68 protein-coding genes, 1 tRNA gene and 1 pseudogene (2 of these 70 running past the window's edge) are annotated in these 115,343 nt (G+C 32.7%); 57 read left to right on the forward strand and 13 right to left on the reverse strand.

Features of this window, described 5'->3' with window-relative positions:
• The 15 genes from QVZ41_RS10660 to QVZ41_RS10730 form a co-directional block, all read left to right on the forward strand.
• Positions 1-399, forward strand: the final stretch of a protein-coding gene (locus tag QVZ41_RS10660; RefSeq protein ID WP_302884559.1) for a glycoside hydrolase family 140 protein. It extends 1,014 nt beyond the left edge of the window; only the last 399 of its 1,413 coding nucleotides appear in the window; its start codon lies off the left edge, out of view; its stop codon occupies positions 397-399.
• Between the two features lie 9 nt (positions 400-408).
• Positions 409-1,980, forward strand: coding sequence for a glycoside hydrolase family 28 protein (locus QVZ41_RS10665; RefSeq protein WP_302884561.1), 1,572 nt, complete (start codon positions 409-411; stop codon positions 1,978-1,980).
• 4 nt (positions 1,981-1,984) lie between these two features.
• Entirely contained in the window at positions 1,985-2,905 is a 921-nt protein-coding gene (locus tag QVZ41_RS10670) for a glycoside hydrolase family 43 protein (RefSeq protein ID WP_302884562.1), read from the forward strand.
• Positions 2,905-4,767 (forward strand): exo-alpha-sialidase, encoded by a 1,863-nt coding sequence (locus QVZ41_RS10675; RefSeq protein WP_302884563.1) that lies wholly within the window; start codon positions 2,905-2,907, stop codon positions 4,765-4,767. Before QVZ41_RS10670 ends, QVZ41_RS10675 begins: the two co-directional genes overlap by 1 nt.
• A gap of 100 nt (positions 4,768-4,867) precedes the next feature.
• Positions 4,868-7,561: a glycoside hydrolase family 78 protein gene (locus QVZ41_RS10680; protein WP_302884564.1), complete on the forward strand. Its 2,694-nt coding sequence runs from the start codon at positions 4,868-4,870 to the stop codon at positions 7,559-7,561.
• Positions 7,562-7,577: 16 nt separating this feature from the next.
• Positions 7,578-8,990, forward strand: coding sequence for an acetylxylan esterase (locus tag QVZ41_RS10685; RefSeq protein ID WP_302884566.1), 1,413 nt, complete (start codon positions 7,578-7,580; stop codon positions 8,988-8,990).
• A gap of 237 nt (positions 8,991-9,227) precedes the next feature.
• A complete protein-coding gene (locus QVZ41_RS10690) occupies positions 9,228-11,684 on the forward strand; it encodes a glycoside hydrolase family 95 protein (protein WP_302884567.1) in 2,457 nt (818 codons plus the stop codon).
• Positions 11,685-11,760: 76 nt separating this feature from the next.
• A complete protein-coding gene (locus QVZ41_RS10695; RefSeq protein ID WP_302884568.1) occupies positions 11,761-13,329 on the forward strand; it encodes an MGH1-like glycoside hydrolase domain-containing protein in 1,569 nt (522 codons plus the stop codon).
• A gap of 56 nt (positions 13,330-13,385) precedes the next feature.
• Entirely contained in the window at positions 13,386-16,133 is a 2,748-nt protein-coding gene (locus QVZ41_RS10700) for a glycoside hydrolase family 78 protein (RefSeq protein ID WP_302884569.1), read from the forward strand.
• A gap of 64 nt (positions 16,134-16,197) precedes the next feature.
• Positions 16,198-18,120: an exo-alpha-sialidase gene (locus QVZ41_RS10705; protein ID WP_302884570.1), complete on the forward strand. Its 1,923-nt coding sequence runs from the start codon at positions 16,198-16,200 to the stop codon at positions 18,118-18,120.
• Between the two features lie 73 nt (positions 18,121-18,193).
• Positions 18,194-21,703, forward strand: coding sequence for a malectin domain-containing carbohydrate-binding protein (locus QVZ41_RS10710; RefSeq protein WP_302884571.1), 3,510 nt, complete (start codon positions 18,194-18,196; stop codon positions 21,701-21,703).
• Positions 21,704-21,720: 17 nt separating this feature from the next.
• Positions 21,721-24,150 (forward strand): glycoside hydrolase family 2 TIM barrel-domain containing protein, encoded by a 2,430-nt coding sequence (locus tag QVZ41_RS10715; protein WP_302884572.1) that lies wholly within the window; start codon positions 21,721-21,723, stop codon positions 24,148-24,150.
• 2 nt (positions 24,151-24,152) lie between these two features.
• Positions 24,153-24,965 (forward strand): sugar phosphate isomerase/epimerase family protein, encoded by an 813-nt coding sequence (locus tag QVZ41_RS10720; RefSeq protein WP_302884573.1) that lies wholly within the window; start codon positions 24,153-24,155, stop codon positions 24,963-24,965.
• A 15-nt stretch (positions 24,966-24,980) separates the two neighbouring features.
• Positions 24,981-27,242 (forward strand): NADH:ubiquinone reductase (Na(+)-transporting) subunit F, encoded by a 2,262-nt coding sequence (nqrF, locus tag QVZ41_RS10725; protein ID WP_302884574.1) that lies wholly within the window; start codon positions 24,981-24,983, stop codon positions 27,240-27,242.
• 19 nt (positions 27,243-27,261) lie between these two features.
• Positions 27,262-28,329, forward strand: coding sequence for an L-rhamnose/proton symporter RhaT (locus QVZ41_RS10730; protein WP_302884575.1), 1,068 nt, complete (start codon positions 27,262-27,264; stop codon positions 28,327-28,329).
• A gap of 12 nt (positions 28,330-28,341) precedes the next feature.
• On the opposite strand, the gene QVZ41_RS10735 is transcribed toward QVZ41_RS10730, so the two are convergent.
• On the reverse strand, positions 28,342-29,187 hold the full coding sequence (locus QVZ41_RS10735) for an AraC family transcriptional regulator (protein ID WP_302884576.1): 846 nt from the start codon (positions 29,185-29,187) through the stop codon (positions 28,342-28,344).
• A 138-nt stretch (positions 29,188-29,325) separates the two neighbouring features.
• On the opposite strand from QVZ41_RS10735, the gene QVZ41_RS10740 reads away from it, so the two are divergent.
• From QVZ41_RS10740 to QVZ41_RS10795, 12 genes are all read left to right on the forward strand, one after another.
• The gene (locus tag QVZ41_RS10740; protein WP_302884577.1) at positions 29,326-30,276 is read left to right on the forward strand and encodes a dihydrodipicolinate synthase family protein; all 951 of its coding nucleotides are present in this window, start codon (positions 29,326-29,328) and stop codon (positions 30,274-30,276) included.
• A 25-nt stretch (positions 30,277-30,301) separates the two neighbouring features.
• Positions 30,302-31,828, forward strand: coding sequence for an aldehyde dehydrogenase (NADP(+)) (locus QVZ41_RS10745; protein ID WP_302884578.1), 1,527 nt, complete (start codon positions 30,302-30,304; stop codon positions 31,826-31,828).
• An 18-nt stretch (positions 31,829-31,846) separates the two neighbouring features.
• Positions 31,847-32,854, forward strand: a complete 1,008-nt coding sequence (locus QVZ41_RS10750; protein ID WP_302884579.1) for a 4-hydroxyproline epimerase — start codon at positions 31,847-31,849, stop codon at positions 32,852-32,854.
• Positions 32,855-32,872: 18 nt separating this feature from the next.
• Positions 32,873-34,120, forward strand: a complete 1,248-nt coding sequence (locus QVZ41_RS10755) for an NAD(P)/FAD-dependent oxidoreductase (RefSeq protein ID WP_302884580.1) — start codon at positions 32,873-32,875, stop codon at positions 34,118-34,120.
• Positions 34,121-34,125: 5 nt separating this feature from the next.
• The gene (locus tag QVZ41_RS10760; RefSeq protein WP_302884581.1) at positions 34,126-35,418 is read left to right on the forward strand and encodes an aminopeptidase P family protein; all 1,293 of its coding nucleotides are present in this window, start codon (positions 34,126-34,128) and stop codon (positions 35,416-35,418) included.
• 9 nt (positions 35,419-35,427) lie between these two features.
• Positions 35,428-36,636, forward strand: coding sequence for a M24 family metallopeptidase (locus tag QVZ41_RS10765; protein WP_302884582.1), 1,209 nt, complete (start codon positions 35,428-35,430; stop codon positions 36,634-36,636).
• A gap of 108 nt (positions 36,637-36,744) precedes the next feature.
• Complete coding sequence (locus QVZ41_RS10770; protein ID WP_302884583.1) at positions 36,745-38,994, forward strand: S9 family peptidase; 2,250 nt, start codon at positions 36,745-36,747, stop codon at positions 38,992-38,994.
• Between the two features lie 46 nt (positions 38,995-39,040).
• Positions 39,041-42,097, forward strand: a complete 3,057-nt coding sequence (locus QVZ41_RS10775; RefSeq protein ID WP_338140800.1) for a beta-L-arabinofuranosidase domain-containing protein — start codon at positions 39,041-39,043, stop codon at positions 42,095-42,097.
• A 66-nt stretch (positions 42,098-42,163) separates the two neighbouring features.
• On the forward strand, positions 42,164-43,870 hold the full coding sequence (locus tag QVZ41_RS10780; protein WP_302884584.1) for a DUF885 family protein: 1,707 nt from the start codon (positions 42,164-42,166) through the stop codon (positions 43,868-43,870).
• Positions 43,871-43,883: 13 nt separating this feature from the next.
• Positions 43,884-46,586 carry a DUF5695 domain-containing protein gene (locus QVZ41_RS10785; RefSeq protein WP_302884585.1) on the forward strand — a complete coding sequence of 901 codons (2,703 nt, stop codon included), beginning with the start codon at positions 43,884-43,886 and terminating at the stop codon, positions 46,584-46,586.
• 92 nt (positions 46,587-46,678) lie between these two features.
• Positions 46,679-48,265, forward strand: coding sequence for a purple acid phosphatase family protein (locus QVZ41_RS10790; protein WP_302884587.1), 1,587 nt, complete (start codon positions 46,679-46,681; stop codon positions 48,263-48,265).
• 164 nt (positions 48,266-48,429) lie between these two features.
• Complete coding sequence (locus tag QVZ41_RS10795) at positions 48,430-49,761, forward strand: rhamnogalacturonidase (protein WP_302884588.1); 1,332 nt, start codon at positions 48,430-48,432, stop codon at positions 49,759-49,761.
• A gap of 81 nt (positions 49,762-49,842) precedes the next feature.
• Here QVZ41_RS10795 and QVZ41_RS10800 read toward each other — a convergent pair whose 3' ends face one another.
• From QVZ41_RS10800 to QVZ41_RS10825, 6 genes and pseudogenes are all read right to left on the reverse strand, one after another.
• Positions 49,843-51,756 (reverse strand): LamG-like jellyroll fold domain-containing protein, encoded by a 1,914-nt coding sequence (locus QVZ41_RS10800; RefSeq protein ID WP_302884589.1) that lies wholly within the window; start codon positions 51,754-51,756, stop codon positions 49,843-49,845.
• 261 nt (positions 51,757-52,017) lie between these two features.
• Positions 52,018-52,380: pseudogene (locus QVZ41_RS10805) on the reverse strand (glycosyl hydrolase); the annotation flags it as partial.
• Between the two features lie 332 nt (positions 52,381-52,712).
• A complete protein-coding gene (locus QVZ41_RS10810) occupies positions 52,713-52,925 on the reverse strand; it encodes a hypothetical protein (protein WP_302884590.1) in 213 nt (70 codons plus the stop codon).
• 245 nt (positions 52,926-53,170) lie between these two features.
• Positions 53,171-53,992 (reverse strand): hypothetical protein, encoded by an 822-nt coding sequence (locus QVZ41_RS10815; RefSeq protein ID WP_302884591.1) that lies wholly within the window; start codon positions 53,990-53,992, stop codon positions 53,171-53,173.
• 35 nt (positions 53,993-54,027) lie between these two features.
• On the reverse strand, positions 54,028-54,171 hold the full coding sequence (locus tag QVZ41_RS10820; RefSeq protein WP_302884593.1) for a hypothetical protein: 144 nt from the start codon (positions 54,169-54,171) through the stop codon (positions 54,028-54,030).
• 108 nt (positions 54,172-54,279) lie between these two features.
• Positions 54,280-58,341 (reverse strand): hybrid sensor histidine kinase/response regulator transcription factor, encoded by a 4,062-nt coding sequence (locus QVZ41_RS10825; RefSeq protein ID WP_302884594.1) that lies wholly within the window; start codon positions 58,339-58,341, stop codon positions 54,280-54,282.
• A gap of 206 nt (positions 58,342-58,547) precedes the next feature.
• On the opposite strand from QVZ41_RS10825, the gene QVZ41_RS10830 reads away from it, so the two are divergent.
• From QVZ41_RS10830 to QVZ41_RS10845, 4 genes are all read left to right on the forward strand, one after another.
• Positions 58,548-61,778, forward strand: coding sequence for a SusC/RagA family TonB-linked outer membrane protein (locus QVZ41_RS10830; protein ID WP_302884595.1), 3,231 nt, complete (start codon positions 58,548-58,550; stop codon positions 61,776-61,778).
• A gap of 12 nt (positions 61,779-61,790) precedes the next feature.
• A complete protein-coding gene (locus QVZ41_RS10835) occupies positions 61,791-63,785 on the forward strand; it encodes a RagB/SusD family nutrient uptake outer membrane protein (protein ID WP_302884596.1) in 1,995 nt (664 codons plus the stop codon).
• 71 nt (positions 63,786-63,856) lie between these two features.
• On the forward strand, positions 63,857-64,978 hold the full coding sequence (locus QVZ41_RS10840; RefSeq protein WP_302884597.1) for a glycoside hydrolase family 88/105 protein: 1,122 nt from the start codon (positions 63,857-63,859) through the stop codon (positions 64,976-64,978).
• Between the two features lie 115 nt (positions 64,979-65,093).
• Positions 65,094-66,926 (forward strand): BNR-4 repeat-containing protein, encoded by a 1,833-nt coding sequence (locus tag QVZ41_RS10845; RefSeq protein ID WP_302884598.1) that lies wholly within the window; start codon positions 65,094-65,096, stop codon positions 66,924-66,926.
• A 50-nt stretch (positions 66,927-66,976) separates the two neighbouring features.
• Here QVZ41_RS10845 and QVZ41_RS10850 read toward each other — a convergent pair whose 3' ends face one another.
• Positions 66,977-67,387 (reverse strand): c-type cytochrome, encoded by a 411-nt coding sequence (locus QVZ41_RS10850; RefSeq protein ID WP_302884599.1) that lies wholly within the window; start codon positions 67,385-67,387, stop codon positions 66,977-66,979.
• A gap of 4 nt (positions 67,388-67,391) precedes the next feature.
• Complete coding sequence (locus QVZ41_RS10855) at positions 67,392-68,516, reverse strand: PQQ-dependent sugar dehydrogenase (protein ID WP_302884600.1); 1,125 nt, start codon at positions 68,514-68,516, stop codon at positions 67,392-67,394.
• A gap of 296 nt (positions 68,517-68,812) precedes the next feature.
• On the opposite strand from QVZ41_RS10855, the gene fsa reads away from it, so the two are divergent.
• Positions 68,813-69,466, forward strand: a complete 654-nt coding sequence (fsa, locus tag QVZ41_RS10860; protein ID WP_302884601.1) for a fructose-6-phosphate aldolase — start codon at positions 68,813-68,815, stop codon at positions 69,464-69,466.
• Between the two features lie 31 nt (positions 69,467-69,497).
• On the opposite strand, the gene QVZ41_RS10865 is transcribed toward fsa, so the two are convergent.
• Positions 69,498-70,187, reverse strand: a complete 690-nt coding sequence (locus QVZ41_RS10865) for an NUDIX hydrolase (protein ID WP_302884602.1) — start codon at positions 70,185-70,187, stop codon at positions 69,498-69,500.
• Positions 70,188-70,545: 358 nt separating this feature from the next.
• Between QVZ41_RS10865 and QVZ41_RS10870 the strand changes: the two genes are divergently transcribed.
• The 25 genes from QVZ41_RS10870 to QVZ41_RS10990 all read left to right on the forward strand — a co-directional run bounded on the left by QVZ41_RS10870 (position 70,546) and on the right by QVZ41_RS10990 (position 111,620).
• Positions 70,546-72,057 (forward strand): alpha-N-arabinofuranosidase, encoded by a 1,512-nt coding sequence (locus QVZ41_RS10870; RefSeq protein ID WP_302884603.1) that lies wholly within the window; start codon positions 70,546-70,548, stop codon positions 72,055-72,057.
• Between the two features lie 84 nt (positions 72,058-72,141).
• Positions 72,142-73,128, forward strand: a complete 987-nt coding sequence (locus QVZ41_RS10875) for a glycoside hydrolase family 43 protein (protein WP_302884604.1) — start codon at positions 72,142-72,144, stop codon at positions 73,126-73,128.
• Between the two features lie 15 nt (positions 73,129-73,143).
• Positions 73,144-74,130 (forward strand): arabinan endo-1,5-alpha-L-arabinosidase, encoded by a 987-nt coding sequence (locus tag QVZ41_RS10880; protein WP_302884605.1) that lies wholly within the window; start codon positions 73,144-73,146, stop codon positions 74,128-74,130.
• Positions 74,131-74,135: 5 nt separating this feature from the next.
• Positions 74,136-75,248 (forward strand): glycoside hydrolase family 43 protein, encoded by a 1,113-nt coding sequence (locus tag QVZ41_RS10885; protein ID WP_302884606.1) that lies wholly within the window; start codon positions 74,136-74,138, stop codon positions 75,246-75,248.
• A 72-nt stretch (positions 75,249-75,320) separates the two neighbouring features.
• Entirely contained in the window at positions 75,321-76,988 is a 1,668-nt protein-coding gene (locus QVZ41_RS10890; RefSeq protein ID WP_302884607.1) for a ribulokinase, read from the forward strand.
• A 7-nt stretch (positions 76,989-76,995) separates the two neighbouring features.
• Positions 76,996-77,697 carry an L-ribulose-5-phosphate 4-epimerase gene (locus tag QVZ41_RS10895; protein WP_073122336.1) on the forward strand — a complete coding sequence of 234 codons (702 nt, stop codon included), beginning with the start codon at positions 76,996-76,998 and terminating at the stop codon, positions 77,695-77,697.
• Positions 77,698-77,808: 111 nt separating this feature from the next.
• Entirely contained in the window at positions 77,809-79,317 is a 1,509-nt protein-coding gene (gene araA / locus QVZ41_RS10900) for an L-arabinose isomerase (RefSeq protein ID WP_302884729.1), read from the forward strand.
• Between the two features lie 35 nt (positions 79,318-79,352).
• Positions 79,353-80,534: an aldose epimerase family protein gene (locus QVZ41_RS10905; protein ID WP_302884608.1), complete on the forward strand. Its 1,182-nt coding sequence runs from the start codon at positions 79,353-79,355 to the stop codon at positions 80,532-80,534.
• A gap of 73 nt (positions 80,535-80,607) precedes the next feature.
• Positions 80,608-82,197, forward strand: a complete 1,590-nt coding sequence (locus tag QVZ41_RS10910) for a solute:sodium symporter family transporter (protein ID WP_302884609.1) — start codon at positions 80,608-80,610, stop codon at positions 82,195-82,197.
• A gap of 216 nt (positions 82,198-82,413) precedes the next feature.
• Positions 82,414-82,487, forward strand: a tRNA-Arg gene (locus tag QVZ41_RS10915).
• A 151-nt stretch (positions 82,488-82,638) separates the two neighbouring features.
• Positions 82,639-86,619 carry a two-component regulator propeller domain-containing protein gene (locus QVZ41_RS10920; protein WP_302884610.1) on the forward strand — a complete coding sequence of 1,327 codons (3,981 nt, stop codon included), beginning with the start codon at positions 82,639-82,641 and terminating at the stop codon, positions 86,617-86,619.
• A 478-nt stretch (positions 86,620-87,097) separates the two neighbouring features.
• Entirely contained in the window at positions 87,098-90,214 is a 3,117-nt protein-coding gene (locus QVZ41_RS10925) for a SusC/RagA family TonB-linked outer membrane protein (RefSeq protein ID WP_302884611.1), read from the forward strand.
• 13 nt (positions 90,215-90,227) lie between these two features.
• The gene (locus tag QVZ41_RS10930; protein WP_302884612.1) at positions 90,228-91,808 is read left to right on the forward strand and encodes a RagB/SusD family nutrient uptake outer membrane protein; all 1,581 of its coding nucleotides are present in this window, start codon (positions 90,228-90,230) and stop codon (positions 91,806-91,808) included.
• 18 nt (positions 91,809-91,826) lie between these two features.
• Positions 91,827-92,696 carry a hypothetical protein gene (locus tag QVZ41_RS10935; protein ID WP_302884613.1) on the forward strand — a complete coding sequence of 290 codons (870 nt, stop codon included), beginning with the start codon at positions 91,827-91,829 and terminating at the stop codon, positions 92,694-92,696.
• Positions 92,697-92,786: 90 nt separating this feature from the next.
• Positions 92,787-95,279 carry a beta-galactosidase GalB gene (galB, locus tag QVZ41_RS10940; protein ID WP_302884614.1) on the forward strand — a complete coding sequence of 831 codons (2,493 nt, stop codon included), beginning with the start codon at positions 92,787-92,789 and terminating at the stop codon, positions 95,277-95,279.
• Between the two features lie 10 nt (positions 95,280-95,289).
• A complete protein-coding gene (locus tag QVZ41_RS10945) occupies positions 95,290-97,683 on the forward strand; it encodes a glycoside hydrolase family 31 protein (RefSeq protein ID WP_302884615.1) in 2,394 nt (797 codons plus the stop codon).
• Between the two features lie 71 nt (positions 97,684-97,754).
• Positions 97,755-99,761 (forward strand): glycoside hydrolase family 97 protein, encoded by a 2,007-nt coding sequence (locus QVZ41_RS10950; RefSeq protein ID WP_302884616.1) that lies wholly within the window; start codon positions 97,755-97,757, stop codon positions 99,759-99,761.
• A 12-nt stretch (positions 99,762-99,773) separates the two neighbouring features.
• Positions 99,774-102,011: a glycoside hydrolase family 3 C-terminal domain-containing protein gene (locus QVZ41_RS10955; RefSeq protein ID WP_302884617.1), complete on the forward strand. Its 2,238-nt coding sequence runs from the start codon at positions 99,774-99,776 to the stop codon at positions 102,009-102,011.
• A gap of 10 nt (positions 102,012-102,021) precedes the next feature.
• A complete protein-coding gene (locus QVZ41_RS10960; RefSeq protein WP_302884618.1) occupies positions 102,022-103,494 on the forward strand; it encodes a cellulase family glycosylhydrolase in 1,473 nt (490 codons plus the stop codon).
• Between the two features lie 66 nt (positions 103,495-103,560).
• Positions 103,561-105,057 carry an alpha-L-fucosidase gene (locus tag QVZ41_RS10965; protein WP_302884619.1) on the forward strand — a complete coding sequence of 499 codons (1,497 nt, stop codon included), beginning with the start codon at positions 103,561-103,563 and terminating at the stop codon, positions 105,055-105,057.
• Positions 105,058-105,250: 193 nt separating this feature from the next.
• Positions 105,251-106,249, forward strand: coding sequence for a glycoside hydrolase family 5 protein (locus QVZ41_RS10970; protein ID WP_302884620.1), 999 nt, complete (start codon positions 105,251-105,253; stop codon positions 106,247-106,249).
• Between the two features lie 124 nt (positions 106,250-106,373).
• Positions 106,374-107,471, forward strand: a complete 1,098-nt coding sequence (locus QVZ41_RS10975) for an SGNH/GDSL hydrolase family protein (protein ID WP_302884621.1) — start codon at positions 106,374-106,376, stop codon at positions 107,469-107,471.
• Positions 107,471-108,847: a sialate O-acetylesterase gene (locus QVZ41_RS10980; RefSeq protein ID WP_302884622.1), complete on the forward strand. Its 1,377-nt coding sequence runs from the start codon at positions 107,471-107,473 to the stop codon at positions 108,845-108,847. The genes QVZ41_RS10975 and QVZ41_RS10980 overlap by 1 nt, the downstream gene beginning before the upstream one ends.
• Before the next feature lie 11 nt (positions 108,848-108,858).
• Positions 108,859-111,147: a beta-glucosidase BglX gene (bglX, locus tag QVZ41_RS10985; protein ID WP_302884623.1), complete on the forward strand. Its 2,289-nt coding sequence runs from the start codon at positions 108,859-108,861 to the stop codon at positions 111,145-111,147.
• A 20-nt stretch (positions 111,148-111,167) separates the two neighbouring features.
• Positions 111,168-111,620: a VOC family protein gene (locus QVZ41_RS10990; RefSeq protein ID WP_302884624.1), complete on the forward strand. Its 453-nt coding sequence runs from the start codon at positions 111,168-111,170 to the stop codon at positions 111,618-111,620.
• Between the two features lie 59 nt (positions 111,621-111,679).
• Here the strand turns inward: QVZ41_RS10990 and QVZ41_RS10995 are convergent, their stop codons facing one another.
• The 3 genes in view from QVZ41_RS10995 to QVZ41_RS11005 are tightly spaced (at most 11 nt apart) and all read right to left on the reverse strand, a layout consistent with a single transcriptional unit that may run on beyond the window.
• On the reverse strand, positions 111,680-112,999 hold the full coding sequence (locus QVZ41_RS10995; RefSeq protein WP_302884625.1) for a glycoside hydrolase 5 family protein: 1,320 nt from the start codon (positions 112,997-112,999) through the stop codon (positions 111,680-111,682).
• An 11-nt stretch (positions 113,000-113,010) separates the two neighbouring features.
• Positions 113,011-114,237, reverse strand: a complete 1,227-nt coding sequence (locus QVZ41_RS11000; protein WP_302884626.1) for a glycoside hydrolase family 26 protein — start codon at positions 114,235-114,237, stop codon at positions 113,011-113,013.
• A gap of 6 nt (positions 114,238-114,243) precedes the next feature.
• Positions 114,244-115,343 carry the 3' portion of an AGE family epimerase/isomerase gene (locus QVZ41_RS11005; RefSeq protein WP_302884627.1) on the reverse strand. 79 nt of this gene lie beyond the right edge of the window, so 1,100 of the gene's 1,179 nt are visible here — the last part of the coding sequence; its start codon lies beyond the right edge, outside the window — the gene reads right to left on this strand; the stop codon is at positions 114,244-114,246.

Below are 115,343 nucleotides of genomic sequence, written 5' to 3' on the forward strand. Positions count from 1 at the left end.
AAAATACCAGAAGCTTATGGAAGTAAAACGTATTGGGTAGATGCTTTGAATGACCCTGGAGCAGGACAAATGAAATATTTAAAAGAATTGATCTTGTCTCATTCTTATTTTGATAGAGTTCCAGATACTTCTTTGGTGGCTAATCAAGGAGAAAAATACGATTATTTAGCAGCTACAAGAGGTGAAGATTTTGCTTTGATTTATACCTACAACGGTAGAGAAATGCAGATAAATATGCAAAAAATCAAAGGAGAAAAAGTAAAGGCAAATTGGTACAATCCTAAAAATGGAAAGCTTACGGTTATTGAAGAATTTTCTAATAAAGGAGTACATACTTTTAATCCACCAGGAGAACAAGCGGAGGGGAATGATTGGGTATTGGTATTAACATCAAAATAAGAAACTACAATGAAAAAAATAGGAATTATTATTTTATTAACCTTATGCACTGCTTTAAACGCAAATGCAAACAATGGTTGGTTTAATATATTAGACGAAGGGGGAAACAATAAAGGATCATTATGTACTACTGCTATTCAGGGAGCTATAGACAAAGCTGCTGAACAAGGTGGAGGAACTATTTATTTTCCTGCGGGGGACTATTTAACGGGAGCATTAGAATTAAAAAACAATATTGTACTATATGTAGATGCGGGAGCTATTATAAAGTTTTCTAAAAATTTTGATGATTATTTGCCTTTTGTTGAAGTACGATGGGAAGGAACGGTTATTAAAACATTTAAACCATTGTTATATGCTCGTGATGTAGAAAATATAACCATTACAGGTCGTGGAACTATAGATGGTCAAGGAGAAGCTTGGTGGAAAGAGATTTGGAGGATAGAATCTGCAAAAGAAAAATTAGAGCCTACTAAATATCAAAAAATGACTCAGGAAGCAAATAAAGATGTATTTACCGAGCCATATTATAAAAGAACCAGAAGCTATTTGTTTCACAGGCCTCCATTGTTTCAGGCATTTCAATGTAAAAATATTAGAATTGAGGGAGTAACTATTCAGAATTCTCCTTTTTGGACTATTAATCCAGCGTTCTGTGAGAATATTAAAATTGATGGTATTACCATTTTTAATCCATATTCTCCAAATACAGACGGAATCAATCCTACTTCTTGTAAAAATGTGCATATCTCTAATTGTCATATTAGTGTGGGTGATGATTGTATTACCATTAAATCGGGTCGTGATGCCGATGGTAGAAAATGGGCAACTCCTACAGAAAATGTAACCATTACCAATTGTACCATGTTAAGTGGTCACGGAGGAGTGGTTATTGGTAGTGAAATGTCTGGAGGTATAAAAAAAGTTGTGATTTCTAATTGTGTGTTTGATGGAACGGATAGAGGTATTCGCTTAAAAGCTGCTCGTGGTAGAGGTGGGGTGGTTGAAGACATTCGTGTGTCTAATATTGTAATGAACAATATTAAAAAAGAGGCTGTGATGATCAATTTGTTTTACGATAAAAATACGGTTGAAGGTCCTGTAACTGAAAAAACTCCTGTTTTTAGAAATATTCACATAAGCAATGTTAGAGGAACCAATATCAATACTGCCGGAAAAGTTATTGGAATTCCAGAAATGCCTGTAGATAATATTACGTTTTCGGACATCAACATGAGTGCTGAGCAAGGTTTTTCTATTGATACCGCTACCAATGTGGAGTTTCACGATGTAAAAGTGAATGCATCTATAGGAAGTGCTTTTAAAGTTCAAAATTCTAAAAACATTGTTTTAGATAATGTAAGCACCACAACGCCCATAAAAAATACGGCTGTAATTAAAGTGAATAATGCTTTAAATATGGTTATTCAGAATAATTTCCCAATGGAAAAAACAGATTTGTTTTTAGAAGTAGACGGACAAAAATCGAACGGGATTTATGTAAAAAACAATGTTTTTAAAAATGTTAAAACACCTTTAAAGAAAGGGAAATCAGTAAAAACAAAAATCAAGATTGATTAAGCTTATGAAAAAAATAATAGCTTTTTTAGGGTTTATCACTGTTTTTGGATGCGCAGCTAAAAAAGAGATGTATTTATTTACTTCTTTTAGAGAACCAGCTACAGACGGATTGTATTTGGCGACTAGTGAAGATGGTTATCATTGGCAAGATTTAAAAGGTCCTTATCTAAAACCTGAAGCGGGAGCTAGTAAAATAATGAGAGACCCTTCTATTGTAAAAGGGAAGGACGATATATATCACATGGTTTGGACGACTGATTGGAAAGGTGGCAATGGTTTTGGCTATGCAAATTCTAAAGATTTAATTAATTGGAGTGAGCAACAATACATTCCTGTAATGAAACATGAACCATCAGTGGTAAACGTTTGGGCACCCGAAATTTTTTATGATGATGAGGAAGATCAATATATTATTATTTGGGCATCAACCATTCCGTTTCGATTTGAAAAAGGAATTGAAGCGGAGGATAACAATCACAGAATGTATTACGTAACCACTAAAGATTTTAAAACATTTTCGGAAACCAAATTGTTTTTAGATCCAGGTTTTAGTGTAATTGATTGTGTAATTGTAAAACGAGCTAAAAACGATTATGCTTTAATTGTAAAAGACAATACCAGACCAAGACGAGATATACAAGTTGCTTTTGGAACATCACCAACCGGACCATTTACAAACATGATAGAGCCTTTTTCTGGACATTTATCGGAAGGGCCAACGGTCTTAAAAAAAGATGGAAAATGGTTGATTTATTATGACAATTACGGAAAGAAAAATTACAAAGCAGTAGAAACATCTGATTTTAAAAATTTTAAAGATGTGAGTAACCAAATCCAGTTGCCAGAAGGTCATAAACATGGAACCATTACAACCATATCTAAAAAAGTATACAAAGGATTAGTAGCAAAAGAAAAAGAATTATAATGATTTCATTTAGCATATTTAAAAACAAATTAACCGCTTTATCACTATTGATTTTAAGCAGTGCTACATTAGTGGCACAGCAAGATACGGTGTATTATAGCGGAACAACCTTATCAAATATAGATTATCATCACGGACAATTAAGTCCAGCAGTAGGGGTACATGCCACTCAAGTAATGAGAGCGAGTAGAGAACATCCAGAAAAGGCCGATGGTTTTGGTTGGACATACAATCATGCTCCAAATATGGCATATTGGAATGGAACTTTTTACCTGAATTATTTAAGTGATCCATCGGGGGAACACATTCCGCCAAGTCAAACTTTTTTAATGAGCTCTAAAGATGGAGAACATTGGGGTTTCCCTCAAGTAGCTTTTCCTATTTATAGTATCCCAGATGGTTATCAAAAAGAAGGAGTAGCAGGGGTGGCTAAAAACTTAACTGCAACTATGCATCAACGTATGGGTTTTTTTACGTCTTCAGACAATCGACTTTTTACGTTGGCTTTTTACGGAATTTCAATGGATGAAAAAGACAGCCCAAATGATGGAAATGGAATTGGTCGTGTAATTCGTGAAATTAAAGAAGATGGATCTTTAGGGCCTATTTATTTTATCAGATATAATCACGGGTGGAATGATAAGAATACCAATTTCCCGTTTTATAAAAAAAGTAAAGATAGAGGATTTAAAAAAGCTTGTGAAGAATTATTAGGGCAACCTCTATTAATGCAACAATGGGTGGAAGAAGCAGATAGAGATGATCCGTTAATTCCATTACAAAAACAATACAAAGCCTTTAGTTATTATCACCTACCAAACGGTAATGTGGTTGGTTTATGGAAACATGCATTGACTTCTATCAGTAAAGATAACGGGAAAACATGGGAATATACTCCCTTGAGAGCTCCTGGTTTTGTGAATAGCAATGCCAAAATTTGGGGACAAAAAACGACTGATGGACGTTATGCAACTGTTTATAATCCATCGGAATATCGTTGGCCTTTGGCAATTTCTACCAGTGATGATGGTTTGAATTATACCGATTTATTATTAGTACATGGAGAAATTACACCGATGCGTTATGGTGGAAATTACAAATCTTACGGACCTCAATATGTTCGTGGAATTACAGAAAATAACGGAACTCCAGACGATGGAAAACTATGGGTAAGCTATAGCGTAAACAAAGAAGATATTTGGGTAGCTTCAGTTCCAGTGCCTGTTAAAAGCACCGTAGAAAATGATGTTGATGAGGTTTTTGATAAAATGAAAAATGGACATGAATTAGATTTTTGGAATACCTATAATTTGTCTTGGGCTTCAGCAGAAATTGAAAAAATCAAGAATGAAAAAACATTAACACTTCGTGATCAAGATCCTTTTGATTATGCTCGTGTAGAACGTGTCATTCCTTTTGCTCAACAAATGGAAGCGGAGTTTACGGTTACTCCTGAGCAAAATAATCATGGTTTGTTACAAGTGGAGTTTCAAAACAAACAGGGCTTACCATCTATTCGTTTGGTCTTTGATGAGGATGGAGTTTTAAAAACCAAAGCAGGTTCTCGTTTTAGAAAAATATCAGATTACGAAGCAGGAAAAACATATACTGTTAAGGTAGTTTTAGACACTACCTCAAGATCGTATACTGTTAGTGTGAATGGAGGAAAAGAATCACGTCAAATATTTTATGCTCCAGCCGATGGTGTTGAGCGTATCATGTTTCGTACAGGAGAGCAACGTCATTTTCCAACACCAGATACTCCTGCAGATAAAGAAGATTATGATGATTTACCTTTTACGGGGGCAAAAATTCCAGAAGCGGTATTTCATATAAAATCATTAACTACAAAAAGGTTATAAATTGAAAATATTAAAAGTCATATTTATTTGCATAACTGTGTTAACAGCTTGTACATCTGTCAAGAATGTCAATTTTGAGGTAACAGAATTGACCTGCGAAATGAATAAGAATCCATTGGCTGTTACTGCAAATCATCCAAGGTTAAGTTGGCAGTTGTCTGCTACAGGTCTTAACGTATCACAATCTGCCTATCAAATTTTAGTAGCTTCTTCTCTAGAAAAGTTAGAAGAAAATACAGCAGATATTTGGGATAGTGAGAGAGTTACCTCAAATCAAAGTCAGTTGATTTCTATTGGGCAATCACTAAATGCTGAAACCAAATATTTTTGGAAAGTAAAAGTATGGAATCAAAAAGGCGAAGCTTCCGATTGGAGTAAAATAGCTTTTTTTAGAACAGTTCCATCAACAGAAAGTCTAAAACCAACATGGATTGGAGCCATTTCAAAAGAAGATAGTCATTTACCCGAAGGAAGACATTTTCATACGGCAACATTTAAAAGATCAAAAAGAGATTCTATCATCAATGCTTCCGATTCTTTGTCAAGAAGAAGCATTATGTTACGTAAACCTTTTAAGGTTGAAAAAGAAATTAAGGAAGCCGTGGTATATGTTTCTGGATTGGGACATTATGAATTAACCATCAACGGAGAAAAAATTGGGAATAGTGAATTTGCTCCCTTGTGGACAGATTATGATCAATCTGTAAATTACAATACGTACGAAGTTCCATCATCACTTTTAAAAAACGGAGACAATGCCATTGGTGTTTTGTTAGGAAATGGAATGTACAATATGTTAGCAGCACGTTATGCTAAGTTTTTTGTGAGTTTTGGTCCTCCAACCTTATTTTTAAAAATGAAAATAACTTATGCCGATGGTTCTGAAAACATTATTCATTCTGATAAAACTTGGAAGTATAGTAAAAGTCCAATCACATTTAATAGTATGTTTGGAGGAGAAGATTATGATGCCAATTTAGAACAAAACGGTTGGAATCAAGCAGGTTTTAATGATAAGACATGGAAGTCTGTTGTAGTTCAAAAAGCTCCCAAAGGAATTTTAAAAGCACAAACGGCTCCACCCGTAACCATTCAGAAACAATTTGATGTTAAAGAATTTAATCAAATTCAACCGAATACATATGTTTTTAACATGGGGCAAAATTTGTCTGGTTTTCCAACCATTAGAGTAAAAGGTAAAAAAGGACAAAAAGTTCGTGTTTGGGTTGGTGAAGGTTTAAAAGAAGATGGAAGTATAAGTCAAGGACGTTCTGGAAAACCCTATTATTTTGAATACACTTTAAAAGGAGATGATGTAGAAACTTGGCAGCCAAAGTTTAGTTATTACGGTTATCAATACATGCAAATTGAGAATATTAACTATAAAGAAACTATAGTAGATTCTTTACCAACTTTGATGGATTTAAAATCGAATTTTATCTATAATTCAGCAGGAGAAACAGGAACGTTCGAAAGTTCAAATGAAATATTTAACAAAGCCCATGAGCTGATAAATAATGCCATTAAAAGTAATTTTCAAGCAGTATTAACAGATTGTCCACATCGTGAAAAATTAGGTTGGTTAGAAGAAGCACATCTTAACGGACCAGGTTTGATGTTTAATTACAACATGAAAACTTTTTTTCCGAGCATAATGGAAAATATTAAAGATGCACAACGAGAAAATGGACTCATTCCAACCATTGCTCCAGAATACGTAGTGTTTGGTGGCGATTTTACCGATTCTCCAGAATGGGGTGTTTCGGGAGTTATTTTACCTTGGATGTATTACGAATATTATGGTGATGATTCTTTAATTCTTGAGTATTACGAGGTCATGAAAAGATATGTAGATTACTTGACCTTAAAATCAGATAATTACATTTTAGACTATGGTTTAGGCGATTGGTACGATTACGGAGAACATGCAGCAGGATATTCAAAAAATAGTCCAATTGCATTGTCTGCAACCAGTCATTATTACTATGCAGCACATTTGTTTGCCAAAGCAGCAAAGCATTTAAATAAAACTGAAGATATTGTTAAATATCAAGCCTTAGCAAACAATATCAAAAAAGCCTATAACAACAAGTTTTTTAACAAAGAAACCAAACAATACGGAACAGGGAGTCAGTTTAGCAATGCTGTTTCTATTTTTATGGATATAGTAGATCCAAAGTACAAACAAGCTGTGATGGATAATTTGCTAGCGGATATTAAAAACAGAGGATATAGGTTAACCACAGGTGATGTTGGTAACCGTTATTTATTTGAGACTTTGGCTAGAAATGGAGAAAATGAAGTGATGTATAAAATGAATAATCATTACGATACACCAGGGTATGGTTTTCAGATAAAATTTGGATTGACTACCTTAACAGAACAATGGGATCCAAGAAAAGGAAATTCATGGAACCACTTTATGATGGGACAAATTGAAGAGTGGTTTTATACCAGTTTGGCGGGAATACAACCAGATATGAAGCATCCAGGATTTAAACACTTTTTTATAAAACCTGAAATTGTAGGAGATATGACCTTTGTGAAATCGAGTTACAAATCGGTGTATGGAACCATTGTTTCAGAATGGGAAAAATCAGAAAATAGTACAATATTTAATATTGAAATTCCAGTAAATACATCAGCAACCATTGTGTTGCCTGTAAAATCTTCTGTAAAAATTTCTATCAATAATATTGCTTTAGATAAGGTTGAAGGATTGGAGAAATTAGATAATGTTGAGAAACCGTCATTCAAGTTAGGTTCTGGTGTGTACAACATTGTATGTGAATGAATATTAGAAGGAGAAAATGAAAAAAAATAAATACATATTAGCTTGTTTTTTGCTTTGGACTACGTTTTTTAAGGTTCAAGCACAAACTTCAGATAATAACTATAAACAGCCTTTAACAGAAACTATAAATAGAATAGCAGCTATTTTTAAAGTTGAAATTAAAGATGGTGATGGTTTGTTAAAAGACAAGGAGTTGGAATATGCACAGTGGAAAATAGATGCAGGTAACATAGAGGTATCTTTTGCCAATGTCTTAAGTCCTTTTAATTTATCGGCTGTGGAGCAAACAACAGGTGTTTATAAAATAAAAAAATTTCAATATCACAAAATATCAGAAATTAAAGGAGCAGAAAGATTGCAGTTTTTGGCAAATAGCTATCAGAATAAAGAAGATTGGGAAAAGAGAAAATCAGCCTTAAAAAGTTGTATGATTTCTGCTTTTGGCATAGATAAAGCTCCAAAAACGCCAGATTCTAAACCTGTTTTAACCAAAAAGAGAAAATATAAAGGGTATTCTGTAGAGAATATTGGTTTAGAAATTTTACCAGGGGTTTATGCTACAGGATCTATTTATAAACCTTATCCTTTACGAAAAAAAGCAGCTGTTATTTTAACACCAAATGGACATTTTGGAGGAGAGCGTTATAGAGATAGTGAACAGATTCGTTGTACTATGTTGGCAAAAATGGGAGCCATTGTAGTAAGTTATGATTTGTTTGCTTGGGGAGAATCTAAGTTACAGTTTCCCTCTACTTTGCATAGAAATAGCATTGCATCCACCATTCAAGTTTTAAATGGAATGAGATTGTTAGATTATGTTGCTACATTAAAATATGCAGATATGTCTAGAGTGGGAGTTACAGGTGGTTCTGGAGGTGGTTCTCAAACACTATTTTTAACGGCTTTGGATGACAGAATTAAAGTGTCTGTTCCTGTGGTAATGGTATCATCTTACCATTCTGGAGGATGTCCATGTGAAAGTGGTAGAGGAATTCATTTGTGTGGAAACGGAACAAACAATGTAGAAATTGCAGCTATGGCAGCACCAAGACCTCAGTTAATTGTTTCTGATGGAGGTGATTGGACACACAATACACCAGAAGTAGAATTTCCTTTTGTACAAAGAACGTATGAGTTTTACGGTAAAAAAGACTTGGTAAAGAACGCACATTTTCCAAAAGAAGGACATAATTATAAGGAGTCTAAAAGAATGGCTATGTATCCGTTTATGGCAAAATATTTAGACTTAGATATTCATAAAATAGAAGATAAAAATGGAAAAATAGACGAATCTACTTGTGAACTAGAGCCTGTAGAGAATTTATTAGTATTTGGAAAAAATGGAGAAGATTTACCTAAAAATGCATTAAAAGATATAGATAGCTTATATGAACTATTTGGAGAGGTAAATTTAAAGGATTACAAATAATTACCTTCATGTTTTTTTTAGAGTTTCAGAAAATAAAAAAGTTCCTCTTAAGCAGATTTTTATATACAAAAGGTGAGTAATACTTATTATATAGAATCAACCGCCGAACTTTTATATGAGTTGAAAGATTTTAATATGAATATATTCACGGTTAATTTTTCAAAAGAACTGAAAGTCAGAAGACGAAATGATATCAGAAATGATTAAGTAAAATTAAGAAAACATTAATAAGCAAGTATGAAATTAAAAAGTTGTAGAATTCTATTTTGCTGTTTTGTAGCACTTTTTGGAATTCAAAATTTATGTGCTCAAAATTTAAAATTATGGTACAATAAACCAGCAGAAATATGGAATGAAGCCTTGCCTTTAGGAAATGGAAGGTTAGGAGCTATGGTTTTTGGAGATCCAGCTATTGAGCGTTTACAATTAAATGAAGAAACTATTTGGGCAGGTTCTCCAAATAGTAATGCACACGGAAAAGCTTTGGTGGCTTTGCCAAAAGTACGTCAACTTATTTTTGATGGAAAATATGCAGAAGCACAGGCGTTAGCAACGTCAGATATTCGTTCGCAAACTAATAATGGGATGCCTTATCAGACGTTTGGAAGTGTGTATATTTCGTTTCCAGGACATCAAAATTATACCCATTATTATCGCGATTTAAATATAGAAAACGCCACAGCCAAGGTGCAATATACTGTTGATGGTGTGGAATATACCCGTGAAATTTTATCAGCTTTTCAAGACGATGTAATTGCAGTAAAATTATCAGCAAACAAGCCTGGAATGATTACTTGTAATGTGTTTATGAACAGTCCTTTTGATAAAACCAAAACAACTACAGAGGGCAATCAAGTTACTTTAGCAGGAGTTACCAGTACGGTAGAAGGACAAAAAGGAAAAGTAAAATTCCAAGGTAGAATGGCTCCAAAACACAAAGGAGGAACCGCTTCTGTAAAAAATGGGATCATCAGTTTTAATAAAGTTGATGAGGCTGTTATTTACATTTCTATCGCTACAAATTTTGTGAATTACAAAGATATTTCTGCTGATTATGTAGCAAAGAGTAAAGACTTTTTAGACAAGGCAATACCTAAAGATTTTGAAACCATTAAATCTGCACACACGCAATACTATCAAAAGTTTTTCAACCGAGTGTCTTTAGATTTAGGAAAGAGTAAAGTTGCCAACGATCCAACGGATGAACGTATTCAAAAATTCAGCAAGCAATTTGATCCAGAATTGGCTGCATTGTATTTTCAATTTGGACGTTACTTGTTAATTTCTTGTTCTCAGCCGGGTGGTCAACCAGCCAATTTACAAGGAATATGGAACGACATGTTGTTTCCGCCTTGGGAAAGTAAATACACCATGAATATCAATGCAGAAATGAATTATTGGCCATCAGAATTGACCAATCTTTCAGAAATGCACGAACCTTTTATTCAATTAGCAAGAGAGGTTGCCGAAACTGGAAAAGAAACCGCCAAAGTTATGTACAATGCAAGAGGTTGGGTGTTACACCACAATACAGATATTTGGCGAATTACAGGACCTATAGACATGGCAGCTTCTGGAATGTGGCCTACTGGGGGAGCATGGGTTTGTCAAGATTTATGGGAAAGATATTTATACACAGCGGATAAAAAATATTTAGAAGAAATTTATCCAATTATGAAAGGAGCTGCTCAGTTCTTTTTAGATTTTATGATCAAAGATCCTAATTCAGGGTATTTGGTAGTAGTGCCATCAAATTCACCAGAAAACACACATGGTGGAGAAGATGGAAAATCAACCATAACGGCTGGAACAACTATGGACAATCAATTAATTTTTGATTTGTTTACCAACATCATAAGAGCTACTAAAATTTTGGATGAGAAAACAGATTTTACCAAAGAATTGGAGACTGCTTTGGCTAAAATGGCTCCAATGCAAATTGGAAAATATGGACAATTACAAGAATGGTTAACAGATTGGGATGATCCAGAAGATCATCATAGGCACGTATCTCATTTGTATGGATTGTTCCCTAGCAATCAAATTTCTCCGTTTAGGACACCAGCATTATTTCAGGCTGCAAAAACATCTTTAAAGTATAGAGGAGACGAATCTACAGGTTGGTCTATGGGATGGAAAGTAAATTTATGGGCTCGTTTGTTAGACGGAAATCACGCTTATAAATTATTACAAGATCAATTACATTTGGTCACAGCCGATCAAAGAAAAGGAGGAGGAACGTATCCTAATATGTTAGATGCGCATCAACCTTTTCAAATTGATGGAAACTTTGGCTGTACTGCAGGATTTGCAGAAATGTTAATGCAAAGTCACGAAGAAGCCATTCATTTATTACCAGCGTTACCAGATGTCTGGAAAAGCGGAAGTATAAAAGGAATAAAATCTAGAGGAGGTTATGAAATTGATATGGAATGGAAGAACAACAAAGTATCTGTTTTAAAAATAACAGCTTCACAAGATGGAAATTGTAGATTGAGATTGGCATCTACTTTAAAAGGAAAAGGTTTGAAAAAAGCCAGAGGAAAAAATGACAATCCATTCTTTTATGCTGTAGAAGTGAAAAAACCAATCATTTCAAAAAAAGCAGAAATAGAAAAGTTAAAATTACCAAAATATAATGAGTACGATGTAGCAATGAAAGCAGGAAAAACATACACTTTTTATGGTAAATAAATTTGAATAATAAATGTCATTTCGAATGATTTTGAGGAATAAAAAAATCGTATCGAGAACAAAATAAAATAGACAGATGAAAATAAGTAAGATAAAATCTTTATTACTGTTCTTTCCTGTTTTAATCGCAGGGTGTAAATCTTCAGAAACGGTTTCAGAAGTAAAAGTATCAAATTCAAAAACCGTTTTACAGGCAGAAGATTTTAAACATTATGCCGATTACTTTAACCGAATGGAAGATGAAAATATTGCCAAAGCTGTTCCTAATGATAGTGCTTGGACTTGGATGGAAAGTAACATTCCATTGTTTGAATGTCCACAAGATAATTTTGAAGAAATGTACTATTTCCGTTGGTGGAGTTTGCGTAAACACATTACCGATACCCCTCAAGGCTATGCCATTACTGAGTTTTTAGTAGATAGATCGTATGCAGATAAGTATAATTTAATTGCTTGTGCTTTAGGGCATCATATTTATGAATTTCGTTGGGTGCACAATCCTAAATACATTGAACAAAATGTGAATATTTGGTACAGAGGAAACGATGGAAAACCCATGAAAAAATTACACAAATTTAGTAGTTGGACGGCTGATGCTTTGTATAACAGGTATTTGGTAAATAAAGATGAAAAATATCTATTAGATTTTTACCCAGATATGGTCTCTGACTATGCACGTTGGGAAGAAGAACGTCAACGACCAGATGGTTTGTTTTGGCAAAATGATGTGAAAGACGGTATGGAAGAATCGTTGAGTGGAGGTCGTCATGTACGTAATGCACGTCCAACCATTAACAGTTATATGTTTGCCAATGCCGAAGCTTTACAAACCATGGCAACCATGAATGGAGATACGGATAAAGCAGCTTACTTTAAAGCCAAATCAGAGAAGATAAAAAACTTAGTAGAACAAAAATTATGGAATAAAAACGATTTGTTTTTTGAGACTTTAACAGAAAAAGACACCTCTTCAAATGTTCGTGAAGCCATTGGGTTTATTCCATGGTATTTTAATTTACCGTCTAAAAACAAAGGATTTGAAAAAGCTTGGGAGCAAGTAAAAGATAAAGAAGGATTTGCAGCTCCTTTTGGTTTAACCACAGCAGAACGTAGAAGTCCGAGATTTAGAAGTCACGGTACAGGAACTTGCGAATGGGATGGAGCAGTTTGGCCTTTTGCAACATCGCAAACCTTAACAGCGATGGCAAATGTGTTGAATAACTATGATCAAAAAGTAGTAGGAAAAGAAGATTATTTTAAACAAATGAATTTGTATGTAGAGTCTCAATACTACCGTGGTCGTCCATATATAGGGGAGTATTTAGACGAAACTACAGGATATTGGTTGATGGGTGATAGAGAACGTAGTCGCTATTACAATCACTCAACGTTTAACGATTTAATGATTACTGGTTTGGTAGGATTACGTCCTCGTGCCGATGAAAAAATTGAAGTAAATCCTCTAATACCTCAAGACAAATGGGATTGGTTTTGTTTAGATAATGTACTATATCACGGAGATATTATTACAATTGTTTGGGACAAAACAGGAGAAAAATATCACAAAGGTCAAGGATTACGAGTGTTTAGAAATGGAAAAGAAGTGGCTGCTTCAAGTAAGTTGGAGAAGGTAATTTCTGAATAAAAAGTGCTTCTATAATCAATTTAGAATGACATTTTAAAATGACAAAAGCTAATAGCATGAATAAATTATTGTTACAAATTACGTTGCTTGTTTTTACGTGTAGTTTGTTTGCTCAAAAAAAAATTGAAGCCAATCAATTACAATGCGAAATGTTAACCAATCCTTTGGGAATTGATGTTTTGCAACCACGTTTGAGTTGGCTAATAAAAACATCAGAAACAGAGTTAGAGCAAACAGCTTATCAAATTTTAGTGGCTTCATCACCAGAAAACTTGGCAGAAAACAAGGCCGATTTGTGGGATAGTGGAAAAGTAAATAGCAATGTTTCTGTAAATATTACTTATGCAGGAAAAAAATTAGATAGCAAAGATGAAGCTTATTGGAAAGTAAAAATTTGGACCAATAAAGGAGAGAGTGACTGGAGTAAACCTGCTTTTTGGAGTATGGGAATTTTAACTTATGCGGAGTGGAAGTCTACTCGATGGATTGGATATAATCAATTGTTTTCAGGAGATACTGTTGGGCAGTTTTCAAAATTATCAGCTCGTTATGTTCGTAAGCAAATCAACCTAGAAAAAAAGATAAAAAAAGCTAAAGTCTTTATCATGGGAATGGGACTGTATGAATTTTATGTTAATGGAGAAAAAATAGGAAATCAAGTTTTAGCTCCTGTTCCAACAGATTATACAAAAAATGTAAAATACAATGTTTTTGATGTGACGAATCAACTTCAACAAGGTGATAATGTGTTAGGAACCATTTTGGGAAATGGACGTTTTTTTGCTATGAGACAAGAGTATAAGCCTTATAAAATAAAAAGTTTTGGGTTTCCTAAAATGGCGTTACAACTTGTTGTTGAGTACGAAGACGGAACCAAAGAAACTATAAAAACGGATGAAACTTGGAAGTTTACTCCAAATGGACCTATTAGAGCAAATAACGAATATGATGGAGAAACGTATGATGCTCGTAAAGAAATTAAAGATTGGAACAAAGTAGGATTTGATGATAGCCATTGGATGAATTTAATGTGGGTGCAAGAACCAGGAGGTTTTTACGAAGGGCAAATGACTCCAAATATGAAAGTAATGGATACAGTAAAACCTGTATCGATAAAAAAAACATCTAAAGGAACTTACATTCTAGACATGGGACAAAACATGGTAGGATGGTTACAGCTAAAAGTCAAAGGGAATAGTGGAGATAAAGTAATGATGAAATTTGCGGAATCTTTACAAGAAAATGGTTCGTTGTATATAGCCAATTTAAGAGATGCCAAAACAACAGATACTTATATTTTAAATGGAAACGGACAAGAAGCTTGGGAACCAAAATTTGTATATCATGGTTTTAGATTTGTAGAAATTACAGGGTTTCCAGGAAAACCAACCTTAGATAATTTCTTAGGAAAAGTGGTGTATGATGATATGAAAACTACAGGAACTTTTGAAAGTTCTGATGAAACCATGAATCAGATTTTTAAGAATGCCTATTGGGGAATTAGAGGAAATTACAAAGGGATGCCTATTGATTGTCCCCAACGTAACGAACGTCAGCCTTGGTTGGGAGATAGAACTACCGGAGCTTATGGAGAAAGTTTCATTTTTAACAACCAGACTTTATATGCAAAATGGTTAGATGATATTAAATATTCACAAACGTTGGATGGTGGAATTCCAGATGTAGCTCCAGCGTTTTGGCGTTATTACGGTGATGGTGTTACTTGGCAAGGAGCTTATATAAAAGTAGCGGATATGTTGCACATCCAGTTCGGAGATACCGAAAGTATTAAAAAACATTATCCATACATGAAAAAATGGTTGTTATACATGGAAGACAATTATTTAAAAAATGATTTGATGACCAAAGACAAGTATGGAGATTGGTGTGTACCGCCAGAATCTTTAGAAATTATTCGTTCTCAAGATCCTACGCGTTTAACAGATGGTGAATTATTATCAAGTGCTTTTTATTATCATCTACTGCAAATCATGAAAAAGTTTGCTCGTATTTCAGAAGCAAAACCAGAAGATATTATTTATTATGATGCTTTGGCAAATCGTGTTAAAAAAGCATTTAACGATAAATTTTTTCACAAAGAAAACTTTAGTTATGCCAACAATACCGTAACGGCTAATGTATTACCATTGGCTTTTGATATGGTGCCAGACAATTTAAAAGAGCAAGTTTTTCAAAATATGGTTCATGAAATTGAAGTCACCAAACAAGGACATATAAGCACCGGAGTAGTAGGAACACAATTTTTAATGAGAACCTTAACTGAATTTGGAAGAGGAGATTTGGCATACAAACTAGCCTCAAACAAAACATATCCTAGTTGGGGTTATATGGTAGAAAATGGAGCGACTACTATTTGGGAATTGTGGAATGGAAATACAGCTGACCCCAAAATGAACTCTCAAAATCATGTGATGTTATTGGGAGATTTAATGATTTGGTATTACGAAAATATGGCCGGAATTAAATCTAGCGAAGCACATCCTGGATTTAAGCAAATCATCATGAAACCAGACTTTAATGCAGGACTGAGTTACGTAAATGCATCTTACAATTCTATCCACGGATTGATAAAAAGTCATTGGAACATTAAAAGAAGTATGTTAACATGGCAAGTAACCATTCCAGCAAATACATCGGCATTGGTGTATTTACCAACTACAAAAGCTTCTGATGTAAAAGTGAATAGACAAAGGTTAGCATCCAGTAAAAAAGATTATCAAATAAAAGATGAAAAATTGGTGTTGACCTTAAAATCGGGGACTTATAAAATAGAAGTGAATTAAGCGTTTTAAAGAAACTATCAAAAAAGAAATAATTAAACAAATTGAAAACTGATAAAACAGAATCATGAAAAAAATAAAAACAGCAGTTATATTTTTAGGGTTAGCAGCTTTAGCAAGTTGTAAAAATACACCTGTAGAAAAAAAGATAGCTTTAGAAGATAAAACTTGGAAAGAAGGAATTGTTGCCGAAGAATTTCTTTATGAAGAAGCTGAATATCCGTCTTGTCATGCTGCTACTATTGTAGAAAACACAAAAGGAGAATTGGTGGCTTCTTGGTTTGGAGGAACCAAAGAGCGAAACCCAGATGTTTGTATTTATGTAAGCAAACGTAAAAATGGGAAATGGACAAAAGGGGTAGAAGTAGCCAATGGAATTCAAAATGATACATTACGTTACCCTACATGGAATCCTGTTTTATATCAAATTCCAAATGGAGATTTGATGTTGTTTTATAAAATTGGACCTAGTCCATCTGCGTGGTGGGGAATGTTAAAACGTTCTGCTGATGGAGGAGAAACTTGGTCTAAAGCCGAAAAATTACCAGAAGGATTTTTAGGGCCTATTAAAAACAAACCAGAATTGTTAAAAAATGGTAATTTATTGTTGCCGTCAAGTATAGAAGGGAATGGGTGGAATTTGCGAATGGAATCTACTCCAGATTTTGGAAAAACATGGGCAATGGGAGACACACTTCCTAAAGGAAAACAAGATATCAATGCTATTCAGCCAAGTATTTTGTTTCATGAAAACGGAAAACTTCAACAAATAGGTAGAACAAGAAACAGACACTTATTTACTACTTGGTCTGAAGATGATGGAAAAACTTGGTCTGATTTAGAATTATTAAACATGCCCAATAATAGCTCTGGAACAGATGCTGTAACTATGAAAAACGGAGAACATGCCCTAATATACAACCATGTTTGGCCAAATGAAGACATGAATAAAAGTTACCGAAGTCCTTTAAATATAGCTATTTCTAAAGACGGAATTAACTGGAACGCAGCTTTGGTTTTAGAAGATTCTAAAATTAGTCAATATTCCTATCCATCAATTATTCAGGGATCAGATGGAATGTTACACTGTATTTATACTTGGAGAAGACAAAGAATTAAATATGTAAAAATTGATCCTAGCAAACTGGTGACTTTTCCTATAAAAGACGGAGTGTGGCCAGGTCCTACCAAAGACAGGTATGAAGTGGCAGTGTGTGATTGGATGATTTTAAAACGTCAAAAACTAAGTGCTTTTCAGTTTGCCAAAGACATCAATGCTGATGGAATTGAAATGGATATGGGAGGTTTAGGGAACAGAGAAACTTTTGATAGCAAATTTGGAGATACTATAGAAGTAAATAAATTCAGAAAAAAATCAGATTCTTTGGGAGTTCAAATAAGTTCTATTGCCATGTCTGGTTTTTATGCACAATCTTTTGCAAAAAGACCAACAGTAAAAAGAATGGTATCAGACTGTATAGAAACTATGAAGAAATTTAATGTGCAAATAGCTTATTTACCATTGGGAACCCAAGGAGATTTGGTAAAAAATCCTGAATTAAGGCCTGCTATTGTAGAACGTTTGCGTTGGGCAGGAAAAGAAGTTGGTAAAATAGGAGGAGCTATTGCTATTGAAACTTCGTTAGATGCAACTGAAGAGAAAAAATTATTGGAAGAAATAGGAAGTAAGAATATTAAAATATCATTTAATTTTTCAAATGCCATTGAACATGGAAAAGATATTTCTAAAGAATTAAAAATTTTAGGACGTGATAATATTGGACAAATTCACGCTTCTAATACAGATGGGAATTGGATTGAAAATGATCCTGCCATTGACTTGCCAAAAATTAAAGAAACCTTAGATAAAATGCACTGGAAAGGTTGGTTAATTGTAGAGCGTTCTAGAGATACAACGAGAGTTCACGATAGAAAAGCAAACTACGGATCTAACGTGGCATACCTTAAAAAAGTTTTTAAAGGGGAATAATGTTTTTGCTTATTAAAGCAACAAATACAAGTAGCTAAATGAAGGTTGTAAATGTTTGTGAAATTTTATTTGAATGAGATACATACATCATATATTATTGTTAGTTTTTATATGTTCAGTTTCCTGTAAAAAGGAAACTGAACTTTCTTCTGTTAGAAAAACACAATCCTTAAATACTGATTGGACTACTGTTATGTTAGACAGTTTACCGGTTTTAGAAAGTGAGTTTGTAAAGAATCCAAGTGTAAATGCCAATTGGGAAAAAGTGTCTGTGCCTCATAATTGGGATCAATATTACGGATATAGAAGAACCAAACATGGAAATTTACATGGAACGGCTTGGTATCAAAAAACATTAAGATTAGATGAAAAACAAAAAGAGAAACAATACTTTTTGTTTTTTGAAGGAGTAGGTTCTTATGCAACTGTTTGGGTTAACGGAAAAAAAGTTGGAGAACACAAAGGAGGTAGAACTACTTTTACAATAGATATTACTGATGCTATTTCTTTTACAAAAGAAAACATCGTCATGGTTAAAGCTGAACATCCTGCATACATTACCGATTTACCTTGGGTTTGTGGTGGTTGTTCGGGAGAGTGGGGGTTTTCTGAAGGTTCTCAGCCTATGGGAATTTTTAGACCTGTTTCTTTAGTGATTACAGAACCGTTAAGAATTGAACCTTTTGGAGTTCATATTTGGAATGATGAAAGTACCAGTAAAGAAAAAGCAGTTTTACACACAACAACAGAACTTAAAAACTATAGAAGTTTTTCTAAAAACATCACTATAGAAAACAAGTTGTTAGATGCTAGTGGATATGAAGTTTCATCCATCAAAACGGAGGAGAAAAATTTGGTAGGAGTCAAAGAAATCAAACAAACTTTACCAGAAATTAAAGAACCAAAACTGTGGTCTTTAGAAAATCCATATTTGTATCAATTGGTAACAACTATTTATGAAAACAATAAGGTGATTGATCAGCTAATTACATCTTATGGAATTCGCTGGGTAAGTTGGCCTATCAATAGAGCGGGAAATGACAATCGTTTTTTCTTAAATGATGAGCCTGTTTTTATCAACGGAACTTGTGAGTATGAACATTTAATAGGAAAAAGTCACTCTTTTTTTGATACCGAAATTAAAGCTAGAATCAAGCAGGTTCTAGCAGCAGGATACAATGCTTTTAGAGAAGGACATCAACCACATAATTTAAAATATCAAGAACTTTTAGATCAGGAAGGAATTTTGTTTTGGAGTCAGTTTTCTGCTCATATTTGGTATGATACCCCTGAGTTTAAAGAAAATTTTAAAACATTATTAAAAGAATGGATTAAAGAAAGAAGAAATAATCCATCTGTGGTAATGTGGGGATTACAAAATGAAAGTACCATTCCTAAAGATTTTGCTGAAGAGTGCACGGAAATTATCAGACAAATGGATCCTATTGCAAGCAAACAACGTTTGGTTACTACTTGTAATGGGGGGCAAGGAACTGATTGGAATGTAATTCAGAACTGGTCCGGAACTTATGGGGGAGATCCATATAATTATGGAGAAGAAATGACAGAGTTGCTGCTAAACGGAGAATATGGGGCTTGGCGAACAGCAGATGTTCATACCGAAGGTGAGTTTGATCAAAAAGGAATCAATAGTGAAAATAGATTCTCTCAATTGATGGAAATTAAAGTAAGAGAGGCAGAGTCTGTAAAAGATAAAATTGTAGGTCAATATCATTGGTTGTTGTATTCTCATGAAAATCCGGGAAGAACACAGAATGGGGAAGGATATAGAGATATTGACAAAGTTGGACCAGTAAATTATAAAGGAATTTATACTATTTGGGGAGAGCCAACAGATGCTTTTTATATGTACAGAGCCAATTATGTATCTAAGAAAAAAAGCCCTATGATTTATATTGTTTCTCATTCTTGGCCAAATAGATGGACAAAACCAGGAGTTAAAAATAGTATAGATGTTTATTCCAATTGTGATGAGGTAGAGCTCTTTAATGATGTCAATCATGAGTCCTTAGGAAAATTAAAAAATCCTGGATTGGGAGAGCATTTCCAGTGGAAAAACATTAATATAAAATATAACATTCTGTATGCGGTAGGTTATGTAAATGGAAAAGCTGTTGCCAAAGATTATATTGTTTTAAGCAGTTTACCAAAGGCCAAACATTTTGATGAATTGATTGCTAAAACCAATGAAATTTTAAAACCAACCGAAGATTATCAATATATCTATAGAGTTAATAGTGGAGGAGATGATTATATAGATACATTTGGAAATACCTGGATGGCCGACGTTCATAAAACGGATGAGAATACTTGGGGTTCTAAATCGTGGACGGATGGGTTTAAAGATTTGCCAGCGTTTTACGCAAGTCAAAGAACCACTTATGATCCTATTGCAGAAACTCAAGATTGGAAATTGTTTCAAGATTTTAGGTATGGAGCCAATCAATTAAGATATGAGTTTCCCGTTCCCGATGGAGAGTATTTGGTGGAACTGTATTTTAACGAACCTTGGTATGGAACAGGAGGCGGAATGGACTGTACAGATTGGCGAGTTTTTGATGTGGCAATTGATGATAAAGTTGTTTTAGAAAATGTAGATATCTGGAAAGAAGCAGGGCACGATAAAGCTTTGAAAAAAACAATAAAAGCTTTTGTAGAGGGTGGGGTCTTAAAAATAACCTTTCCTAAAGCTGCTGCTGGAGAAGCTGTTATTTCTGCTATCGCGATTGCTAGTAAAGATTCTTCTGTAAGATCAGCAGAGGCATCTTCAAAAAATATTTTAAAAGATGAGGCGAATGTGCCTGTGCAAGTTAGATCATGGTTAAATATTACAGATCAGCAGTACATAAATTCAGAGATTCATTATACAAAATTACCTGCAGAGGTTTATGGAGCAGATTATTTACGTTTTTCTTCATCAACAAATCAAACCAATATTTCGGGAACATTTACATCCAAAGAAAATGCAACTATTTATGTGTTTATAAAAGATTCAGAAAGCATATCATCTTGGTTAAAAAGTTATGAAAAACTAGAAGAAATAGCTGAAAATAATAAAGAGACTGTTTTTAAGGTATTTAAAAAAGAAGTAAACAAAGGAGATAAAATCCATTATGAAAATAATGCGGGTATCGCTGTGGTACCTCTTTATAATATGGATGAAAAAGATGACAGGCCGATTATAAAATTAGAAGCTGAAGAAGCCGAAACTTCAGGAAAAGGAATTAAAAAAGATTTTTTTAAGAAAAGTGATTATATTGAGTTTACTGAAAACACCAACAATAAAATCACTTTTGTAGTAAAGCCAGGAGTTGCTAATATTTACTTGATGCGTTTTAGATTTATGAACATGAATTCACATCCTGTAAAAGTAAAATTAACCATTACCGATGCCAATGGAATTTTGGTAAGGAACGATGAAATAGAGTTTCCTGTAAAGGATGAAAAATGGAAAATATTAAATACAAGTACAGGGGGGTTCATTAATGCTGGAACGTATAAAATTCAGTTAGAAGCTGAGAGTATGAAAGGATTACGATTAGAATCTTTTGAGTTTCAATAAAAGAAATGAGATATAAAATGAAAAAAATACAAGTTTATAGCCTAATTGTTTGGGCATTGATTTTATGTAGTTGTCTTACTAGAGAACAAGATGTTAGAATTGTTAAAGATTTTAATTTTAATTGGAATTTTAAATTAGGAGCACATCCAGAAGCAGTGAAAACAACTTTTGATAGCTCGGATTGGAGAACTTTAAATTTACCTCACGATTGGAGTATTGAGGGAGCTTTTAGTAAAGATCATCCTACAAAACCAGAAGGAGGAGCTTTGCCTGCAGGAGAAGGTTGGTATAGAAAAAGCTTTCAAATTTCTGAAGAGTGGAAAGAGAAAACCATTGCTATTGAATTTGATGGTGTTTATAGAAATAGTGAAGTCTGGATAAATGGAAAACATTTAGGAAAACGTCCAAACGGATATATTTCTTTTTCTTATGACTTAACTCCGTATTTACACTATGGAACTCAAGAAAATATCATCACTGTTAAAGTAGACAATTCTTTACAGCCAAATTCTCGTTGGTACACAGGTTCTGGAATTTATAGAAAGGTACAATTGGTTGTAACCAATAAGTTACATATTGCTCATTGGGGAACTTACATTACAACTCCAAAAATAACAAAAGAATTAGGTGAGGTTGCCATAGAAATCACCTTACAAAATGATACTGATACAGAAAAATCAATAGAATTGGTTTCGTTGGTTTATGATGAAAATGAACAAGAAGTTGCAAAAATCATTACCAAAAAAAACATAAACTCAAAAGAAAGTGTAAAAGCGAATCAAACCTTAGAGGTAAAAAAACCGATTTTATGGGATACCAAAAATCCTTATTTATATACTGTTAAAACCAAGGTGTATGAAGGAGCAACTTTGGTTGATAATTTCGAAAATGTACTAGGGTTTAGGTCTTTTAATTTTGATGCTGAAAAAGGATTTTCTTTAAACGGAGTGCCGACTAAAATTCATGGAGTTTGTTTGCATCATGACAATGGAGCTTTAGGAGCAGTAGCCAGCTACGATGCTATTAAAAGAAAGTTGAGGTTAATGAAAGAGATGGGAGTAAATGCTATTAGAGTTTCTCATAATCCATCATCAGTAGAATTGTTAGACTTGTGTGATAAAATGGGATTTATTGTACAAGCAGAAGCTTTTGATGTTTGGAAAAAGAAAAAAGTAAAAGCAGATTATCATTTAGATTGGGATGAATGGCATAAGAAGGATTTACAAGATTTTGTAAAAAGAGATAGAAATCACCCATCGGTAATGATGTGGAGCATTGGGAATGAAATTCGTGAACAGTTTGATAGTACTGGTATTGCTATCACGAAAGAGTTGGTAAATATTGTTAAAAAATTAGATCAAACAAGACCAGTAACTTCTGCGTTGACAGAAAATATTCCAGAAAAAAATTACATCTATCAATCTGGAGCTTTAGATTTATTAGGGTTTAATTACAAGCATGAAGATTATACTAGTTTTCCAGAAAAATTTAAAGGACAAAAAATTATTGCCTCAGAAAGTGTATCGGCTTTAGAAACAAGAGGACATTACGATCATTTTGATGCTGATGAAATTAAAAGATGGCCACCTGCACACAACCAACCTTTTGACGGAAATGATGATTTTACCGTTTCAGCATACGATCAGGTTTCTGCTTACTGGGGAGCTACACACGAAGAAAGTTGGGAGGCAGTAAAAGCATTAGATTATATAGCGGGAACTTTTATTTGGACAGGAATGGATTATTTAGGAGAACCTATTCCGTATCCTTACCCTGCTCGTAGCTCATATTTTGGAATTGTGGATCTGGCTGGTTTTCCTAAAGATGTTTACTACATGTATCAAAGTGAATGGAGTGATCAAGAGGTGTTGCACATTTTTCCTCATTGGAATTGGACAAAAAATCAAGAAGTGGATGTTTGGGCTTATTATAACCATGCCGATGAAGTTGAATTGTTTTTAAATGGAAAATCATTAGGAAAAAAATCTAAAAAAGGAGATGATTTACATGTGTCTTGGAAAGTGAAATATGAACCAGGAATTTTAAAAGCAATTTCTAGAAAAGATGGAAAAGTGATCTTAGAAAAAGAAATTCACACTGCAGGAAAAGCGGCTCAAATAAACTTAACAGCAGACAAGAAAGAGATTCATAACAATCAATATGATTTGGCGTATATCACTGTTGATGTTGTTGATGAAAAAGGAGTTTTAGTTCCAAATGCAAATCATCTTATTGAGTTTGAAATTTCAGGAGGGGGAGAAATAGTTGGAGTAGATAATGGTTATCAAGCTAATTTATCATCTTTTAAAGCATCAGAAATAAAAGCATATAATGGAAAATGTTTAGTGATTGTTCAGTCCAATGGTAAAGAAGAAAATATTGTGTTAAAAGCAACTTCTTCAATTGGAATTTCATCAAATACAATAGAAATTAAAGTCAAAAAATAATTATGGAGATAAAATATTTTTGTCCAATTTGGGGTTCTACAGACATGGAGTATGCAGCTTTTTTTGAGAAAGCTAAAAATGCGGGTTATGATGGCGTAGAAATGAGTTTGCCAATGAACGACGCAGAAAAAAAAGAAATTTCAGCATTGTTAAAACAGTATGAATTAGAGCTGATAGCACAACATTGGGAAACATTAACTGCCGATTTTGAATTACATAAAAAAGAGTATAAGGCAAGAATGATCAATTTGGCATCTGCAAAGCCTTTGTTGGTAAATACCCAAACAGGAAAAGACTTTTTTACCTACGAACAAAATGCTGAGTTAATTAACATTGCAAAACAGGTTTCTCAAGAATATGATGTAAAGATTATTCACGAAACACACAGAGGGAAGTTTAGTTTTGCTGCTCATATTACGCATCAGTTTATAAATAAAATTCCAGATTTAGAATTAACCTTAGATATTTCACATTGGTGTAACGTGGCCGAAACGTTGTTGGAAGATCAAACAGAGGCCGTGGATTTAGCCATTGAAAGAACAGCGCATATTCATTCACGTGTAGGATTTTCAGAAGGACCCCAAATTCCGGATCCAAGAGCTCCAGAATGGAAAGAAGTTCTAGAAACTCATACGAATTGGTGGCAAAAAGTAATTGACAAACGTAGAGCAGAAGGAAGGTCAGAATTTACGATTGCTCCAGAGTTTGGTCCATATCCGTATATGACTCAGTTGCCTTTTAAAAATGAACCTATTACCGATCAATGGGCGGTAAATGTGTTTATGATGGAACATTTAAAAAAGACCTTAAAATAATTTTTTCTAGAAAAGATGAATGCTAAAGAAAAACAGATACTAAGAGATTATAGTTTGGTAGGCGTTGAGGCAAAACGTGCTGTTGAATTAGGATTGGCAGATGCAGAATGGTATCAAACACCTATTCCAAAAGATCAAATGAGAGCACTTTTGGTTAGAAAAAATGGACCAGCTATTAGAGATAGTATCATTTGGTTTGGGTTGTTGCTTGGTTCGGGTTACTTGGTTTATTTGTGGTGGGGAACTTGGTACGCTATCCTTCCTTATGTTGTTTATAGTGTTTTATATGCATCTTCATCAGATTCTAGATGGCATGAATCCAGTCATGGTACAGCCTTTAAAACAGACTGGATGAACAATGTGTTGTATGAAATATCATCCTTTATGGTGTTTAGACAATCTACGGTTTGGAAATGGAGTCATGCCCGTCATCATAGCGATACGATTATTAGAGGTCGTGATCCTGAGATTTCTATTCCTAGACCTACACAAATAAAAACGTTGATTCTTACTTTTTTTGGAATTAGTGCAGCAGTTCCAGAAATGAAAAAGTTATTAAAACACGCATCAGGTAAAATTGATGTTGAGGTAGCTACGTACGTGCCAAAATCAGAGTATAAAAAGGTGATTTTTAAAGCACGAATCTATGTGTTGATTTTTCTATCAGTCATCGTATTATCAATAGTGTATAATACTATTCTTCCTTTAATGTTTATTGGTTTACCAACGTTGTTCGGAACTTGGTTGATGCCTTTTTATGGATTTACTCAACATGCAGGTTTGGACGAAAATGTGTTAGATCATCGTTTAAATTCCAGAACGGTGCTTATGAATAGAGTTCATCGATTTTTGTATTGGAATATGAATTATCATGTAGAACATCATATGTTTCCATTGGTTCCTTATCATGCTTTGCCAAAGTTACATGAGTTGATGAAATATGATTGCCCCAAACCCAATACAAGTATTTACGATGCTTTTAAGGAAATTTTACCAGCTATTTTAAAACAGCAAAAGGATCCTACTTATTTTATAAAAAAGGAGTTACCAGCAACAGCTCATAAATCCAAAAGTATTCAAAAAGCTAAAATAGTTGGAAAAGTTGATAAAGTCATTAATGGAAAAATTGAAGTTTGTTCAGTTGATAAAATTATTAAAGGAGAAGCTGTTCGTTTTGATTTTAGAGACAAGACTTATGCGATTTACAGAACTAATGATGATCAGTTTTATGCAACAGACGGAATGTGTACTCACGGGAATGCTCACTTAGGGGATGGTGTAGTTATTGGAGAAACCATTGAGTGTCCAAAACACAATGGACGATTTAACTTAAAAGATGGAAGTCCCAAAAGATTGCCTGTTTGTGTAGGATTAAAAACATATACAACTTATGTAGAAAATCAGAGCTTGTATCTAGATGTAAGTGATGTGGCCAATGCAAAAGATGATGAAATGTTTTCTTTTAAAGTAATCAGTAATAAAAACGTAGCTACATTTATAAAAGAATTGGAACTAGAACCTTTAAAGACAGATGTATTTGAATATGTTCCAGGTCAATACATACAATTAGAAATTCCTCCTTATAAAATCAATTTTGATGAGTTTATTGTGGAAGAACCTTTTAATTCAACATGGGAAGCTAATAAGTTGATGAATTGTTCCGCTGAAAATTCTTTTCATGTAAAAAGGAATTATTCCATGGCTACCAATCCGAAAAAAGATAAAACGCTAAAGTTTAATATCCGTATTGCTTTGCCACCAGCAAATAAAGCTGTATCTGCAGGAATTGGATCTTCTTATGTTTTTAATTTAAAGGCGGGAGATGAGGTTAAAATATCAAAGCCTTATGGAGATTTTCATATAAAAACCTCAGAAAGAGAGATGGTGTATATAGGAGGTGGAGCAGGAATGGCACCATTAAAATCTCATCTTTCTTATTTATTAGAAACTCAAAAAACAGATAGAAAAATAAGTTTTTGGTATGGAGCTCGTTCTAAATCAGAATTGTTTTACCATGAATATTTTGAGCAATTACAAAAGAAAAATGAAAACTTCAATTTTAATATAGCGCTTTCAGAACCAGATGAAACTGATTTATGGGATGGATATATAGGATTTATCCACGAAGTGCTGTTAGAGAAATATTTAAAAAATATCCATCATCAAAAAGAGATTGAGTATTATTTATGTGGACCACCTGCCATGATTCAGGCTAGTTTAAAAATGCTAAGATCGATAAATGTTCCTGAAGAACTAATCGCTTTTGATGAATTTTAATCTATAAAAAAACAAAAAAATGATATCACCAAATCCAATCATAGGAACAGGACTACATGCCATAGGGGGAATTTCTGCAGCAAGTTGTTATTTACCAAATACCAAAACTAAAAAATGGTCATGGGGAACTTTTTGGTTAGCACAAGCACTTTTTTCATGGATTATTGCTCCTTTAATTATCGGTTGGCTAACCGTTCCAGACTTTTTTGAAATTTTATTAAATGCTCCTGCAAAACCTTTTTGGATGGCTTTTTTATTAGGAGCTGTTTATGGTTTTGGAGGAATATCATTTGGGAAAGCTATTGTGCACATTGGGTATTCCTTAACTTATACCTTAGCTATTGGTATTTCTGCCGTGGTAGGAACTATTTTGCCTTTACTAATTTTTGGAGGATTGGGTGATTTTTTTACCAAACCAGGAGGCGATGTAGTATTTATAGGAATGATTTGTTCGGTATTAGGAGTTGTTGTTTGTGGATGGGCTGGTTTTAAAAAAGAGAAAGATATCAGTAAAGAGAGTTTAAATAAATCTGGATTTAACATGATGTTGGGTTTGTTTTTAACTATCGTTGCAGGGGTACTTTCAGGAGTTTTTAATCTTTCGTTAGAATATGGTCAGCCTATAGCAGATATAGCAGCCCAGCATGGAGCAGGTCATTTTGAAGGGAATTCAAAATTAATCATATCAACTGCAGGGTGCTTTGTAGTCAACTTTATATGGTATTTTATAGCAGGTTTAAGACAACAAACGATACAGGAATTTATTCCAAATAAATCTTTGACAAAATTGACTTTGTTTAAAAACTGGTTGTGGTCTGCTTTAGCAGGAACTATGTGGTGTCTTCAGTTTTTCTTTTATGGACTAGGACATGTAAAAATGGGAAGTTTTCAGTTTGCTAGTTGGGTATTGCACATGTCAATGTTAATTTTCTTTAGTTATATTGTTGGAGTAGTTATGAAAGAATGGAAAAATGTAACAAGAAACACGTACTTAGTTTTAATCATTGGATTACTTATTTTAATCATCTCTTTTTGTATTACAAGTTATGGTAGTTATATTGGGGAGAAGATGCTGCATACAGCATGAATGGAGTGTTTTTTACAATTTCTGAGTTCTATAGTATGAAGGGGGGACTCCTTTAATCTCTTTAAATTTTCTGTTAAAGTTAGAAATGTTTTGGAAACCACATTGTTCTGATACAGAAGAAATAGAGATATCTGGATTGTTATAAATTAATTTACAAGCATTTTCAATTCTAATTTCAATTAAGAATTGAAAAAATGTTTTGTTAGTACGTTTTCTAAAATAACGACAAAATGCATTTTTACTCATGTTTGCAATTTCAGAGATGTCTTCTAAACTAATAGACTCGTTATAGTTTTCCATAGTAAACTTAAACACATCATTCATTCGCTTACCTTCATTGTCAGTGTATTTTTTTTTATAAATAAAAGAAGATAAAGGAGAGGTTTTAGATTGACTAATAAGATTGATTATTTTTAGTAATGTAGCAATTCGTTCAATTTTATTTTGACTCTCTAGTTTGTTGAATTGGTGAATGATTTTATTTTTCTTTGATAAGACTTTTATTCCGTATTTAGAGTCTTTAAAAAATGATGCAAGATCAGACATTTCTGTAATTTCAAAAAAATCTTTCCCAAAAGAGTTTTGATGAAAAAAAAGCGTAAACATTACAGATTCTTCATTAGTGTTATTATCACTTCTAAAAACATGAGGAACATATCCTCCAATAACTAAAAGATCATTTTCTTCGTATTCATTAATAGTGTCCCCTAGAATAAGAATTCCTTTCCCTTTTTTAATATAGCTAATTTGTATTTCTTCATGTTGATGAAGCTGATTGTAAAAAACAACTTCTTTGTCTTCTTGATAAACCAAAGCTTCATTTTCTGGCTTGGGTATTTTAAAGGGTAATACTTTCATAGATTATGTAAATATTGTTAAATATAACAATATTCTTGTTCTTTGTTGGTAATATAGTATTAAACTGTGCTAATAATGATTCTTGTTTTTTTGATATTAGGTTTAATTTTGATTTTAAACAAATAAAAAAAGTTTATTATGATAAATTGGCAAGTCGTTATGCCAGCCGTTTTTACATGGCTAAAGGAGTCTGAGTCAGGTGCCCTTGAAATTGACTTTGATATAACACAAAAACAAGCCGCAGCTATTTTAAATACTCAGGGTAAGGGTGGAAGCAGAATGGGCGGAATTGTCGCTTCTGGTACTCTGGGAGAAAATAGCTACCTGAGCAACGAACAACGTATATCTTTACTAAAATCACTTTCTGAAGTTGCTAGAGAATATAATGTACCATTAATCAGTGGAGCTGCAGCAGAAACTAAGGAAGAGCTTGCTAAAATAATTGAAGGGCTCGCAACTGTTGGAGTTGATACCGTCATGGTCATGCCACCAAAAACTAAGGAGGTACCTTCTGATGAAGAAATGTATGCGTACTATGAGCTTGCTGCAGCAACTGCAAAAGTGGCAGGAGTAACAATTATGCCTTATAACAACCCTGATGCAGCCGGATATCATGCTCTTTCAACGGATCTTCTTATAAGACTTGCTGCGCTACCTGAAGTAACTGCTCTTAAAATATCGACTATAGATGTTTCAATTATTGAAACGCTGATGTTAGAGAACAAAGATTTAAAAATTTTAGCAGGTGTTGACAGTGTTACGGTATATGCAGGACTTGCCGGTGCATGTGGTGGGATTACAGGTGTAGGTACTATCTTTCCAAAGGCTAGTATTACTATGCAGGAGTATGTTTTAAAAGGAGAATGGGCAGAGGCAAACAAAATTTCTCAGGCTATGAATTCTATATCATACCTTGATGCTCAACCACTACTTATGGAATACCTTAAGTTTGCTATGGGAATTCATCATAATGATACAGATGGTGGACTTCGTACTCTTGGTAAAAAATTAACACAAGAGCAAATTGATGATGTTCGAGCAAGATATGTTCTAGCAAAAGAAAGGCTTGAAGTTTTGGACTTAATATAACTTCTACAAAAACATATAAAAGACAATGATAACAGGTAAAAATTATATAGGAAACAAACTTAGTGCAAAAGGGAGTGTTACTCATAAAACAGTAAACCCTAAACTAAATATTGAAAACCCTACGGTTTTTATTGAAGCTACTTCTGAAGAAATTGATGAAGCAGCTCAATTGGCAACAGAGGCATATAAACTTTATAGAAAAGTATCAGGAAAACAAAAAGCAGCGTTTTTAAATGCTATTGCAGACGAAATATTAGCTTTAGATCAAGAGTTAATCGATGCCTATGTTACAGAATCTGGACTTCCAGAAGGAAGAGCTATGGGGGAAAGAGGCAGAACTATTATGCAATTAAAATCATTTGCAGATTTAGTTTCAAATGAAGAGTGGAAAGGAAACACGTTTGATGCAGCCATTCCAGATAGAGAGCCTTTGCCTAAAGATGATTTAAGAAAAACAGTAACTCCTTTAGGGCCAGTAGTTGTATTTGGAGCTAGTAATTTCCCTTTTGCATTTTCTACCGCAGGAGGAGATACTGCCAGTGCTTTAGCAGCGGGATGTCCTGTAATTGTAAAATCCCACGAAATGCATGCTGCTACTTCAGAATTAGTAGCATCTGCAATTATTAAAGCAGCTGAAAAAACAGGAATGCCAAATGGTGTTTTTTCACACCTTTCAGGTCGTGGACCTGTAGTAGGTTCAGCTTTGGTTAACCATCCAAAAATAAAAGCAGTAGGTTTTACAGGAAGTATCGGAGCAGGTAGAGCTATTTTTAATATGGGGGCTAGTAGACCAGAACCCATTCCTGTATATGCCGAAATGGGAAGTATTAACCCAGTTGTAATTTCACCTTTAGCTATTGCTAATCGTGGAGAGGCAATTGCTTCTACTTATGCGAGTTCTATCACTTTAGGAACTGGACAGTTTTGTACCAATCCAGGTTTGTTATTGACCGTTGAAGATGAAAATACAGAAGATTTTATTCAAGATTTAGCTAAAAAAACGGTTGCTATAGACGCACAATGCATGTTGCACCCTAATATTAAAGCTGGTTTTGATAAAAATGAAAAAACAGTTACCTCTCAAGAAGGAGTGCGTACAGTTGCAAAAATTAGTGGAGATCTTAAAGAAAATTATGCAAATTCAATAATTGCATGTGTTTCTGGAGATGGCTTTTTAGCGAATCCTAAGATTCAACAAGAAGTTTTTGGACCTTTTTCAATAGTGGTAAAAACTAAAGATGAAGCTCAATTAGTAGAAGTAATTGAAGCTTTAGAAGGACAGCTAACAGGAACTATCATTGCTGAAAATGAGGAGGTTTCTAGTCTCACAGATATTGTTGATGCGTTGACCAACCGTGTAGGAAGAATTATTTTTAATGGAGTCCCTACTGGCGTAGAAGTTTGTACTTCTATGCACCATGGAGGACCATATCCAGCTTCTTCAGATGCAAAATTTACATCAGTTGGTACACATGCAATATACAGATGGGTAAGACCGATAAGTTATCAATCCTTTCCTGAAGAATTACTTCCGGATTCATTAAAAAATTAAAAAGTATTTATAAAATACATGGCAAGAAAAACATTTTTTTGTGTAGATGCTCACACGTGCGGGAATCCCGTGCGTGTTGTTGCTGGTGGTGGTCCTAACCTCGTGGGTGAAAATATGAGTAAAAAACGACAACATTTTCTTAAAGAATATGATTGGATTCGTAGAGGATTGATGTTTGAGCCTAGAGGACATGATATGATGAGTGGAAGTATTTTGTTTCCACCTCACGATCCTCAAAATGATTTTTCAATTCTTTTTATAGAAACATCGGGATGTTTGCCTATGTGTGGGCATGGAACCATTGGGACCATTACTATTGCCATAGAAGAAGGATTAATCACCCCCAAAATTCCAGGTAAAATAAGAATGGAAGCACCTGCAGGTTTGGTAGAAATTGAATATCAACAAACAGGAAAAAAAGTAGATTGGGTAAAACTGGTAAACGTAAAATCTTATTTAGCTGCTGAAAATTTAACCATAGATTGTCCTGAGTTAGGAGAAATTACTTTTGATGTTTCTTACGGAGGAAATTATTATGCTATTGTTGATCCACAGAAAAATTTTAGTGGAATTCATGATTTTAATGCAACAAAAATTATACAATATTCTCAAGTAGTTAGAAAACGTATCAATGAAAAATATTCCGATATGTTTATTCATCCTGAGAATGAAACTATTAGAGATGTAAGTCATATGTTGTGGACAGGGAATCCTATAGATCCAACATCGTCAGGTAGAAATGCTGTTTTTTATGGAGATAAAGCCATAGATCGTTCTCCTTGTGGTACAGGGACTTCTGCTCGTATGGCACAATTATATGCTAAAGGAAAATTAACCATGGGTGAGTCTTTTATTCATGAAAGTTTTATCGGGAGTAAGTTTATTGGTAAAGTAGAAAGGGAGACTACCTTAGCTGGTAAAAAAGCAATTATTCCAAGTATTCAAGGCTGGGCTCAAGTCACTGGTTATAATAATATTATTATAGATGATGATGATCCTTATGCTCATGGTTTTCAAGTAATTTAATTTTTAAAATAAATTAAAATGAGTAAAAAAGTAGTTGTTGTAGGAGGAGGAATTATAGGGCTTTGTTCAGCTTACTATCTTCAAAAAGAAGGGTGTAAAGTTACTGTTGTAGATAAAACAAATATGGATGAAGGGGCTTCTTATGTAAATGCAGGGTATATAACGCCTAGTCATTTTATCTCTTTAGCAGCTCCTGGAATGATCAATAAAGGGATTAAGTGGATGTTTAATTCAAGCAGTCCTCTTTATGTAAAACCTAGATTAGATTTAGAGTTTTTTAAATGGGCATTGGCCTTTAAAAAATCAGCAACGCAAGCCAAGGTTCAAAAGTCTATTTCAGTTATTAAAGACATCAATCTTTTTAGTAGAGATTTGTATGAGGATATAAAACAATCAGGAGATTTTAATTTTCATTTTGAAAGAAAAGGATTGTTGATGTGTTATAAGTCTGATGAAGTTGGTGAAGAAGAATGGGAAATTGGTCAGCAAGGTATTAAAGAAGGTTTAGGTGTTAAAAACTTAACATCAAAAGAAGTAAATGAACTTGATCCTAACGCTAATTTAGATGTAAAAGGTGCTGTGTATTATGATTGTGATGCACATATGACTCCAAGTGATTTTATGAAAGAGATGACTTCTTATTTAAAATCAGTAGGGGTTGCGTTTTTAACAAATGAAGAAGTACAAGATATTGAAGTAGTTAATAATATTGTTACTAAGGTTATTACCAACGAACAAATATTATCTGCGGATGAGGTTGTTTTGGCAGCAGGTAGTTGGAGTCCTTTAGTTACAAAAAAAATAGGAATAAAAATTCCTGTTCAAGCGGGTAAAGGTTATCGAATTAATGTAAAAAGAGAAACTGGAATTACTTATCCTGCAATATTGTGTGAAGCAAAAGTAGCGGTAACTCCTATGGATGGATTTACTCGTTTTGCTGGAACCATGGAACTGGGGGGAATTAATCATTATATAAACCCTAAGCGAGTTGAAGCTATTTCTAAGGCAGCTAAAAACTATTATAAAGGACTAGAGATTAACGAACAGGAAAAAGAACAGGCAGAATGTGGTTTAAGACCTTGTTCTCCTGATGGATTGCCATACATAGGGAAATCATCAAAATGTACGAATTTAACCATTGCAACAGGACATGCAATGATGGGATGGAGTTTAGGCCCAGCAACAGGAAAGTTGGTTTCGGAAACGGTATTAGGAAATAATACAAGTATAGATTTACAACCATTTAGTCCAGATAGAAAATTTTAAATTATATGAGATATCAACAAATTCCAAATAAGTTATTTATTAAGAATAGAAGTCGTTTTTCGGCTGAAATGAAAGCAAATACCATTGCTATTTTAACATCAAATGATTTTAAGTACAACAATGCCGATGATGTGATGGGATTTACTCAAAATAATGATTTGTTTTATTTGTCTGGAATTGATCAAGAAGAAACAATATTGATATTATATCCTGATGCGTATTTAAAAGAAAATAGGGAAATCTTATTTGTAAAAAAGACGAGTGAGGAAATAAAAATATGGGATGGAGAAAAACTAAATAAAGAACAAGCTTCAGAGTTATCAGGAGTAAAACGTGTGGAATGGTTAGAAGATTTTGAAACGGTTTTACAATACATGGCTTTTGAAGCAGATGGTTTTTATTTAGGGCATAATGAGCATAAAAAAACTGTTACAAAAGATCAAGAAACAAGACAGGATAGAATGATAAAATGGTGTAGAGAAAAGTATCCTTTACATGATTATTATAGAGCAGCAAAAATAACAAGAGGTTTAAGGCAGGTTAAATCTGTAGAAGAAATTGATTTAATAAAAAAAGCGGCTCAGATAAGTTGTGATGCCTTTGAAAATGTTTTAGCAATGTGTAAGCCTCAGATTAAAGAATATGAGATTGAGGCAGAATTGACCTATCATTTTCTTAAAAAAGGAGCAACCCGTCATGCCTTTATGCCTATTGTTGCGTCTGGAGAAAATGCATGTGCATTACATTCAAATAAAAACGAATCTACCTGTAAAGACGGGGAAATGGTTTTAATAGACTTTGGAGTTTGTTATGCTAATTATCATAGTGATACTACTCGTTGTATTCCTGTAAATGGTAAATTTTCTAAACGTCAAAAAGAAGTTTATTCATCAGTATTACATTGTTTAAAAGAAGGAAGTAAATTATTACAAGTAGGGGTTCTTCCTTTGGACTATGAAAAACAAATGGAGGCATTGATTACAGAGGAGTTGATAAAATTAGGTTTGTTAACGGTTGATGAAGTTAACAATCAAGATCCGGATAAACCTTTGTGTAAAAAATATTATCCACATAGTTCATCACATTATATAGGATTAGATGTACACGATGTTGGTTTGTATTCAAGAAAATATGAGGCAGGAATGGTAGTTACATGTGAGCCTGGTATTTACATTCCTGAAGAAGGTATTGGTTGTCGTTTAGAAAACGATTATTTAATTACTGAGGAAGGTGTTGTGAATTTAACAGAAGCGATGCCTATAGAAATAGAAGAAATTGAAAGTTTAATGAACGTTTAAAAATAAGATATGATTGGAATAGGAGGTTCAACAATAGAAGCGGAATTAAAAGCCATAAAACCAGTGGTGAATTTAATTGAGCCCATACAAGAATCAGAATATAAAAATAGAATTAGTAAGGCATGTGAGTTGATGAAAGCTCAGAATGTCAAAGCAATTTATTTAAATGCTGGGACTAATTTGTTTTATTTTACGGGTACTGAATGGCATCCTAGCGAACGTATGGTTGGTGCTATTTTGTTAAATAATGGAGAAGTTCATTATATAGCTCCTCATTTTGAAGAAGGAACCATTAGAGATTTTATGATGATTGAAGGTGAAATTCATGGTTGGGAAGAACATGAAAGTCCGTTTGAATTGTTTCATAATATCCTTGCTTCTAACAATATTCATGAGGGAGAAATTTTAATTGATGAAAGCACTGCATATTTTATTTATGAAGGAATTGCTAACAGTTGCTCTTCTTTTAAAATAAGCAATGCAAAACCGATTATTACCTCTTGTAGAATGATCAAGTCTAAAGGAGAAATTGTCATTATGAAAGCATTAATGAATATTACTCTTGAAGTACAAAAAGCAACTGCAAGAATTTTAAGAGTAGGAATTACAGCTAAAGAAGTAATTGATTTTATTCATGAAGCACATAAAAAATATGGAATTCCTTCGGGATCTTATTTTTGTATTGTATTGTTTGGTAAAGATACCTCGTTCCCACATGGAGTAAAAACACCAAAATCTCTAGAGATGAATGATGTTGTTTTGGTGGATACTGGATGTTCTTATTACCATTACATATCAGATATTACAAGAACATATGTTTTTGGTGAGGCAAATGAATATCAACGTGAGATTTGGAATATAGAAAAAGAAGCTCAATATGCAGCATTTAACGCCGCTCAATTAGGGAATACATGTGGAGATGTTGATGTTGCTGCAAGAGGAAAAATAGCATCTCATGGTTTAGGGCCAGATTACAATCTTCCTGGACTGCCGCATAGAACAGGACATGGTATTGGACTAGATATTCATGAATATCCATATATTTTAAAAGGAAACAACACTTCTTTAGCAGCGGGGGTTTGTTTTAGTGTAGAACCTATGATTTGTGTACCTAACGTTTTTGGTATCCGTTTAGAAGATCATATTTATATGACTGAAGAAGGACCAAAATGGTTTACGCAACCAGCACATTCCATAGAGAATCCTTTTGGATTGTAAAAATTAAAATTCGTGTATTAAAAACATAATAAATAATCCTTTAGAGGCAACGCAGTTATTGAGTAGTCTTTTTTTTAAAGAAAAAATATTTTAAGTATAGTTAACATTATGAAAGCAATAAAATACAAATCTATTTTTACCATATTAATTCTTAGCTGTTTTGCAACATATAGTCAAGGGACTTTAGAAGAATATAAAAAAGCAGTTAATATAGAAACTTTATTTAAAGACAAGGTTTTTAATACTCCTTCAGAATTTAATTGGCTACCAAATAGTACTTTTTGGTATGTAAATAATTCTAAAACTGGTAAGGCTTATTTTTTGGTAAATCCTGAAAAGAAAGAACAAACGCCTTTATTTGATCATGCTAAATTAGCAAAGATTTTATCGGAAAAAACTAATGAAAAAATTGAGGAGAATGATTTATCTCTTAGCAATTTAAAACTTGATACTGAGAAGAAAGTATTAAGCTTTAGTTATGAAAATACAAATTACAATTATAATCTTAATGATGAGAAATTAGCTGTATTAAACACTTCAAAGAAGAAAAATAATAGAGGTAAAAAATATTGGGGAAGTTTTTCAGATGATTCAAAAAATCCTCCTGTAAAATCACCAGATTCATTATGGATGGCTTTTATTAAAAACTACAATCTTTATATCAAAGACATCAAAACTAGTGAAGAAACACAATTAAGTTATGATGGAACCAAAGGAAACTATTATGCATCTTATATAAAGTGGTCACCAGATAGCAAGAAAATTATGGCTTATAAGGTAAAGCCTGGCGAAGATCATAAAATTTATTTTGTAGAGTCTAGTCCTAAAGATCAATTGCAGCCTAAATTACAATCAAGAGATTATAGAAAACCAGGGGATGAGGTTCCTTTTAAAAGTCCACAATTATTTATTGTAGAAACTAAAACCCACATCAATATTCCTACTACAGAGTTTAACAGTCAGTTTGACCTTTATAATATCGATTGGAGAGATGATAGTAGTGCTTTTACTTTTGAATATAATCAAAGAGGACATCAAGCTTATAAAATTATTGAAGTGGATGCCAAAACAGGTAAAGTAGATGTTTTAATTAATGAAATAAGTAAAACATTTATTGATTATAGTAGTAAAAAATATAGACATGACGTTAAAGGAACTGATGAAATTATTTGGACTTCTGAACGAGATGGATGGAATCATATATACCTTTTTAACAAAGATGGAAGTTTAAAAAAACAAGTAACTAAAGGACATTGGGTTGTTAGAAAAGTAATTTATGTTGATGATGAAAACAAACAAATATACTTTACAGCAAGTGGGTTAGACAAGGATCAAGATCCATATTTTATTCACTATTGTAAAGTAGGATTTAATGGAAAAAACTTTAAACGTTTTACTACAGAAAATGGAAATCATAAGGTTACTTTTTCAAAAGACTATAAATATTATGTAGATCAATATTCTAGAGTTAACATGCCTGCAGTAACACTTTTAAAAACGGCAGAGGGAGCTAAAACAATTATAGAACTTCAAAAAGGAGATGCATCAGAACTTGTTAAACAAGGTTGGAATGCACCAGAACCATTTGTAGCAAAAGGACGAGATGGTAAAACCGATATTTGGGGAATTATTGTAAGACCCACTTCATTTGATCCAAATAAAAGCTATCCAATTATAGAATATATATATGCAGGGCCACATGATTCTTTTGTGCCAAAAGATTTTCATTCCTATTATTGGTCTATGACTTCTTTAGCAGAACTTGGTTTTGTGGTGGTTCAAATAGATGGAATGGGAACTTCTAATAGATCAAAAGCCTTTCATGATGTTTGTTGGCAAAACTTAAAAGATGGTGGTTTTCCTGATAGAAAATTATGGATGAAAGCAGCTGCAAAAAAATATCCATATATGAATATAGACAAAGTTGGAATTCATGGAACTTCTGCAGGAGGACAAAACGCAGGAGCTGCCTTGGTGTTTAATTCAGATTTTTACGATGTTGCTGTTTCTTCTTGTGGATGTCATGACAATAGGATGGATAAAATTTGGTGGAATGAACAATTTATGGGGTATCCTGTAGGACCACACTATGCTACCTGTTCTAATATCGAAAATGCTGCTCAATTAGAAGGAAACTTAATGCTTATTTTAGGAGAGGTTGATGATAATGTAGATCCAGCTTCTACCATGCAATTTGCAGATGCATTAATTAAAGCGAATAAGGATTTTGAATTGGTAACCATTCCAGGAATGGGACATTCTTCTGGAGGAGACTATGGAGAGCGTAAACGTAAAGACTTTTTTGTAAAACATTTGATGAACGTAACACCGCCAAGTTGGAGTGAAATTTATAAATAGAACATCTACCCAAAAATAGTTATGTAAACACCAAAAAGGAAAAATAATGATGCAGGTATACAATTTTATAAAAAAAATGATGTTGATTGTGTGTTTGTTATGTATGGATATAACTAATGCACAAGGCGATCAAATATTAGATGGAATTGGTGAAACAGGTTTAATTGCAAGATATCTGCTTGATGGAGACACAAAAGACTGGTCTAGAAACAATTTACATGCTACTGTTAAAGGCGAAAAAATAACTTTTGTAAATGATAAGCTTTTTGGAAAAGTAATTACGTTATCATCAGAAACTAATGATTATATAACTATTCCAGGAACTGCTGTTGGTAATGAGGAATCTATAAGCTTAACAGGATGGATAAATTTACGATCTATAAAAAGTGGTCAGTGTTTTTTTGATTTTGGAAAAAGTCTACAATCTCATGTTATAACAACTCTAATAGATAGTAATGGGAAAAACGAGTTTAGTACTGAAATTGTATTAGAATCAGGTGGTTATAAAACAAAAAAGACTGTTTTAGAAGCTCATGAATGGTCAATGTTTTCCGTTGTTATAGATGTTCCTTCCAAATCCCTTCGTACTTTTCTCAATGGGAAACTTATAAGTGAAACAAAAGATATAGAAATAGAATTAAATCAATTGTTTAATAATGCTTCTGATGGAAAAAATCAACTTTTTATAGGGAAATTGTTGTCATCAAATAAATCTTGCTTAGATGCAAAATTACATGATTTTAGAATTTATAGAATTCCATTAAATAAATCTCAAATAAAAACAATTTATTACAATGGACTGAAAAAAGGAGATCAGGTGGTGAATGAAAACGAAAGAAAAGATGATGACCTCGAAGTTTTTTCGAAAACAACCCCTCAACTTTACAATAAGTTTTTGATAGGTGTTTCTGATATAGCAGTAGAAACTACCGTTGGATTTTTACCAAAATTACCACGATATGTTAAAGCTGTTTATAAAAATGGAATAGAATTGTCTCAGGCCAGAGTACTGTGGTCGGCTCCAAAAGACAACACTAAAGTGCTTAAAGTTGGATCTTATACGGTTACAGGATTAATTCCTGGAACAGATTTAAAATCAAAAGCAACGGTTGTTGTAAAAGAAGCTAAAAAAGTATTTTCTCCAAATAAAAATCTAGAGGTTTTTAATTTGGATCAGGTATCATTAAACACAGATAGTAATGGAGACAATACAAAATTTATTGAGAACCGAGATAAGTTTATTACAACTTTGGCTCAAACAAATCCTGATAATTTTCTTTATATGTTTCGAAATGCTTTTGGACAAAAACAACCAGAAGGAGCAGAACCATTAGGAGTTTGGGATAGTCAGGAGACCAAATTGCGTGGTCATGCAACGGGGCATTATTTAACAGCTATTGCCCAGGCTTATGCAAGTACTGGTTATGACACATCTTTACAGGCTAATTTTTTATATAAAATGGAATATATGGTAAATGTGTTATATGAATTATCACAATTATCAGGGAAGCCAAAACAAGCAGGAAGTCCGTTTGTGTCAGAGCCTACAGCGGTTCCTCCAGGAGTTGGTAAATCAGATTATGATTCAGATTTAAGTATAGAAGGAATTCGTACTGATTACTGGAATTGGGGGGAAGGGTTTATTAGTGCTTATCCACCGGATCAGTTTATCATGTTAGAAAAAGGTGCAATTTATGGAACTCAGAACACTAAAATTTGGGCACCATATTACACTTTGCATAAAATTCTTGCAGGTTTGCTTGATATTTATGAAGTAAGTAAAAATCCTAAAGCTTTAGAAATAGCTATGGGTATGGGAGATTGGGTGCATATAAGATTAAGTCAGTTGCCAACTGAAACATTGATTAGCATGTGGAACAGGTATATTGCGGGAGAATTTGGAGGAATGAATGAGGTGATGGCTAGACTTTATAGAGTAACAAATGAACCTCGTTATTTAGAAGTTGCTAAATTATTTGACAATATTAAAATGTTTTATGGAGATGCTAATCATTCACATGGTTTGGCTAAAAATGTAGATACTTTTAGAGGATTACATGCCAATCAACATATTCCACAAATTGTAGGAGCATTAGAAATGTATCGTGATTCAAACATCCCTGATTATTTTTATATCTCTGATAATTTTTGGTACAAAACTACCAATGATTATATGTATACAATAGGTGGTGTGGCAGGTGCTAGAAATCCTAATAATGCAGAATGTTTTATTAAAGAACCTGCAACTATTTATGAAAATGGTTTGTCAGCAGGTGGTCAAAATGAAACTTGTGCAACTTACAACATGTTAAAGCTAACAAAAAACTTGTTTTTGTACGATCAACGTGGGGAGTTAATGGATTATTATGAGCGTGCTTTGTACAATGATATTCTTGCATCTGTAGCAAAAGACAGTCCGGCCAATACCTATCATATTCCATTAAGAGCGGGGTCTATAAAACATTTTGGGAACCCAGATATGAAAGGTTTTACCTGTTGTAATGGTACCGCATTAGAAAGTAGTACAAAACTTCAGAATACCATTTATTTTAAAAGTAGAGATCAGAAATCACTTTATGTAAATCTGTATGTGCCTTCAACGCTAAATTGGACTGAAAAAAATATAATTATTGAACAAAAAACGGCTTTCCCAAAAGAAGACAATACACAGCTTGTTATCAAAGGAAAAGGGAAGTTTAATATCAGGTTACGTATTCCACATTGGGCAACTAAGGGGTTTTATGTTTCAATAAACGGAAAAGAACAAAAAGTAGATGCAAAACCGGGAAGCTATTTAACATTGAACCGTAAATGGAAAAAAGGAGATGTTGTTGATATCCAAATGCCATTTCAATTTCATTTAGAGTCGGTTATGGATCAGCAAAATATAGCGAGTTTATTTTACGGTCCAATTTTGTTGGCTGCTCAGGAAACTGAATCACGAAAAGATTGGAGAAAAGTAACTTTAGACGCTAATGACATCAGTAAAAATATAAAAGGAGATACTAGTCAATTAAAATTTACGATTGATGGTGTTGAGTTTAAACCCTTTTATGAAACCTATGGTCGTTATTCGGTTTATTTGAATGTTATCTTAAAATAATTGATGAATTAATCTATAAGCTAAATCAATCCAATGGATTAAAATAGCAAAATAAATACAATGAAAATGGAATACAAAGCAATCAAAACATGTAATTTTTTAATCCTTTTCTTTTTAACTACAATAGTCGCTGCACAAAGTAGTTTAATTGATATTGTAAATTCATTTTCTGCTGATAAAAAAGCCCTAAACAGTTTTTATAATAATTCTGAGTCAGAAGAATATTATCAACGTTTTACTACGTTATATAATGATTGGGAAGAAAAAATGGTAGCCATAGATTTTGAGAAACTTACACAACAAGAAAAGGTAGATTATTTACTTTTAAAAAATCTTATTGAGAAAGAGAGTTACTTTTTAAATATTGATTATAAATCGTTTAAAAAGGTTGCTTTTGTTGCAGACTTTGCTGAAGAAATAACTCCTTTTTTGAAAGAAAGAAAACGAGGAAAAAAGCCAGATGCTAAGGCTTTGTCAAAGATATTAGATACAGCAGCTAAAAGTGTAGATACTAAAATGAAATCTTTAGATAAAAATTTATTTAAAGATTGGTTGATGGCAGAAAAAGCATCTCACATTATATTGGCTTTACAAAAAGAATTAAAAGAAGCATATTCTTTTTATTATGGTTACGATCCTGAGTTTACTTGGTGGTTAGAAAAACCTTATGATGTTTTATCAAACAAATTATTAGCATATGCAGACTTGTTAAAAGATAATTACTCTAAAACAAGTATTAAAGATGATGGTAGTGGTATTGTAGGAAAATCAATTGGAAAAAAAGCATTGGTTGAAAGTTTAAATTTTGAATTTATTCCTTATGCTCCAGAAGAATTAATTAAAACTGCAGAAAAGCAGTTTGATTGGTGTAAAAAAGAGATGATTAAAGCTTCGCAAGAACTAGGTTACGGAAACGATTGGAAAGCGGCATTAGAATATGTAAAAAACACTTATGTGCCTGCTGGTGAACAGCCTGAAACAATTTTAGATCTTTACAATCAATCTGTAGATTTTATTGAAGAGCGTGATTTAATCACTTTCCCTGATTTGGCAAAAGAAACATGGAGAATGATTATGATGACTGCAAAACGTCAAAAGGTGAATCCATTCTTTACAGGAGGTTGGGAAATTAGTATCTCTTATCCTACTCAAGAAATGGATGAAGATGATAAATTGATGAGTATGCGTGGAAACAACCCTAATTTTTCTAGAGCAACAGTACAGCATGAATTATTACCAGGACACAATCTTCAGTTTTTTATGAATGATCGTTATAAAAAATATAGAAAAGCTTTTGATACTCCCTTTTGGATGGAAGGCTGGGCATTGTATTGGGAAATTAATTTATGGAATAAAGAATTTCCACAAACTCCTGAACAAAAATTAGGAATGCTATTTTGGAGAATTCACAGATGTGCAAGAATCATATTTTCATTAAAATATCATTTAGGAGAAATGACTCCGCAAGAATGTATTGATATGTTGGTAGATAAAGTAGGACACGAATATGCAAATGCTGAAGCTGAGGTTAGACGTTCTTTTGCTACAAGCTATACGCCACCATTGTATCAAATGGCATACATGACAGGAGGTTTACAGTTCTATGCTTTAAAAAATGAAATGTTAGCAAAAGGATGGACTGAAAAAGAATTTCACGATCGTGTAATGCAGGAAAACAGAATGCCTATTGAACTACTAAGAGCTTTGCTTTTAGATTTACCATTAAATAAGAATTATAAAACTGAATGGAAATTCTCCACAGATTTTAAATAAAAAGGAATAGAAAATGAAATTCAATATAAAATATAGTATTAGTGCTCTTTTATTTTTATGCTCAATACTTACAATCAACGCACAAGGGTATTGGGGTGATATTAAACAAAAAAAATCTACTCTAGGAATAACAGAGTCTGATTCTATTTTGAGTTTTGAGACTCCTGATTTTCAATTAAAATTAGTTAAAGCTTCTCAAACAGTAGCGGAACTAAGACCTAATCAGGACTTAAATTTTGATTTTACTCCAAGTGATCGATTAAGTATTAGAGATAAAGATGGATTATATCATTTAGGAGATATTAATTTAAGAATAAAAGAAATAGATGGAGATTGGAAAAGTTACTCAACGGCAGAAAAAAGATCTAAAGTAACGCCAATAAAAGTTTCTGGAGATGTTTTATCAGGAGCAGATTTAGCGAATACTTTACCAAAAGACATTCCTGTTACTATTAAACGTTTCTATGAAGTAGTTGAGAATCAATTAGTACTAAGGTTTGAGATTATTAATAAATCAGCATCAAATATTGAGATAGGAGCTTTAGGGGTTCCAATGATATTTAATAATATTTTAGAAGGAAAATCATTAACGGAAACACATGCTCAAAATGTGTTTTTTGATCCATATATTGGTTTAGGTGCAGGATATTTAGAGGTCAAAAAGTTAAATGGTAAAGGACCTGTTTTATTGGTGTTGCCAAAAGAAAATATGAATTTTGAAGCTTACCGCCCTTTGTTGGATGATCCTACTCCAAGAAGTATTGTCTTTGAAGGGTTTCATGAATGGATGTCATATAGTAAAGCCTATGCTGAAAAGGAATGGAAAGGAGTTGAACAATGGAACAAACCAACTTCATTAATACTGAAATCTAATGAGACTAAAGAATTTTCACTAAAATTTGTGCTTTCAAGAGGTGTTAAAAATATTCAAGAAACTATTGAAGAAAATGGGCAACCTTCGGCAATAAGTATTCCGGGTTATGTACTTCCAAAAGGTGTTGATTCTCATTTGTTTTTAAATTATAAAAGTGATGTTGCTTCTTTTGAAATAGAACCTAAAAAAGCCATTAAAATAAAGAAAAATGGATTAACAGAAAAAGGTGTAAAAAAGTATACTGTTTGTGGTAATAAATGGGGAAGAGTTAGGCTAACTATCAATTATAAAGATGGTGTAAAGCAAACTATTAATTACAAAATAATAAAATCAGAATCAGAAGTGATTAAGGATTTTGGCCATTTTTTAACAACAGAACAATGGTTTAACGAACCTGATCCAATATTTAAAAGAAATCCATCAGTTATTAGTTATGATTATGAAACCAAAAAGCAATTAACTCAAGATAGTCGTGCTTGGGTTGCTGGATTAAGTGATGAAGGTGGAGCAGGAGGTTGGCTGGCTGCTATTATGAAACAACTTGTACAACCAGATAAAGAAGAGATTAAAAAATTAGAGCAATTTGTAGATCATACTCTTTGGGGTAATATCCAGTATAGCGAAGGAAAACATAAATATGGAGTTAAAAAGAGTGTGTTTTATTATGAACCAGATTCGCTTCCTAAAGGAACGTATAGGGATGATGTGAATTATAAAACTTGGGCTGCTTGGGATCATAAACACGCGAATGATCCAGGTCGTTCATATAATTATCCTCATGTAGCAGCGGCCTATTGGGTGATGTATCGTTTGGCAAGATATCACGAAGGTTTGGTAGATAACAGAACATGGGATTGGTATTTAAAACAAGCATATCACACCTCTGTTGCTATGCTAGAGCAAGCACCTTATTATTCTCAATTTGGTCAAATGGAAGGTTCTGTGTTTTTATATCTTTTAAAAGATTTAAAAACTGAGAATTATACTGAAATGGCTCTAGATTTAGAAGCTAGAATGAAAAAAAGAGCCAATCATTGGAAAGAATTAGATTATCCTTTTGGAAGTGAAATGCCATGGGATTCTACGGGGCAAGAAGAAGTCTACATGTGGTCAGACTACTTTGGATATAATAAAAAAGCAAATGTTACTCTTGATGCTATATTAGCTTATATGCCAACCATGCCACATTGGGCTTATAATGGAAATGCTCGTAGATATTGGGATTTTTTATATGGAGGAAAATTATCTAGAGTTGAAAGACAAATCCACCATTATGGATCTTCTTTAAATGCTATTCCCGTTTTACATCAATACAGAAAGACCAATGATTTGTATTTACTAAAAGTAGGGTATGGAGGTCTTTTAGGAGGAATTTCTAATATTACGCAAGATGGTTTTGGTTCTGCAGCATTTCATTCCTATCCTACAGAGTTAAGAATAGATTATTTGTCTGGAGATTATGGTTCTGGGTTTTACGGATATGCAGTTAATTCAGCTACTTATATTACAAAAGATGAGAATTTAGGTTGGTTGTCCTTTGGAGGAAACTTAAGTGTGAAAAAAGAGGTTATTGAAGTTGAGGTGACAACAGCAGCAAAATCGAAAGTTTATTTTGCTCCAAAAAACTTATGGTTAACGTTAGATTCGGGAACTTTTAATAAAATCACTTACAATTTAAAAACAGAGGAAGTAAAAATTATTTTGAATAAAAAGGACGATTATACTCCATATGCTTATTTAAGAATAAATAAAGATTTAGACATTCCTTATTCCAAAGTCAGAGATGCTTATCAGATTGCATTAAAGAAAAAAGAAATTCAAATTGTAATCAATTCTAAATAATATAATTGATGTTTTTTTAATGTAATAGAAATATACTTATCAAGCTAACTAAAGTAATTTTGTTCGATAACTTATAAATAAAATTGAATAAGATGAGAATAAATAGGGTAGCGGTATTGATTGGTCTTTTATTAGGTTTTAATCTATTTGCTCAGCAGGAAAACAGTTTTGTTGTAAAACCCTATTTACAAGATGCTGAGCCTACTTCTATTAAAATAATGTGGGAAACTTCGGTAGATGGAGAAAGTGTTGTAGAATGGGGAAGCACTAAAAAATTAGGTAAAAAGACAAAAGGGAATTCTTTTAAAGTAAATTTTGAGGCTTCAAGATTACATGAAGTAACTGTTAAAGGCTTAAAAGATTTTACAACATATTACTACAGGGTAAAAACGGGAAAATTATACTCAGATATTTTTCAATTTAAAACACCTCCAATTTCAGGCAAAGAAGCATCGTTTAATCTAATTGCAATGAGTGATATGCAATACGATAGCAGTCAGCCAGATAAATTTAGAGAAGTGGTAAATGATGGAATTATTACTTATTTAAAGAATGAGTTTGATGGAGCTTTACCAGATAATTTAGCTCTGGTTATGATTCCTGGAGATTTGGTTAAAAGTGGAGCGATATATGATCAGTGGCATAGTCAGTTTTTTAAACCTTCTGAAGAATTATTTGCAGAAGTTCCTGTATATCCAGTGTTAGGAAATCACGAAAACAACTCACTTTTTTACTTTAAATATTTTAGTCTACCAGAAAATGGAGATCCTGCATTTGCAGAACATTGGTGGTATAAAGATTATGGAAATGTTCGTATTATCGGATTGGATTCTAATGATCATTATCGGAAAGTTTCAGAACAGTATTCTTGGTTAAAAAATGTATTAAATAAAACAGCTGATAACGAGCATATAGATTTTGTTTTTGTTCAGTTACATCACCCATATAAATCCGAATTATGGATTCCTGGAGAAACAGATTATACAGGTAAAGTGGTTCAGTTATTAGAAGAATTTTCTGATAAAACAGGAAAACCAAGTATTCACTTTTTTGGTCATACCCATGGCTATTCAAGAGGGCAATCAAGAGATCACAAACATTTGTGGGTAAATGTAGCTTCAGCAGGAGGAGCTATTGATAATTGGGGAGAATTTGAAGGACGTGACTATGATGAATTTACAGTAACACAAGACGAATATGGATTTGTAGTAATGAATGTAGACCCAAATTCAAAAGATCCTAAAATAACCCTAAAACGTATTAGTAGAGGGAATGTACAAACTCCTAAAAAGAATGAGTTAACAGATAGTATTACTGTCTATAAAAAATCAATGAAACCTAAAATGCCTTTGTTAGTTACTCCTTTAGATGTAACAATTGATGTGGCTAATGTTTACTTAAAAGCTTCTCCTTTTGTAGGAGGAAGAAAAGAAAGTAAACACGGAGCTTCACAATGGCAAATAGCCACTACAAGTGATTTTGTTAAACCAATTATAAACAGTTGGAAGCAATATGAAAATTGGTATTATAACGAAAATCGTCAGAAAAATGATGATTTAACAGATGAGTTGGTGGAAAGATTAGAGCCTAAAACAACTTATTATTGGCGTGTTCGTTATAGAGATCAAAATTTAAATTGGAGTGATTGGTCTGAGGTGGCTATGTTTAAAACAAAATAAGGTTTGTTAAAATTGAATAAGCCATAAAATTATTTAGGATATCATATCAATACCCGAATTGTTGTAACTGTAAAGTACAGGATAGTTAATCAATCTAAATTAATTATTATTGATGTTCTTAAAATGATAAGGACTTAATTTATACGATTGATATGCTACATAAAATGAAAAATTTATACCTTTTAATAATCACAATATTATTAGTGTCTTGTGAAGAAAAAAAACAAGAAAATCCTCAAAAAGATTTATTTCCAGATGGGACAGAAATATCAGAATGGTTTTTAGATCACTCAAAAATAAACCCATCAGATTTAGGAAAGTTTTATACCATTACAGATTATGGAGTAAAGCATGATAGTACTTTGTTGCAAACAGAAGCTATTCAGAATACTATTGACGAAGCCTATAGAAATGGAGGAGGAGTTGTTGTGATTCCCGAAGGTGTTTATTTAAGTGGAGCTTTGTTTTTTAAACCAAATACACATTTACATGTAGTTAAAGGGGGAAAGTTAAAAGGGTCTAATAATATTGATGATTATCCCTTTTTACCTTCTAGAATTGAAGGACAAAGTATTGAATACTTTTCAGCATTAATCAACGTAAAAGCGGTTGATGGGTTTACCATAACGGGTAATGGAATTATTGACGGAAACGGATTAGAATATTGGAAAGCTTTTTGGCAAAGACGTGAAGAAAATCCTAAGTGCACCAATTTAGAAGTATCAAGACCTAGACTGGTTTTTATTTGGAAATCTAACAATGTTCAATTGCAAGATGTAACCTTACAAAACTCAGGATTCTGGTCAAGTCACTATTACCAATGTAACAACGTGAAAATTCTAGATTTACGAATTACATCTCCACATAAACCTGTAAAAGCACCAAGTACAGATGCTATAGATATTGATGTTTGTAACAACGTGTTGGTAAAAGGATGTTACATGGCAGTAAATGATGATGCCATTGCTTTAAAAGGAGGAAAAGGTCCTTGGGCAGATAAAGATGCAAGTAATGGTGAAAACACCAATATTATTATAGAAGATTGTGAGTTTGGTTTTTGTCATGCTGCTTTAACCAACGGAAGTGAAGCTATTCACAACAAAAATATTTTAATGCGTAACTGTAAAGTGGTTGATGCAAAACGTTTATTATGGTTAAAAATGAGACCAGATACAGCACAACATTACGAATATATTACTGTCGAAAATATTACAGGTCAAGCACACAGTTTTATTTACATTAAACCTTGGACTCAATTTTTTGATTTAAAAGGACGTAAAGATGTTCCATTGTCTTATTCTGATCATATTACCATGAGAAATATTGATTTAGAATGTGATATTTTTTATGACATGAATATTACGGAATATGATAAATTATCAGATTTTACATTTGAAAATATCAAGGTAAAAGCTGAAAATGGAGACTATGATAAATCTATCATTAACGGAGTTACTTTTAACAATGTAGAAGTAAATGGAAAGATGATGGAGTAAAGGATATTTAATTCAAAAAAAGCCAGAGAATGATTTATTCTCTGGCTTTTTTGTTGATAGCGGTAGGTGTGTAAATTAAATTTACTGCACAATAATTTTCCTGTTTACAGAGGCATTATTTGTCCTAATTTCAAGAATGTAGATACCACTATTTTTAGGAGTGGTCATTCTGTTTATCCCTGCTTTTATTTGTTGCTTAGTTATTACACTACCTGCTAAATTATAAAGTGTAGCAGTTGCTTTTTCAACAGTGCTTTCTAGTGTGATTTTAAGATCTTGTCCTCGTTCAATAGGGTTAGGATTCGTGTTTAAAAATGCATCAAAAAGGTTGACTTTAGAATTAGAAAGGTTTTTGTTATTTGTTAACTTTAAAACATCATTTTCATTCAAAGCATAATTATAAATTCTAAAATCATCATATTTATGATTGCAGTATGGATCAGTGGACCATTGTGATTTTCCTAAATAATTCTGAGAGGTACTTCCTAGGTCAGAAGGGTTAATGGTCATGTTCGTATTGGTTCCCACCGCTACTCCGTTAATGTATAAAACACCTTCTAGTCCGTTTTGAGTAATTGTAATATGATACCATTCATCTTTATTCATTGTTAAGTTTCCATTTATTTGAACTTCATCCCCATTATTTTTAATTCCAAATCTAACTGTATTTCCACTACTTTTTGAAGTTAAAAACATGTATTTATTAGTTCCATTACCAAAATCAAAGATTCTATTCCATGTAGTGTTTTCTGATAATTTTACCCATGTGGCAATGGTAAAATCGGTTAATGATGAAACAATATTATCTCCTAATTCTACATACGATTGGTTACTCTCAGACAGAGCGATAGCATAACCGTTAGGTGCAGTAGTCCATTGACTATTGTTTTTAAGCTCTGCATGATATCCTCCCCATTGATCAAAAGCTACAGTTCCATTATTTTCGTTAAAATTAAAAAGTGCATGTTGTCCATTTTTAGGAGTTGCACTTAAAGCAACAGACAAAGGCCCTGTTCCTTTAGTGTTGGTAGCTTCTACTTTGTAAAAATAGGTTTCGTTATTGTTTAAACTATTTATGTCTTTGTAGAATGTTCCAGAATGATTGCTAGCTATTGCTGTATATGTCCCATTTTCTGAAGTTGAACGATAAATATTGTAATGTACATCGTAAGCAAAACCCCAGCTTAATACAACTGTATTGTCTCCAGAGGATATATATAAATTCTCTACAGCCATAGGACTATTTATGGTTGGTGTAGTAACAGGAATTGTTTCTGATGCTGCTGATTGTGGATTACTATTTAGAGAGGTTACATAGTAATAATAAGAAGTAGCTTCCGATAAATTTTCATCTTTATAAATATTAATGGTTTCAGCTTCTCCATTTTTTGGAGTATAGTTGAATTGTTCTTCAATCAATTCAAAAGGTCCTTCGCTATTATTGGCTCTGTAAATATTATAGGTAAGAGCTCCCTGAGCATCGTTCCAAGGTAATTGAACAATACCCGCAGACAATGCTTCGGCATTTAATTGTGGTGCATCTGCAACCTGATCGATAGTGATGTTGGCCTCATGAGAGTAAGCAGATTCGGTATCTTTATAACTTACTGCTTTAATTCTATAAGTAGCAGACTTGTAGTTAATAGGGTCGTTAAATGTTACCGTTCCTCCAATTTCATAATCATTATTCATATTCACGGTTCCTACTATAGTAAATTCTTCTTCAAGATTTGCTTTACGTTCTATAATGTAGCTTTTTCCAGTTTCTCCGTTATGATCGTACCATGTTAATGTGGTAGACTGGTAGTCTGAAGAAATATTGCTTGATAGCCATCCTGGAGCAACTTTCCATTGGTGATTGTATTCGTTGGTCTTTTTGAATCCAACTTCTGATTTAAAGTTACCAAACATTTCTCCGGCTGGAGTTAATTCACCGTTTAATTCAAGTGTTCTAGCATCGTTCACCCAATTGTATAAAAAGTGATGTTCTACCAAATCGTTGCTTTCAAAATAAGTTAAAATTTCTTGTAATTTATTTTTTTGGCGTTCTGCATTCGCAGCAGTTAAAGGTAACGATACTGTTTGTTCATTTCCTCCATCGTCTAAAATAGAGTTTTCATGTACATCTAGTCTAGTTCCTGTATTGTCTGGCCATTTGCTAGCATCGGCACTATTGGTCCAGTTAGCTCCATTGTTCCATTCGGTAATCCAAACGGGTCTATTTCCAATAGAAGCTGCTCCAATGTTCCAATCCCATCATCCAGTGTTTTGATCTTGATAAGCGTGAAAAGCAACAAAGTCTACACGGTAATTTAGTAAATCGCAAATAGACATAAATTCATTAAGCCAAGAACTGGTTATTGATGCAGGTGCTGGAGAACTAATTCGTAAACCAGATTTAAATAATTCTGGCCATTGCGTTATTGCAGAGGTCACAGTCATATTTGCTTGATCGGGTCTTGCAGGCTCGTTATATCCTAAAACGTGTGTAACATTGCTTCTGTTATTAATGGTGCTAAAAGAATCCCAACCTAAGTTGTGCCTCATTGGAACATATAGCACATCTGGGGTTTCTGTAGTTCCTCCAGCAGACCAATCATAAACAATACTTGCGTTTGCTTGGTCATTTGCAGTTCCATCTAATCTTCCTGCTGTTCCTTTTTTAGAGCTCCATTGCCATTAAAAAACTCTGATAAACGAAATAAAACTTTGATTATTTGTTGCACTAGCTACAAAACCTTCAGGCAAGCTTGTAATGTTTAAATCTTCATCATTAGCAATCAATATTTTACTAAAACCTGTTCCATTGCTGTTGTTGGCAAAAGTAACCGAAAATCCTTTTTTAAGTTTAAAAGATTTAATGTTGTTGTTAAAATTTCCTAAATCATTATGATACGTGTGAATTTCATAAGATTGAGAATCTCCTCCAAAATTTTCTTCGGAATAAATGGTTAATGCGTTTTGTTCTGTTGTTTTCCGTTAGGGATGATCACAGAACCAGATCCGTAAATAGCTACACGATCGGTTTGTATATTAAAAGTACTTCCATTAATTTTTACATGGTCTAGCAAATCGTTTTCTTCGTTTAAAAATGTAGAAGGTTTTATGCTTTCTAGGTATAACCAAGCATTGTTAGAGGTTAAATTAATAGTGCTATTTCTCAAAGCATCAGAAGCAGTTAAATGAATTTCAGAGTTTCCGCTAATTGTTACATCGGCATTGATAAAACGCTCTATTTGATAGTTTTCATCTTTAATACTAATAGGAGTTTTAGAAGCATTGCTAATGCTTACTGGTGCATAGGCTCCAGAACTATCAAAAGTAATTGATGCTACTTGTATATTTACAGCACCATCAGTATAATTTTTACCAACAATAATTCTTGGAGATGCTTCAAATTTTTTAAGATTTAAGTTTCCTGTAAACCAAATACCTTCTCCGTTATTTTTAAATAAAATATAGTAGGTCCCTGCAGTAGTAGTGGTAAAGGATAAGCTTTGTAAATCAGTTTTTTATTATCGTTTGTAGCAAAGGTAGAGTTTGTTTCGGCAATAATATTTTGACAAGTATTTTCTTGACTGACAGCAACATTAAAAGTGCCTGAAGTTCCGTTTCCCCAATAGGTATGCAAAAAGTTTAAGTTGTAAGTGGTATTGGTTTCTAAGGTAACGGGATAATAATATGCAGATCCGTTGGTAACTCCGCTTTCCCAACGCATCATCATAAAATAAGTGTTTTCGGTATAAGTACTTCCGTTATAAGTAAGTTGGTTGTTAAGAGAGTTGATATATCTTACTCCACTTCCACTATTAGGAGTGTTCCATGGCACAGCACCAGCTCCGTTGTTACTCCATCCTGCATCGTAAGGAGTTTGAGTACTTAGGTTTCCAAATGCATTTTCTGTAATGTTAGGTCCTGATGTTAGGTTAGAGATATCTGGATTGGTTTTTTCTTGTCCGTTTTCAATATTATATATAGAGGTTAAATCTTTAGAATCTATATAGGTCCCATTTTGGTAAATATGAACTTTAGTTCCTTCTATAGCATAACGAATGGTTTGTTCCTGACTAGAAGAAAAATTAAGTATATAGGAGCTTGTTAATGGGGCAGACCATTGAAAATCAATAGTATTAGCAGAGGTTCTAAAGCCTGTAAAATCTTCTTTTCTAAAATCTACATCTAAACCTCTACCTGTGGCCGAAGTAATAGTTGCTTTCACTTCAAGCGACATGTTTTGAGAACTTGTAAAAGGAATTAAAACAGTATCTACTTCACTAACACTATAAAGGTTAGATTGTTCTTTAATTGAGAGGGAAGTGTTTCTTTTTCTTGTAAAATAGGTGTTTGAGCATGTAGCTGGCTAGCTAATAAGCCGATAGCAATTTTTACAAAGAGTAATTTTCTTTTCATTTTCGTTTTATGATTAATTTTTAAAAACTAAACTACTAGACCTGTGTGATTTATACCCAATACAAATAAGTCATTTTAAGATAACAATTCAATTAAACAGACTCTTTTTTATTTTTTTAGATATTCTGAAGGGGTGCATCCAAACTGTTCTTTGAAACACTTTCTGAAATATACCTGACTGTTAATTCCGACTTTATATGCTATTTCTGTTAGATTATATTTTTTTTCTTGAAGCAATTTTTCGGATTCTATCATTTTTATTTTACGAATAAATTCAGTTGTAGAAAGATCGGTGATGGCTTTCATTTTTCTGTAAAGAGTAGAATTACTCATAAACATTTGATCTGATAAAAACTGAACATCTACTGTTTTTTCTGAAATATTATCTGTAATTATTCGGGTAGCTTTTTCTATAAAATCTTTATCTAAACCACTAAGCGCATTTGTTTGTTCTTTGATGTTAGAAATTGTATTTAATAGGTTTGTACTATTGCTATATGCTTTTGCAAGTATTTGTCTTTGTGTTAATAAGTTTTTTAATCTGCTTTTTAGTAAGTTAGAGCTGAAAGGCTTGGTTAAGTAAGAATCAGCACCAGAAGTATACCCTTCTTCTTTACTTAAAGAAGAATCTTTTGCCGTGAGTAAAATAATTGGAATGTGACAGGTTCGTATATCTTCTTTTAACTTTTTACACAATTCAAATCCGTCCATTTCAGGCATCATAACATCACTAATAATAATATCAGGAATGTTGTCTAAAGCCATGTGGAGTCCTTGTTTTCCATTGTTAGCAATCTGCACTTCATAAGTGGTGTTTAATTCATCGTATATATACTCACATATATCTTTGTTATCTTCAATAACCAATACTACGGTATCATCTATTTTGTAATCTTCATCAAAAGTTTCTACTTCCTCTTGTGGAATTTCATCTTCTTCATATTTTTCATCAGTTGTATGAGCAGCGTTAGGATAAGTGTTGTTTAGTTTTAAAAAGAAAGAAATGGAAGTTCCAATACCTAGAGAGCTATTTGCTGTTAGAAATCCTTCATGCAAGGTGACTAAATTTTTAACTAAAGCCAAACCAATACCCGTTCCAGCATGGTGTTGTTCTCCTTCTTTTTGATAGTATCTATCGAATATTTTAGGTAAATCATTTTTACTAATTCCAGTACCAGTGTCTTTTACGTTTATTTCAACATATTCTTCATCGTTTTTTTCTACGATGGCTAGCTGTATATTAATGCTTCCTTGTTGAGTGTATTTTGTAGCATTAGACATTAGGTTGTCTATAATCATATTAATAGCTTCCTGATCAAAATGCATGTAGATTTCAGGTGGAGTTGCTTTTATAGAGATTGTAACGTTTGGGTTTTGATTCAATTCTTTAAAACGAATTGCAATTTCTTTTACAGTAGTAACCACATCTGCTTTAACAATTACAAGATTTTTATTTGATGTTTCGGTTTTTCTAAAATCTAACAAACGGTTTACCAAATTTTTTAAACGTACAGTATTTTTGTGAATAAGCAGAAGTCTTTTTTTGTCTTTATCAGACAAAGTAGCACTGTTTAAAATATCTTCAATAGGGCCTGAAATTAACGTTAATGGGGTGCGTAGTTCATGAGTAATATTGGTGTAAAACTTTATACGTTCTAGGTTCAATTCAATATCCTTTTGATGCTGCTGTTTTTCAGATTTATATAAATATTCTACTTTTATTTTTCGTTCTCTATAAAACATTAAGCCTAATGAAATGATAAAAACAATAGTAATATAAAGTAATTTAGCCCACCATGATAACCAAATAGGAGGATGCACATTGATGTTTAATTGACGGTAATTTTTACTCCAATCTTGGTTTCTTACTCTAGAGCGAAGTAATAGTTGATACCTTCCTGAGGCCACATTTCTAAAAGGAATTTCATTGGTTCCTTGTACAGGATACCAAGAGTTTGATAAGCCCTTAAGCATGTAAGAATAATCTACCTTATTTTTTTGAGCATAGTTTTTAATGGCAAAAGAAACTTTAAAATTATTTTGTTTATAATTAAGGTTGATTTCATTTTTTCCAGAAATAAACGCTTGTTTTTTATCTATAAACTGACCTTTTATGGGTTCGTAAACTTCTAAAAGAGTAAAAAATGGTTTGAGAGGCTCTTTTTTTTCTAGTACTTTATCTGGGGTAAAAAAGCAAACACCATGTAAAGAACCAAAGAAAAGTTGATTGATTTTGTTTTTTAAAACACATGCAGATGAAAAACTACTAAGATTTATGTTATCTTTATAGCTATAATTAAAAGTAGTATTGTTTCTTGTAATACAGCTAAGTCCTTTATTTCTACTATACCATATATTATTGTTTCCGTCTTCAATGATAGCTCTTATGTTTTTTGATTTGGCATACACTTGATATTTATTATTGTATTTATCATTTAACATAATTAATCCATCTCCTGTAGCCACCCAAATATTATTTTTAGCGTCTTTATATATATGGTTTATTATATTAGATATAAAATTAGACTGAGTATGGTAGCTTTTAATTAATTTAAATTCTTTCGAATAAACTCTCATTCCTATTCCATAAGTTCCTATTAAAATATTATCATATTGATCTATTACAATGGATCTAATAAGACCTTCTTTGATTTCTAATTTTTTAATAAATCGAGAGGTATTCGCATCAAATAGAAAAACACCATTGTCATTAGTACCGACCATTATTATTCCTTCTGAAGTCTCACAAATAGCGGTGATATCACTGTTTTTATATATATTAGGTAGAATTTGTTTGGCTTTGTTATTTTTTTTGTTGTAATAAATAACACCACCATGCATCACACCAAACCATAAATTATTGTGTTTATCAGTATGGATAGCTTGTACAGTATTTAGATTTAGAGAGTTGTTATGTAATGTGAAACGTTTTATTTTATTGTTTTTTAGCTTATAGACACCTGCTCCATATGTACCAATCCAAAGTGTTTCATCTTTGTCTTGAGAAATAGATAAAATAGAATTAGCTATTGAGCTTTCTTTAGTGTCTTTTTTTGAAATATTTAAGTTGTTAAATAGTTGTTGTTTTTTCGATAAAAAATTAGCACCACCTCCCCATGTTCCTGTCCAAACATTATTAAATTTATCTTGATATAAACAACGAGTATTTAAAGATGATAATCTGTCATTAAAAGATTGATGACCTATTTTGGTTATTTCAAGATCTGTAATTGAAGTCAAAAATAATTGAGATAGATTGATTTTTACGATACCATCAAATCTAGTAGAGACCCATAAATGATCGTCTTTAAAATGAGCAATATCAGTAATCCACATTGAAAGTGGTCCTCCATCTTTTCCAAAATTGGTAAACTTTTTAGTAATAGGATTAAACAAAGCAAGACCTTTGGAAGTACCTACCCAAATACCTCCTGACTTATCTTTGTAAACACATCTTACATCATTACTAGGAATTGTGTTTTTGTCGTTTGGCTTATGTTGATAATTTTGAGATTGTTTGGTTTTTAAATTAATGATTGATAAGCCAGCATCTTTATGACCAATGTATAAATTATTATTGCCATCATCTACAACACTCCAAGCATAATTACTAACAAGACTTTTAATTGTTTGCTTATTATAATGTGTAAATTGGTGGTTACTTTTATCAAAATAATCTACTCCGCTATTATAGGTTGCTAGCCATAAATTACCATTAAGAGAGGTTTCTATATCTGTAACAGCATTAGATATTATTGTGTTTTGTCCATTGTTTTGTTTATAGGTAGTAAATGTATTAGTAGCATAATTATAAGCGCATAGACCATCTCTTTTGGTAGCAATCCATAATATTTTTTCGGTTGAGTCATCAACAATTTTGTTTAAATCGTTCCCACTAACACTGTTTTGTCCATTTTGGTTTTTGTGAAAAGTTACTACATTACTACCATCATATCTGTTAAGTCCTTCCTCAGTGGCAAACCAAATATATCCTTCTTTGTCTCCTTCAATCGCAACCACATAATCATTAGATAACCCATCTGCCATATTTAATTGATCTATGGTGTAAGATTGTGAAAAGCTAAAGTGGACAAAGATGAATGAAAAGGCGAAGATTAAATAGCTTTTTTTCATGGTTTCAAAATTATCATTTTTTTTAATAATATACATGATTAAGATCGGTTTGCTTGATATAGTATTGGTATTTGAATGATTTGTGTACCATTTGTTTTAGTGGATGCGAGTATTTTTACAAAACCATTTATGGTTGTTTGATAATAAATAATAGTGTTAAAAAAATATTAAGATAACTGTTATTTTGTTATTTATTATTATAAGTGGTTGGAAAACTAATTAATCATTTAAACTTTAAAAACATGAAAAGGAGACTTTTATTATTATTAATGTTTCTGCCCTTGTGTATTTTTGCACAAGCCCAAATATCGGTTTCTGGTAAAGTAACATCAGCATCCGATAACATGCCTTTACCAGGAGCCACTGTATTGGTAAAAGGAACATCAAACGGAGTAATGACAGATTTTGATGGAAATTATACAATAAGTAATTTATCTAATGGGGCTGTCCTAGTTTTTACTTATGTAGGAATGACTACTCAAGAAATTAATATTGCTAATGAAAAACAGATAGATGTAGCTTTAAAAAGTGAAAATGTAAATCTTGAAGAGGTGGTTATTGTGGGGTATGGTTCAATGCGTAAAAAAGATTTAACAGGAGCAGTAGTTCAAATAAAACCAGATAAATTGGCTAATGAGAATCCACAGACAGTACAAGATGTTTTACGTGGAGTTCCAGGGTTAAAAGTAGGATATTCTGCAGATGCTAAAGGAGGAGGATCCTTACAAGTTCGTGGGCAAACTTCAGTTTATAATGAGGGGGGACACAATTCACCTCTTATTATTTTAGATGGTATGCAGTTTTATGGAGAACTCTCTGAAATAAATCCAGATGACATAGGGCAGATAGATGTTCTAAAAGATGCATCTGCAACTGCAGTATATGGTTCTAAAGCCTCTGCTGGTGTAATAATTATTACATCTAAAAAAGGAAAAAAAGGAAAACCAGTAATTAATGTGAATTCTAATATAGCTATAAATACCAAAAGTGCTTATAGAGATCTATACGATACCGATGGATATTTAAAATATCGTGAAGATTGGGAAACAACAAAAACATATGGCTATAATGCTACAACTGGCAATTACGAGGCTTATGCAGCATCAGACCGTGCGGGTCAGATAGGATATTTTTCAAATCCTAATAATTTAAGTCAATATGGAATAACTCAAGAGGAATGGCTTGCTTATCAGCCGGCTGTAGAAACAGACGGTAGAGATCTAAGAGAAATTTGGGGAAGAAGACTAGGGTTGCGAGAAGGTGTTATTTTAGATAATTTTATGACAGGTAAAACACATGATTGGTATGATAGTACTTTTAGAACAGGGATTAATAGAGATAATAATGTAAGTGTTTCTGGAGCAGGTGATAAGGTTAATTATTATATGTCCTTAGGGTATCTATCTGCTGAAGGTGCCATAAAAGGTAATGATTACAGTACAGTTCGTGCTAAAGTGAATGTTAATGCTAATATTACTAATTGGTTAGAATTTGGAGTTAATGTTAATTTTCAAGATCGTACAGATGGTGATATTAGAGTTGGAACGGGTACTAATTACTGGGATGCCAATATGTTGAGAAATAGTCCTTACGCTAATTTTACTAATGAAAATGGAGAATATGTTAGACAGCCTATGGGAGCTGAAATAGGGGGGTATAATTATTACTATGATCGTCAGTTTATTGAGCTGGAAAAAGGATATTCAGTATTAAATACAATTTTCAACACAAAAGTTAGTTTACCTTTTGGTATTACATATTCTTTCAATGCTTCTCCACGCTATCAACATTTTTATGATAGATATTTTCAATCATCAGTTCATGAGGGTTGGAATGCTGCAGATGTTGGTGTTAATAGAGCTAATGGAAAAAGATTTGATTGGAACTTGAATAATACAGTTACCTGGGATTACACTTTTAATAAGAAACATCATGTAGTTGCTACTTTTGTTCAAGAAGCAGAAGAACGTCGTTCATGGAGTGATGTTATAAATGCAAGAAATATTCAGCCATCGGATGCTTTAGGCTTTCATAATACTTCTAATGCTACACTAGATAATAGTTCTTTCTCAACTACTGACACACATCAAACAGCTGATGGTTTAATGGGAAGACTTTTTTATTCTTACGACGACCGTTATATGTTGACAGGAACTTTACGTAGAGATGGTTATTCTGCTTTTGGAGCTTCTAATCCTTATGCTACATTTCCTTCAATAGCTTTGGGATGGAACATTAATGAGGAGAATTGGTTTAAATGGGATGTAATGAATAGAGCTAAACTTAGAGTTTCATGGGGAAAGAATGGAAACAGATCCTTAGCAGATCCTTATGTTTCCTTAGCTAATTTAGGTTCTGGTACAGGTGCTACTATGGGATATATTGACGCATCAGGAGATGTCGTAGATGTTAAATATTTAGGTATAGAAAGAATGGCTAATCCTAACTTGCAATGGGAGAAAACAGTCTCAACAAATATTGGTTTTGACTATGGATTTTTAAATAATCGTATTTCGGGATCTATAGATGTTTATAATTCTATAACCAATGATATGATTATGGGGCAGCGTTTACCTAGTTTTTCAGGGTTTGGATCAATAACTACAAACTTAGGGGAGGTACAAAATCAAGGTTTTGAATTAAGCATTAATTCAATTAATATACAAAAAGAAAACTTTGAGTGGCGTACAAATTTTGCTTTAACTTATAACAACAATAAAATTAATGCGCTATACGGAGATATGGAAGATATCTTAGATACTAATGGAAATGTAATTGGAAAAAAAGAACGTGATGATATAAGTAATGGATGGTTTATTGGACAACCAATTTCTGCTATATGGGATTATGAAGTTATAGGTATTTGGCAGAAAGATGAATGGGAGGAAGCAGAAAAATACGGACAACGACCAGGAGATCCAAAAGTGGCAAATCACTATACAGAAGATGATAAAGAGGATGGTACTCCTGTGTACAATGATAATGATAAAAAGTTTTTAGGACAAACGGCTCCACCAGTTAACTGGTCATTACGTAATGAGTTTACTTTCTTTAAAAATTGGGATGCTTCTATTAATATGTACTCTTATATGGGACATAAATCTTTAAACGGAAACTATTTAAATAGATTTAACGGAGGTAGTTTGTATACTAATAATTATAATGCTTTTGTAAACCCATATTGGACAGTTGATAATCCAACAAATGACTGGGCTAGGCTTGATGCTGTTATTCCTGCTGGTGCAAGTGCAAGTAAGTTATACAATAGAACTTTTATTAGGTTAGACAACATTGCATTGGCTTATACATTACCAAGAGTTATTTCAAATCGTTGGAATATTCAGAAATTAAAGGTTTCTGCCTCGGTTCGTAATGTGGCTACATGGGCAGCAGATTGGAAGTATTTTGGAGACCCTGAAACAGGAGGCTTAGCTACCCGCACGTTTAATTTAGGAATTAACATAACCCTTTAAAATCACAAAACAATGAAAAAAAGATATTTAAAAAATAAAATTTCTAAACTAGCACTTATTTCAGTAAGTGTAATAAGTTTGATATCATGTTCTGAAGATTTTTTAGAGCCTGATCCACTTTCATTTTATGAACCTGAAACTACATTTACAACAGAGTCTGGTTTACAGGCAACTATTGCTATTGCAGACAGAGCTCTAAGACATTTTTGGATTCATTACAGTTTTGCTTCTAATAGTGTGCCTATAGGGACAGAATATGTGTTTTCAGATATGGCAAAATATGGTAAAACTGATGCAGGTAGAACTTCAGCAGATTATGCTAATATTGTAACCCCTACAGGAAGTTTTAACATAGGTACCAATGACGGTATATATCTTGGATTTTATTGGGATCAAGGATATACTGGAATAAAGTATGCAAATACTGTTTTAACTTATATTGACCAAGTACAAGGTTTAACAGAGGAAGTTAAGAATAAATACAAGGGACAAGCTTATTTTCATAGAGCATATAGGTATCTTAATTTAGTATACCAGTATGGTGATATACCGTTGATTACTAAAATATTAGAGGTTCCGAAGCAGAATTATAAATCAACTCAAAAAGAAGCTATTATAGAGATGATTACTGCAGATATGGAAAAGGCAGTAGATTGGGTTCCTGCTCAGTCTGAGTTACCTTATCTTGGGTTAGTTAATAAAGCCGCTTGTCGTCAGTTATTAATAAAATGTTATTTAGCATCTGGAAGATTTAAAGATGCTGAAGATCAGGCCGATATTTTAATAGAACAATCTGGTTTAAGTTTAGTGCAGTCTTCTTTTGGAACATTTGATAAAGGAGGTAATGAACAAACTTGGCCTATTACAAGAAATGTAATTTGGGATTTACATACACCAGAAAATAAAGTTGTGTCTGCAAATACAGAAGCCATCATGGTTTTGCCAAACTCAGGAGCTCAGTCCTTCGTAGGTTTTAACTCGATGCGTATTTTTGGTCCGTTTTGGAACTCAGGTAATATTACTACTCCAACAGACGGTAAAAGAGGAGCGAATCGTTACGCTTCAAATAATTCAAATTATAACGTAAATTATGATTACACAAGAGCATTTGGACGTGGTATAGCTACTATTAGTGCCTCTTACTATTCGCAAGAGACTATGTGGAATGTTAATGGGGTAGAGGATAATGATGATTTAAGACATAACAGTACTGTAGGAAATTGGGTTAATATGGAAGATTTAAAATATAGTGATCCAACTTCAGTAGATTATGATACCAATTTTAGAATGTATAATGATATTGGTAATTTATTAGTTAAGGATAGTATTCGTGATTGGTTTGATTTTCCTTTGTATAAAATATATTTACACGATGTTGTAAGTGAAGGTAATGCTAACGCAAATGATTTCCAAGGGGCCTCTACGGGAAGTACAGCACATTGGTACTTATACAGATTAGCAGAGACATATTTACTACGAGCAGAAGCTCGTTTTTATCAAGGAAATATTGGTGGAGCGACTCAAGATGTTAATACAATAAGACAAAGAGCAGGTGCTTCAGAAATGTATGGAACTGTAACAATTGGTGATATTTGTGCAGAAAGAGGTAGAGAGTTATATTTAGAAGAGTGGAGAAATGTTGAACTTACTCGTATTTCACATTGTTTAGCAATGAGTGGTAAGCCTGATGAATGGGGAAACACTTATGATGTTAATACTTGGGATAAACAAGCAGGAACGGATGAAGTAGGAGGAAGCTACTGGTATCAACGTATTGTTCACTACACTTTATATAATAAACACCCTAATGGAGTTGTTGTTCCAAACAATACATTATTATATTCAATGGATAAACGTAATGTTTATTGGCCAATACCAAATAGCGCAATAACAGCTAATACAAAAGGTCAGCTAAGTCAGAATTTTGGTTATGATGGTTATGATCCGAATGTAAAAGTTTGGGATAATTGGGAGGACGCAGTTGCAGATGAAGATGTTATTGAATAAATAGATAGTAGTTAGTAAAAAAAAAGTAGACTTTAAGTTTGTTAAAGTCTACTTTTTTAAATTTTCAAATCATGAAGAAATTATTGTTGATCTTTCAATTATTGTTGATATTAGTATCCTGTAAATCAATAAGTAAAACTCATAAAGAAAAAGAAGTTGTTGAATTAATTCAAAAGGTAAATATTCATTGGATTGATACGCATACAAAACATGGAAATGCTTTTTGGAATAGAGCAGCATATCATACAGGTAATATCGAAGCTTATAAAGTGACAAAGGATGATAAGTTTTTAATATATAGTCTAGAGTGGGCAAAGAATAATGAATGGAAAGGAGCAAAGTCAAACAATAAATCTGAATGGAAATATTCTTATGGAGAATCCAAAAATTACGTATTATTTGGAGATTACCAAATATGTTTTCAGGTATATGTGGATTTGTATGAAATTGAACCATCTCCAGAGAAAATAGCTAGAGCTATCGAGGTAATGGAGTATCAAATGAGTACAGATAGAAACGATTATTGGTGGTGGTCTGATGGTTTGTATATGGTAATGCCGGTAATGACTCGCCTATATAAGATTACAGGTAATGAATTGTATTTGGAAAAGTTATATGAGTATTGGTCTTATGCAAACAGTATTATGTGGGATGAAGAGGCTGGTTTGTATTACAGGGATGCAAAATATGTCTATCCAAAACATAAATCGATCAATGGAAAGAAAGATTTCTGGGCTCGTGGAGATGGTTGGGTGTTTGCAGCTTTTTGTAGAGTGTTAAATGATTTACCAAAAGAGAATAAGCATAGAACTGAATATATTAATCATTATAAAAAAATGGCAGCTGCGTTAAAATTGTGCCAACAAGAAGAAGGGTATTGGACGAGAAGTATGTTAGATCCGCAACATGCTCCTGGGCGAGAAACTAGTGGTACGGCTTTTTTTACATATGCTTTTATGTGGGGAATTAATAATGGTGTGATAGATGAATCTGAATATGGTGAAGTAGTGGAAAAAGGATGGGATTATTTAGAAAATATAGCAGTACAGAAAAATGGTAGTGTAGGGTATGTTCAACCTATAGGAGAACGAGCAATTCCTGGTCAAGTAGTAGATGTAAAATCCACAGCTGATTTTGGAGTAGGAGCATTTTTACTCGCAGCTTCAGAGCGTCTTAGATATTTAAGAAAATAATTTTATAAACTATGATTAATCTTATTCTCTTTTTAACAGAGAAAATCAATATAAAATTGTAATATGAGAAATTATTCAGTTTGTTTTATATATCACATGAAATAAAAATGAAATCATGAAAAATATTTTTACAATTGTTTTCACAATTCTTTTTGGGGTTCAAGGGTATAGTCAAAAAACTCCAAAAACAATCACTGAAGAAGGAGCTTGGTGTTGGTTTGCAGATCCTAGAGCTATTTCTTACAAAAACAATAGCGGAACCATTGATGCTACGTATGTTGGTTATATTGATGTGCATGGAAGTATAAAAGCTACCCAAATCAATCATTTAACCCATACTACTAAGGAGGTGCTGATTAGATCTTACTTTCAACCAGACGATCATAACAATCCAACTTTTTTAGTTTTGCCCGATGAACGTGTAATGGTATTTTATTCTCGTCATACAGATGAGTCTTGTTTTTATTATAGAGTTTCTAAAAAGCCAGGAGATATTACAAGTTTAGGAAAAGAATTTAGGTTAGAAACAAAGAATAACACTACTTATCCATCTCCATTTATTTTATCGGATGATCCAGAGCATATTTATTTGTGTTGGAGAGGAATCAATTGGCATCCAACTATTGCTCGTTTAACCATTCCTGACAAAGAAGATAACGTTCAATTTGATTGGGGTCCTTACCAAATGATAAAATCATTAAATGGTAAAGGAGGCGTTCGTCCTTATGCTAAATATATAAGCAATGGAAAAGATAAAATTTATGTAGCCTATACCACCAATCACCCTGATAATGGCGAGGTGAATTACATCTATTTTAATTATTTTGATGTGAATACCAAAAGTTTAAATGATATTAAAGATACTTATTTGTCAAAGGTAGAAGAGGGGGCTTTTTCTGTGGATTTATCAGAAGAGTATCAAAAAGAATATCCTTTAACAATTGTAGATGATACTAAAAATAGAAATTGGCTTTGGGAAGTTTCTATGGATGAGCAAGGTTATCCTATTATTGCTACTGTTCGAATTAACAAAAACAAAACCTCTCATGATTATTTTCACAGTCGTTGGAATGGAACCGCATGGCAGCAAACTTTTTTAACCAATGCAGCAGGTCATTTTCATCAATCACCCAATATAGAAAAATGTTACAGTGCAGGAATGGCTATTGATAAATCTAATCCTTTTGTTATTTATGCATCAGAACCTATAGAAGGAAAATTTGGAAAGAAATATGAATTGATGAAATATACAGTTTCAAAAGAAGGAAGTATTGCATCAAAAGAACAGCTTACTTTTAATTCTGAAAAAAATAATTCTAGACCTTTTGCCATTGATAATCAACAAAAGGATTTGCAATTGGTTTGGATGTATGGGGATTATTATGATTGGATGGTGAGTAAAACCAGACCTCAAGGATATCCTACCGCTATTAGAACTTTTATGGAAGTTCCTTCACAGAAGTTAGATTTAGATAAAGGATTGATTAAAACTTCAGAAACAGCCAAAAAACTAAAGTTTAAAAAATTAAAATCATTCACCATTGCTTTAGAGATAAACATGAATAAAGAAGCTTATTCTGGTGAGATTTTTAAAACCAATGCTTTTAGTTTTGCAGTTACAGAGAGAGATTTACCCAAACCATATTTTTTAATTGATGAAGATAAAAAGGTAAGTGAAAACGTATTTGGTTCTTCGGATACTTGGCAACAAAAAAATAGAAGTACTTCTGGACAATGGTATACACCTTCTAAATATGGTGAATTAAAACTTGTAGTCACTTACAATAATGGAAAGTTAACAAGTTACATAAACGGATTAATTGATCAGGTAATTGAGGTAAAAAAACTAAAAATAAAAGACCTTAGTTTTGATGATTTTAAAGGAACCATTTCAGGCGTAAAAGTTTATAAAAGAGCTTTGTCTCAAGATGAGATTAAAAACTTTTAGAATTAATGAATTTAAATAAAAAAAGGGATGATTAGCAATCATCCCTTTTTTTATTCTTCTTTTTTAATTTTAGCAACCTCATCTTCAGTTACTATTTTTTCGTTTTTATTTCCCCAAGTGTTAGTAATATAATTCATCACATCGGCAACTTCATCATCACTCAACCCCATTGGAGTCATGTTACTATTGTATTTTATACCGTTAACAGTAATTAAACCATTTAATCCGTATTTAATAGCTCTGATACTTTTTTCTCTGTTGTTTTTTAAAAAATCAGATTTTGCTAATGGAGGATATACTCTAGGAACTCCTTCTCCCGTAGGTTGATGACAGGTTACACAAAAATCAGAATATATTTCAGCACCTCTGACCATGCTTTTTTTTAGTGCTTCTGTTTGTTGTGCGTTCATCATACTCGTAAAACCAATCGCTACGAATAAGGTTGGTAATATTTTTTTCATATTTTTATTTTTTAGATATTATTTTTAAAATTCCTTTACCTTCTACAGCGATGTATAAAAATCCATCAGGCCCTTGTTTTACATTTCTAACACGACCAATTTTCTCAAATAATTTTTCTCGTTTTACTACTTTGTCGTTCTCTAAAACCAAACGTTCTAAATATTGAAACTTTAAAGATCCAACCATTAAATTATTGTTCCATTCAGGGTATTGGGTTGAATTTACAAATGCCATTCCACTTGGAGCGATAGAAGGAACCCAATAAAAAAGAGGTTGTTCCATTCCTTCTTTTTCGGTGATGTCAGTAAATGAAGTACCATTATAATTAATTCCATAAGAAATAACTGGCCAACCGTAATTTTTTCCTTTTTGAATAATATTAATTTCATCACCTCCTTGTGGCCCGTGCTCATGTTCCCAAATAGCTCCCGTAATAGGGTTTTTAATCAGGCCTTGTGGATTTCTGTGTCCGTAACTGTAAATTGCTTTTTTTGCATTCTCAGTGTTTACAAAAGGATTGTCTTTAGGAATGCTTCCATCGTCATTTAATCTATATATTTTTCCACAATCTCTTGTAATATCTTGCGGGTTGATGTCTCTTTCACCACGTTCCCCAATAGAAAAATAAATATGATTATCATCGTCAAATACAATTCGAGAACCAAAATGCTGTCCTTTTTTAGAATTAGGATTGGCTTTATATAAAACCTCTTGATGAACCAAAGCATTGTCTTTTAGTTGAGCTCTCATAATGGCAGTATTCCCGCCAGTTTCTTCTCCTTCAGTTGATGCATAAGAAATGTAAATCCATCCATTTTTAGCATAATTTGGGTGTAGTTTAATATCCATCAAACCACCTTGATACCTTACATATACTTCTGGAACACCAGTAATATTTATTTTTATTCCGTTTTTAAAATGAATCAGTTCACCAGATTTTTCGGTGATTAACATACTTCCATCTGGTAAAAAATCCATTCCCCAAGGGATGTTGATGTCTGGAACCACAATTTCTGTAGTGTAATTTAAATCAATAGGAGAAATGACTTTTACAGAGGATTCTGTTTGTTGCGCACAAGAAATACAGGCAATAAATAAAAAGATGATTATTGAAAAATAATGTTTCATAAAAAGAGGTTTAGAGATATAAATATACTTGTAAATTAATTAAAAAAAGAAGGATAAGTATTCTTATTAAGGTGTTTGTAAACAAGTTTTTCTATAAATGTTGTTTGTAAATTATAAAAGTGATGTCTTCTAGCTTTGAATTCAAATATTTCATTAAGTTTGCAAGTGTGTTTTGTACACTTGGCGAGTGTTGTCATAATCATTTATCAAATAATATAACATTTCAATTTAGTTTGGGTGTAATTATTAGAAGCACATATTTAAAAAAGTAACACAATTATTAAATAAATAAGACAATGAAATTTTTTATTGACACAGCAAATTTAGATCAAATTAAAGAAGCTCAAGATTTAGGAGTTTTAGATGGAGTAACGACAAATCCATCTTTAATGGCTAAAGAAGGTATTACGGGAGCAGACAAAATTTTACAACACTATCGTGATATTTGCGATGCTGTTGATGGAGATGTATCTGCAGAAGTGATTGCTACAGATTTTGAAGGAATGATTAAAGAAGGAGAGGTTTTAGCGGCTTTAAATCCACAAATTGTTGTAAAACTACCTATGATTGCAGCGGGAGTAAAGGCTTGTAAATATTTTTCGGACAAAGGAATAAAAACAAATGTAACGTTGGTTTTCTCTGTAGGTCAGGCACTTTTAGCCGCAAAAGCAGGAGCTACTTATGTATCTCCTTTCTTAGGACGTTTGGATGATATTTCTACAGATGGATTACATTTAATTGAAGAAATTAGACACGTATACGATAACTACGGTTTTGAAACACAAATTTTATCAGCATCAGTACGTAATACGATGCATGTAATTAACTGTGCAAAGATTGGAAGTGATGTCATGACAGGACCATTATCATCAATTACCGGATTGTTAAAACATCCTTTAACAGATAGCGGATTGGCTCAATTCTTAGCGGATTACCAAAAAGGAAATTAGTAGAAATAAAATAATATAAAGGAAAAGGGGGTTATAATTTTAAATAAAAATTATCCCCTTTCTTTTTGTCGTATTTTTCTTGATCAAACTGATATAGGAATGATCCTTTAGTAGAAGAAGTCATGTCTTTTTCGTTTAGTTTGATTAAAATATCCATGGAATTAATTTTGTTGATAAAATTTCTTTTATCTAATTTTTTATCTAAAATAGCTTCATACAATTTTTGCAATTGTCTCATGGTAAACTTTTCAGGTAAAAGTTCAAAACCAATGGGGGTTATAGAGGTTCTTCTTCTTAATCTTCTAATTGCTTTTTTAACCATTTCATTATGATCAAAAATTAAATCAGGAATTTCAGAAAGGCTAAACCACTGTGCATTGTATTGTTGTGTTAACTCTTGATTGTGTTTTTCAATATTAATAATAGCATAATAAGAAGTGGAAATAGTTCTGGCTACAGGATCACGATCTAAATCACTAAAAGAGTAAAGTTGTTCCTGGTAAATATCATGCATTCCTGTTAGCCTATGTAAAATTCTATCAGCAGCATTGTCTAAGGTTTCATTAGATTTTAAAAACCCTCCCATCAAAGACCATTTTCCTCTTTCAGGTTCAAAATCTCTTTTGATTAAAAGTACTTTTAAATCTTCATCATCAAATCCAAAAATAATACAATCTACAGCAAGAAAAACCCTATCATCAAGATTATAACCAGTATACATGTTTTAATTAATTTTATGCAAATATAAGTTTTTTAATGGGAAGTTTGTTTCAATAGTCTTGTAAGTGTGTTAGGTACATTTAATTAGTAAATGTTTGTTTATATTAATTATTTGTTATTATTTTACAAGTGTCGCATTGACATTTATAACAGGCTTCAAAATCAATTTTAGCATTTCTGTAAATTAGTGATGATGAAATAGGTTATGTCAATTTTGGAGTTAGCCATTACATTTTTTAGATAAGTTTTATCGCTATAAAAAAGAAAATTAGGAAGTAGAAATATAAAATCAAACTATAAATAAACCAATAATGATGTTTAGAGGCAAGTCACTTTTATTAAATTTTGTTGTAATTTTTATGACAACAGCAAGTAGTTTTTCACAGGAAAATATTACAGAAATAACACTTAATGTTGATGAAAAAGCTCCAGTAATTAGCAAACATATTTACGGTCATTTTGCTGAACATTTAGGAAGATGTATTTATGATGGATTTTATGTAGGTGATTCTTCTTCCATAGCAAATACAAATGGTGTTCGTAATGATATTGTTGAGGCACTTAAAGAATTACAAATTCCTAACTTACGTTGGCCTGGAGGTTGTTTTGCAGATACCTATCACTGGAAAGATGGAATTGGTCCTAAAAAAGATAGACCTACTATTGTAAATACTTGGTGGGGAGGAGTTACAGAAGATAATAGTTTTGGTACTCATGACTTTTTAAATATGTGTGAATTGTTAGGAACAGAGCCATATTTATCAGGAAATGTAGGAAGTGGTACTGTGCAAGAATTAGCAGATTGGGTTCAATATACCAATTTTGGAGGAATTAGCCCTATGAGTAAATTACGTGAAGAAAATGGAAGAAAAGAGCCTTGGAAAGTAAAGTTTTGGGGTATTGGTAACGAAGCATGGGGATGTGGTGGTAACATGACTGCTGAGTACTATGCAAATGAGTACCGTAAATACGCAACATTTATTTCTGATTGGGAAAATACAGGAGGATTATTACGTATTGCTTCCGGAGCAAGTAGTGATGATTACCATTGGACAGAAACGTTAATGAAAAATATTCCGAAAAATTTGTTAGGTGGTGTGGCTTTACATCATTACTCAGTAATCAATTGGGGTAAAAAAGGAGATGCGGTAACTTTTACGGATGCTCAGTACTTCAGAACCATGGAAGAGGCATTAAAGATGGAAGAATTGGTAACGAAGCATTCTGCTATTATGGACAAATATGATCCTAAAAAGAAAATTGATTTAATTGTTGATGAATGGGGAGGATGGTATGAAGTTGAAAAAGGTACAAATCCAGGGTTTTTATATCAACAAAATACAATGAGAGATGCACTTTTGGCAGGAGCTACATTAAATATTTTTAACAATCATGCAGATAGAGTTCGTATGGCTAATTTGGCTCAAGCAGTAAATGTTTTACAAGCCGTTATTCTTACAGATAAAGCTAAAATGATTTTAACGCCAACATATCATGTAATGAATATGTATAAGGTTCATCAGGATGCAAAGTTATTACCATTGGCTTTTGAATCTCCTAAATACACTTTTGAAGGAAAGTCATTACCAGCAGTTTCTGTATCGGCATCAAAAGATAGCAAAGGGTCAGTTCATATTTCATTAGTAAATATAGACCCTACAAAAGATAATGAAGTAGAAATCGATATTACAAAGCTTGGACTTAAAAATGTTTCAGGAACTATTTTGACTTCAAAAAACTTAAGAGATTATAACAGTTTTGATGAGCCTGATAAAATTGAGCCACAAAACTTTAAAAAGTTTAAAGTAAAAAAAAGAATATTAAAAGTAACAATTCCGGCTTTTTCAGTAATCGTTTTAGAAGGAAACTAATTCATATAAAAAACATCAAAAAACATCAATAAAGATTAATCTTTATTGATGTTTTTTTGTTTTAGACTTTAAATAATAGCTTTTATGAAAAATTCTATATTAATCTCATCAGTGATATTCTTAATGATATCTTGTAATACAATTAAAAATAATAACGTTGTTGAAGCAGAAAAAGTTCAAATACCTTTAAAACTTAACAATCCTATTATTACAGATAAGTATACAGCTGATGCTGCTGCTTTGGTTTATAATGATAAAGTGTATTTATATGCAGGTCATGATCAAGCACCAGATAATGTAGAAGGATATAGAATGCATGAATGGCTAGCTTATTCATCATCAGATATGGTAAATTGGGAAGAACATCCAGTACCATTAAAGCCTACAGATTTTAGTTGGGCATCGGGTAGTGCATGGGCATCGCAAGTCATAGAACGTAATGGTAAATTTTATTGGTATGTAACAGTAGAACACGGAAGTATTCACGGAAAAGCCATTGGAGTTGCAATTGCAGATCATCCTTTAGGGCCTTTTAAAGATGCTTTGGGAAGAGCATTAATTACCAATGATATGACTACTGAAACTAAGATTAGTTGGGATGATATAGATCCAACAGTTTGGATTGATGATGATGGACAAGCATATTTATATTGGGGAAACACCGTTTGTCATTATGTGAAATTAAAGGAGAATATGTTGGAGTTTGATGGGCCAATTGAAACGGTTGAACTGCCAAATTACACAGAAGCTCCTTGGATTCATAAAAAAGGAGATTGGTACTATTTATCTTATGCATATCAATTCCCAGAAAAAATAGCTTATGCCATGAGTAAATCTGTAACAGGACCATGGGAGTTCAAAGGAATTTTAAATGAAGTTGCAGGAAATAGCAATACCAATCATCAAGCAATTATTGAATTTAAAGGGAAAGATTATTTTATTTATCATAATGGGAGTATTCCAACACATGGAGGAAGTTTTAGACGTTCTGTTTGTGTAGATAGATTGTACTATAATCCTGATGGAACTATGAAACGCGTGATTATGACTTCAGAAGGAATTCAAGAGTAAAAACAAGAAAAAAAAATGATTCAGCTTAAAGAAATAAAATTTGTATTAGTCCTATTGTTTTCATCCCATATTTTTGCGCAAAATGTGGTAGTTCATGATCCAGTTGTCATCAAACAAAACGATACCTATTATATGTATTGTACAGGAAGAGGAATTGATGCGTTTAGTTCGAAAGATTTGAAAGATTGGAAAAAATTATCTCCTGTTTTTTCAGAAAAACCAACATGGACAGATGAGGTGGTTCCTGATTTCAACAATCACATATGGGCTCCAGACATTTCTTATCACAATAATAAATATTACTTATATTATTCTGTATCGGCTTTTGCTAAAAACACATCAGCAATTGGATTAACCATAAATACAACCTTAAATCCTGAAGATGAAAATTATAAATGGGAAGATCAAGGAATTGTAATCCAATCTGTTCCTAATAGAGATATGTGGAACGCTATTGACCCTAATTTAGTGTTTGATGAAAATAATACTCCATGGTTGTCCTTTGGTTCTTTTTGGAATGGATTAAAATTGGTAAAATTAAATTCAGATTTAAGTTCCGTAGCTCAACCACAAGAATGGTTTACCATTGCAAGAAGAGAAAGGTCTTTTGATTTAAAAGATACCAATCCTGGAGATGCTGCCTTAGAAGCACCTTTTATTTTTAAAAAGCATGGATATTATTATTTATTCCTTTCTTGGGATTTATGTTGTAGAAGAGAAAAAAGTACTTATAAAGTAGTGGTAGGTAGATCTAAAAATGTAATGGGACCTTACGTTGATAAGGATGGAAAACATTTAAATAATGGAGGTGGAACTTTAATTATTGAAGGAGACAAAAATTGGTATGGAGCCGGTCATAATAGTACATATACTTTTGAAGGTAAAGATTATATTTTTTATCATGCTTATGATGCTAATGATAGGGCCATTCCAAAATTGCAAGTGTCAGAATTGGAATGGGATGATCGTTTATGGCCTATTTTAAAACAAAAATTAAAATAATTTACATGAAAAATAGATTTAAAATATTAGTGGCTTTTGTAGTTATAGTAACAGGTGCTTCTTATTGCACAGATAAAAAATTACAGAATGAAAAAAATAAAGAAGTTGCTGTTAAACAAGAGGCTACTTTATCAAACGACCCTATTGTGTTGCAACGTGCAGATCCGTTTATTTATAAACATACAGATGGATATTACTATTTCACAGGATCGGTGCCAACCTATGATGCTATAGAAATAAGACGTGCTAAAACCATAGATGAGTTGCAAGATGCTAAACCGTTTAGAGTTTGGGAAAAGCACGAAAGTGGTCCTATGAGTCGCCATATTTGGGCTCCTGAAATTCATTATTTAGATGGTAAATGGTATGTGTACTTTGCAGGTAGCCAAGAAAGCGATATCTGGAAATTAAGACCGTATGTTATTGAGTGTTCTGGTCAAGATCCGTTAAATGATCAATGGATAGAACTTGGACAGATGCAAGCGGCAGATAACGATCCTATGAGTTTTACTGATTTCTCTTTAGACGGAACTGTTTTTGATCATAACGGAAAACGCTATTTCTGCTGGGCAGAGAAAACAGGTGGACAGTTTGCAGCTTCTAATTTATATTTAGCTGAAATGGAGTCGCCTATCAAATTAAAAACAGTACAATTTATGCTTACCACGCCAGATTATGACTGGGAGCGTATTGATTTTTGGGTAAATGAGGGGCCTGCAGTAATTAAAAATGGAGGGAAAATATTTATCACTTTTTCAGCTAGTGCCACAGGTGCCTGTTACAGTATGGGAATTATGGAAGCTGATGAAGAAGCCGATTTGTTGGATAGAAATTCATGGAAAAAATCTAGACAACCTGTGCTTAAAACCAATGAAGCAAAAGGTATTTACGGTCCTGGACATAATTCTTTTACTGTAGATGAAAATGGAGATCCGTTAATGATTTATCATGCAAGATCTTATGAGAAAGCAGTTGGTGATCCTTCAGTAGTTCCGGCATCTGATACCAGACCATTAGAAGAGATTAAGGCAGATCCTTTATATGATCCTAACCGTCATGCAAGAATGATGAAAGTTAGATTTGATAAAGATGGGAAACCTTTATTTAAATATTATTAAAAATAAAAGTGTTTATTAAACACTTGTAAATAAAATATTATATTTGCCCTTAGTTAGTTAAAATTTATTTAGATGAATAATTATGTAATTGGTTTAGATTACGGTTCAGACTCTGTGAGAGCTGTATTGATAGATACCCAAACGGGAAAAGAGTTATCTTCAAACGTACACTATTACCAAAGATGGAAAAATAAGGAGTATTGCAATGCAGCAATCAATCAATTTCGTCAACATCCTTTAGATCATATCGAGGGATTAGAAAATACCATCAAATATGTGGTAGAAAACGGAAATGTAAATCCAGCAGATATCAAAGGGATTTGTATTGATACCACTGGATCTTCTCCAGTACCGGTAACAAAAGATGGGACTCCTTTGGCTTTAACAAAAGGTTTTGAGCACAATCCAAACGCAATGATGGTTTTGTGGAAAGATCATACCGCAATAAAAGAAGCTAATGAAATTAATGAATTGGCAGCAAATTGGGGAGGTGAAGATTTTACCAAATACGAAGGAGGAATTTATTCATCAGAATGGTTTTGGGCAAAAATTTTACACATCGCTAGAGAAGATGAGGCTGTAAAAAATGCGACTCATACTTGGTTAGAGCATTGTGATTTAATGACTTATTTGTTAATTGATAATAAGGATTTAAAAACTTTTAAAAGAAGTAGATGTGCAGCAGGACATAAAGCAATGTGGCACGCTGACTGGAATGGTTTACCTCCAAAAGAATTTTTATCAAAATTAGATCCTTATTTAGCTGAGCTAAGAGGAAATTTATATGATGAAACTTATACTTCTGATTTGGTTGCTGGAAACTTAAATGCAGCATGGGCTCAAAAATTAGGTTTAACTACCGATACTGTTATTGCAGTGGGTACTTTTGATGCACACTCAGGAGCTGTTGGAGCTAAAATAGACAACAACACATTGGTTCGTGTCATGGGAACTTCTACGTGTGATATTATGGTGTCTCCAGAAGAAGCTATTGGAACTAAAGCTGTTCGTGGAATTTGTGGACAAGTAGATGGTTCTGTAATTCCAGGAATGATTGGGTTAGAAGCTGGACAATCTGCTTTTGGAGATTTGTTGGCTTGGTTTAAAGATATGTTGTCTTGGCCAGTAGATAATTTGGTATTGACTTCTGATATTCTTTCTGCAGAACAAAAAGAGGCTTTAAGAGAAGAAATTGATGCTAATTTTATTAAAAAATTAACAGAAGATGCAGAGAAAATTTCTTTAGAAGAAAGTATTCCTACCGCTTTAGACTGGATCAACGGTCGTAGAACTCCAGATGCCAATCAGGGATTAAAAGCAGCCATGACTAACTTGTCAATGGGTACTAGAGCTCCACATATTTTTAGAGCATTGGTCAATGCTATTTGTTTCGGTTCTAAGAAAATTGTAGATAGATTTGAAGAAGAAGGTGTTAAAATAGATACGGTAATCGGAATTGGAGGAGTGGCTAGAAAATCTGCATTTATCATGCAAACTTTAGCTAACGTATTAAACATGCCTATTAAAGTAGCAGCATCAGATCAAGCACCAGCTTTGGGAGCGGCTATCTATGCAGCGGTTGCAGCAGGAATTTATCCAAACGTAATTGAAGCTAGTAAAAAAATGGGTAGTGATTTTGAAGCTGAATATTTTCCAGAAACTGAAAAATTAGAAGCTTATGAAGCATTAATGGCGTCATATAGCGAGTTAAGTACTTTTGTAGAATCTATTACAAAATAAAAATATTATGAGTTCTAAATATAAAGATTTAAAACAAGAATGCTACGAAGCCAACATGCAATTAAATGCATTAGGATTGGTGGTGTATACTTTTGGAAACGTGAGTGCTGTTGATAGAGAAAACAGTGTTTTTGCTATCAAACCAAGTGGTGTTCCTTACGAAGATTTAAAAGCAGATGATATTGTAATTGTAGATTTTGATAACAATATTATTGAAGGAGAATTAAGACCTTCATCTGATACTAAAACACATGCTTATTTATATAAGAATTGGCCAGAGATTGGAGGAATTACCCATACACACTCAACATATGCAGTGGCTTGGGCACAATCTCAATTAGATATTCCAATTTTTGGAACTACACATGCCGATCACTTAACAGCAGATATTCCTTGTGCTCCGCCAATGGCAGATGAGCTAATTGAAGGAAATTACGAGCATAATACTGGAATTCAGATTTTAGATTGTTTTAAAAACAAAAATTTATCATACCAAGAAGTTGAAATGGTTTTATTAGGAAACCATGGTCCTTTTGCTTGGGGTAAAAATGCAGCAAAATCTGTATATAACAGTAAGGTGTTAGAGGTAGTAGCTGAAATGGCCTATTTAACTCGCCAAATCAATCCAAATGCTCCAAGATTAAAAGATTCATTAATAAAAAAGCATTACGAACGTAAGCACGGAAAAAATTCTTATTACGGTCAGTAGGTTTAGGAATAAAGAAGTTTAGTAGTTAAAAAGTATAGAAGTTGATTATAATTATTAGCATTAGGCATTTTTATATCAACAAACAATAGTTAAATAAATAGTAAAATAATGATATTAGATATCTCTCAAAAAGAAATTTGGTTTATTACAGGGAGCCAACATTTATATGGTGAAGAAACTTTAAGACAAGTTGCTGAAAACTCACAAGAAATTGTAAAAGGATTAAATGCATCCTCTCACATACCAGTAAAGATTGTTTTTAAACCAACAGTAAAAACGCCAGATGAAATTACAAATATTTGTATTGAAGCAAATGAGTCAAAAAATTGTATTGGTTTAATTACCTGGATGCATACTTTTTCTCCAGCAAAAATGTGGATTAGAGGCTTAAGCATTATTAACAAACCAATTTGTCACTTACATACTCAGTTCAATGCTGAGATTCCTTGGAGTACTATTGATATGGACTTTATGAATTTAAATCAATCTGCTCACGGAGATAGAGAATTTGGGTTTATCATGTCAAGAATGCGTAAAAAACGTAAAGTTGTTGTGGGACATTGGCAAGCAGAACCAGTTCAGAAAAAATTAGGAATTTGGTCTAGAGTGGTTTTAGGTTGGGATGAATTACAAAACTTAAAAGTAGCTAGAATTGGTGATAACATGCGTGAAGTTGCTGTTACTGAAGGAGACAAAGTAGAGGCACAAATTCGTTTTGGTTTTTCTGTAAACGGTTTTGATTCATCAGATGTGGTAAAACACATTGAGAAAATTACAGACAAAGAATTAAATGATTTATTAGCAGTTTATGAGGAATCTTATGAGTTAACCCCATCATTACTAGAAGGAGGAGCTCAAAGACAGTCATTGGTAGATGCAGCTAAAATTGAATTAGGGTTAAGAGCCTTTTTAGATGAAGGTGGATTTAAAGCCTTTACAGATACTTTTGAAAACTTAGGAGAGTTAAAGCAACTTCCAGGAATTGCAACACAAAGATTAATGGCCGATGGTTATGGATTTGGTGGAGAAGGAGACTGGAAAACAGCTGCAATGGTAAGAGCTTTAAAAGTAATGAACTACGGTTTAGAAGAAGGAACTTCTTTTATGGAAGATTATACTTATCATTTTACACCACAGAAATCTTACGTTTTAGGATCTCACATGTTAGAAATTTGTCCTACTATTGCTAGTGGAAAACCAAAATGTGAAGTTCATCCATTAGGAATTGGAGGAAAAGAAGATCCAGCAAGATTGGTGTTTGATTCACCTGCTGGAGAGGCTATCAACGTATCTTTAGTAGATATGGGGAACAGATTTAGATTAATTGTAAACGAAGTAACAGCAGTAGAGCCTATGGCAGATTTGCCAAATTTACCAGTAGCAAGAGTATTGTGGGATTGTAAACCAGATTTAGAAGTAGCTGCAACAGCTTGGATTTTAGCTGGTGGAGCACATCATACAGTTTACAGTCAGGCAATTACTACAGAATATATGGAAGATTTAGCTGATATTGCAGGTATTGAATTACTTGTAATTGATGATAAAACAACTGTAAGAGAATTTAAAGATAAGATCAACGCTAACGAAGCATATTACAATACGTTTCAGCACGGTCTTTAAAAATTAATTATTAACACTAATATCAAAATTGTATCATGAAATTATTTAAAAAAAGTTTGTACATAGCAGCAGCAATGCTTGTTTCTTTTGTGAGTGTCCAATGTAAAGATGGAAAGAAAAAAGAAACTTCTACAGAAGTTGCTAAAACGGTAGAAGAGGTAACTATTACCAAAGAGTCTTTTGGAACTACAGAAGATCATATACCTGTTGAGAACTATATTTTAAAGAATAGTAATGGTATGGAGGTTAGTGTGATTACTTATGGAGGAATCATACAATCATTAAAAGTTCCAAATAAGAATCAGGTTATTGAAGATGTTGTTTTAGGATTTAATTCTTTAGCACAATATGAAAAGCCTAATCCTTATTTTGGAGCTCTTATTGGTAGATTTGGAAATAGAATTGCGAAAGGAAAATTTTCTTTAGACGGAAAAGAATATACTTTGGCAACCAATGATGGAGAAAACCATTTACATGGAGGTCCAGAAGGATTTCATAGAAAAGTTTGGACGGCCTCAGAAAAACAAACAGAGCATTCAGCTTCATTAGTACTTTCTTACTTAAGTAAAGATATGGAAGAAGGATATCCTGGGAATTTAAAAGTTGAAGTTACTTATACTTTAACAGATAAAAATGATTTAGCAGTATCTTATAGCGCTACAACTGATAAAAAAACCGTGTTAAACTTAACACAGCATTCATACTTTAATTTATCTGGAGATTTTTCTAAAACTATTTTGGATCACGATGTAACAATTGATGCAGATAAATACTTACCTGTGGATGCTACTTTAATTCCAACAGGAGAATTAAGAGATGTTACTGGTACTCCTTTTGATTTTAGAGAAGCTAAACAAGTTGGTAAAGAAATTAATAGTGATAATGAGCAACTAAAAAGAGGTTTAGGTTATGATCACTGTTGGGTGTTAAATGGTAAAGAAGGTGAGATTGCTTTTGCAGCATCTGCTTATGATAAAGCTAGTGGAAGAATGTTAGAAGTATATACTAACGAACCAGCAATTCAATTTTATACAGGAAACTTTTTAGATGGAACTTTGCCAAGTAAACAAGAAGGAACTTACGGACATAGAACAGGTTTTTGTTTAGAAACACAGCATTACCCAGACTCACCAAACCAAAAAGATTTCCCTTCTGTTGTATTAGAACCTGGGCAAAATTACAAATCAAGCACAGTTTTTAAGTTTAGTGTAAAATAATATTAATAAGTTTGTAAATTGCGCAACAAATGCTGTGTAAAATCATTAAAAAAATCAAATCAAATTAAAAAATATGGGAATTATTTCTTTCGCTGCTTTTACATTATTAGTAGCGGTTATATCATGGTGGGCAACAAGAAAAACAGACGAAACATCATCAGACGGTTACTTTTTAGGAGGACGAAGTTTAACAGGACCTGTGATTGCAGGATCTTTATTGTTGACTAATTTATCAACAGAGCAAATAGTTGGGTTAAATGGAGTCTCTTTTGCTGATGGTTTACCAGTAATAGCTTATGAAGTAGTTGCTGCTATAGCAATGGTTTTTACAGCGTTTGTATTGTTACCACGTTACTTAAAAGGAGGAATAGCAACTATTCCTCAGTTTTTAGAAAAACGTTATGGTAAGGTAACAAAGACAATAGTTTCTATGTTGTTTTTATTAGGATATGCAATTTCTATGTTACCAACAGTATTATATTCAGGAGCGCTTGCTATCAATACAATGTTTGATATTCCAGAGGCTTTAAATATGACTGCTGAAGCAACTTTATGGGTAACTGTATTAGCAATTGGAATCATTGGTAGTATCTATGCGATTTTTGGAGGTTTAAAAGCAGTTGCTGTTTCAGATTCTATCAATGCCGTAGGTTTAATTATTGGAGGTTCTTTAATTCCAGTTTTTGGTTTGATGTATATCGGGGATGGAAACGTATTTACGGGGCTAGATATTTTAACTACAGAATTACCAGAAAAATTTGTAATTATAGGTGATGCAACTTCTGCAGTACCATTTTGGACATTGTTTACAGGAATGGTTATAGTAAACTTTTATTATTGGGGAACCAACCAAGCAATTATTCAAAGAGCATTAGGAGCTAAAAATTTAAAGGAAGGACAAAAAGGATTAATCATTGCCGCTTTTCTTAAGATTTTAGGACCAATTATTGTTGCTTTACCAGGAATTATCGCTTTTTATATTTTTAATGGCGATTTGGCCAATGCCGATGAAGCGTACCCTATGTTGGTAAGAAAAGTATTACCTACAGCATTTATTGGTTTCTTTGCTGCAGTACTGTTTGGGGCTATTTTAAGTTCTTTTAACAGTGCATTAAATAGTTCTGTTACTTTGTTTGGATTAGATTTTTATAAGGAATATATTAATAAAGATGCTAATGAAAGACAAGTAGTAAAAGCTGGTAAAACATTTGGTTTTATTTTGGCTTTGTTTTCAATGGGAATTGCTCCATTGTTATACGGAGTTCAAGGAGGGATTTTTACTTATCTACAAGAATTAAATGGATCTTATAGTGTGCCAATTTTAGCTATTATTATTGTTGGATATTTTTCTAAAAGAGTATCTGGAAAAGCAGCGAATATTGCTATTATATTTAGTGTGGTAACTTATTTAGTTTCCTTATATATCATCAAGCCTATATTTGCAGAAAAGGGTATTTTCTTCCCTCATTTCTTACACTTGATGGGAATTATTTTTGCTTTGGCTGTTTTGATTTTATATGGATTTAGCCGTTTAAAACCTCGAGAATCAGATTTTGAATTAGAGTATACTAAGCAAGTTGATATTACACCTTGGAAACACTTAAAAATAGCAGGATCGGTTGTTGTATTAATCGTAGTTAGTTTATATATTTATTTATCTTAACACAGATAAATACAAGTATAAAACAAAAAAGCAGATTATTAATATAATCTGCTTTTTTGTTAATTATTGATTTTCTGAAGTTTATAAATTTTAGTTAAAAAAAGTGAAATTAATTTGAGAATATATTAATAGAAGTTATATATTTGCATCCCGTAAGGAAAACAAGAAATTGTAATTCTTGCTAAGTTCAAAAAAACATATTTTAAAAAAATACTAGGTGGCATAGCTCAGCTGGATAGAGCACCTGCCTTCTAAGCAGGCGGTCGAAGGTTCGAATCCTTCTGCCATCACATAAAGTCTTACTATTAATTTAGTAAGACTTTTTTGTTTTATAATAATGTCTAAATTTGTTTAGCTTTAATGTGCTGTTTTTTTATATAAATAGCATTTTAGTTAACATACATTCTTACCTGTATTCACTTCTTTAATACAATGTTTAAAATGATAAAAACAAAATCTTTTTTATATACCATTATTGTCGCATTATGTTTTTCTGTAAACGCATTTGGGCAATATGACTATGTTTTTCGTCATTTAAAAACAGATGATGGCTTGTCTAACAGTTATGTAAAATCCATCTTAAAAGATAGCTATGGCTTTTTATGGGTAGGAACGGAATTTGGTTTAAATAGGTACGATGGTTATGATTTTAAAATTTATAGCGCTAGTAAAGAAAAGTATAATCACTTACTTTCAGACAATATCTCAGATTTAAAAGAAGATGGATTAGGGAATATATGGATTAATACCATCTCTGGTTATATCATCTATCTTAGAGATAAAGATTCTTTTGTAAATGATGTTTCCAATTATTTAAAAGACTTAGGAATTGAAATAGATTTTGAGTATCATATATATATTGATAGAAATCAAAACGTATGGGTGCTAGGTAATCAACAAATTTATGTATACAATACGCATGATAAATCATTAAAAAAATACCACGTTAAGTCTCCTGTTAAAGATGTGTTGTCTATAGAGTTCAGTGATAGTTACAAATATCTTTATGGAAAAGTAAGATATGGAGATGTATTACAGTTAGAAAAATCTACAGGAAATCAACAAATAATTAAATTACCAAATCAGGTTAAACAGAATAATAAATTATATGCTGATAGTAATAATGGATTATGGTTGTTTAATGAGAAAACAGATTTAATCTATCATCATAAAAATTTAAAAGAAGATTGGAAAGAATTGCCCTTAGAATCGATGTCGTTTGCTAAGAACAACATTGTACTACAAATACTTGACGATGAAAAAGGACATATTTGGATTGGAACTGATCATAATGGTGTATTTGTTTATGATACAGTAAATGACACGACTTTAAATTTACTACATGATGATGAAATAAATGCTTCCATAGCCTCCAATAATGTAGGGTGTTTTTATCAAGACAATAGAGGAGTTATGTGGTTGGGGCACAATAAAAAAGGGATTTCTTTTTATCATAATAGCTTTCACAATTTTATAAATATAGAAAACCAAAATTCTGACAGTAAAGATATTTGCTCTATTCTAGAAGATCGTCAGGGAAATTTTTGGTTAGGTACCGATGGTAACGGACTGTATTTTAAAGAAAAAAACAAAGAGAGTAAAATTAAAAAATTACCTATTCCTAACAATGCAATAGTATCACTTGAAGAAGATGATAAAGGTCGTATTTGGGTAGGAACTTATTTAGGAGGACTATACTGTTATGAAAATGGAGTTTTTAAGAATTTTACAAAAGAGAATAGTAAGCTAGCATCAAACAATATTTGGAGTTTAAAAAAAGACAGATATGGAAATATTTGGATAGGAACTTTAGGTGGAGGAATTCAATCTATCACAACAGAGGATGAGATTATATCTTACAAAGGGGTAAATACGGTTTTAGATATGTATTATGATGGAGGAGATAAATTATATGCTGGAACAGATTATGGATTGTGTATTGTAGATATAACCACTGGAGAGCAAAAAGTTTATATAACAAATAAAAAAGGAACTCAGAAATTTAAAGAGCTAGTCATCTCAAATATATATAAAGACAGTAAGGATAATATATGGTTTGGGGATTCTAAAGGGTTGTCTATTTGGGATGTTAAAAATGACACGATACATTTTTTTGATAAAAATAAAGGATTGTGTGATAACATTATAAGTGGTATTATAGAAGACAATCACAATAATATTTGGGTAACAACAAGTAATGGATTGTCTGTTTTGTCTGTAGAAAATAGTACTAAAGGGATTTTAAATATTACTAGCAGAAATTTTTCTACCAAAGATGGATTAAAAGACAACTATTTTAACAATCATTCTATATGTGAGTTAAGCAATGGAGATATGTTTTTTGGAGGAACCGAAGGATATACCATAGTAAATCCAAATAAAATGGCTCAAAAAAATGAACCATTGGCAAAAGTTGTTTTTACTGGCTTGAGTATTGCTAACAAAGAAATTTTGGTAGATTCTGTTTATAACGGTCATCAACTACTTAAGCACAATATTGAAAAAACAAAAGAGTTAATTCTTAGTTACGATGATAAATTAATCTCTTTAGAATTTACCACAGGTGATTTGTTAAATGCTGATAAAGTTAATTATGCCTATAAAATGGAAGGTTTTAATCAAAATTGGGTCTACACTCAAGAAAATAAAATCACATTTTCTTCTTTAAATCCAGGCGATTATAAACTGATGATAAAAGCTTCTAATAGTGATGGTGTTTGGAATCAAGAAACTACCAATATGAATATTGTGGTTAGGCCTCCATTTTATTTATCAAAAGTAGCATTGATTGTATATGTGATATTTTTTATTGCACTAATTCTATTAGCCATTTACAGAACCCGAAGACATCATCATCTTAAATTCGAAAAGCAAAAAGAACAATTAAAGTTAGATCAAGAGACTCATATAAACGAAATGAAACTAAGGTTTTTTACAAATATTAGTCATGATTTACGTACGCCCTTAACTCTTATCATTACCCCGCTTCAAACCATTTTAAGTGGAAATTTAGAAGATGGTTTAAGGAAAAAAATAAGCATGATTAATAAAAATGCAGAGCAATTACTACAATTAATCAATTCTTTGTTAGATTTTAGAAAGTTAGATGTTGGTGCAGAAACATTACAGCCTCGTTTAGGGAATTTTGTGAATTTTATAAGAGAAATTTGTGTGCCATTTAATGCTTATGCAGAGGAAAGACAAATGAGTTTTTCTTTTTCAAGTGAAATAGAAAAGTTATCAATGGAGTTTGACCCAAGTAAGGTGAAAAAGATTTTTTTCAATTTACTTTCAAATGCATTTAAATATACAGATAACGGAGGGAGTGTTGGTGTTCATCTTTACCAGGAAGAAAACTACGTTTGTGTTAGTGTCTCTGATTCTGGTCAAGGAATTAGTGATGTAGAAAAGAAACAAATATTTGAAAGATTTTATCAATCCTCAGAAAAGCAGGAAAAAACAGGAAGTGGTTTAGGTTTGCATATTGTGAATGAATATGTACAAATGCATAACGGATCTATTAGTGTTACAGACAATTTGCCTCAGGGAAGTAACTTTATATTTAAGCTCCCAATTATAGAAGCAATTGATACAAAAGAACAAAATACAGAGGAAACTTTAGAGGTTGAGATTTTTGAAACTCATAAAGAAGATAAACAGATAGATCATAAAGTTTTATTGTTTGTTGATGACAATTTGGATCTCTGTGGCTTTATCCAAGACAATCTTTCAGATGAGTACCATATACTTATTGCTAATAATGGAAAAGAAGCCTTAGAGCAACTTAAAAAAAATGATGTGCACATTGTTGTTAGTGACGTGATGATGCCTGTTATGAGTGGTACAGAGCTTTGTAAGCAGGTAAAAAACAACATCAATTGGTCTCATATTCCAGTTATTTTATTAACTGCCCGTGCTGCCGAAGAAAATAAGCTAGAAGGTTTAGAAATAGGAGCTGATGATTATTTAACCAAGCCCTTTAATTTTGAGATGCTAAAACTTAGAATTAGTAAGTTTTTAGAATGGACTAATAAATCACATCAATCTTTTAGTCAAAAAATGGATGTTTCACCAGCAGAAATTACCATTACTCCTTTAGATGAGCAATTAATAGAAAAGGCTATCAAAGAAGTGGAAAAACGTATTTCTGATTCCGATTTTTCTGTAGAAGAATTAAGTGCAGCAGTAGGACTTAGTAGAACACATTTGTATAAAAAATTAATGTTTATTACAGGAAAAGGACCTTCTGAGTTTATAAGAACCATTCGTTTAAAAAGAGGTCGTCAGCTTTTAGAAGAAAGTCAATTGCAAATTTCTGAAATTGCCTATGCTGTTGGATTCAATTCCCCAAAAAGATTCACCATCAACTTTAAAAATGAATTTGGAGTTTCTCCATCAGAATACTTAAAGCGTTTTAAATAATTCATTTTTTTAATACCTAAATCACCAGTGATAAAAATTTCATCATTGGTGATTTTTTATTTACTGATCACATAAGAATCAGTTGTTATAATTATTTTTTCTATAACAGAAACTTTGTTAACTTAAATTTTACATTTTAGACATCTTATTTTTAGGTCTACTTAGTCTAAAAAACAAACGAACCCTTTTGTGGTCTTTGTTTGTATCTGTTTTTCAGTGTTTTATGGTTTTTTAAGAATACATAAAAACCTTTAAAATAATACATAAACACCCCTTATGTAATACATGAAGTACTTTGTTCTAAATGATGAAATGATAATTTAGCATTGTTGGGTTGATATAATTATTCAATTCACAAAAAACACATTATTATTTTATGTGATACTCAATTTTGGTGATTTAAACTACTAGGTTGTTGAAATGATAAAATAAGATGTGTTGTTAACTGAACTCAAACTAAAAATTAAATCAAATTATTATGGGAGAACATCAATTACATGATTTTTTTAAAGCATCAGTGCTAAGAAAATACTTGTTACCGCTCTGTTTATTATTATCTATGGGATTTGTGCAAGCACAATCCAAAGTTGTCTGGGGTACCGTTACTGGACAAGACAACACCCCTTTATTAGGAGTTAACATTACGATTGTTGGACTTAACAAAGGAACAAATTCAGATTTTGATGGAAATTATCAAATAGAAGTAAGTCCTAATCAAATCTTACGTTTTGAATATTTAGGATATCAGGCTAAAGAAGTAACTTTTGATGGTTCATCTGTCATCAATGTAGTATTAAAAACCTCTACAGAACAATTAAATGAAGTAGTAGTAGTGGGTTATGGTACACAAAAGAAGAAAGTATCTACCGCAGCTACATCAGTAGTTGGTGGTGATGATATTGTGCAAACAGCTAGTTTAGGGGCTACAAGTGCTATTCAAGGACAAACAACAGGAGTTAGCATTAGCGCAAGTTCAGGTCAGCCTGGAGCAGCAATGGTTGTAAATATTCGTGGAGTTGGTACTGCCGGAAATAGTAATCCTCTATACGTGGTAGATGGAGTTGTAGTTGATAACGGAATTGATTATTTAGATTCTTCAATCATAGAACGTATCGATATTTTAAAAGATGCTTCTGCTGCTTCCATTTATGGTGCACGTGCTGCCAACGGAGTTGTGTTGGTAACTACTAAAAAGGGTAAAGACGGTAAAATGAACGTGTCTTTTAATAGTTATGCAGGTTTCCAACATGTATATAAAAAACTAGACCTTTTAAGTACTAAGCAATATGCTATGATTATGAATGAGGCTAGAGTAAACACAGGTTTGGCTCCGGCTTATTCTAACAGCCAAATTGCATCAATGTCTAATCACGATTGGCAAGATGATTTGTTTAACAACGGGGCATTAAAACAAAATCACTCTTTATTAATCTCTGGAGGTGATGAAAAAGCTACTTACTCAACAGGTCTTTCTTACTACGGTCAAGAAGGATTGATTGGAAGTAAAACAGGTCAGTCTGATTATGATCGTATTACGTTTACAGCAAACGCAACATATAATGTAATAAAAGATCATTTAAAAATTGGTGAAAATTTCTCTTTTGCTAACATAAACAGTAGCGGAGTTTCAGATGATGGAGTTTATAACAATTCTATTAGAGGATTTTTAAATGCACCACCAACCATGTCTGCATATGATGCCAATGGTAATTTTGCAGGTTCAAGTATTGCTTCAGACATTACAAACCCTTTAGGTAGTTTATACTACAATAACTTTAACGAAAATAAAATCAATCGTGTAGTAGGAAATGTATTTGCTGAAGGAAAATTCCTTAACGGATTTACTTTTAAAACAAGTTTCGGTGTTGATATTAACAACTCTAATTATCGTTCATTTTCTCCAATTTACCAATTGTCTACTGTAGGGTATAACACCGTATCATCGGTCACTCAAAGTGCAAACAATGGAACTTCATGGATTTGGGAAAATACGTTACAATATGATACCACTATTAATGATGTTCATAATATTAATGTTTTATTAGGTACTTCTGCTCGTAAAGGAGTTTATCAAGAAATGAGTGCTACTGGAAAGAACTTAATATTTAGCGATTTTAAACATGCTTACTTAAGTAACGCTACTGACAAGGAACAAAACACTGTTTCTGGAAAAAGAACAGATTATAGTATTCAATCATACTTTGGTCGTTTGTTATATGATTATGATAACAAGTATTTATTTACAGCAACTATCAGACGAGATGGTTCATCAGAATTTGGTGCTAATAATAAATACGCAATCTTTCCAGCATTTTCTGCAGGATGGAACTTAGATGAGGAATCGTTTTTTCCACAAAATGATATTGTAAGTAAATTAAAATTAAGAGCAAGTTGGGGACAAAATGGGAATGATCAATTCTCTAAAGCTTTTGCATATATGTCTACCATTAGTTCTTATGATAAAAATTATCACTTTGGAACAGGGGAATCAGAAATTCCTTTACAAACAGGTGCTAGTCCTGATGCCATTTCAAATCCTAATTTAAAATGGGAAACATCAGAACAATGGGATTTAGGTTTTGATGCTAAAATTTTTACTAGTTTAAATTTAACTTTTGATTATTACCACAAAACGACTAAAGATTGGTTAGTACAGGCAGCTGTTCCAGATATTGCTGGAGCTGATGCACCTTTTATTAACGGAGGAGATATTTTAAACAAAGGGGTAGAATTAGGTCTTAACTACAAAACAAGAGTTAATAAAGATTTATTTATTACTGTAAACGGAAATATTTCATTCAATAACAATGAGGTATTACGTATAGATAACGCAAATGGAATTATTTACGGAGATCCCAATTTATTGTTTCAAGGAATGGATGAAATGAACCGTGTGCAAGAAGGATATCCTATTGGTTACTTCTACGGATTAAAAACAAAAGGATTGTTTCAAAACCAAGCAGAAATAGATCAGTATGCTAAAAACGGAACGTTAATTCAGCCAAATGCAAAACCAGGGGATGTTCGTTTCTTAGACTTAAACGATGATGGTAAAATTGATCAAAATGATAAATCTATGATTGGAGATCCTAATCCTGATTTCCAATACGGAATTAATTTTACAGCTAATTATAAAGCGTTTGATTTTTCTGTATATACTTACGGAGTTGGAGGGAATCAAAATACTTTCGGAGTTCACGATTACTCAAGACCTTATAACAATTATACCACAAGAATTTTAAACCGTTGGACTTCAGAAGGAACGTCTAATACTATTCCTCGTGTCACTTATGGAACCACAGAAAACGGTAACTATAACAAGTTTTCAGACTTATATGTACAAGATGCTGGTTTCTTTAGAATTAAAGCAGTGAATTTAGGTTGTGACTTAGCAAAGTTAACAGATGGATTAAAAATGTTCTCTAAGTTTAGATTGTATGTTACAGCAAACAACTTGTTCACTTTTACAAATTACCAAGGAATGGATCCTGAAATTGGATTCGGAAACGTAAATCAATCGTGGGCAAGAGGGGTTGATGTAGGATTCTATCCTCAGCCAAGAACTTATTTATTAGGATTAAATGTTAATTTCTAAAAGCGAAAAAAATATGAAAAAATATACAAAAGCGCTATTAGTTAGTGCAATATTACTAGGAACATATTCTTGTTCAGATGATTTTATCAATAACGAACCATATACTGAAAAAGTAAAAGAAAATTTTTACACCACTCCTAAAGATGGATATCAAGGTTTGGTTGCGGTATATGATGCTTTGCAAAGAGAAGGATACGGAGGTTTTTTATTAACATCAGAAATTGCTTCTGACAACTGTTTCGGAGGTTTTGGAACAGCAGATGATCAAGTTACTTTAGATTGGGATAGATTTAAAAACAATGCAGATAGAGAAATGAATGCTCCAGTATGGAAAACTTGTTATCAAGGAATTTTCCGTGCAAACGTATTGTTAGAAAATTTAGACAATATTGATTGGGGAATAGATGCCGATTTAAAAACACAATATGAAGCAGAAGCTCGTTTTTTAAGAGCTCACTTTCATTTTGAATTGGCTAGAATGTTTGGTGATATTGTCGCTTTAGATCACACGATTACTGCAGATGAATTTGAAACACCAAGATCTTCAGCAGAAGATACTTATGCATTAATTGCCAATGACTTTAAGTTTGCAGCAGACAATCTTGGTAATGATAATTATTCTACGCCAGGAAACGTAAAATATGGTCGTATTACAAAATGGGCTGCTGAGGCTTACTTGGCAAAAGCATTTTTGTTTTACACTTCTTATTATAACAAAACAGATTTGGCAGGGGTTGTGTCAAAAACAGAAGCTATTACTTATATCAATGATGTGGTAGACAATAGTGGGCATGATTTAATACCTGAATTTAAAAATCTTTGGTTGGCAGCTTCATTAGATGAGTATGCGGGTGAAGGAAACACAGAAATTGTATGGGCAATTCGTTTTAATAGCTCTGGTAATGGTGATTGGAATTTACATGAAGGAAACCGTTTTCAAGTAAACATTGCACCAAGAGGAAGTAACATCGGGAACTATGCAAGTGGTTGGGGTGGAGCTACAGTAAATCCAGATTTATACAATGCTTATCAAATAGGTGATACTCGTAGAGACGCAACTATTATCGATTTTGCAACAGAGGGATTAAACTTTGATGCACAAGAAAGAGGTCAAAGACAATTTACAGGATATGCTTGGAAAAAATATTGTCCTATAACAAATGCTGCTGGTGATGGTATTGTTGCCGATGGTGGTGGAGATTTTCAAATTGACAATTACGAAGATTATGCAGTGATAAGATTTGCAGACGTACTTTTAATGGCTGCTGAATTAAACCTTGGAACCAATGATGTAATTGCTCAAGCAGATTTAGATAGAGTTAGAGAACGTGCTTTTGGAAACAATACAAATAATGTAACAGTAACTCAAGCTAGCATTATGAACGAACGTCGTTTGGAATTGGCTTTAGAAGGACAACGTTATTTTGATTTGATCAGACAGGGAGTCGACGTAGCAAAAGCTGCTATTGATAACTCAGGTGATGGAGCAGAGTTCGATGTTACTTTTAGAACAGTAACAAAAGGATGGTTTGCATTGCCTCAATCACAAGTTTTATTGTCTAACGGAACTATTAACCAAAACACTGGTTGGTAATTTTTAAAATTAATATTTATGAAAACTAAAATATACAATTTCATTTTAATCTGTATTTCAGCATTCAGTATTGCAGCATGTAATCCTGTTGAAGATCGTATAGATACACCAGATGTAAAGTACAATAAAGAAAATTTAGAATTTAGTGTAACTCAAAATTCTGCAAAGAATAATGAAGTTACCATGACAAGTAGTCAAAACGATGTGATTCCATTTTGGTCTTATACCAACAGCAATGGAGATGAGTTAGGACATTCTAATAAAAAAGTATTAGAGATTAACTTTCCATTTGCTGGAGATTACAATGTTTATTACACAGCATACACAAGAGGTGGAGCGGTAGAAGCAGATCCTATTGTTTTAAACGTAACTAGTAATGATGATAGCTACTTTAGTGCATCAGAATGGCAAATGTTAACCAATGGAGTTAATGGTAAAACTTGGGTATTAGACATGCAAAGTCCATTAGGTTTTGCGGGATTAGATTTTCCAAACAATCCTTCAGGTTCAGATTATTGGAATTGGTATCCAGATTATGCTGGAAATGAATGGTTGTTAGAAAATAAAGATTGGGGAGAAATGACTTTTGATTTAAACGGAGGATACAATGTATCTGTTACACAGACCTCTCCAGAAGCTGCAAGTACAGCTCAAACAACTAAAACAGGAACTTATTCATTTGATATTGATAATGATTTAATAATATTTAACGGAGGAGTTGGAATGTTATATGGTGGTAATGTAGATCAATTTAATGGTGTTAGCAATTGGGCAAAAATGCGAGTGTTAGAAATTTCAGAAACATCAATGCGTTTGGCAGTAGTTAGAGATCAACATGCAACAGAAGGTGTCGCTTTATTAGTATATCACTTTAAGCCTAAAAATTAATAGTTAATAGTTTTTCATTTTTTAAGTAACACCCATTCGAGTTTTATAGTCTCGAATGGGTCGTTATTAAAATTACTCCAATATCCCAACATGATTACAAAAATTCAAAAAATCAATCCTAGAAAAACTTTGTGTTTGCTTCTTTGTGTGTTTACTTTCTTGGTATTCACTATACAAAGTAATGCGCAACAAACTAGAAAGGAATCTTTCAATAAAAATTGGCAATTTCATTTAAATGATGAAATAGAAAATAGAGATAGTATTTCTAACAATACCTCATGGAGGTTGTTAAACTTACCTCATGATTGGAGCATAGAACAGCCTTTTGATAAAAACAGTCCAACAGGCGAAGGAGGAGGAGCACTTGCAGGAGGTCTGGGTTGGTATAAAAAGAATTTTACCATCTCTAAAAACAATCAAGATAAATTAACCTCTATTGTTTTTGATGGAATTTATGAAAACAGTCAAGTTTGGATTAATGGTCATTTTTTAGGAAAAAGACCTAATGGTTATATTGGTTTTGAATACAATTTAACACCGTATTTAAATTTTGGAGGTGAAAATGAATTATTGGTAAAAGCTGATAACAGCCATCAACCCAATTCAAGATGGTATTCTGGGAGCGGTATTTACAGAAATGTTTGGATAAAAACAACTGATAAATTACACGTAAATCAATGGGGGACTTTTGTAACCACACCATCTGTAAGCAAAGAAAAAGCAACAGTGCAAATTGCAGTTGAGGTTAAAAATGATCATCAGAAAAACAAAAAAGCAACGGTTAAAACTATCTTCTTTTTAGGGGATAAAGAAGTTGCAAGTACTGATGAAAACAAAATCAAGATTTCATCAAATAACAAACAAACATTAACATCATCAATTAACATTAGCAAACCAGCATTGTGGTCGGTAGAAAATCCAACATTATATGTGGCATTGACACAAATATGGTCTAAAGGAAAATTGGTTGACGAATATAAAACTACTTTTGGAATTAGGAGTTTCCGTTTTGATTTAGATAAAGGATTTATACTAAATAATAAGCAAGTAAAAATTAAAGGAGTTTGTTTGCATCACGATTTAGGTCCTTTGGGTACGGCAGTTAATACTAGAGCTATTGAACGCCAATTGCAGATTATAAAAGACATGGGAGTGAATGGAATAAGAACAGCTCACAATCCTCCCGCTCCTGAATTATTAGACTTATGTGATCAAATGGGATTTATTGTAATGGATGAATCTTTTGATATATGGGAAAAAAGTAAAACAGCTTTTGATTATGGAAATCATTGGGAAGCTTGGCATAAAAAAGATTTAGAGGATCAGATTTTAAGAGATAGAAATCACCCAAGTATTTTTATGTGGAGTGTAGGAAATGAGGTTCCAGAACAGTGGAGTGAAAGAGGAGCTGAAATTGGGAGAGAATTAAATGCAATTGTAAAGGCATTAGATACAACTCGTTTGGTTACCGCTGCTATGAATCCGCCTGTGCATGTGACTGACAAAAGTGTAACCATCCAATTTGAAGATACTGCAGATAAGCCAAATGCATTAGCAGGATCAGGAGCGTTAGATATTATTGGGTATAATTATGCGCATCAAACCTATGCTAAACACAAAACAAATTTTCCGAATATTCCTTTTATCGCTACAGAAACAACATCAGGATTACAAACAAGAGGTTATTATGAATTTCCATCAGATACCACAAAAGTTTGGCCAGTAAGATGGGATAAATTGTTTACAGAAGGAAATGATGATAATACCGTTTCAGCTTTTGATCAAGTAAGAACACCATGGGGATCTTTACACGAAACCACTTGGAAAATTATTAAAAAACATGATTTCTTATCAGGTTTTTATATCTGGACAGGTTTTGATTATATAGGAGAACCCACTCCTTATGTGTGGCCATCTAGAAGCTCTTATTTTGGAATTGTTGATTTGGCTGGATTTCCTAAAGATGTGTATTATATGTATCAAAGTGAATGGACAAACAAAAATGTTTTGCACCTATTGCCACATTGGAATTGGGATGAAAATCAAATGGTAGATGTTTGGGCTTATTACAACAATGCTGATGAAGTGGAATTGTTTTTAAACGGAAAATCATTAGGTGTAAAAAGTAAAGAAAATGAAGATTTACACATTATGTGGCGTTTTCCATATCAGTCTGGTACTTTAAAAGCTGTGTCTAGAAAAAACGGAAAAGTTGTTTTAGAAAAAGTAATAAAAACAGCAGATCAACCAGCTAAACTAAAATTATCGGCAGATAGATTGGAAATAAAAGCAGATGGAAATGACTTGTCTTTTATTACTGTAGATATTACTGATGAACAAAATGTATTGGCTCCAAGAGCTAATAATCAAATTTACTTTAGTGTAAAGGGGGCAGGTAAAATTGTAGGAGTGGCTAGTGGTGATCCAACCAATCACGAATCTTTTAAAGGAACACAGCATAGAGCTTTAAACGGAAAATGTTTGGTCATTGTTCAGGCTACCGAAAAAGCAGGGAAAATTGAATTAACTGCTAAAGCAGATGGATTAATTGAAAGTACAATAACGATAACAACAAAACAATAAAATTATTAAGATGAAAAAAGCAACGCTATTTCAAATAGGTATTGTTTTCTTTGGGTTTGTAGGTGTTTTTACAACACAAGCACAAATTCAAAATGAAGATTTATTAAACGCTCCAGTAGATGTTAGTAAAGATTTTGAAAACTATCAAAACACGTTTTATTTTGCAGATGAATTGGCTTCATTTGATCCTAAAACAGGAAAAGGAACGGTAAAATATAAAAGATACCAATATCAAACCCGTCAGGCATTTAACAATATGTTGGTAAAGCCAGATACGGTTGCTGCCAATGAATTTCCATCAACAGAATATGCTGCCTCACCAGAACTTCCGTTTCAAATTCAATTTGTGTCAGACAGAACGGTGCGCATCAAAATGGAATCAGGACCACAGTACAATCAACCAGAAGAATCTTTGATGTTGGTGAATGGAGTGGCTCCAAATCATCCTGAGTTATGGACATCAGCAAAAACAAAAAATGGTTACGAATATACCAATGCTAATGGTAAGGTAGAAATCAATACAAAACCATGGCATGTTAAAGTTTATGATGCAAAAGGAAAATTATTAACAAGCACATTACATAATAACGATTTACAAAATACTTACACTCCAGTATTACCTTTTTCTTATGTAAGAAGAAATAGCGATTATTCTAGAAGTTATGCTGCGGTAATGAGTTTGCAACCTGGAGAGAAAATTTTTGGTTGTGGAGAGTCTTTTACCAAGTTTGATAAACGTGGGCAAAAAGTAGTATTGTATACTGATGATGCCAATGGGGTTCAAAATGAAACCATGTACAAGCCTATTCCATTTTACATGAGTAGCCGTGGATATGGAGTGTTTATGCATACCTCAACGCCTATTACGGTAGATTTTGGAAAGTACTTTAACGGGGCTAACAAAATGATGATTGGTGATGATGTAGCAGATTTATTCATCTTTTTAGGAGAACCTAAAGATATTTTAGATGAGTATACCAATTTAACAGGAAAAGCAGAAATGCCTCCACTTTGGTCTTTTGGTTTTTGGATGAGTAGAATTACATATTTCTCAGAAAAAGAAGGTAGAGAGGTTGCAAAAAATCTTAGAAAATATAAAATTCCTAGTGATGTAATTCACTTTGATACAGGTTGGTTTGATGTTGATTGGAGAAATAATTACGAGTTTGCTTCTAAACGTTTTGAAGATCCGGTGGATATGATGGCGGACATGAAAGAAGATGGTTTTAAAGTGTGTTTATGGCAGTTGCCCTATTTTACACCAAAAAACACCCTGTTTAATGAAATTGTAGACAACGGGTTGGCGGTAAAAGATAGAAAAGGGAATTTACCATACGAAGATGCAGTGTTAGATTTTTCCAACCCAGAAACCGTTAAATGGTATCAGGCAAAATTAAAACATTTGTTAGATCAAGGAGTGAGCGTTTTTAAAGTTGATTTTGGTGAAGCTGCTCCATTAAATGGAATATACAAATCGGGAAGAACAGGTTTTTATGAACACAATTTGTTCCCTTTAAGATATAACAAAGCAGTTGCTGAAATTACCAAAAAAGAAAAAGGATACACTTTAATTTGGGCAAGAAGTACTTGGGCAGGTAGTCAACGTTATCCTTTGCATTGGGGAGGTGATGCCGCTACAACTAATACTGCCATGTCTGCAACTTTACGAGGAGGATTGTCTTTAGGTTTGAGCGGATTCAGTTTTTGGAGTCATGATGTTGGAGGATTTGTAACCAAATCTCCAGAAGGCTTATACAAAAGATGGACGCCATTTGGAATGTTAACCTCACATGTTAGAAGTCATGGTGAACCACCAACAGAACCTTGGGAATACAGCAAAGAATTTTTAAATAGTTTTAGAGATGCAGACAATATGCGTTATGAGTTAATGCCATATATCTATGCACAAGCCAAAGAAAGTTCAGAAAAAGGATTGCCAATGTTAAGAGCTTTATTTGTGGAATATCCAAATGATCCCGGTTCTTGGTTAATAGACAATGAATATTTATTTGGATCAAGCATGTTGGTTGCTCCATTATTTGAAGAGCAAACAGAAAGAGAAGTGTATTTGCCAGAAGGTACATGGATAGATTATCAAACTAAAAAAGTATATCAATCAGGTTGGCATACTATTAAAGCAGGTGATATTCCAATTGTGGTATTGGTTAAAAACGGGACTGTAATTCCTCATATAAAATTGGCTCAATCTACCAAAGATATGGATTGGACAAAACTTACTTTAAAAGTTTATGCCGATGAACAAACATCAACAGCAACAGGTAAAGTATATCTTCCTGAGGGGAAAAAATTAGAAACCATCACTTTGGAGAAAAAAGGGAATGAATTTAAAGTATTACAAAATCCTTTAGGAGCTACTTCTTTAAAAACAGAGTGGATTAAATAACTCCAAAATTAAAGGGTGATAAATGTTTTATAACCCTTTAATTTTTTAACACGAATTAAAAAAACATCAACATGATAAAAAAAACTATCCTTTATTTTTCTTTGGTAGCTACCATGCTTTCTTGTGCAAAGAAGTCATCAAAAGAAACTATTTTAACGTTGTCATCTCCAGGAGGTAATAATGTTGTTACTTTTGATCTATCTAACAATTCTCCAATGTATGCGGTAAAACATGGAGCAAAACAAATTGTATCTCTATCGCAAATGGGGTTTGTTTTTAAAGATCAAGATTCTTTAAAAAACAATTTTGAAATTGTGGGAACTAAAGAGTCTACCTATGACAATACTTGGACACAAGTTTGGGGTGAAAAATCAGAAATCAGAAATCATTACAACCAATTAACGGTTAATTTACAGGAAAAAGAAAATCAAAAAAGAAAACTAAATATTGAGTTTCGTGCATTTGATGATGGTGTAGCGTTCCGTTATGTTTTTCCTGAACAAGGAATTAAAGATAGTATTTTCATCATGGATGAATTAACGGAGTACAACTTAACAGAGGATGGTAATGCTTGGTGGATTCCTGCTTATAGAGAAAATAGATATGAGTATTTATTTACAAAATCGCCAGTAAGTACTTTAGATACTGTACATACACCTTTAACCATTGAGAATAAAGATTATAGTATCAGTATTCATGAAGCTAATTTGATAGATTTTGCAAGTACTACATTGGTAAACACCAAAGGAAGTGTTTTAAAAACGGATTTAGTGCCTTGGTCTGATGGCGTAAAAGTGAAAACAAAAGATAGTTTTACTACACCTTGGAAAACCATTCAGATTGGTGAAAAACCTACAGACTTAATTACTTCTTATTTGATTTTAAATTTAAATGAGCCTAATAAAATCGAAGATACAAGCTGGATAAAACCATTTACTTATATGGGAATTTGGTGGGGAATGCACATTGGAAAATATAGTTTTTGGGAAGGACCTATTCAGGGAGCAACTACCAAACATGCAAAGGAATACATTGATGCTACTAGTGATTTAGGAATAGATCATTTGTTAATAGAGGGATGGAACAAAGGTTGGACTCCTGCTTGGTATGAAAACCACATGCATATGTTTAGTTTTACTAAAGAGGCTGATAATTTTAATTTGGTTGAGGTCACAGATTATGCAAAAGAGCATAATGTTAGAATTATAGGGTATCATGAAACGGGTTCTAATTTAATTAACTACAAAAAACAAATTGATGATGCTTTTGCGTTGTATAATAAAGTTGGAATTCACGATGTGAAAATTGGTCATGTAGGGTCTAAATTAAATATGAAAGAATGGCATCACGGTCAATTTGGGGTGAATTATTTTAGATATGTACTTAAAAAAGCAGCGGATTATCACTTAACAGTTTTATATCACGAACCTATTAAAGATACAGGAGAACGTAGAACGTATCCTAACATGATGTCTCGAGAAGCCGCAAGAGGACAAGAATACAATGCTTGGTCTGATGGAAATCCACCAAATTATACAGCAACGTTACCTTTTACACGTTTGTTGTCTGGACCTATGGATTTTACAGCGGGTGTTTTAGATGTTGAGGTAAAACAAGGATATCCAGGAAGAAGAATACACAGTACAGCAGCCAAGCAATTGGCATTAACAGTGGTTGTGTTTTCTCCTATTCAGATGTTTGCCGATTTACCAGAGAATTATAAAGGTCAGCCTGCATTTCAATTCCTAAAAGAGGTGCCAACCAATTGGGAAGATACCAAGGTGCTGAATGGAGAAATTGGAGAATATATTACCACAGCAAGAAAAGATTTAAAAAGTGGTGATTGGTTTTTAGGAAGTTTAACAAATGAAAAAGCTAGAGATTTTGATGTTTCTTTAGATTTTCTAGAAGAAGGAGCTACTTACGAAGCTCAAATTTATGCAGATGCCAAAGGAACAGATGTAGATCATAATCCTACAGCAATTACAATTTCTAAGCAAAAAGTAACAGCTAAAGATCATTTAAATTTACATTTAGGAGCTAGTGGTGGAGCAGCAATCCGATTCAAAAAACTATAAAAAGAAACAACAATGAAGATAAAATATATATACCTATCAGTCATGGCAACAACCTTGTTAGTAACTTCTTGTAAAGAAACCAAAGCTGTAGTTGTTGAGGGAAATGTAAAAACAGAAACTTATAAAGGGAAGCCTATAACGCATCAATATGATACAGAAATAGACAACTTAATTTCCCAAATGACTTTAGAGGAAAAGTCAGGAATGTTACATGGTACTAGTATGTTTACCACAGCAGGAGTAGAAAGATTAGGGATTCCAGAATTAAAAATGGCCGATGGACCTTTAGGAGTTCGTGAAGAAATTTCAAGATATTCTTGGGCTCCGGCTGGCTTAGATAATGATTTTGCAACTTATTACCCTGCAGGAGGTGGTTTGGCTGCTACTTGGAACACAAAATTGTCTTACACTTTTGGAAATAGCGTTGGAGAAGAATCGAGAGCAAGAGACAAAGATGTGTTATTGTCTCCAGCCATTAATATTATTAGAACACCTTTAGGAGGTAGAACTTATGAGTATTTTACAGAAGATCCATTTTTAAATAAAAAATTAGCCGTTCCTTTTATTGTTGGTTTACAAGAAAATGATGTGGCTGCTTGTGTAAAACATTTTGTAGCAAACAATCAAGAAACCAATAGAGATTTTGTTGATGTTCAAATTGATGAAAGAACGTTACACGAAATTTATTTGCCAGCTTTTAAAGCAGCTGTTACCGAAGCAAACGCTTATAGCATGATGGGAGCTTATAATAAATTTAGAGGAGAATATCTATGTGAAAATAATGCCATGTTAAACGGTCTTTTAAAAGGAGATTGGGGATTTGATGGTGTAGTTATTTCTGACTGGGCTGCTGTTCATACTTCTGTAAATTCTTTAAAAAGCGGATTAGATGTAGAAATGGGAACTCCAAAACCTTTTAACGAATTCTTTTTGGCAGATCCATTAATTGCTGCGGTTAAAGCGGGAGAAATTTCTGAAGAAGAAATAGATAAACATGTAAAACGTGTATTGCAATTATTGTATACCGTAAAAAGTATGGGTGGAGAAACCCGTAAAAAAGGAAGCATTAACACAGAAGCACATTTTAAAGACGCATATGATATTGCAGCAGAATCTGTTGTTTTATTAAAGAATGATAAAAATTTATTACCTATAAAAACACAAGGCGTAAAGACTATTGCAGTTATTGGAGACAATGCAACAAAGAAAAATGCTTTGGGTGGTTTTGGTGCAGGAGTTAAAACCAAGAGAGAAGTTACGCCTTTAGAGGGATTAAAAAACAGACTTCCAGCATCTGTTAAGATTAATTTTGCTCAAGGATATTTAGAAAGATATGCTCCTAAAAAAGAAATGAAATTTGGTGAGGTAACTCAAGAAATCGCTCAAACTATTGATGAGTTAGATCCTACGTTGGTTAAGCAAGCTGTGGAAGCTGCTAAAAATGCCGATGTTGCTGTTGTTTTTGCAGGTTCTAACCGTGATTATGAAACTGAAGCATCTGATAGACAGGATTTAGAGTTGCCATTTGGTCAACAAGAATTGATAGAAAAAGTATTGGAAGTAAACCCAAATACCATTGTGGTAATGATTGCAGGAGCTCCTTTTGATATCAATAGTATAAAAGAAAAATCATCGGCTTTGGTTTGGAGTTGGTTTAACGGATCTGAGGGAGGAAATGCTTTAGCTGATGTGTTGTTAGGAAGTGTAAATCCATCAGGGAAATTACCTTGGACCATGCCTAAGAAAATTGAAGATTCTCCAGCGCATGCAACCAATAGTTTTCCAGGAGGAAAAACAGCTTCTTATGATGAAGGTTTGTTGGTAGGTTACCGTTGGTTTGATACTAAAAATGTAGCACCATTATATCCTTTTGGATTCGGATTGTCTTATACCTCTTTTGACATTAAAAGAGCTTCGGCTGATAAAAATGTTTATAAAGAAAATGACACGATTAATGTGATTGTAGAAGTTAAAAATACAGGGACTGTTGATGGTAAAGAAGTGGTTCAATTATACATGAGTAAATCAGATTCTAAAGTAGAACGTGCTGCTCAAGAGTTAAAAGGTTTTAACAAAGTAATGATAAAATCAGGAGAAACTAAAAACATAATTGTTTCTGTTCCTGTGAAAGAATTGGCTTATTACAATGTGGAGGCTAAAGATTGGGTAGTTGAAAAAGGAGAATATCTTTTAAAAATAGGTAATTCATCTAGAAATATTAGTCAAGAATTAATAGTGACTGTTCAATAAATCAAATTTTATGAGAAAAATTAAAAGCTATGTTTTATCGTTGATCATATTGTGCTTTACAACACTTGTATTTGCATCATGTGGGGAGAGTGATGAAACGGTAAAAGAAGAAGAAACACCAAAAGTTGCTTTGTCAATTTCTCCTTTGTCGTTAATGTTTGAAGCTGATGGAGGGGTCAAAAATTTTGATATTAAGGTTGATGAAATGACTACTTGGGAACTTTCAAATGATGCTAGTTGGATAACAATTACCTCTGTTTCTGGTGTTGGAAATGAGAATGTAACCATTCAAGTTGCAGCTAATGATGTTACGGCAAGTAGAACGGCCATTATTACAGTGGTAGCTGGTGAAAAATCGATAAATGTAACTGTTAATCAGGAGGCGGCTCCTGAAGAGGAATATGTTGTGGAAGGGATTCCAGCAGATGCAACTCAAATGAGTTCTATGAATTCTTTACAAGTAGTTTCTGACATGGGAATTGGATGGAATGTAGGTAATTCTTTAGAAGCTATTGGGAGCGAGACAGCATGGGGAAATCCGTTAATCACAAAAGATTTAATTGATGCAGTAAAAGCAGCTGGATTTAATACGGTTAGGATTCCAGTGGCTTGGAGTAAATTTTCGGATACAGAGAATTATACAATCAAGACTGAATGGATGGCAAGAGTACAAGAAGTAGTTGACTATGTTATTGATAACGATATGTATGCTATGCTAAACATTCATTGGGATGGTGGTTGGATGCAACCTACATATAGCAAACAAGATGAGGTAAATAAAAGGTTGACTTTAATGTGGGAGCAAATTGCTGTTAATTTTAGAGACTACGATTATCATTTATTATTTGCGGGAACCAATGAGGTGATGGTTAATGGAGATTATGGAACCCCAATAAAAGAATATTATACTGTTCAAAATAGTTTTAATAAAACTTTCTTAAATACCGTTAGAGCTACTGGAGGAAGAAATGCTTATCGTTATTTGGTGATTCAAGGATTTAATACCAATATAGATCATGCAGTAAACTTTGCCGTTATTCCAGAAGATACTGTTGAAAATAGAATGATGATGGAAGTACATTATTATGATCCTTATAATTTTACATTAAACGAATCTAATGATGATATATGGCAATGGGGAGCAAATGCTACCGATGCTGGAGCTACTGAAACTTGGGCAAATGAATCTTATGTAGACAGTCAGTTTAAAAAAATGAAAACCAAATTTGTTGATAACAATATTGGTGTTATTCTAGGGGAATATGGAGCGATTGCAAGAACCAATGTAGAGGGGCACAAAGCTTATAGAGAAACTTACATAAATTATGTTACAAAATCAGCCTTAGCACATGATATTGCCCCTATTTATTGGGATAATGGCTACACAGGAGATCATGCTTTTGGATTGTTTAATCGTGCAACAGCAACAGTTGCTTATCCTGATTTAATTCAGGCTATGATGAATACAGGTTTATCAAATTAAATTATGGAAATAAAATCATTAATGGAAGCTCTTGGTCTCCATTGATGGTTAAATGAATATCAGAGAATGAGAAAACAACAGATTTTTTGTGGAGCTATTATTTTGTTATTGATTACCTCTTGTCAATTTGGAGGAAAATCTAAAACCGCTACAGAGCAACAAAAACCAACATATAAAACCGATTGGGATTCTTTGGCAAAATACCAAGAGGCTCCAGAATGGTTTAAAAAAGCCAAGTTTGGAATTTATGCTCATTGGGGAGTCTTAAGTGTGCCCGCTTTTGCCAATGATTGGTATCCTAGAAATATGCATGTTGTGGGGTCTTACGAATACAAACATCATGTAGTTACTTATGGAGAGCCTAAAGATTTTGGTTATCATGATTTTGTACCCATGTTTAAAGCAGAAAAATTTAATGCTGATGAATGGGCAGAATTGTTTCAAAAAGCAGGAGCAAAATTTGGAGGTGTTGTGGCAGAACATCATGACGGGTGGTCTAACTGGAAAAGTAAAATTAATCCTTGGAACGCTTATGATAAAGGACCTCATAGAGATATTTTAGGGGAGTTAGAAAAAGCCATTCACAGTAGAGAAATGAAATTTGTAGCTTCTTTTCATAAAGCCAGAAATTTACAGATTTATCAAAAAGATACTGCTAATTGGTTAAATGATACTTCTTATTTTCCATACAATCCAAACATGCCAACATCTTCTAATGATGCTGTGATTAGCATGATGTATGGGAACATTCCCAAAGAACAATTTTATAAAAATTGGTTAGGGGAGTTAAAAGAAGTGATAGATAATTACTCACCAGATTTAATATACTTTGATAGTAAATTGGATAAAATTCCAGAGGAGTATAAAAAAGAATTTGTGGCGTATTATTTAAATCATGCTGCTAAAAATAATCAGGGAGTTGTGATGACTCACAAAGAAGGAGAGTTGCCAAAATCTGTAAGTTTAGAAGATTTTGAAAAAGGGCGAATGAATAAAATTACCAAAGATTATTGGTTAACAGATGAAACAGTTTCGGTAGGAAGTTGGAGTTATACCAACGATTTAGGGTTAAAAAAAGCAGATGAAATTATTCATGTATTGGCTGATGTGGTTAGTAAGAATGGAGCTTTAATGCTAAATGTTTCACCCATGGCGAATGGTGTCATTCCAGAAAATCAACAAAAAATATTATTAGAAATTGGAGACTGGTTAAAAATAAATGGAGAAGCTATTTACGAAACATCTACTTGGAAAGTGTTTGGAGAAGGACCAACAAAACAAGAAAAATCAGGGATGTTTTTAGATAAAATCACGTACACAAATAAAGATATTCGTTATACTAAAAAGGATAATAATATTTATGCAATTGTTTTAGGTTGGCCAGGGAATAATATGGAAATTAATCTTAGTTCTTTTGCTAATGAAACTAATATTTTAAAAGTGGAATTATTAGGAAGTCAAGAATCAATAGTTTATCACTTAGAACAAGATGGGTTACATGTCATCACTCCATCACAAAGAATAGATGATAAGGCTATTGTGTTTAAGATTTTTACTGAGTAATAAAAATTAACTTAATTATATAGAAAAAACCTTATCAGTTATCTGGTAAGGTTTTTTGCTAAAATAAAACATTGAAATAGATATGATATTGTCATTTTCATTTACAAAATGATCAATTTAAGTTTTTTGTTTTTTTGATCACAAATATTCAGATAAATTGCTGTTTATAATCATCTATAAAAGAATATACACCATGAAAAATTTTAAAGTTAAAAGCATTTTTGTTTTCTGTTTGTTGTTTTCTACAGTCATCTTCTCGCAAAAAAAATTAGACAGAATAAAGGTGGAAAAAAACAACTTTGTATTGAATGGAAAAACAGTAGTTTTTAGAGGATATAACACCAGTGATCCTGCAAAATTAATGACTCAGGAACATTGGAATAAAGCTTATTTTAAAGAAATAAAAAATTGGGGAGGAAATATTGTTCGTTTTCCTGTGCACCCAACAGCATGGACAAAATTAGGGAAAGAAAATTACTTAAAACTTATTGATGATGGAGTTACATGGGCCACAGAATTGGGAATGTATGTAATTATAGATTGGCACAGCATTGGGAATTTACAAACAGAAATGTATCAGGATGATATGTACGATACTACGCTAAAACAGACTTATGATTTTTGGAGAACCATAGCTGCAAAATATGGAAAAAATACAACCGTTGCTTTTTACGAATTGTATAATGAACCTACCACTTATAACAATACTTTAGGGACTGCTACTTGGGAGGTGTGGAAAAAAATAAACGAAGAAATAATTACTATTATTCGTGCCAATGGAGGAGAAGGAATTCCTTTGGTGGCAGGATTTAACTGGGCGTATGATTTAACGCCAGTAAAAGAAAATCCGATTGAAGCAGAAGGAATTGCATACGTTTGTCATCCTTATCCAGAAAAAAGAGCAAAACCATGGGAAGATCAATGGACAGCAGATTGGGGATTTGTGAAAGATAAATATCCTTTAATCCTTACAGAGATTGGGTTTTGTGGACCCGAGGATGTTGGTCATCACCATCCTGTAATTGGTGATGAATCTTATGGTGATGCCATTACAAATTATAGCGATGCAAATGAAATTTCGTATTTAATTTGGGTTTTTGATCCTAATTGGGCTCCGCGTTTGTTTAAAGATTGGAGTTTTGAACCTTCAAGACATGGTCAGTATTTTAAAAAGAAAATATCTAGTTATTAAACAAACATCAAAAAACAAGTGTTAAGGTAAACGTAAAATACGATCATTAAATGATTATTTTCGATAAGAATTAAGCGTTTACTTTTTATAGTTTTACTTATTCCGAAACTAAATAATTATAATAATGAAACACTTTTTTTATTTCTTTTTAGCAGTACTTATGTTTGGTTGTAAAAGTAAAAACATAACGGTGTCAGATTCCTTAAATGAATTTTTACCTCAAAATACAGATATTAAATATCAAGGAAGAGGTGTTTTGCAAAAAGACGGTACATATGCTTTGGTAGGTTCTGCTGCCTCCATTTCTATTTCTTTTTTAGGAGAAACATGCGTGGTCAATTTAAAAAGTACGCAAGATCAAAACTGTTATGTTGCGGTTGAATTAGATGGTGAATATTTAGGTAGGTTTTTGGTTGCTAAACAAATAAAACCTTATAGTTTTAAAGCTAAAAGTGATCAAAAAGAACATGTTTTTAAAATTTTTAAAGCTACAGAAGCGACTACAGGAGCTGTGGTTTTTAGTAGTGTAAATGTTCAAGAATTGTTACCTATAGCCTCTGAAGATAAAAAATATATTGAGTTTATAGGTGATTCTATTACTTGCGGAGCTTTGGCAGACGATTCAGATATACCATGCGATGAGGGGCAATATACAGATCATCATAATGCATATTTGGCTTATGGTCCAAGAGTAGCGGAACTGCTTAATGTTGATTATACTTTAAGTTCTGTTTCGGGAATGGGGATGTATAGAAATTGGAATGATGAAAACATAGAAGAACCTATTATGCCAGATGTTTATAAAAATTTATCACTAAATAGAGATGCTTCTCAAAAATATAAGTTTATAAAACAACCAGATTTGGTAAGTATATGTTTGGGAACAAATGATTTGTCAGGAGGTGATGGTATAAAAGAAAGATTACCTTTTAATCCGGAAAAATATACTCAGAATTACATTAACTTTATAAAGATGTTATATGTTCACTATCCAAATACAAAAATAGCTTTGTTAAATAGTCCGATGGTTGCTGGAGAAAACAATGAAGTGTTATTGGCTTGTTTAGAGAATGTTAAAAATCATTTTTCCAATAAAGATATTTTTATTTTTGAGTTCAATGAATTATATGTTACAGGTTGTAGTTACCATCCTAGTATTAAAGAACATCAAGAAATGGCTAATAAATTAATGCCTTTTTATAATAAAATACTGAACAATTAATGAGAAAAATCAACATACTTTTATTTTTTATTTTGCTTAGTCAGATTTCATTTTCAAATGTCATCATGCCATCTGTATTTTCTGATCATATGGTGTTGCAGCAACAAGATGATGTTAAAATTTGGGGCTGGGCAAGTCCACATGAAAAAATAACCATTGCTCCTTCTTGGACAAATGAAACATATAAAACCGAAGCAAGTAATCTGGCATCTTGGCAAATTAAAATAAAAACACCCAAATATGGTGGACCTTATACCATTTCAATAAAAGGCTATAATGAAGTTGTTTTAAAAGATGTTTTAATAGGTGAAGTTTGGCTTTGCTCTGGACAATCTAACATGGAAATGTCTGCAAGTTGGGGAATTGATAATGGTGAAGAAGAAATAGCGAAAGCTAATTATGATAACATCCGTTTTTTTACGAGTCCCAAAATGGCTGCAAATTCAGAACAAAATAACATTATTTCTAGTTGGGAAATCTGTACTTCTGAAAGTATGAAATACGCAAGTTCGGCTGCTTATTTTTTTGCTAAAAAATTGCAACAAACGATGAAAGATGTTCCTGTTGGATTAATGGTTTCGGCTTGGGGAGGAACTCCTATTGAGATTTGGACCCCAGAAAATATTATTAAAAAAGATACTGTACTACTCAACGCTGCTAACAAGTTAACACCTGTTTCTTATGGACCTATAAAACCAGGGAAAGCTTTTAATACCATGATCAATCCATTGATAGGCTATAAAATAGCAGGGGCTCTGTGGTATCAAGGGGAATCTAATGTGGGTTCTGATGTTTATGATGAAAATTTAGCAGCATTAATTACCTCTTGGAGAAAATTATGGGGATATAATTTTCCTTTTTATTTTGTACAAATTGCTCCGTACAATTATGGTGAGAATCATTTTGGTGGAGTTATTATTAGAGATGCACAACGCAAGGCTGCTAATCAAATTAAGAATTCAGGAATGGTGGTGATTAGTGATGTTTCTCCAATTGATGACATCCATCCTAAGGATAAAAAAGCTGTAGGATTTAGATTGGCCAATTTAGCCTTAAAAAATCACTATCATTTAATAAATGATTTGGTGGAAAGTCCAAGTGTTTCAGAACTTCATTTAGATAAAAATAAGGCCGTTATTTCTTTTAATCATGCAGATGGATTGTATGCAAATAGTAAAAAATCTATGTTTGAAATTTCGGGAGATGACTATGTTTTTTATCCTGCAAAAATGAAAATTAAAAATAATACGATTATTATTTCTTCAAAAAAGGTGAAATATCCAAAATCTATAAGATTTGCTTGGGGAAACAATGTACAATCTAATCTTTTTAATAAAGCTAATTTACCTTTGTCTAGCTTTATTATTGAAAAATAATCTCTTTAAAAATGAAGATAATAAGAACATACTCTCTTTTAATCATCGTGCTTTTATCTTTTGAAAATAGCCGTGCACAACAATTAAAAAACATGAAAAAAAATCCAGAAATAGAGCAAAAAATACAAGCGCTTTTAACACGAATGACCATTGAAGAAAAAGTAGGTCAAATGAATCAATATAATGGTTTTTGGGATGTTACAGGGCCTGCCCCAGAAGGAGGAAGTGCTGAAAAAAAATATGAACACTTAAGAAAAGGTTGGGTAGGTTCCATGCTTACAGTTAGAGGTGTAGAACAAGTAAAAGCAGTGCAAAAAATTGCAGTTGAAGACACCCGATTAGGAATTCCTTTAATTATTGGTTTTGATGTTATTCATGGTTATAAAACTTTAAGTCCAATTCCTTTGGCGGAAGCTGCAAGTTGGGATTTAAATGCGATTAAAAAATCTGCTGAAATGGCTGCTGCAGAAGCTTCGGCATCTGGAATTAACTGGACATTTGGACCTATGGTAGATATTTCTAGAGATGCCCGCTGGGGGCGTTCCATGGAAGGTGCTGGTGAAGATCCTTTTTTAGGAAGCAAAATAGCAGTGGCAAGGGTACAAGGTTTTCAAGGAGATAATTTGTCATCACCTAATACCATTGCTGCTTGTGCCAAACATTTTGCTGCTTATGGATTTTCAGAATCGGGAAAAGAATACAATACGGTTGATATAGGAACTTCAACTTTACATAATATTGTTTTACCTCCTTTTAAAGCCGCTGTAGATGCTGGCGTTAGGACTTTAATGAATTCTTTTAATGAGTTGAACGGTGTTCCCGCTACAGGAAACGTTTATTTACAAAGAGATATTTTAAAAGGAAAATGGGGATTTAACGGTTTCGTTATTTCTGATTGGGCATCTTTGAATGAAATGATTACATGGGGACACGCAAAAAATAAAAGAGAAGCCGCAAGGTTGGCTGCGTTAGCTGGGTCTGATATGGATATGGAAGGTTATGTTTATATTGAGGAATTAGCTCAGTTGGTAAAAGATGGAGTGATTAAAGAAGCTATTTTAGATGATGCTGTTGCTAGAATTTTAAGAATAAAATTTGAATTAGGTCTTTTTGATGACCCATATAAATATTGTGATGAAAATAGAGAAAAAGAAATAATAGGTAGTAAAAAAGTACATGAAGCGGTGTTGGACATGGCTAAGAAATCTATAGTGCTTTTAAAAAATCAGAATAAAATACTTCCATTAAAAAAAGAAGGTCAAAAGATAGCTTTGATAGGTGCTTTGGCTAGTGATAAAAATAGTCCTTTAGGAAGCTGGAGAATTGCTGCCGAAAATAACACAGCAGTCTCAGTTTTAGAAGGGATGCAACAATACAAAGGAAATGAATTGTTGTTTGAAAAAGGACCAGATTTCTTTATCGGGGAATCTAATTTTTTACAAGAGGTAAAGATTAATACGACAGATAAATCAGGGATTAAAGAAGCGATTGAAACGGCTAAAAAAGCAGATGTAGTTGTAATGGTTTTAGGAGAAAATGGATTTCAATCCGGAGAAGGGCGTAGTAGAACTGAACTAGATTTACCAGCAATACAGCAAGAATTATTAGAAGAGGTTTATAAAGTAAATCCTAATATTGTACTAGTATTAAATAACGGAAGACCTTTGTCTATCAATTGGGCAGATAAACACATTCCTGCCATTGTAGAAGCTTGGCATTTGGGTACGGAAACTGGAAATGCTGTGGCTCAAGTGTTATACGGAGATTATAATCCAAGTGGAAAGTTACCTATGACGTTTCCAAGAAATGTAGGACAAGTACCTATTTATTACAATTATAAAAATACAGGTAGACCAACCAATAAAGACAACAATGTTTTTTGGTCTCATTATTCAGATGTAGAAAAAACTCCATTATATCCTTTTGGGTATGGATTAAGCTACACAACTTTTGAATACAGTGATATAAAATTAAGCGAAACTTCTTTCAAAATAGGAGATGATGTTAATGTTTCTGTGACTTTAAAAAACACGGGAAAAGTAACGGGAAAAGAAGTAGTGCAATTGTATATTAGAGATTTATATGCAAGCGTTACCCGACCTGTTAAAGAATTAAAAGGGTTTGAATTGGTTGAATTAAAACCTAATGAAAGTAAAACAATTCACTTTACGTTGAATAAAGAGACCTTAGGGTTTTATAATAACATTGGAGATTATGTTATAGAGTCAGGAGAATTTGAGGTGTTTGTAGGAGGTAGTTCCGAGACTACTAATAAAGCTGAGTTTAATTTAGTGGATTAATAAAAAAATATTTTTTATGGATGACTACAATTAATGTCTATTTATATTTTAATGGTAATTGTGAAGAGGCATTTAGGTATTATAAATCTGTTTTTAACAAAGAGTTCCAATACATAGGGTATTATAAAGATATTTCTGAAGTTATTAGACAAAATTTTCCTAATTGTAAAGATGAACATGTGATGCATGTAGCTTTGCCTATTAGTAAAGAAACCATCTTGATGGGAGCTGATCTTATCGATTTAAATAGAACAGTAACAATATCATCAAATAAATTTTCTTTATTCGTTAGTGTAGATGATATCAAAGAGGCCGATAGATTATTTAATGGTTTGTCCAATAAAGGAGTTGTAAAATTACCTATGAGTACTCAGTATTGGGGTTCTTATTATGGTATTTGTGTAGATCAATTTGGCGTGAGTTGGAAAATTAGTTGTAGTGTTAGTATACAGGTAATTATGTTTATAAAATAAAACTCCCATCATGTTTAAAACATAATGGGAGTTTTTATATAAAAAATAATACAGTTTTGTTATTCAGTCAATTGATTATTAGCTTGTTTAATCAATTCTAAGGTAGAAACATCAGAAGCAAAAACAGAATTTAAACCTTGTGGTTCTTGTGGTGGATCAGCGCTAAAATCATCTCCTTCTTTCCATTTTCCATTGGTTGGGTTTGTTTTGGCATAACCTGCAAATCCCCAAAAATTTAATCCTGCTAAAATACCTTGTTCCTTATAGCTTTCAACAATTCTTTTAAACACAGCATTGTAAAAAACATTTCTGTTTTCTATAGATGCTGTTGGTGATAAACTTTCTTTTTCACGAGGAAAACCAAACTCTGACATTACAATAGGTTTATTTAAAGTTTTGGCCGCAATGATATGTTCATCCATATATTCAAAAGCTTTATGAATGGACGTTTGAGTAGATTCTTTTTCGTTGTTAATATCATACCAACCCCAGTTTTTAGGCCACATATGCATGGTTAAATAATCAATGTTTTTGTTACTGTGTAATCTCTTATACATGTTAATATCATCTAAGTAACTAGCTTTTCCTTCTGCTCCTGTAGATACCAAATGATTTGGATCTAAAGATTTAATCAAATCAACTGTTTCGTTTAACCAGCTTGCAAAAGCTATTTCGTGATCGGGAGTCATTAAAACTCTAGGTTCATTCGCTACTTGCCAAGACATAATGGTATTGTCTTCAGTGTATTTTAAACCAGAGTATTTATTAGTTCTACCAATTATAAATTTTAAATGATTGTAGTAGGCTTCTTTACAAGGTTCACAACTATGGAATTGTTTGGTGTAGTTCATGTATTCATCCCAAGAATATTGTTCTAAAAATGGATTTGGAACAGTTCCATAACCATTCCATTCTAGGTATTGAGACATTCCACCTGACCATATCCAGTTATTGTTTAAGTATAAAACAGCATACATTTTTCTTTTACGCATTTCGGCCATTAAAAAATCCAATCCATCCAAAAGAGCTTTATTGTATTTTCCTTGTTTGTATTGTAAAGCCGGACTTACTTTAGAATCTCCACCATCGCCTTCGGCACCTACTAAAATTCGCAAATTATCTATTCCAACGCTTTTCATTAAATCTAATTCTTTAACCAAACGTTCTCTGTCTCCAATGTTTTTAGCTGCAATTAAAGGTCCGTACCAATAATTAGTTCCAACAAAATAATAAGGTTTGTCTCCTTTTAAAAACTGATTGTCTTGAATGCTTATTTTTTTGATGTCAACATTCTTAACAGCATTTTTGTAACGTGTAGTTTTACAGGCTGTAAATAGAATTGTTGAGGTAATGAGTAGTATGAATTTATTTAATTTCATATGATTTAATTTTATTTAGGTAAAGTGTATAGATCAGTTAGTTTGTTTAATAATGCTGATTTTGGTTTGTTTGTAAATGATATAAAGTCTGAGGCACTTTCTTGTTCAGGAGTTGGTACACAGTAAGTGTCTTTGCTATTAGCCCAAAACATTACATAGCTAATTTTAATTTCTTTATTGGTTAATGTGTAATATAAATTATTTGCATAAAAATTTGGGATTGGAGTATTTTTTCCAGGGGTTACAAAATACCCTGTTTCTGTAAAAGCGGCTATTTTAATTTTTTCGATGGCCAAATCAGAAATGATTTTTAGTTTTTGATTGGCTTTTTTTACGCCTTCAGCCCCTTGATTGTTAAAGTCTCCATAGTTATCCATTCCTAAAATATCTACATATTCATCACCGGGATATCTTTCTAAATAAGCTGAAGTAGTGTTAAAGCTATTGTCGGGAGAAAAAGCAAATAGCATATTGTTTACTTGTTTAATATCACGCAAATAAGTAACGGTAAACCTCCAAATTTCTTTGTATTGTTCTGGGCTACAATAAGCAGCTCCCCACCAAAACCAATCTCCATCAAATTCATGAAAGGGTCTAAAAATAAAAGGAACTAATTTTCCATCATTTCCACGCATACTAAGAGCCACTTCTGCTACCTTGTCAAGTTTTGTTTTGTAATACTCATGATTTTCGCCATTAGGTAAAATACTGATGAATGCGTTTTTTTTCTGAAAATCAGTCATGCTAGAGGTGTAAAAATGTTCCCCTTTATAAGGTTCTCTTAAATGCCAACTAAATACATTTATCATTCCTTTGTTATAGGCATCAATAGCGTTTTGTTTTATTTCTTGTTCTTGTTGATAAAACCAATTGTAAGGAGTTTCATCATTTTGATCATCGGTAATAAACATAAAATCAGAACCCAGTAAACCAGGATCAGATCCTGTTGTTTTTTTTATGTCTGATGCTCCTACGTTATTGTTAAAAAAACTACTAAAAGCATCTTGTTGACCAATGATGAATTTTGAATTAGAGAGTGTTTTTAAATGATAAAATAAAGCTACCGTTTCTGGAGTGGCATTTGGATTAACCATGTAAGTTGTTGTTTCATTGGGAAGTAAAACAAAACCCTCTTCTGATGGAATTACAGGGTCGGTAATCATTTCATCACCTAAATCATCATGACTACAAGCATAAGTAAAAAAAGAAATGAAGAGTATTTTGTATAATTTTCTCATTCTTTGTTATGTGTTTAAAAGAATAAAGGCCCTTGAAGTATGATAAGGAGCTTTCCACATGCTTACTTTGTCTTCTTCGGTATAAACTTTTCCAGTTTTAGAAACCCTAAAAAACCATTCTCCATTTTGATGGTCTATTAAATGCTTTTTTGTGTACTCCCATATTTTTAAAGAGGCATTGATGTATTTTTCATCAGGATTTAAATCATTTGCATATTTTAAACCAATTAAAGCTTCTACTTGTGGCCACCAATGTTTATCGGTATCTACGTGATTTGTGGTTAAGTTTTTCTCGTTTAATACAGCACCGTCAGTATCAATTGCTTCTTCTAAAAAAGTATTGGCTACTTTTACTGCTATTGCTTCTGTTCTGTCGATTAAATCTTTGTTATTTAAAGCTTTGGCAGCTTCAATAATAAGCCAAGCAGCTTCAATATCATGTCCGTAAGAAACAGTATTACTTAACAAATTCCATTGGTCATCAAAAAACAAATCGTAATGATGGTTTTTGTTTAAGAACTTTTCTAAAAACAAATCAATCAACATTTTTAATGAACTACGTAAAGTGGGAGTATCGTGAATTTTTAATAATGTAGTATAAGCTTCTAATACATGTAAATGTGTGTTCATGGTTTTAGAAGCATTCATGTCTTTATCACTCAATCTCATATCTTCAATTGGGCTCCAATCCTGATGAAAGGCTTCAAAATAACCCAGATTGATGTTGTCTTTGGCATGTTTTTCTAATAAGTTAAAAATTTCTATAGCCCAATTTTTAGCTTCCTCATTTTTAGAAAACAAATAATATTCAGACAAAGCATAAATAGTAAATGCTTGTGCGTATACCTGTTTTCTTTTGTTGAGTGGATTCCCTGTGTAATCTAATTCCCAAAAAACACCTTTGTGGTCATCATCATTAAAATATGTTTTTAAATAATAAAAAGCTTTGTCACAAATAGGTTGATGTTCTTTTGTGTTTAAATAATTTGATGCTGCTGAAAAAGACCAAAGAATACGTGTGTTTAAAATAATTCCTTTGGATGCTTGTGGAATGATTTTATTAAAATGATTGATACGACCAACAAACCCTCCGTATTCTTTGTCTA

This window comes from Wenyingzhuangia gilva (assembly GCF_030519655.1).
Taxonomy (GTDB): Bacteria; Bacteroidota; Bacteroidia; order Flavobacteriales; family Flavobacteriaceae; genus Wenyingzhuangia; species Wenyingzhuangia gilva.

Coding starts and splice junctions, on each gene's coding strand:
- QVZ41_RS10665 (WP_302884561.1), top strand. CDS start 409: ATGAAAAAAATAGGAATTATTATTTTATTAACCTTATGCACTGCTTTA.
- QVZ41_RS10670 (WP_302884562.1), top strand. CDS start 1,985: ATGAAAAAAATAATAGCTTTTTTAGGGTTTATCACTGTTTTTGGATGC.
- QVZ41_RS10675 (WP_302884563.1), top strand. CDS start 2,905: ATGATTTCATTTAGCATATTTAAAAACAAATTAACCGCTTTATCACTA.
- QVZ41_RS10680 (WP_302884564.1), top strand. CDS start 4,868: ATGAATAAGAATCCATTGGCTGTTACTGCAAATCATCCAAGGTTAAGT.
- QVZ41_RS10685 (WP_302884566.1), top strand. CDS start 7,578: ATGAAAAAAAATAAATACATATTAGCTTGTTTTTTGCTTTGGACTACG.
- QVZ41_RS10690 (WP_302884567.1), top strand. CDS start 9,228: ATGAAATTAAAAAGTTGTAGAATTCTATTTTGCTGTTTTGTAGCACTT.
- QVZ41_RS10695 (WP_302884568.1), top strand. CDS start 11,761: ATGAAAATAAGTAAGATAAAATCTTTATTACTGTTCTTTCCTGTTTTA.
- QVZ41_RS10700 (WP_302884569.1), top strand. CDS start 13,386: ATGAATAAATTATTGTTACAAATTACGTTGCTTGTTTTTACGTGTAGT.
- QVZ41_RS10705 (WP_302884570.1), top strand. CDS start 16,198: ATGAAAAAAATAAAAACAGCAGTTATATTTTTAGGGTTAGCAGCTTTA.
- QVZ41_RS10710 (WP_302884571.1), top strand. CDS start 18,194: ATGAGATACATACATCATATATTATTGTTAGTTTTTATATGTTCAGTT.
- QVZ41_RS10715 (WP_302884572.1), top strand. CDS start 21,721: ATGAAAAAAATACAAGTTTATAGCCTAATTGTTTGGGCATTGATTTTA.
- QVZ41_RS10720 (WP_302884573.1), top strand. CDS start 24,153: ATGGAGATAAAATATTTTTGTCCAATTTGGGGTTCTACAGACATGGAG.
- nqrF (WP_302884574.1), top strand. CDS start 24,981: ATGAATGCTAAAGAAAAACAGATACTAAGAGATTATAGTTTGGTAGGC.
- QVZ41_RS10730 (WP_302884575.1), top strand. CDS start 27,262: ATGATATCACCAAATCCAATCATAGGAACAGGACTACATGCCATAGGG.
- QVZ41_RS10735 (WP_302884576.1), bottom strand. CDS start 29,187: ATGAAAGTATTACCCTTTAAAATACCCAAGCCAGAAAATGAAGCTTTG.
- QVZ41_RS10740 (WP_302884577.1), top strand. CDS start 29,326: ATGATAAATTGGCAAGTCGTTATGCCAGCCGTTTTTACATGGCTAAAG.
- QVZ41_RS10745 (WP_302884578.1), top strand. CDS start 30,302: ATGATAACAGGTAAAAATTATATAGGAAACAAACTTAGTGCAAAAGGG.
- QVZ41_RS10750 (WP_302884579.1), top strand. CDS start 31,847: ATGGCAAGAAAAACATTTTTTTGTGTAGATGCTCACACGTGCGGGAAT.
- QVZ41_RS10755 (WP_302884580.1), top strand. CDS start 32,873: ATGAGTAAAAAAGTAGTTGTTGTAGGAGGAGGAATTATAGGGCTTTGT.
- QVZ41_RS10760 (WP_302884581.1), top strand. CDS start 34,126: ATGAGATATCAACAAATTCCAAATAAGTTATTTATTAAGAATAGAAGT.
- QVZ41_RS10765 (WP_302884582.1), top strand. CDS start 35,428: ATGATTGGAATAGGAGGTTCAACAATAGAAGCGGAATTAAAAGCCATA.
- QVZ41_RS10770 (WP_302884583.1), top strand. CDS start 36,745: ATGAAAGCAATAAAATACAAATCTATTTTTACCATATTAATTCTTAGC.
- QVZ41_RS10775 (WP_338140800.1), top strand. CDS start 39,041: ATGATGCAGGTATACAATTTTATAAAAAAAATGATGTTGATTGTGTGT.
- QVZ41_RS10780 (WP_302884584.1), top strand. CDS start 42,164: ATGGAATACAAAGCAATCAAAACATGTAATTTTTTAATCCTTTTCTTT.
- QVZ41_RS10785 (WP_302884585.1), top strand. CDS start 43,884: ATGAAATTCAATATAAAATATAGTATTAGTGCTCTTTTATTTTTATGC.
- QVZ41_RS10790 (WP_302884587.1), top strand. CDS start 46,679: ATGAGAATAAATAGGGTAGCGGTATTGATTGGTCTTTTATTAGGTTTT.
- QVZ41_RS10795 (WP_302884588.1), top strand. CDS start 48,430: ATGAAAAATTTATACCTTTTAATAATCACAATATTATTAGTGTCTTGT.
- QVZ41_RS10815 (WP_302884591.1), bottom strand. CDS start 53,992: ATGTCGCTTGAAGTGAAAGCAACTATTACTTCGGCCACAGGTAGAGGT.
- QVZ41_RS10820 (WP_302884593.1), bottom strand. CDS start 54,171: ATGAAAAGAAAATTACTCTTTGTAAAAATTGCTATCGGCTTATTAGCT.
- QVZ41_RS10825 (WP_302884594.1), bottom strand. CDS start 58,341: ATGTATATTATTAAAAAAAATGATAATTTTGAAACCATGAAAAAAAGC.
- QVZ41_RS10830 (WP_302884595.1), top strand. CDS start 58,548: ATGAAAAGGAGACTTTTATTATTATTAATGTTTCTGCCCTTGTGTATT.
- QVZ41_RS10835 (WP_302884596.1), top strand. CDS start 61,791: ATGAAAAAAAGATATTTAAAAAATAAAATTTCTAAACTAGCACTTATT.
- QVZ41_RS10840 (WP_302884597.1), top strand. CDS start 63,857: ATGAAGAAATTATTGTTGATCTTTCAATTATTGTTGATATTAGTATCC.
- QVZ41_RS10845 (WP_302884598.1), top strand. CDS start 65,094: ATGAAAAATATTTTTACAATTGTTTTCACAATTCTTTTTGGGGTTCAA.
- QVZ41_RS10850 (WP_302884599.1), bottom strand. CDS start 67,387: ATGAAAAAAATATTACCAACCTTATTCGTAGCGATTGGTTTTACGAGT.
- QVZ41_RS10855 (WP_302884600.1), bottom strand. CDS start 68,516: ATGAAACATTATTTTTCAATAATCATCTTTTTATTTATTGCCTGTATT.
- fsa (WP_302884601.1), top strand. CDS start 68,813: ATGAAATTTTTTATTGACACAGCAAATTTAGATCAAATTAAAGAAGCT.
- QVZ41_RS10865 (WP_302884602.1), bottom strand. CDS start 70,187: ATGTATACTGGTTATAATCTTGATGATAGGGTTTTTCTTGCTGTAGAT.
- QVZ41_RS10870 (WP_302884603.1), top strand. CDS start 70,546: ATGACAACAGCAAGTAGTTTTTCACAGGAAAATATTACAGAAATAACA.
- QVZ41_RS10875 (WP_302884604.1), top strand. CDS start 72,142: ATGAAAAATTCTATATTAATCTCATCAGTGATATTCTTAATGATATCT.
- QVZ41_RS10880 (WP_302884605.1), top strand. CDS start 73,144: ATGATTCAGCTTAAAGAAATAAAATTTGTATTAGTCCTATTGTTTTCA.
- QVZ41_RS10885 (WP_302884606.1), top strand. CDS start 74,136: ATGAAAAATAGATTTAAAATATTAGTGGCTTTTGTAGTTATAGTAACA.
- QVZ41_RS10890 (WP_302884607.1), top strand. CDS start 75,321: ATGAATAATTATGTAATTGGTTTAGATTACGGTTCAGACTCTGTGAGA.
- QVZ41_RS10895 (WP_073122336.1), top strand. CDS start 76,996: ATGAGTTCTAAATATAAAGATTTAAAACAAGAATGCTACGAAGCCAAC.
- QVZ41_RS10905 (WP_302884608.1), top strand. CDS start 79,353: ATGAAATTATTTAAAAAAAGTTTGTACATAGCAGCAGCAATGCTTGTT.
- QVZ41_RS10910 (WP_302884609.1), top strand. CDS start 80,608: ATGGGAATTATTTCTTTCGCTGCTTTTACATTATTAGTAGCGGTTATA.
- QVZ41_RS10920 (WP_302884610.1), top strand. CDS start 82,639: ATGATAAAAACAAAATCTTTTTTATATACCATTATTGTCGCATTATGT.
- QVZ41_RS10925 (WP_302884611.1), top strand. CDS start 87,098: ATGGGAGAACATCAATTACATGATTTTTTTAAAGCATCAGTGCTAAGA.
- QVZ41_RS10930 (WP_302884612.1), top strand. CDS start 90,228: ATGAAAAAATATACAAAAGCGCTATTAGTTAGTGCAATATTACTAGGA.
- QVZ41_RS10935 (WP_302884613.1), top strand. CDS start 91,827: ATGAAAACTAAAATATACAATTTCATTTTAATCTGTATTTCAGCATTC.
- galB (WP_302884614.1), top strand. CDS start 92,787: ATGATTACAAAAATTCAAAAAATCAATCCTAGAAAAACTTTGTGTTTG.
- QVZ41_RS10945 (WP_302884615.1), top strand. CDS start 95,290: ATGAAAAAAGCAACGCTATTTCAAATAGGTATTGTTTTCTTTGGGTTT.
- QVZ41_RS10950 (WP_302884616.1), top strand. CDS start 97,755: ATGATAAAAAAAACTATCCTTTATTTTTCTTTGGTAGCTACCATGCTT.
- QVZ41_RS10955 (WP_302884617.1), top strand. CDS start 99,774: ATGAAGATAAAATATATATACCTATCAGTCATGGCAACAACCTTGTTA.
- QVZ41_RS10960 (WP_302884618.1), top strand. CDS start 102,022: ATGAGAAAAATTAAAAGCTATGTTTTATCGTTGATCATATTGTGCTTT.
- QVZ41_RS10965 (WP_302884619.1), top strand. CDS start 103,561: ATGAGAAAACAACAGATTTTTTGTGGAGCTATTATTTTGTTATTGATT.
- QVZ41_RS10970 (WP_302884620.1), top strand. CDS start 105,251: ATGAAAAATTTTAAAGTTAAAAGCATTTTTGTTTTCTGTTTGTTGTTT.
- QVZ41_RS10975 (WP_302884621.1), top strand. CDS start 106,374: ATGAAACACTTTTTTTATTTCTTTTTAGCAGTACTTATGTTTGGTTGT.
- QVZ41_RS10980 (WP_302884622.1), top strand. CDS start 107,471: ATGAGAAAAATCAACATACTTTTATTTTTTATTTTGCTTAGTCAGATT.
- bglX (WP_302884623.1), top strand. CDS start 108,859: ATGAAGATAATAAGAACATACTCTCTTTTAATCATCGTGCTTTTATCT.
- QVZ41_RS10990 (WP_302884624.1), top strand. CDS start 111,168: ATGACTACAATTAATGTCTATTTATATTTTAATGGTAATTGTGAAGAG.
- QVZ41_RS10995 (WP_302884625.1), bottom strand. CDS start 112,999: ATGAAATTAAATAAATTCATACTACTCATTACCTCAACAATTCTATTT.
- QVZ41_RS11000 (WP_302884626.1), bottom strand. CDS start 114,237: ATGAGAAAATTATACAAAATACTCTTCATTTCTTTTTTTACTTATGCT.